We start from the raw sequence: 112,903 nt of genomic DNA, 5'->3' as shown, positions 1-112,903 counted from the left end.
AACAGCAGGTCGGCGGCCTGGTGCACGGGGTAGGTGAACATCAGCCCGGACACCTGCGAGCGGCCCGAGGCGGCGATCTCGTCCTTGACGGTGGGGTTGCGGCTCAGCTCGGCCGTCGACACCAGGCTCAGGAACGGCAGCAGCAGCTGGTTGAGCGCCGCCACCGAGGAGTGCGCGAAGATCGTCGCCTTCGCCGGGTCGATGCCCACCGCGAGGTAGTCCAGGACCACGCCCTCCACGATCGCCGGGAGGTTCCCGGCCACGTCGCGGTCGGTGAGGACCTGGTAGTCGGCGATGACGATGAACATGTCCACGCCCAGGTCCTGGAGCAGGACGCGGTTCTGGAGCGTGCCGAAGTAGTGGCCCACGTGCAGTGAACCGGTGGGGCGCTCGCCGGTCAGGACGCGGTGCGCCCCGGGGTTCTGCGCGATGTGCGCGGGAACGTCCACGCGGGCGGCGGTGACGGTGGTCATGATGTCTTCTCCTGTAGGACGCGGGCCCCATCGCGGGGCCGGGCGGAGAGACACCGAAGGCCGTCGCGATGGACGGCCCGGGATGTGTGTACGCGTCGGGAGCGGCCGTCCTAGGACGGCCACCAGGCGAGGTTCGCACGGAGACGCATGTGTTCACCGTAGCGCACTCGCGCGACGGCGATCTGTGTGACGCCGGTCTCCCCGCGCGAGGTGCCCGATCTCTCTACAGTGGAGCGATGTCTGAACTTTCCTCACGATTCTCCGGTCGCAGGGCATTCGTCACCGGCGGCGGACGCGGCATCGGCCGCGCCATCACCGCCCGCCTCATCGCCGAGGGCGCCGAGGTCGTCATCGGCGAGATCGACGACGGGGCCGGCCGCGCCACCGCCGCCGAACTGGGCGCTCACTACCTCCACTGCGACGTCACCGACGCCGGGAGCGTCGCCGGGGCCGTGGCGGAGGCGGCCGCCGGCGGCCTCGACGTCCTGGTCAACAACGTCGGCCTGGCCGGGCACGGCTTCTTCGACGAGCTCGCCGAGGAGGACTGGACCCGCCGCTGGGACGCCACCCTCATGGGCGCCGTGCGCTGCATGCGCGCCGCCTTCCCGCACCTGCTGGCCTCACCCGTGGGCAACGTCGTCACCATCGGCTCCATCAACGGCATGGAGGCCTTCGGCGACGCCCCCTACTCGGCGGCCAAGGCCGGGCTCCAGAGCCTCACCCAGAACCTGGCCGTGGAGTACTCCCCGCGCATGCGCCGCGAGCGCGGCCTGCCCGGGCACGTCCGCGTCAACCTCGTCGCCCCCGGCTCCATCCGCACCCGCGCCTGGGAGCCCGAGATCATCGACGCCGTCGGCGAGCGCTACCCCATGGCCCGCGCCGGTGAGCCGGAGGACATCGCCGCCGCGGTGGCCTTCCTCGCCTCGCCCGACGCGTCCTGGATCACCGGGCTGATCCTTCCGGTCGACGGCGGCCTGACCGCCGACGGGCGCCTGTTCACCCTCGCTGACGTGTAGGAACACCCCGGCGCGAAAAAAGTTCGGCCCGCCGTGTCACGAAATCCGGGCGGGTCCCCGTCTCCTTGCCGCAAGCGAATGAGCGAAGAGGAGAAGACAATGCGGAACATCATCGTCCTGGGCGCCGGATACGCGGGTCTCGGCGTGGCGACGCGGCTGGCCCGGCAGGTCGACGCGGGCGAGGTCCGGGTGACCCTGGTCAACGGCCGCGACCACTTCGTCCAGCGCCCCCGCCTGCACCAGGCCGCCGCCGGGCAAAAGCCGGACGCGCCCGGCCTGGCCGGGCTGTTCGGCGGCCCGGCGGCCGAGCTGCGGATCGGCTGGGCGCGCGCCGTCGACACCGCCGCCAAGGTCGTCTCGGTCAGCACCGCCGACGCCGTGGAGGACCTGCCCTACGACACCCTCGTCTACGCCCTGGGCAGCCACGTCGACACCACCGCCGTCCCCGGCATCGCCGAGCACGCGGTGGTCCTGGAGGCCGGTGGCGCGCGCGTCCCCGAGACCGGCACGGTCATCGTGTGCGGCGGCGGCCTCACCGGCATCGAGGCCGCCTGCGAGTTCGCCGAGACCCACCCCGCGCTGACCGTGAAGCTCGTCAGCCGCGGCGAGCCCGGCGCGTGGCTGTCGGAGGGCGCCCGCAAGCACATCGCCAAGGCCTTCGCCCGCCTCGGCGTGGAGGTCGTGCGCGGCGAGGTCACCGCCGTGGAGGCCGGGCGCCTGGTCCTCGCCGACGGCGAGCTCGCCTTCGACGCCTGCGTGTGGGCCGGCGGCTTCGCCGTCGGGAGCCTGGCCGCCGAGGCCGGGCTGACCGTCGACGCGCGCGGCCTGGCCGTCGTCGACGCCCACCTGCGCTCGGTCTCGCACCCCGACGTGTACGTCATCGGCGACGCCGCCGCCGTCACCGGCCGCGACGGCAGCGTCCTGGCCATGGGCTGCCGCGTCGGCGCCTTCCAGGGCCCCTACGTCGCCGACGCGATCGTGGCCGCGATGCTCGGCAAGGACCACGCGCCCTTCACGTACCGCTACATCCACCAGTGCGTCAGCCTCGGCCGCAGGGACGCCGTCATCCAGTTCGTGCACGCCGAGGACGAGACGCCCCGCAACGCCGTCCTGCGCGGCAAGGTCGCCGTCTGGTACAAGGAACTGGTGCTGAACGGCGGACTGTGGGCCCACCGCAACCCCGGCCCCTACGGCCCGCACCGCAAGGTGCGACCGGCGGTCACCGCGCGCTAGGGTCTGGCCCCATGATCGACGTCTTCGAGGAGCACCGCCCGGTCCTGCGGGCGGTGGCCTACCGCATGCTGGGCAGCCACACCGACGCCGAGGACATCGTGCAGGACGCCTGGCCCAAGTGGGAGAAGGCCGCCGCGGCCGAGGAGATCACCAGCCCGCGCGCCTTCCTCGTCACCATCGTCACCCGCCTGAGCCTGGATCGCCTGCGCAGCGCCGCCAGCCGCCACGAGGACTACACCGGCTCCTGGCTGCCCGAGCCGTCCACCGAGGACGACGGCGTCCCGTTCGCCGACGGCGACCCCGGCCGCCTGGCCGCCCTGCGCGACTCGGTCTCGCTGGGCATGCTGGTCCTGCTGGAGTCGCTGTCACCGCTGGAGCGCGCCGCCTACGTCCTGCGCGAGGCCTTCGGGTTCAGCCACGCCGAGATCGGCGAGGCCCTCGACCGCACCGAGGCCACCGTCCGGCAGCTCGTGCGCCGCGCCCGCGCCCACGTCACCGAGCACCGCCCGCGCTTCAGCGCCGACACCGCCCGCCGTCGCGAGGCCACCGAGCGGTTCATGGTCGCCAGCCTCAACGGCGACCTGGCCGCGCTGCTGGAGGTCCTCGCCCCCGACGTCACCGTCGTCACCGACACCGGCGGGCGCGTGAAGGGCAACCTGCGGCCCATCACCGGCGGCGACAAGGTCGCCCGCGTCTTCCACAAGACCGCCCCCGACATCCCCGCCGGGACCGTCGTGGTCTACACCGAGATCAACGGCGAGCCCGGCGCGCTCGCCGTCCTGGACGGCGAGCCGTACGCGACCTTCGTGTGCGACGTCGACGGGGACGGGCGCATCGTGCGGATCCTGGCCACCGCCAACCCCGGCAAGCTCGGCGGCGTCAGGGCACCGTGAGCACGATCTTGCCCCTGGTCCGGCCCGAGGCGATCCGCTCGTGCGCCTCGGCGGCCCGCTCCAGGGGCAGGACGGCGTCCAGCTCCGGCCGCAGCATCCCGCCCTCGGCGAGGCCGGCCAGGACCGTCATCCCGGTGTGGTCGGGCTCCACGAGCATCGTCACCGCCCGGATCCCGCGCGCGGCGGCCCGCTCGGCCAGCTCGCCGGTGAGGGGTGTGGTGATGGAGACCAGGACGCCCCCGTCGCGCATCAGCGGCAGCGAGCGCGCCGGGTCCGGGCCGCGCACGCCGTCCAGGACCACGTCGAAGCCGCCGGGCGGTTCGCCCGCGTAGTCGACGGCCTCATCGGCGCCCAGGCCGAGCAGGAACGCGTGCTTGCCGGGCGAGGCCGTCCCCGTCACGTGCGCGCCGAGGGCCTTGGCGATCTGCACCGCCAGGTGCCCGACGCCACCGGCGGCGGCGTGCACCAGGACCCGCTGCCCGGGCCGGACCCCGGCGGTGTCGTGGAGGGCCTGCCAGGCCGTCAGCCCGGCGAGGGGCAGCGCGGCGGCGCGGACGTGGCCCAGCCCGGGCGGCTGACGCGTCAGGTGCCGCGCGGGGGCGGTGGCGTACTGCGCGTAGGCGCGTCCGGGCGCCGGGAAGCGGATCATCCCGAAGACGGCCTCGCCCGGCTCCAGCAGCGTCACCCCCACCCCGGTCGCGGCCACCACGCCGGCCACGTCGAAGCCGGGCACGTCCGGGCCGTCCTCGCCGTCGAGCCGCAGGTCGGTGGGGTTGACCCCGGCGGCGTGCACGCGCACCAGGACCTCACCCGGCCCCGGGACCGGGCGCTCGCGCTCCACCGTCGTCAAGGTCGCCGCGTCCACCGCCGTCATCGTTTCCGTCATGCGCCCAGCCTCCGCGAGAGGGCCGCACGCCGTACACGGCCCGGGGGCCACCTTGTGACAGGATCGGGCCATGCACGAAGTCGCCGTCCTCGCCCTCGACGGTGTCATCCCGTTCGAGCTGAGCATCCCCTCGCGCGTCTTCGGCGCCACCGAGCACGACCACGACGAGCCGCTCTACCGGGTGCGCACCTGCGGCATCGGCGACGGGCCGGTGCGCACCACCGAGGATTTCGCGATCCTCCCCGAGCACGGCCCCGGCATCCTCGCCACCGCCGACACCGTCGTCATCCCCGCCGCCTACGCCGACGGCGACCCCGTCTACGAGCGCGGCGAGCTGTCCCCGGAGGTCGCCGCCGCGCTGGCCCTCGTGCGGCCCGGGACGCGGATGGCGTCCATCTGCCTGGGCTCCTACGTCCTGGCCGCCGCCGGGTACCTCGACGGGCGCACGGCGACCACCCACTGGTGGCACGCCGGGCACTTCCAGCGGCTGTTCCCGGGCGTGCGCGTCGACGCCGGGGTCCTGTTCACCGACGACGGCGACGTGCTCACCTCCGCCGGCGCGGCCGCCGGGCTCGACCTGTGCCTGCACATGATCCGCCGTGACCACGGCGCCGCGGTGGCCAACGCCGTCGCGCGCACCTGCGTGGCACCCCCGTGGCGCGACGGGGGACAGGCGCAGTACGTCGACCGGCCCGTCCCGCCCGGCGGCGACGACGGGACCTCGCCCACCCGCGCGTGGCTGCTGGCCCGCCTCGACCGCCCGGTGAGCCTCACCGAGATGGCCGCCCACGCGCGCATGAGCCGCCGCACCTTTACCCGCCGCTTCCGCGAGGAGACCGGGCAGAGCCCCGTGGAATGGCTGACCGACCGCCGCCTGGACGCCGCCCGCGGCCTCCTGGAGACCACCGGCCTGGCCGTGGACCAGATCGCCGCCCGCGTCGGCTTCGGCGGCGGCACCTCCCTGCGGCAGCACATGCGCGCGAGCTACGGGGTGTCCCCGGCCGCCTACCGCCGCACTTTCGCCGGTGGCGAAAAGACATAGACGCGCCTGGATGATCGTTTCGTACGCTTGTCGGCATGCCAAGCCTGACCCGCGACGAAGCGGCCACCCGAGCCTCACTCCTCACCGTCGACTCCTACGAGATCCTCCTCGACCTGGGCGCCGGTGACCTCGACGCCGGATTCGCCTCCACCAGCACCGTCCGCTTCGGCTGCGCCGAACCCGGCGCGGCGACCTTCGCCGACGTGCTGGCCACCGAGGTCACCCGCGTCCGCCTCAACGGCGCCGAGCTCGACCCGGCGTCGGTGACCGACGGGCGGCTCCCGCTGGAGGGCCTGGCCGCCGACAACGAGCTCGTCGTCGAGGCGCGCATGGCCTACTCCACCAGCGGCGAGGGCGTCCACCACTTCACCGACCCCGAGGACGGCGAGGTCTACCTCTACGCCATGTCCGGCATGGACAACGCGCGAAGGATCTTCGCCTGCTTCGACCAGCCCGACCTCAAGGCCCGCATCGCGCTGCGCGTGGCCGCGCCCGAGGCGTGGACGGTGTGGGCCAACGGCGCCCCCATCGACTGGGACGGCGTCCGCGCCTTCGCCGACACCGAGCGCATGTCCACCTACCTCATGACCCTGGTCGCCGGGCCCTACGCGACCCGCCTCGGCGAGCACGACGGCATCCGCCTCGGTGTCGCCGCCCGCCGCTCCCTGGCCGAATACCTCGACGCCGACGCCGAGGAGATCCTGCGGCACACCAGGGCCTCCTTCGACTGGTACCACGCCAACTTCGGCACCCGCTACCCCTTCGGGAACCACTACTTCCAGGCCTTCGTCCCCGAGTTCAACTGGGGCGCGGTGGAGAACCCCGGCTGCGTCACCTTCAGCGAGGACCTGCTCTTCCGCGGCGCCGTCACCGAATCCGAGCGCCAGGACCGGGCCGTCATCATCGCCCACGAGATGGCCCACATGTGGTTCGGCGACCTGGTCACCCTGCGCTGGTGGGACGACATCTGGCTGAACGAGTCCTTCGCCGAGTACATGGGCTGGCGCGTGGCCGCCGAGGCCACCGAGTTCACCGGCGCCTGGACCGGCTTCGCCGTCGGCCGCAAGGCCTGGGGCTACACCGCCGACCAGCGCTCCTCCACCCACCCCGTGGCGCCCGACGACGTCCCCGACACCGCCTCGGCCCTGTCCAACTTCGACGGCATCTCCTACGCCAAGGGCGCCGGCGTCCTGCGCCAGCTCGCCGCCCGCCTCGGCGACGAGGCCTTCCTGGCCGGACTGCGCGGCTACTTCGCGCGGCACGCCTACGGCAACGCCTCCCTCGCCGACTTCCTCGACGCTTTCGCCGGGCACGACCTCGACGCCTGGGCCGAGCTGTGGCTGCGCCGCGCCCAGGTCAACACCCTGCGCCCGGAGACCACCGTCACCGACGGCCGCTACACCTCCGTCACCGTCGTCCAGACCGCGCCCGAGCGCTACCCGACCCTGCGCCCGCACCGGCTCGGCGTCGCCGTCCACCGCGCCGACGGCACCGCCGACCGCGCCGAAATCGACGTCGAGGCCACCGAGCGCACCCCCGTCCCCGCCCTGGAAGGCGCCGCCGAGGGCCTGATCCTGCTCAACGACGGCGACCTCAGCTGGGCCAAGGTCCGCTTCGACGACACCGGCCGCGCCCTGCTCCCGAGTCTGCTGCCCGGCATCGCCGACTCTCTCGCCCGCGCCCTCATCTGGTCGGCGGCCACCGACGCCGTCAAGGACGCCGAGATGAGCACCGCCGACTACCTCGCCCTCGCCGCCGCCGCGCTGCCCGGCGAAACCGAGGTCTCCCTCTTCGAGGACGTGTCCACCTTCATCACCAACGTCCTCCTCGACCGGTTCGTCGCCCCCGCCGCCCACGAGACCGCGCTCGCCTCGGCCCGCGACACCGCCGTCGCCGCCCTGGCCGCCGCCGCGCCCGGCACCGGACGGCAGCTGGCCGCCGCGCGGATGCTCATCGAGACCGACGACGGCTCGCGCATCGCCGGGTGGCTGCGCGGCGACGGCGTCCCCGAGGGCCTGCCCATCGGCCCCGACCTGCGCTGGAGCGTCCTGGTGCGGCTGGCCGCCATCGGCCACGCCGGTGAGGAGTCCATCGCCGCCGAGACCCGCCACGACCCCAGCGCCAAGGGCGCCGAATGGGCCGCCCGCGCCCGCGCCGCCCTCACCACCCCCGCCGACAAGGCCGCCGCCTGGAAGCTGCTCACCGAGGGCGCGCCCTCCGGGCGCCTCGCCCAGGCCGTCGCGCGCGGCTTCCACCAGCCCGGCCACGCCGAGGTCTGCGACCCCTACACCGAGCGCTACTTCACCGACGTCCTCACCATCAACGAGCACCTCACCCCCCAGTCGGCCGGGCCCGTCATCCGCAGCGCCTTCCCCCGGCACGCCGTCGAACCCGCCACCCTCGCCCTCGCCGAGAAGTTCCTCACCCGCGAGGACCTCCCGCCGGTGGTGCGCCGCTCGGTCGCCGACGTCACCGACGACCTGCGCCGCGCCCTCGCCGTCCGCGACGCCGCCTAACGCGGCCTGAGGCGAAAGCGCCCCCGGCCGGGGGCGCTTTCGCATTGAATGGACCGGTGGGGAACCGCATCCCGGCGCCGTACTCGCCACCGGGCGTGATCACGCGCCCGCCGTGGCTGCTCTGGCTGCCCCTGTTCGCGCTGCTCCTCTGCGCGGTCCTGGAACGCGCCTTCCCCCAGGTCAGCCTCGTGTTCCTGGCCGCCTTCGCGCCCCTGCTGGCCACCATCGCCTGCAGCGCCATGCTCACCACCGTCTACGGCGTGGCCGCCACCGCCGAGGCGGCCGTCCTCTACCACTTCGACGACTTCACCTGCAGCATGGGCATGCGCGGCCGCAACGAGCTCGCCCTCATCGCCGGGGTCGGCGCGGCCAGCGTCCTGCTCACCCTGCGCCGCCGGCGCTACGACCGGCGCATCACCCGCATCGGCAACGTCGCCGAGGCCGCCCAGTACGCCGTCCTCCCGCGCCTGCCCGCCCGCGTCGGCGACGTGGAGTGCTCCGCCCTCTACCGCTCGGCGCAGATCGGCGCGATGGTCGGCGGCGACCTCTACGACGTCCGCGACACCCCCTACGGCGTGCGCGCCATCGTCGGCGACGTCAAAGGACACGGCCTGGAGGCGGTGTCCACGATGGCCGCGCTGCTGGGCACCTTCCGCGAGGCCGTGCTGGACCTGCCCTCCCTCGCCGACGTCGCCGGGCGCCTCGAACGCCGCATGACCGTCGACAACGCCGCGCGCGACGCCGAGCTGTTCGCCACCGCCGTCCTCATCGGATTCGCGCCCGGCGAGGTCGAGGTCGTCCTGTGCGGGCACCCCAGCCCGTTCCGGCTCACCGGCGGATCCGTCGCGCGCCTCGGCGGCGACCCCTCACCGCCACTGGGCCTCGGCGACCTGGCCGCCGGGCCTCCGATGGCCGTCCGGACACCGCTCGCGCCCGGCGACGTGCTCCTGGCCTGCACCGACGGCGTCCTGGAGTCCCGCGACGCGTTCGGGCGCTTCTACCCCCTCGAACGGCGGCTGCGGACCTTCCTCGTCGGCCGCCGCCCGCCGCTGTCCCGCCTGACCATGGGCGTCTGGGACGACCTGCGCGACTTCACCGGTGAGCCCGCCGACGACATCGCCATGCTCGCGCTGCGTCCCGTCACACCCGGCCGGTAGCCTGCCCGGCATGGTCACCGAAGCGGACTTCGCCGCGTTCACCGCCGTCTCGCTCGTCCAGGGCTCGACGAGCAACTCCGTCATCTTCAGCCCCGGCGGATCCACCGACCGGCACACCCTCGGCGTGTTCGCCGAGGCCGGACTCGAAGGCGGCGGCTACGACTGGCAGGGCGCGGTGCACGCGCTGGCCCTCGACCGCGACGAGGACCTGCCGAACCGGTTCCGCTTCGACTCCGAGGCCGGGATGTTCTGCGCGTACGGCACCGACCTGGCCGCGCTGCACGCCGTGGCCGGGCTCGTCGAGGAGCTCATCGCCGACGAGGCGCTGCTGCGGGCGAGCCTGGTGAAGGCGGGGGAGAAGGACTTGCTCGACTAGGGACGGGCGGGGCGGAACGGGGGCGCTGGGGCGACGTGGGGGACCGGCGGACCGCACGTGGGTACGCCGGTCGCCGTCGCGCGGCCTTGAGGGGGAGCGGCCACCCGGTGGCCCGCCGGTGCCGTGGTGCGCTTCGCGGTGGCCGGTGGCCGGGGGCGCTGCCACCCGCGCCCGGCCTTCGCGCTGCCCTGGCGTGCGATTCGGGGGCGCGCCCGCGGCTGCGCACGGCGGGCCGGGCCGGTTGCGGCCTGGTGCGGGAGAACCACCGCCCGTGGGCCTCGCGCGGTTCGGTCCGCGTGCCGTTGGCCGCGCGCCTCATGGGCCGCCCGGCCTGCGCGGTGCCCACCGGCGGGCCGTCGCCGTGCCCTTGGGCTGCCATGCGCCGTTCCGCCGACCGGCCCGATCGCCGTCGAGCAGTGCCTCTACCGGCTTCCCGCCCGGCCGTGAGCGGGGAGCGGTCGCCCGGCCGGACGCGGCCCGGCGGGCCGCGTCCCACGGCACCGGCCCGATCGTCCTCGTGCGGTGCCCCTCTCGTCTTCCCGCTCGGCGGGATGCGGCTCGCGGGCCCGCGTCCCACCCACTGGCCCGATCGCCGTCGCGGGGCTAACCTCGTCGCGTGCCGACGAACCCGCCCCCGGTCCTGTGCGTCGGCGAGACGATGGCGGTGGTGACCCCCACCGAGCCGCTGCCGCTCGCCGAGGCCTCCGTCTTCGCCCTCACCCACGGCGGCGCCGAGTCGAACGTGGCCGCGCACCTCAGCGAGCTCGGCGCGCCCTCGGCGTGGCTGAGCCGGCTGGGCACCGATCCGCTCGGCGACCGGGTGCTGGCGGCCGTCGCCGCGCACGGCGTCGACACGCGGTGGGTCGCGCGCGACCCGGAGGCGCCGACCGGGCTCTACCTGAAGGACCCGCGGCCGGGCGGGACGCGCGTCCACTACTACCGGCGCGGCTCGGCGGCCTCGCGCATGTCCCCCGAAGACATCGCGGGCTGGCCCCTCGAAGGCGCGCGCTGGCTGCACCTGTCGGGCATCACCCCGGCGCTGTCGCCGGGCTGCGCCGCGCTCGTCCCGGCGCTGATCGCGCGGGCCCGCGAGCTGGGCGTCCCGGTGTCCTTCGACGTCAACCACCGGCCCGGGCTGTGGACCGCCGAGGCGGCCGCGCCGGTGCTGCTGGAACTGGCGCGCTCGGCCGACGTGGTCCTCGTGGGCCGCGACGAGGCCGAGGGCCTGTGGGGGACGGCGACCGCCGAGGACGCCGCCGCGCTGCTGGCCGGCCCGTCCCACGTCGTCGTCAAGGACGCCGACCGCGAGGCCGTGGAGTTCGCCCCGGACGGCGTCCACCGGCTGCCCGCGCGCCCCGTCGACGTCGTCGAGCCCGTGGGCGCCGGGGACGCCTTCGCCGCGGGCTGGCTGGCCGCGCGCCTGCGCGGCGACGGCCCGCAGGCACGGCTGGCGCTGGGGCACTCGCTGGCCGCGTGGACGCTCGGCGCGACCGGCGACCACCGGCCCGGCCACGGCCGCGAGGTGCGCGGCGAGGACCGGGCCGGGGCGGCTACTTCCTGACCTTCATCAGGTCCCACTGCGGCGCCTCGGACGCGGGGTCGACGACCACGGTCTCGGGCACCACCCGCTCGCCGATGGCGGCGACGTACTGCTTGTAGGCGATCGGCACCACCGGCATGCCCGCGTTCAGCAGGGCCTCGGCCTGCTGGTAGAGCGGCAGGGCGGTCTCCAGGCTGTTCATCGCATTGGCGGTGGCCAAGGTCTGATCGAAGGCCGGATCGGCGTAGCCGAAGTAGTTGCCCTTGCCGTACAGCGGCGTCAGGTACGCCTCGGCGCAGGCCTGGTCGGGGATCCAGCCGCTGGCCCAGCCGCCGGTGAAGCCGTGGTCGGCCAGCTTCCCGGCGAACTCCGTGCTCGGCGTCGGGGTGACCTTGCACTGCACGCCGAGGGACGCGGTCACGTCGTTGCAGACCAGGGTCATGTACTGGAGCGCGGTCTGGTTGTACTGGCTGACCTGGAACTCCAGGGGCGTCTTGACGTCCCAGCCGGACTGGGTGAAGGCGGTCTTGGCGGCGACCTGGTCGTGGCGGCAGTCGGAGCAGGAGCCGTCCTTGTGGCCGGGCATGCCCGTGGGCGTGAAGGACGTGGCCGGGGTCAGCCCGCCGATGGCCTTCGCGATCGCCTCCCGGTCGATGGCCAGCGACACCGCCCGGCGCAGCTCGGGACTGGCGTAGCCGTTCTTGTCGGTGGGGAAGCCCAGGTACATGAACGAGCCGGTCGGCTTGGTGACCGCCGTGGTGGGCGCCGCGCCGGGTCCCTGCCGGATGAAGTCGACCGAGCCGGACGCCAGGGCCGAGGGGCCAGCGCTCGGGTCCGGCAGGTAGGTGACGTCGATGCCGCCGAACTGGGGTTTCGCCCCGGCGAAGGCGTCCCAGCGGGTCAGCTTCAGGTCGCCGTTGCGGGAACCCGAGGACAGCTGGAAGGGCCCGTTGCCGATGGGCCGGTCGTCGCAGGCGGTGGTGTTGGCCAGGCAGGCCGGGGCCATCGGCGACCACACGGGCATCGCCAGGGCCGTCGGGAACGCCGCCCACGGCCCGGTGAGGGTGACGGTGAAGGTGCGGTCGTCGAGGACCTGGAGGCCGCTCATGGTGGTGGCGGCCTTCTGCGCCTCGGCGAAACCGGCGATCCGCTGGAACGCGTAGGCCCCGAACTGGTCGTTGACCTCGTCGGCGGCGAAGTTCCAGGCGTCCACGAAGGACTTGGCGGTGACCGGCTCGCCGTTGTGGAACGTGTAGCCGGGCCGCAGCTTGATCGTCCACACCGTCGAGTCGGTGGTGGTGATGCTCTCGGCGAGCCGGTTGACGGGCATCCCGGTGGTCGCGTCGGTGCGGGTGAGGCCGGCGTAGAGCGCGGTCAGGACGGTGTTCTCCTGCTCGTACCCGGCGTTGCCCGGCAGCAGGCTGAGCGGCGCGCTGATGCCGATCTTGAGCACGGCGTCGTTGGTGCCCACGGCCGGTTCGCCGGACGGTCCGGTGATCACCGGGTTGACCGGCGGCTTCCCGGTCAGCGTGATGACGAGGGTGACGATGACGGCGACCACGACGAGGACGGCCGCCGTCCCGCCGATGAGCAGCCCGGCGCCGGGGCCCTTCTTGGCCGGCGGCGGGGGAGGCGCGCCCCACGGGGCCTGCGGCGGCTGCGGCTGGTAGTGGGGCTGCGGCTGCGGCGCGTAGGCCATCGGCGGAGGCGGCGGTGGCTGCTGATACTGCGGCGGAACCTGCTGGTAGGGCTGCTGCGGGTACGGGTACGGCTGGTACCCGTGCTCCGGTGGCGGCGCCCCGTGGGGAGGCGGGGGCGGCTGTGTCATGCGCTGCTCACTTCGAGGGGACGGCCTGGGGCGTCGTAAGGGTAATGCGGGACGGCCATGGGCGTGATGGACTGTCGCGATGCGCCCGGAACCCGGTCAGGTCCTGCACTTCTCCGAAGATCCCACCATCACCCGCTTCGAACCCGTACCCCACCCCGTCAGCGCCGAGGGCGTGGTGTGGGCCGTGGACGCCCATCACGCGCCCGACTACTGGTTCCCCCGCGACTGCCCCCGCGTGATCGCCCGCGCCGAGCCCGGCTCGGCGCCCGCCGACACCGACCGCTTCCTCGGCCCCGGCGTCACCCGCGCCCACGCCGTCGAATACGCCTGGCTGGAGGCCATCCGCACCGTCCGCCTCTACGCCTACCGCCTCCCGGCGGAGACCTTCGACTACGTGCACGCCGACCGCCACGCGATGGTCTCCGCCGCGCCGGTGACACCGCTGGGACCGGCCGAGCCGGTGGGCGACCTGTTCGCCGTCCACGAGGCGGCGGGCGTCCCGCTGCTGGTCCTGCCGCGCCTGGAGGCGCACTGGGCGGCGCTGCGGGCGAGCACGCTGGGGTGGGGCGGGATCAGGCTGCGCAACGCGCTGGGGGCGCCGTTCTAAGGGCAGCGCGGCTTCGAGGCGGCGGATGTGCGGTTCGTCCTTGGGCCGGCGCAGCATGCGCTTGTAGTCCAGGACGGCCGACAGCGGCGCGAAGGGCACGCCGTCGAAGCGCTCGGCCTCGTCGATGAGGCGGTCGGTGTCGAGGTCGCCGACCCATCCGGCGGTGACCTCTATGCGGGCTTCGTGGAAGTGGGCGACGGTGGCGCCGTTGAGGGGGGCGAGGCCGGTGGTGCCGCCGCGCAGCGCGCGGTCCCAGGAGTCGCCGCGCGCGATGACGTCGAGGTCGCCGACCTCGGCGAGCCCGTTGGCCAGCAGCGGCCCGCTGCCGAAGACGACGTACTCGCCGGGGTCGAGGCCGATGGTGAGCAGCCGCCGGACGAGCGGGTGCTCGCTCACCCGCGCAGGCGGCGGCGTTTCGGCGTCCGCTCCAGGGATCCACAGGCTTCGATGATCGCGGCCCGCTGGGCGGGGTCGGTCCCGTCGAGGGCGGTGGTCAGGCGCGCGGTCTTGTTCTGCTCGCGGACACGGGTGAGGCGGTAGCGGAAGTAGGCGGCGACCGCCGCGGTCACCGGCGCGGCCGCCACGCCGGTGAGGATCTCGGTTAACAGGCTCATCGCGGCCGCCGCCGCGTCCGGTGGTCCATGAGTCCTCCTCCAGGCTCACGAGGCGACCAGTTCGCCGCGCCCGATGCGGTCGAGCCGGGCGGGGTCGATGATGCGGGTGACGCCGCGGCGGACCTCGACGATCCCGGCGTTCTTGAAGTCGCGCAGGACGCCGACGACGGAGTCGCGCTTGAGACCGGTGAGCCCGGCGAGCTGCTCCTGCTTGAGCCGGATGACGCCGGCGCCGTCCTCGTCGTCCCACACGCGCAGTGCGGCGAGGTCGGCCATGGTGATGGCCAGGCGGCGCTCGGCGGGGAAGCGGTCGATGACCTTGCGGCGGTTGACGTGCAGCAGCCGCCGGTAGGAGCCGGCGAGCTGCCTGATGGCGGCGGTGGGGTTGGCCTCCAGGAAGGACAGCCAGGTCGCGCCGGGCAGGACGAGCGCGGTCACGTCGGTGAGGGCGATGACATCGGCGGTGCGGGGGGAGTTCAGCAGCGCGGCGATGTCGCCGACGACGGTGCCGGGCGGGAGGATCTCCAGGGTGCGGTCGGAGCCGGCGAAGGCGATCATGGCGTGCCCGCGCAGCAGGATCATCACGTGGTCGGAGGTCTCGCCCTCGGCGATGAGCAGCTGCCCGGCCGGGCGGCGCTGGAGGGTCCCGGCCGCGCGCAGCAGCGCGAACTGCTCGGGGGTGAAGTCCTCACCCGGCGGGAGTTCTGTCGGTCCGTCCATGCTCGAAAGCGTATCAGTCCGCACAAGAAAACGGATCCGTCCACTCCCGAGTGTCGGTACATCGACACACCTGAGTGGACGGATCGGCAGAGCGGTCTAGAAGGGCGACCTCCCCAGCGCCTCGCCCGTCCGCGCCGACACCAGCGGCCGCGTCCCCAGCGGCGCGGCCAGCGTCGCCGTGACCGGTGTGTAGTGGGCCATGTCGTCGCACATCTCGCTCTCGCGGCGGACGGTGCCGGCGACGACGACCGCGCTCGGGGTCTCGGCGACCACGGGGGTGACGTCGGTGTCGCAGGAGCCGGTGATCAGCATGAACGTCACGCTGGTGCCCTCGACCGCGTCGACGCTGACGGCGTCGACGTAGCCGGGGAGGTCGGCGGGGCCGACGTCGGCGCGGGGCGGGTCCTGGACGTCGGCGGGCGCGACGGCGACCTGCGCGACCGGCGCGTCCAGCCCGGCGACGGTGAACAGCCAGGCGGGCGCCTCGGCCATGCCGCGGCTGGTGAGGACGCGGGTGGTGCCGAATGTGGCGGCGGTGATGGTGAGGGTGGTGCAGGGGAGGGTGTGGGAGGTGGACCCGTCGGGGCCGGAGCCGGAGGAGGAGTCGGGCACGGGGGCGGGGCACTCGGGGGGATCGGCGGGGGCGACCTCGCCGAAGGCCGCCTCGGCGGTGATCAGCCCGACCTTGAGGGGATCGCCCTCGGGGAACGTCACCTCGCCGTCGCGGGGGCCCTCGCGCAGCTCGGCGTCCAGTTTGAACCAGCCCGCGTTCAGCGCGGCGTTGGTGGCCTCGTCGACGCCCTTCGGTTTCTGCGTCAGCGGGGCCAGGGGGACGAAGCCGGTGTACCAGGCGCCGTCGGCGGGCAGCCGCTGCCAGGCGGCGGCGACCTGCGCGGCGCGCGCGTCGAAGTCGGCGCGGGAGGCCGGTGAGGGTTCGCCGCCCGGCGCGTCGGCGGGCCGGGCGCAGGCCGAGAGGAGGACGACGGACAGGACGGCGAGTCCAGTGATGCCGGTTCTCATGGGGATGGGACGTGCGGCGGCCCGCCCCGGGTTCCCGCGATCGCCCGCCGCCGCGTCCGCGCCCGGCGACAATGGCCGGGTGAGCTTCCGAGTGCGCCGTGTCTACGACGAGCCCGATCCCGGCGACGGACGCCGGATCCTGGTCGACCGGCTGTGGCCGCGCGGGCTGGCCAAGGAGCGCGCCCACGTCGACGAGTGGGCCAAGGACGTCACGCCCAGCAACGAGCTGCGGCGCTGGTTCCACGCCGACCGCGACGCCCGCCGCGCCGGGTTCGAGGAGCGCTACCGCGCCGAACTCGACGACCACGCCGAGGCCGTCGCCGCGCTGCGCGCCGAGGGCGAGCGCGGCACCGTCACCCTGCTCACCGCCACCAAGGACCCCGGGACCAGCCACGTCCCGGTGCTGCTGGCGCGCCTGGAGTCCCCCGCGTAGGGGAGGCCGGGCGCCCGCCCCTGTGCCACGATCGGTTCATGATCCTCCGGCCCCTCCGCGACCGCGCCACCTACCTCACGTGGGCGTGGCTCATCGTCGGCGGTGCCCTGGTGATGCCGTACATGATGGCCGGGCAGGTCATCGCCGTCTCCTGGCGGCGGGAGGCGCTCAGTTTCATCTCGGTCGACCTCGTCGTGTTCGCCGCGGCGATCCCCGTGGTGTGGCTGACCGGGCTCGTCCTGCCGGTCCGCGCGCTGGAGACCGTCGCCGCGCGGTCCCTGCTCGGGCTCGGCGACGGCGCGCTGACCACCTCCCGGTGGCGGGTGGCGGCCTGGTTCACCCTCCACCTCGGCGTCGGCGGATTCCTCAGTGGCGTCACCCTCGCCCTCGTGCCCTACGCGGTGATGCTGGCCGTCACCCCGTTCCTGGGCGACCTCGCCGTCCGCACCGGACTGGCCGAGACCTTCGCGTGGACGCACGGACTCGGGTATCTCGTCGCGCCGCTGATCCTGGTCGCCCTCGTCTACGGCATCGCCCTCGCCGGGACGATGCTGCGCCCCCTCGCCGCGCGCACCCTCGCGCCCACCCCCGCCGAGCGCCTCGCCGCCGCCGAGGCCGCCGCGCACCGCCTCACCGAACACAACCGCCTCGCCCGCGAACTCCACGACTCCATCGGCCACGCCCTGTCCGTGGTCACCGTGCAGGCCGCCGCCGCCAAACGCGTCATCGGCACCGACCCCGACTTCGCCCGCACCGCCATGGGCGCCGTGGAGCAGACCGCGCGCGTCGCGCTCGCCGACCTCGACCACGTCCTGGGCGTCCTGCGCGACGGCGAGAAGTCGGCCACCGCGCCCCGCGTCGGGCTCGAAGGCCTGCCCGGGCTGGCCGCCTCGGCGGGCGTGCCCGTCGCCTACGTCCTCGACGGCGACCTCACCACCGTCCCGGCCGTGGTCTCCCGCGAGGCCTACCGCATCGCCCAGGAGGGCGTGACCAACGCCGCCCGCTACGGCGACGGGGGAGAGGTCGCGCTGAGCGTGCGCGTCACCCGCGCCGCCCTCGACCTCAGCGTCGGCAACACCGTCGGTCCCGGCGCGGCCCGGCCCGGCGGCGGGCGCGGCCTGGCCGGCGTGCGCGAACGCGCCGCCACCCTCGGCGGCACCGTCCGCGCCGGAGCCGAGGACGGCCGGTGGGAACTGGCGGTGCGCCTGCCCCTGGCATGATCGTCGCGTGACCGTACGCGTGCTGCTGGCCGACGACGAGGTCCTGATCCGCACCGGCCTGCGGGTGATCCTCGACGCCGAACCCGACCTGGAGGTCGTCGGTGAGGCCGCCGACGGCGTCGACGCCGTGGAGATGACCCGCCGCCTCCGCCCCGACGTGATCCTCATGGACGTCCGCATGCCCACCGTGGACGGACTCCAGGCCACCGAGCGGATCGTCTCCACCGTCCCCAACCCGCCCAAGATCCTCGTCGTCACCACCTTCGACAACGACGAGTACGTCTACCGGGCCCTGCGCGCCGGAGCCGACGGCTTCCTGCTCAAACGCGCCCGCCCCGAACGGCTCATCGAAGCCGTCCGCGTCATCGCCCAGGGCGACAGCCTGCTGTTCCCCGCCGCCATCCGCGACCTCGCCCTGCACCACCGCGGCCGCGAGAGCGCCCTCGACCACGCCGGGCTCACCGACCGCGAGGGCCAGATCCTGCGGCTCATGGCCACCGGCAAGACCAACGCCGAGATCGCCGCCGAGCTCTACGTCAGCGCCGAGACCGTCAAGACCCACGTCGGCAACGTGCTGGCCAAGCTGCGCGTCCGCGACCGCACCCAGGCCGTCATCGCCGCCTACGAGTCCGGCTACGTCTGAGACGAAACCGTGTCCACGGTGGACCCGATCGGCCGACCCCGTCCCCACCCCGGCCGGAGTTAGGTTCGCCGACATGAAGATCATGGTGACGGGGGCTACCGGACGGCTCGGGAGCCTCATCGCGGCCCGCCTGCTGGACGCCGGAGTCGACCCCGGCGAACTCGTCCTGGGCGTCCGCGACCCCGCGAAACTGTCCTGGACCCACGGCGGCGAGGTCCGCCACGCCGACTACGACCGCCCCGAGACCCTCGACACCGCCTTCACCGGCGTCGGCAAACTCCTGCTCATGTCGGCCAACGGCACCCACACCGAACGCGCAGGACAGCACGCCCGCGCCATCGACGCCGCCGCCCGCGCCGGAGTCGCCCACATCGTCTACACCGGCATCCTGTCCACCGCGCCGGAGATCATCGGGCGGCCCGCCTGGGACACCGAGATCGCGCTCGCCGCCTCCGGCGTGCCCACCACCGTCCTGCGGCACGCCCTCTACACCCAGAACTACGCCACCGACCTGCCCGAGGCACTCGCGGACGGCGAACTGCTCACCGCCACCGGCGACGGGCGCCTCGCCTCGGCCGACCGCCGCGACCTGGCGCGCGCGGCCGCCGCCGTCCTCACCGGCACCGGCCACGAGGGACGCGCCTACGAACTCACCGGACCCCGCGCCTGGAGCCTCGACGAGATGTGCGCGACCGCCGCGAGCACCGCCGGACGGCCCCTGACCCACCGCTCGGTGAGCGTCCCCGAACTGCGCCGCGTCTTCGCCGACCTCGGCGTCCCACCGCACGGGATCGACGTCATCTCCGGCATCCAGGCCGGCATCCGCGACGGGCTGTTCTCCACCGTGACCCCCGACCTGGAGAACCTCCTCGGCGGGCCCGCCACGCCCATGGAGGAGACCGTGCGCGACGCGCTCGCCGTCTGAGACCGCCCGGCGAAGCCGAAGCGAATGTGATAACGGAGGCCCGCCGGCCATTAGCATGAGCACATGCCCACCGATGTCAGTCCCACGCGGGACCGGCCCCCACGAGAGCCGGCCGACCCCCACGCCGAACTGCTCGCGGCGGGGATCCGGGTCCTGCGGGAGGAAGGCGCCGTCCGCCTCACCCTCCGGCGCGTCGCCGGGGCCGCGGGCACGTCCACCATGGGCATCTACACGTGCTTCGGCGGCCGCGCGGGCCTCCTGGAGGCCATCTACGACCACGGCTTCGGCTTACTGCGGCGGCGCTTGAGCGGCGCCGTGACCGCCCCGGCGCCGCCGCTCACGCGGATCCTCGCCGTCGCCGCCGCCTACCGCGAGTTCGCGCTGACCGACCCCGCCCTCTACGCCCTCATGTTCGAGCGCCCACTGCCCGACTTCGACCCGCCCGCCCGCCTCAAGCACCGCGCCATGGGCAGCGCCTTCGCGCTCCTGGTCGGCGAGGTCACCGCCGCCATCGGCGCCGGAGCGCTCGCCGGGGGAGACCCCGAGCGCGTCGCCTATCTGCTGTGGACGGCCATGCACGGCCTGGTCAGCGTCGAGCTCACGCACGCCGCGCGCGGCTGGATCCTCGACGGGCCCGACGAAGGCGGCCGCGTCCTCGTCCAGGGCATGGCCGCGCTGCTGTCCGGGCTGGCCCGCTAGGGACGCAGCAGCGGCGGATGCAGCGCCACCGCGCCGCCCGCCCGGTACAGCGCCGCCGGTTTGCCGCGCCCGCCCGTGCGCCTGGGCTCACCGCCCACCGCCGCCACGAAACCCGGCGTGGCCAGGACCTTGCGGCGGAAGTTCGGACGGTCCAGCGCCGTCCCCCACACCGTCTCGTAGACCGCCTGGAGCTCGCCGAGGGTGAACACCGGCGGGCAGAAGGCGGTGGCCAGGCCGGTGTACTCCAGCTTCGCGCCGACCCGCTCGTGGGCGTCGGCGAGGATCGCGTCGTGATCGAAGGCCAGCGACTCGCCAACCGGCCAGTCCACCCAGCGCGCCTCGGCGGCGTCGGTGCCCGCGCGCGGCTCCGGAGGGTCGGGGACCAGCGCGGTGTAGGCCACCGAGACCACGCGCATCCGCGGGTCGCGGCCGGGCGCGGAGTAGGTCCGCAGCTGCTCCAGGTGGCAGCCCTCGGGCGGGACGCCGGTCTTCTCGGCCAGCTCGCGCGCGGCGGCGTCCTCGGCCGACTCCGCCGGGCGCAGGAACCCGCCCGGCAGCGCCCACCGCCCGGCGTGCGGCTCCTCGCCGCGCCGGATCAGCAGGACGCGCAGGGCGCCGTCCCGGACGGTGAACACCGCCAGGTCCACGGCCACCGCGAAGGGCTCGAAGGCATGTTTGTCGTAGCTCATCCCGCTCCGGACTCGTCGTCACCCTCAGGGTATCGGCGCTCCGGGAGCCCGCTTTCAGCGAGTGGAGCGGTGAAGCGCCACCCGGCCAGCAGCGCGTCCACCGCGCGCACGGCGGCGGCCAGCCGGCGGCGGTGCGAGCCGGTGAGCAGGATGTGGGGACGCCCGGTGCGCTCCAGCTCCTCGCGGAACCGGCCGGTCATCCACGGGCGCAGGTGCTCGCCGTCGCGCAGGCCGTCGTCCTCGAAGGGCACGTCCACGTGGTCGGTGAGCAGCCACAGGTGGTGCTCGGCCTCCTCGGCGATCTTCAGGACGCCCGGGTGCGGGCCGCCGACGTAGCGCTCGTGCCACACGGAGGTGGCGAAGGAGTCGGTGTCGCAGAACAGGACCGGCGAGCCCAGCCGCGCGGCCCGGTCCTCGTCGGCGTTCTGGCGGGCGGCGATGAGCGGGAACTCGCCGGTGGTGAACTCCGCGTCGGCCCAGGTCGCCGCCGGGTCGGCGGCGCGCAGCGCGGTCAGCTTCTCCTCGCTGTAGGCGCGCCCGTACTCCGGGACCCACCGCGTGGACGCCCACGCGCCGCCCCGGCGGCGGTAGTGGCGAGCCAGGGCGCGCGCCATCGTCGTCGTGCCCGTCGACTCGGCGCCCACCACGACCACCCGGCGGGCCAGCCCGGCGCGGACGGCGGGGGACAGGAAGTGCCAGTTGGCCGCCGGGTCGGCGCGGACGGCGGTGCCGCTGACCGGGAAGGTCCCGCGCGCCGGGTCGACGGGCACGTGTACGGCCCCGAAGCGGCGCGCCAGCTCGTCGCCGTAGTGCTCGGAGGTGAAGACGACGTCGACGGGCGCGGGCACGGCGGCGCGGAACACCGCCATGTGCGCCGCCCAGATCGCCGGGTCGGCGTAGTCGACGGGCACGTCGTCGACGGTGCCGACGACCTCGGCGTCCGGGTGCTCCTCCCGCAGCCAGCGCACGCGCGTCTCCAGGGGGATCGACTCCACCGTGGACGCGCAGACCAGCACGGTGAGGTGATCGCACTTCGCGGCCGCCGAGCGGATCAGGTGGTGGTGCCCGGCGTGCGGGGGATAGAACTTGCCCAGGACCAGGCCGTGGCTCACGACGCCACCGCCTCGGCCGTCCGGGCCGCGAGCAGGTCGCGCCGCCAGTCGCGCAGGCCGATGGCGCACAGGACCATGAACCCGACGTAGAGCAGCGAGGTCAGGAACAGTCCCTTGTAGGCGTAGAGGGGCACGTAGACGATGTCGGCGGCGATCCACAGCCACCACGACTCCAGGCGCTTGCGGCACTGGCCGTAGGTCGCCATCAGCGACAGGACCGTGGTCAGCGCGTCCCAGAACGGGACCGTGGAATCGGTGGCGTGGGCCAGCAGCAGCGTCAGGCCGAGCAGCCCGGCCGCACCGGCGGCCACGAGCCCGATCCACTCGCCGCGGGTGGTGCGCCGGACGGGCAGGGCGTCGCGCGGGCCGGTGCCGCGCGCCCACGTCCACCAGCCGTAGGCGGCCAGGGCGATGAAGACCAGCTGGAGCGCGGCGTCGGCGTAGAGGCCGCTGGTGGCGAACAGCAGGATGAAGAACACGTTGTTGGCGATGCCGACCGGCCAGTTGGCGATGTGCTGGCGGGCCACCAGCCACACGCAGATCGCGCCGCTGCCGAAGCCGAGCACCTCCGTCCAGCTGACGGGGGTGCCCAGGAGGGTGAAGAGGGGTGTCTGGAGGAGGTCCATCACGGCCGCCTTTCAATGGTCAGAGTGACTATAAAAGGCGGAGTGCCGGGCCCACAAGGGGAAAAGCGGTGTGATCAGCGAGACGCGCACGGGAGGCGCGGCGGATCGTAAGATCATCCGCCGGCGATGACCGTCGCCCCCATATGAGGAGACACCATGACCGATGAGCGTGTGACGATTCCCGTCCGCCTCGACTTCGACGCCAGCGCCGCGATCTTCTCCAAGGCGATGGCGCACCTGGACAACGCCTCCAAGCGCCAGCTCGACGCGGTGGACTTCCCCGCCGGGCTGCGCGAGCTGGTGCGGCTGCGGGCGTCCCAGATGAACGGCTGCTCCTACTGCGCCGACCTCCACAGTGGGGACGCGGCCACGGCCGGGGAGTCGGTCAAGCGGATCAACGCGGTGGCCGTCTGGCGCGAGTCGCCCTTCTTCACCGCCCGCGAGCGCGCCGCGCTGGCCTTCACCGAGAGCCTGGTGAAGCAGTCGGTGACGCACGTGCCCGACGAGGACTACGCGGTGGTCGCCGAGGTGTTCACCCCGGAGGAGATCGGTGCGCTGGTGAGCCTGATCGTCACGATCAACGCGTGGAACATGATCGGCGTGTCCACCCGGACCTGGCCCGTCTCCGAATAGCCGGAAGCCCCGAAGGGGGTGACGCCCGGTGGCGTCACCCCCTTCGGTGCGCTCAGGCGCAGAGCGTCCGGATGTAGATGCACTCGGTGCACCAGGAACCGGCGACCGAGCAGTTCTTCCACATGCCGTGCACCCCGTCGCAGTGGCAGAAGACGTAGTAGCTCGCCTGCGCGCTCGCCGCGGCGGTGCCCTTGGGGACCAGGCGGTTCAGCAGGCGGTCGGCCGCTCCCCGAATGACGCGCACGGGCTCAGCACCCGACCCGGAGGGTGTTGCACGGCGTGCAGCCGCTGGTGCCGCCGACGACGTGGCACGTCTTGAACGGGCGGGCGTAGTTGCCGAACGCGTCGATCCACTGGCAGGGGCCGCACCACTCGGTCCAGCTCGTGTCGGCGCTGGCCGAGGCCTTCGGCACCAGCCGTCCCAGGACGGAGTCGGCCGCCCTGCCGAGAACCCTGATCATCATCTCGCTCCCATCGCTCGATCGATGATCATCAACCTATGGATCGAGCGCACATGGGTCCGTATAGCGCTTATATAAAAGTCTTCCGGATATTTCCCGAAAGTGGCGCTCGTCACTCTTGGGGTCCGGTGTCCGTTTCGAGGGCAAGGGCCGGTTGATCGTTAGGAAACCTGTTTACCGGCCGGACCGGGCGCGCCCTCCTCACCGTTCTCCAGGACCGCCGCCACCGCGCTCCAGGCGCGGTCGGCCCCCGCGACGAGGCAGCCGTCCACCACGGCGTCCACCCCCAGCGCGCTGACCCGCAGTTCGGGCAGCACCGGCGCGATCCGGCGCAGCTCGCGCGAGATCGCGCCGAGGAACCCGGCGGCCTGGCCGACGCCGCCGCCCAGCACCACCAGCTCCGGGTCCACCACGGCCACCACCGAGCAGATGGCCTTGGCGATCAGCCGGGCCTCCTCGGCGACCACCCGGGCGGCGGTCGCGTCGCCCTTGTCGGCGGCGGCGAACACGTGCCGGGCCGAGGCCGCCCCGCGCATGCCGTTGCGGCGGGCCGCGCGCACGATCCCGGCGGCCGAGGCCGCGGCCTCCAGACCGCCGCGGCGCCGGGCGTCGCGGGTGTCGGTGGTCTCGGCGTCGCCCAGCGGCAGGTACCCGATCTCGCCGGCGGCGCCGTGCGCGCCCCGGTGCAGGCGCCCATTGAGGACCAGGCCCATGCCGATGCCGGTGCCGACCGAGACGAACGCGAAGCTGTCCACCTCGCGGCCATGGCCGTGCGCGCGCTCGGCGAGCGCGGCGGCGTCCACGTCGTTCTCCACCATGAGGTTCTCGCCGAAGGCGCGGCGCAGCTCGGCCAGCACGAGGGGCTTGTCCCAGCCGGGCAGGGACCCGGCCAGGTCGAGGACGTCGCGGCGGGCGTCGTGGACGCCCGGGGTGCCCAGCACGGTCTGGGTGATGTCGCCGGGGCCGATGCCGACCTCGGCGTACAGGCCCCCGGCGAGTTCGGCGAGCCCGGCCAGGCGCCCGGGGCTGGTGGCGCGGGCCTTGACGGTGGCGCGGGCGCGGACGGCGCCGGTGAAGTCGCAGATCGCCGCGCGCAGGAACTGGCGTCCCACGTCGAGCCCGAGCACGAACCCGGCCTCGGGGCGCAGCTCGTAGAGGACGGCGGCCGGTCCCGGCACGCCGGTGCGGATGCCGGCGGAGCGGACCAGCCCGGCGCGCTCCAGGTTGGCCAGCGCCACCGAGACGGTGGGCTTGGACAGGCCCGTGACGCGGGCGAGGTCGGCGCGCGAGACGCCCTCGCCGCGGCGGATGTGGTCGAGCAGGAGCCGCTCGTTCATCGCCCGGATCGACCCCTGTCTCGCGGGCGATCCGCCGGTGCTGCCGTCCACTGGTCCTCCACTTCGTCCGTCCCCCGCCGATGATCACGCGGGGCGGCTCACGGTAGCCCCTTGCGTTTCGCGGCCGTTGGTAGTTTACTTCCCTAACCATCAATCGCCACAAGCCATCGGGAGATCGCATGTCCGAACCGGTCGTGCTCGGCCTCGACTTCGGGGGCACGAAAATCGCCCTCGCGGTCTGCGACGCCGGCGGCGCGCGGCTCGGCTCGGTCACGATCCCCACCCGCCCCGCCGAAGGCGCGCGGGCCGTCTTCACACGGACCGTGGCCGCCGCCCGCGAACTGCTCGCCGGCCGGTTACCCGCCGCCGTAGGCGCCGCCACCTTCGGCATCCCCGGCGACGGCGGAGTCGACCTCGCCCCCGCCGTCCCCGGCTGGGAGCATCTGGCGCTGGCCCGCGAACTCGGCGCGGCCTTCGAGGGCGCCGCCGTCCGCGTCGTCACCGACGTCAAGGCCGCCGCCGGGATCGAGGCCGGATCCGGCGCGCTCGCCGGCTGCGACCCCGGCCTCTACCTCAACCTCGGCACCGGCCTCGCCGTCGCGATCGTCGCCGGCGGCGTGGTCCTCAACGGCCGCAACGGCGCCTCCGGCGAGATCGGCTACAACCTCCGCGCGCTCGCCGACGTCGGCGTCCCCCCGAACGGCCGCGTGCCGCTGGAGGACACCGTGAGCGGCCGCGCGCTCGCCGAAGGCGCCGCCGCCCTGCGTCCCGCCGCGCCCCACCTCGGCGCCGCCCTCGACTCCGGCGACCCCGCCGTCGGGCGCCTCCTCGGCGCCTTCGTCGGCGAACTCGCCTTCCACCTGGTCAACCTCGCCATCGCCGTCGACCCGGCGCGCATCGCCGTCGGCGGCGGGATGGTGCGGTCCTGGCGGCACCTCCACGACGGACTGCGCCGGGCGCTGGACGCCGCCGTCCCGTACCCGCCCGAACTCGTGCCCGCCCGCTACCCGTTCGACGGCCCGCTGCGCGGCGCGCTCGCGCTCGCCCTCGCCGCCGTCTGAGTCCCCACCCCGCTCCCGCAGAGAGGAACGCCCGATGAGACGCACCAAGCTCGTCCCGGCCCTGGTCGCGCTCGCGCTCGCCCTGGCCGCCACGGCCTGCTCGCCGTCCAAGCAGCAGCCCACCCCCGACTCGTCGGAGGACATCGCCGCCGACATGGGCCCGCACAAGCAGGGCGGCTCGGTCACCATCGCCAACGTGACCGGCCAGACCTGGACCTGCCAGTTCAACCCCTTCAACCCGGCGGTGAACCAGACCTCGAACGGGTTCGTCTACGAGCCCCTCGTGTTCGTCAACCTGCTCCAGGACCAGGCCGAGACGCCGATGCTGGCCTCCTCCTACGAGTGGAACGCCGAGAAGACCTCCATCGTCTTCACCGTCCGCGACGGCGTGAAGTGGAACGACGGGCAGCCGCTCACCGCCGACGACGTGGTGTTCACCTTCGAGCTGATGAAGAAGGAACCCGCCACCGACCTGTACGCCCTGTGGACGGGCGCGGGCCTGCAGAGCGTCAAGGGCGAGGGCAACAAGGTCACTCTCTCCTTCGCGCAGGCCGCCCAGCCGTACTTCTTCAACTTCGCCAACCAGGTCGTCATCGTCCCCAAGCACGTGTTCGGCGCCGGTGAGGCCGCGGCGTCCCCGGCGACCTGGGCGAACCCGAACCCGGTGGGCACGGGCCCCTTCAAGGTCGACCCCTGCACCGCCAACAACATCCAGTACGTGGCCAACCCGTCCTACTGGCAGCCCGGCAAGCCCTACATCCAGAAGGTCCAGTACCCCGCCTACCTGGACAACGGGCCCGCCAACCAGGACCTGGCCAGCGGCAAGGCCCAGTGGGGCAGCCAGTTCATCCCGGGCATCGAGAACTTCTACCTGAACAAGTCGCCCGACAACCACACCTGGTCGCCGCCGGTGACCAACGTGGCGCTCATCCCCAACCTCGACCCCTCCCACGCGGCGACCAGCAAGCTGGAGGTGCGGCAGGCGATCGCCTCGGCCATCGACCGCGCCCGCGTCGCCGAGATCGGTGAGGGCGGCCAGCAGCCCGCCGCCAACCAGACCGGCGTGGTCCTGCCGACCTTCCAGAAGTACTACGACGGCGCCGCCGTGGCCTCCGCCGGATACGACAAGCCCGACGCCGCGCGGGCGACCTCGCTGCTGTCCGGGCTGGGCTACTCGCCGTCCAACCCGCTCAAGCTGTCGGTCATCACCGTCACCGGCTACACCGACTGGGACGCCTCCCTGGCGGTCATCAAGCAGCAGCTGGCGCCCGTGGGCATCGAGCTGACCGTGGTCGACCTGGCCCAGCAGACCTATAACGAGCGGCTCTTCAAGGGCGACTTCGACCTCGCCTACTACGGCCAGGCCGGTGGACCCACGCCCTACTACGAGCTGCGGCAGATCCTGCACTCGGCCAACACCGCGCCCCTCGGCACCGAGGCCACCACCAACTTCGAGCGGTACAAGAACCCCGCCGTCGACGCGCTCTTCGACAAGTACCCCACGGCCGACGACGCCGGGCAGGTGCAGATCATCAAGGAGATCAGCGGCTTCATGCTCCGCGACGTCCCGATCATCCCGGTGACCGAATCGGTCGACTGGTTCCAGTACAACACCTCCGACATCCGCGGCTGGCCGAGCCCGCAGAACCCCTACGCGCAGCCGGCCGCCTTCAACATCCCCGACGTCGGGCAGGTGCTCCTGCACCTCTACTCCAAGTCCGCCCAGAAGTGACCGCCCCGGCCGGGAGCGGCGACGCTCCCGGCCGCCACCCCTCGAAGGGGCGCACGTGAGGTACCTGCTCAGGCGCGGTGGATTCTTCCTGCTCACCCTGTGGGCCGCGCTCACCCTCAACTTCTTCCTGCCCAGGCTCATGCCCGGCAGTCCGCTCCAGGCCCTGCGCGACCGCACCCACAACAAGCTGTCCCCGGCCGCGCTGCAGGAACTACTGACCTCCTACGGCTTCAAACCCGACGAGAACCTCGCCGTCCAGTACGTCGACTACCTCGGCAACATGGTCACCGGCCACTGGGGAGTGTCCATCGGCGGCAGCCTCGGCGTCCCCGTCACCACCATCATCGGCGAGGCGCTGCCCTGGACCCTCGGGCTCGTCGGCGTCACCACCGTCCTGGCGTTCCTGCTGGGCTCCCTCATCGGCACCGTGGCCGGCTGGAAACGCGGCGGGCGCCTCGACGCCGTCCTGCCGCCGGTCTTCGTCATCACCTCCGCGCTGCCCTACTTCTGGATCGCGCTGCTGATGATCCTGGTGTTCTCGGTGTGGACCGGCGGCGCGCTCCCCAGCGACTTCAACTATGAGACCGGACTCCAGCCCGCCTTCACCGGCGAGTTCATCGGCAGCGTCCTGCGGCACGCCGTCCTGCCCTCGGCCACGATCCTCATCACCTCCATCGGCGGCTGGATCCTGACCATGCGCAACAACATGATCACCACCCTCGCCGAGGACTACGTCCGCATGGGCCGCGCCAAGGGGCTCTCCGGCCGCCAGATCATGCTCGGCTACGCCGCCCGCAACGCCTTCCTGCCCAACCTGTCCGGCTTCGCGATGTCCCTCGGCTTCGTCATCGCCGGATCCATCCTCGTCGAGTACGTCTTCAACTACCCCGGACTCGGCTACCTCCTCTACAACTCCGTCCAGAACGTCGACTACCCGCTCATGCAGGCCCTGTTCATGCTCTTCACGGTCGCCGTCCTGGTCGCGGTGCTCGCCTGCGACCTGGCCACCGTGTGGCTCGACCCCCGCGCACGGGCGAAGGGATAGCAGCCATGACCGTGCTCCCCGCACCCCGGATCCGCGCCCGAGGCGGCGTGTGGACCGCCGTCCGCCACAACCGCAAGGCCATGGCCGGGCTGATCCTGCTGGTGCTCTTCTGCCTCGTCGCCGCCTGGCCGGGCCTGTTCACCTCCGTCGACGACCCCAACGCCCTCGCCTACGCGCCCGCGCTCCAGCCGTCCTGGGACCACCCCCTCGGCACGACCTCCCTCGGGCAGGACATCTACGCGCAGCTCGTCCACGGCACCCGCGAATCGCTCGTCATCGCGCTGGTCGCCGGGCTCTTCGCGACCGTCCTGTCCGTCCTCGTCGGAGTCTCGGCGGCCTACCTCGGCGGGATCGTCGACGACATCCTGTCCATGCTGACCAACGTCGTCCTCGTCATCCCCGCGTTCCCGCTGATCATCATCCTCGCCAAGTACGCCGGGCAGGGCACCCTCGGCGTGATGCTGTTCGTCCTGGTCATCACCGGCTGGTCCTACGGCGCCAACCAGCTGCGCGCGCAGGCCCTGTCCCTGCGCAACCGCGACTTCCTGGAGGCCGCGCGCGTCCGCGGCGAACGGCGCATCTACATCATCGTCTTCGAGGCCCTGCCGACCATGACCTCGCTGATCGTGGCGAACTTCCTCGGCGCGGCCCTCTACTCGGTGCTCAGCGCGGCCGGACTCCAGTTCCTCGGCCTCGGCGATCCCAACTCCTCCAGCTGGGGCACGATGCTCTACTGGTCGCAGAACCAGCAGGCCCTGCTGTCCGGCATCCCGCTGTGGGCGCTCGCCCCGGGCCTGTGCGTGGCCCTCCTCGGCACGTCCTTCGCGCTCATCAACTACGCCTTCGACGAGATCGGCAACCCCGCCCTGCGGCCCGTGAGGAGGCAGCGTGTCCGGCGTTCTTGAGGTCCGCGGCCTGAGCGTGCAGTACGCCACCCCGCGCGGGCCCGTCACCGCGGTCTCCGGCGTCGACCTCGACGTCGGGCGCGGCGAGTTCGTGGCCGTGGTCGGCGAGTCCGGCTGCGGCAAGTCGACACTGCTGTACGCCGTCGCGCAGCTGCTGAGCCCACCGGCGTCGGTGACCGCCGGGAGCGTCCTGTTCAAGGGCCACAACCTGGTGACCATGTCGGAGAAGAAGCTCAATGTCCTGCGCTGGCGCGACTTCTCGGTGGTCATGCAGAGCGCCATGAACGCCCTCAACCCCGTGCGCACCATCGCCGCCCAGTTCGCCGACGCCATGAACGCCCACGCGAAGCTGTCCGGCAAGGAGATCGCCACCCGCTCCGAGGAGGTCATGCGCCTGGTCGGCATCGACCCGGCGCACCTGCGCAGCTACCCGCACCAGCTCTCCGGCGGGATGCGCCAGCGCGCGATGATCGCGATGGCCCTGCTGTTCACCCCCGACCTCGTCGTCATGGACGAGCCGACCTCCGCGCTGGACGTCGTGGCGCAGCGCTCGCTGATGGCGCAGATCAAGGAACTCCAGCGCGCCCTCGGCTTCGCCGTCGTGTTCGTCACCCACGACATGTCCCTGGTCAGCCACTTCTCCGACCGCCTGCTGGTCATGTACGCCGGCCAGGTCGTCGAGACCGGACCCACCCGGGCCGTCTTCGACACCCCCGCCCACCCCTACAGCCGCGGCCTCCTCGACGCCTTCCCCTCGATCCACGGGCCCCGCGTCGCCCTCACCGGCATCCCCGGCGGCCCACCCGATCTGGGCGCGCTCCCGTCCGGCTGCCGCTTCCACCCCCGATGCGGCTCGGCCCTGCCCGCCTGCCCGTCCCAGGAGCCCGCCCTCTACCGGGTGGGCGACGCCGAGGCCCGCTGCCTGCTGCACGCGCCCGTCCCGGAGGTAACGCCATGACCCCGCCGACGCTGCTGGAGACCCGCGGGCTCACCAAGCACTTCAAGGTCGGCGGCGGCTTCTCGCGCCGCCGCCTCCACGCCGTCGACGACGTCACCATGACCATCGGCCGCCGCGAGATCCTCGCCCTGGTCGGCGAGAGCGGCAGCGGCAAGAGCACCATCGCCCGCCTGCTGGCGCAGGTCTACAAACCCACCGGCGGCGAGATCCTCTTCGAGGGCGCGCCCCTGTCGTCCATGCGCGGCCGGCGCCGCCAGATGGCCTACCGCGGCGACGTCCCGATGGTCTTCCAGGACCCCTTCAGCTCACTCAACCCCGCCTACCGCGTGTCCCACGGCATCCTGCGCGGTCTCAAACTCCACCGCCCCGAACTCGCCCGCGCCGCCCGCCACGAGGAGGCCGAACGCGTCGCCGAGGCCGTCGGCCTCTCGGCCGAGATCCTCCACCGCCACCCCTACGAGCTCTCCGGCGGCCAGCGCCAGCGCGTCGGCTTCGCCCAGGCCCTCGCCTACCGGCCCAAGCTCATCCTGGCCGACGAACCGGTGTCCATGCTCGACGTGTCCATCCGCATCGGGCTGATGAACATCATGACCGGCCTGCGCGACAACGACGGCGTGTCCATCCTGTACATCACCCACGACATCGCCAGCGCCCGCTACGTGTCCGACCGCCTGATGGTCATGTACGGCGGCCACGTCATGGAGTCCGGCCCCACCGAGTCGGTGCTGACCGACCCCCGCCACCCCTACACCCGCCTGCTGCTCTCCGCCGTCCCCGACCCCCGCGCACCCCTCGACGTCGCCGCCGACACGGCCACGACCGAACCGCCACCGGTGATCAACCCGGTGCCGGGATGCCGGTTCCGGGCGAGGTGCCCGCTGGCGGTGGAGGAGTGCGGGCGGGTGACGCCGGAGTTGCGGGTGCTGGGGGAGCGGCATGAGGTGGCGTGTCATGTGGCCTGAGCGGCGGGCCGCGCCATCGCGTGGCGCGGCCCGCCGTCCTCACACCGTGTAATCTCCGTTGATCGCGATCACCTTCCCGCTGATCCCGTCGATCCGCAGGTCCTTCCACGTGCCGTTGGAGCACTCGGTCTCCACGAACCACATCGGCCGCTCGTCGTCGTGGTAGAGCTCCAGGCCGGTGACGCGGCATTCGGGCAGCCGCTCCTCCGCGATCGCCGCCACCCGGGCGGCGTCCACTTGGGGTGGCGCCTCGCGTGGATCCTGGGCGGCTGAGGCGGTGCCGGCGGCGAGGACGGCGGCGACGGCGAGGGCGGTGGCGAGGCCGAAGCGGCGGGCGTCGATGAACATGGTCACCTCTCGGTTGGTATGGGTGAATTGACCGGAAGTCACCGTAATGCGGCCTGTCAAGCGCGGTCCGCCCGCGTGGTGGCGATGCTCCATAATGGAGCCCGGCCGCGCCCCTCGCGGTGAACCGCCGTGCCGTACGTGAGAGGACACCGCCATGCCCAGCGGGGAGCTGATCGTCGGCAGGTACCGCCTGGAGGAACGCATCGCGGCCGGGGGCATGGGGGACGTGTGGCGCGGCACGGACACGCGGCTGCGCCGTCCGGTGGCGATCAAGATGCTCCATCCGGGTCTGTCGGACGACGACGAGTTCCGCGCGCGCTTCGTCTCCGAGGCGACGGTGGTGGCCGCGCTGAACACGCGGAGCGTGGCCGCGATCTACGACTGCGGCGAGGAGGACACGCCCGACGGCGTCCGCGCGTACCTGATCATGGAGCTCGTCCAGGGCCGCTCGCTCGCCGAGGTCCTGCACGAGAAGGGCAGGCTCTCGGCCGCGCAGACGATCCGGGTGATCGCGGCGGCCGCCGACGGGCTGCGGGCGGCGCACACCGCCGGGATCGTGCACCGCGACATCAAGCCGGCCAACATCCTCATCACCGGCCGCGGGACCGTGAAGATCATCGACTTCGGCATCGCCCGCAGCGCCGACGGCACCGGGCTCACCCGGTCCGGGCAGGTCATCGGCACCGTCGCCTACTCCGCGCCCGAGCACCTCTCGGACGCCGATCCCTCACCGGCGGGGGACGTGTACTCGCTGGGGATCGTGGCCTACGAGTGCCTGAGCGGCGCGCCGCCGTTCGACGGGCGGGCCGTCGCGGCGATCATCTACGCGCACCTGTCGCAGGAGCCGCCGCCGCTGCCCGCCGACGTGCCCCCGGCGCTGTCGGAGGCGATCATGAAGGCGCTGCGGAAGGACCCGGCGGACCGCTGGCGGACGGCGCAGGAGTTCGCCCGGGCCTGCCGGAGCGCGGGCAAGGACGCGCCATCGGCCACGGCGGACGAGCCCGCCGCGCCGGACGGGACGCCCGCTCCCGAAGCCGCGACGGTGAAGCGGACCGCGCACGAGGCCACGGCCGCACAGGCCACTGTCCTGCGGACCACGGTCCCGCAGCCCGCGGAAGCCCCGGCCGCCACCGTCGAGCAGGCCGTCGCGGCACCGGCTCCCGAGCCCCCCACCTCGGCCGGGGACCGCAAGAGGCGCGTCCTCGTCACGGCCTGCGTGGCGCTCGTGCTCCTGCTCGGGGTGTTGCTGGCGCTGCGGCCGTGGCAGGGACGCGGCACCCAGGACGGCGCCGGGCCGGGTCCGGTCTCGTCGGGCCCGTCCAGCGCGGCCGGGGCGCCGTCCGGTGACCCGCAGGCCGACCCCTCCGGTGAGAAGGAGGCGGTGAAAGGCACGTCCGAGAGCCCCGATACGCCGGGACGCGGCAATGACGGCGGCAACGACGGATCCGGTGACAACGGCGGCGGCGGCCATCCCGGCGGCGGGACCACGCCCGGCGGTGGCGACGACGGCCCCGGCGACAACACCGCGAAGGTGCCGAACCTGCTGGGCGTGCACGTCGACGACGCCCCGGCGCGGCTGAGTTCGAGCGGTTTCAGCAAGTCCCTGCGGAAGACGGTCTCCTACTGGGACCCGTCGACCTGCAAGGTGCTCAAACAGGAACCGGCCGCCGGCAGCGTCGTCGACCGCGGCACGGTCGTCACCTACTACTTCCTGCCCGACCTGTCGTGCAACCGCTCGGACTACGTCCGTCCCGTCTCCGCCGGAGATCCGCTCTCGGTCACCGTCCTCGCACCGGCGCGATCGCGCCGCCGGGCGCGCTAGCCGCTCACCCCAGGGCGCTCGCCAGCCCCCGCCGCGCCCGCTCCACCTCCACGGCGCCGTCGAAGTCGTGGGCGCGCGCCAGCTCCAGCACCGCCTCGTGCGCCCGGGCCGCGCGCGCCGGGTCGCCCGCCGCCAGGGCGGCCTCGCCGAACGCGTTCAGCGCGTCGGCCTCCTCGCGGCGGTTCCCCAGGCGCCGGAACCGCTCCAGCGCCTCGGCGTGGACCTCCTCGGCCTCGGCGGCGAGCCCCCGGCGCAGGCGGACCACGGCGAGCTGGCGGAGCACGATCGCGGCCTCCAGACCGTCCCCGTCGCCCATCGCGCCGTACCGGTCGAGGGCCAGGCGCAGGTGCTCGTCGGCCGCGTCGAGCTCGCCGCGCCCGGACAGCGCGAGGGCCAGGTTGCCCAGCGCGTGGGTCTCGCCGACGCCGTCGCCGGACGCGCGGTACAGCTCCAGCGCGCGGCCGAACCAGTCGGCGGACGGGTCGAAGTCGCCCTCCCGCCAGCACAGGACGCCCAGCAGGTTCAGCGAGCGCGCCTGCCCGTGCCGGTCACCGCTGGCGCGGTAGAGCTCCAGGGCCCGCTCGGCGTGCAGCCGGGTCGTGGCGTAGTCGCCCCGGCGCAGCCGCACCCAGGCGACGCCGAGGGTCGAGCGGGCCTCGGACGGGCCGTCGCCCGCCTCGCGGGCCAGGACGCGCGCGCGTCCGTCGAGGGCGAGGGCGTCGGCGTGGTGGCCGTAGTCGAAGAGGTACGGGCTGAGCAGCGCCGCCAGCGGCCCGACGTGGGCGTGCGGAGCCCCGTCCAGCGCGAGGAGGTTGGCGCGCTCGGCGTCCAGCCAGGCCAGCGCGTCCCCGGTGCCGGTGAGCGGCGACGGCCCGGCCGTGGACGGCCGGACCGCGGGGAGCAGATGCCGCATGCCGGGGAACACGAGGTTGACGGCCACGTCGGTGGTGTGGAGCTGGTGGAGCAGCAGCCGGGCGACGGCGGCCTCCCGTTCGGCCGCCGGCTCGCACTCGGCGGCGCTCGACCGCGCGTGGGCGCGCAGCAGGTCGTGGAAGGTGTAGCGGTCCGCCTCGTGCTGCATGAGCATGTGGGCGTCGAGCAGGTCCTCCAGCAGGACGTCGGCGTCCTCCACCGGCAGGTCGGCCAGGGCCGCGGCGGACGTGGCGTCGAAGTCGCGGCCCGGATGCAGCCCGGCGAGCCGGAACATCCGCTGCTGGGCCGCGCTCAGCTGCTGGTAGGACAGCGCGAACGCGGCGGCGACGCTGCGGTCCCCGGCGGTGAGCTCGCTCAGGCGGCGGCGCTGGTCGCGCAGCCGCGCCGCGAGCTGCCCGATGGTCCACTTCGGACGGTGGTGCAGCCGGGCGGCCGCGATGCGCACCGCCAGCGGCAGGAACCCGCACAGCTGGAGGACGTCGAGCACCGCCAGCGGCTCGGCGGCCGCGCGCTCGCCGACGATGCCGGTGAACAGCGCCTCGGCGTCCTGCGGCACCAGCGGGTCCAGGGACAGCGCCTGCGCGGCGTCGAGGTCCATGAGCCGGCGGCGGCCGGTGATCAGCACCAGGCTCCCGGGGCCGTCGGGGAGCAGCGGTCGGACCTGCGCGGCGCTCGCGGCGTTGTCCAGCACGGCGAGGATCCGGCGCCCGGACAGCTCGGCGCGCCACAGCGCCGATCGCCCGGCGGTGTCCTGCGGGACGCGCCCGGACGGGACGCCGAGCTGCCGCAGCAGCACCTCCAGCGCGGCACCGGGCTCCACCGGCTCGCGGCCCGCGGTGTGGGCGTCCAGGTCGACCCACAGCTGCCCGTCGGGGAAGCGCCCGGCCATCCGCCGGGCGGCGTGCACGGCGAAGGAGGTCTTGCCGCTACCGGCCATGCCGTCGATGGCCACGACGCCCCCGGGCGCGCCGATCCGCTCCAGGTGGGCGAGCTCGTCGCGCCGCCCGGTGAAGTCGGGCACCGCCGACGGCAGGTGGCTCAGCCGGGGCGGCGCGGGATCGGCCGCCGCCGGTGCCGGTTCTTCCCTGGGGACGAGCAGCAGCGCGGGGTCGTCGCGCAGGATGCGGGCTTCGAGGTCGGTGAACGCGCGCCCGGGATCGAGGCCCTGCGCCTCGGCCAGCGCCGCCCGCAGCGTCCGCGCCTCGGTCAGCGCGTCGGCCTGCCGTCCCGAGCGGTACAGGGCCAGCATCAGGTGACCGGTGAGCCGTTCCCGGAGCGGATGCTGCGAGACGTGCGCGGCGAGCTCGTCGATGAGCGGCTCGTGCCGTCCGCGTCCCAGCTCCACCTCGGCGAGCTGCTCGACGGCGCTCAGCCGCCGCTCCTCCAGCCGGTGGCGGGCGTCGGCGACGAAGTCGCCGTTGACGTCGGCCAGCGGCAGGCCCCGCCACAGCGCGAGCCCGGCGCGCAGGGCCTCGACGGCCGCGGCCGGGTCCGTGGGCGCGATCGTGCGCGCCTCGGCGACGTGCGCGGTGAAGCGGTCGAGGTCGAGCGACCCGGGTTCGAGCTTCACCAGGTACCCCGCGCCGCGCGTGACCAGGACCCCGTCGCCGTCCGGCGCGGCCCGCAGGACCCGGCGCAGCGCGGTGACGGCGGCGTGGACCTGCGAACGCGCGGTGCCCGGGGCGTCGATGCCCCAGATCGCGCCGATCAGCCGCTCCATGCCGATCACCGTCCCGGCGTGCAGCAGCAGGTACGCCAGCACCGCCCGGTGCCGGGGGGACGCGCCCTCCAGCGGACGGCCGTCATGCTCCATCGCGACCGGACCCAGAACCGTGAACCGCACCTTCGCCCCGCCCATCGCCGAACCATCGCGGACCCATCAACGTCGCGCTCCATGATCCCTCTCGCAAGCCGAAGCCGACCGGCGCCGAGGAGGCGAGAGATGATGGCGACACAACCGGAGCGCATGCCCCTGGCCGAAGCCGACACCGCCACCGGGCGGACCGCGGAGTTGCTCGCCGAGGCCCACCGGGCGCTCGGGCTGACGTCCAATCTGGTCCTCGCGATGGCCAACAGCCCCGAGACGCTGCGGGGCTACCTGGACTTCGGCGCCGCCCTGCGCGCCGGATCCCTGCCGATCGAGGCGCGGCTGTCGATCGGGCTGCTGGTCGCGCAGGAACTCGGCGACGACTACGGCCTGTCCGCCACCGTCTACCTCGCCACCCGCGTCGCCGGTCTCGACGCCGGCCGGGTCACGCGCGCCCGGCGCGGCGAGTCCGATGACCCGACGGTCGCCGCGGCCCTGTCGCTGGCCTCGGCGCTGCTGCGCGGCGAGCGCGACGCCACCGGCGGGGACGGCCTCACGCCCGGCCAGGTGGTGGAGGTCGCCGCCCACGTCGGCGTCGGCACCTTCACCGCGCGGCTGGCGCGCACCGCGCGGATCCCGCTCGACTGGCCGATCGTCCGCCACACCGACCTGGCCGCACCCGACGCCGATTGATCCGCCGTGGAACGCGGCTGCCCCTTCAGATACACTCCTGTATTCGAAGACAGTTCTGTATCTCAATCCCGGAAGGAGGCGGACCCCGTGAACCAGCGGCTCACCCGGCGGCAGAGCCGGGAACTCACCCGCGAACAGCTCCTCGACGCCGCCGCCGGGCTCTTCGCCGAGCACGGCGTCAACGGCACCTCCGTCGAGCAGATCGCCGAGCGCGCCGGATACACGCGCGGCGCCTTCTACGGCAACTTCGAGGGCAAACGCGAGATCGTCCTCGCCCTCCTCGAACAGCGCACCGAGCGCGAGATCGCCGAGATGCGCGCACTCGGCCGCGACGCCGGGTCCTTCGACACCGTGCTGGAACGCCTGCGCGCCTGGCACCGCCGCCGCGACGAGACCCTCACCGGCTGGCTCGCCCTGCGCACCGAACTCTGGCTCTACGGCATGCGCGACCCCGAACTGCGGACGCTGATCGCCGACCGCGAACGGCGCTCGCGCGCCGAGCTCGCCGACGCGCTGGCGCAGGGCTTCGCCGCCCGCTCGGTGACGCCGCCCGCCCCGGTGGCCTTCCTGGCGCTCATCCTGCACTCGCTCGGCGACGGCATGTCCATCCAGCGCGTCCTGTCCGACGAGGACGCCGGAGCCGAGTCCATCGTGGACGCCATCGAGCTGCTGATGCGCTCCTGGAGCGCCCTCGCCGCCGCGGAGGAGCCCCATGGGTGAGCCCCGGCCGGCGGCCACCCGCACGTCCGGCACCGAGATCGACCGAAAGGCACGCTGATGGCCACCCTCGTGTCCCCCGACCGGATCGCCGCCGAGCTCGCCGACCCGGTGCTGCGCCGGGTCTTCGCCGCCGTCGTCCTGGGCGCCTCCACGGCCGCGCAGATCCTCGCCGCCTCCGGGCTCGGCGCGCCCCAGGCCGCCCCGGCCATCGGGCGGCTCGCCCGCGCGGGACTCCTCGTCCAGGGCAGGGGAGTGGTCACCGTCGACGACGGGGCCCTCGCCGCGGCCGGGGAACGGGCGATGTGCCACATGGCCGACGAGGCCGCCGCCGACCAGCCCGACCCGCTGCTGCGCGGCTTCATCAGCGGCGGCGTCCTCGTGCGGCTGCCGGAACCCGACGACGACGCCCACCCGGCCGCCCTCGCCCATATCGCCGAGAGCGTCTTCACCACCGGCGAGTACGACGAGCGGGCGGTCAACGAGCGGCTGCGGCCCTGGTGCGAGGACGGCGCCCTGGACGTCCTCTCGCTGCGCCGCGCGCTCGTCGACGCCGGGTTTCTCCGCCGGGAGTCCGGCCGCTACCGGCGCAGCTCCGGGGATTAGACCGGCCCGAGGTCCACGACGATCAGGTCGCCCCCGCCGCGCGCGATCCCGGCGGGGGCGTCCACGCCGTACAGCCGCGCGATCAGCGTCCCCACCGCCTCGCGCGCCGGGGCGACCGCGACGGTCATCCGCCCGGCCACCACGCTCGCCGACACCCGCGTCCCGCAGGCGGTGACCACCACGGGCGTCCCGCCACCGCGGGCGGCCTCCGTACTGCCGCGCACGGCCTCGGCGAGGTGGACGAGGTGGCGCGGATGCGCGACGTCGCTCAGGGCCGGTGGCGCGATGAGGAACAGCGCCGCCACCAGCGCGAAGGCCGGCGCGATCGGGAACCCGCCGAACACCGCCGCGTACCCGGCCGCCACGACCGACGCTCCCACACCGACGAGGCTCTGCGGCGACACCCGCCGCCGCGAGGGCGGCCCGTCCCCGCGCAGCCGCTCCAGCCCGGCGCGCGCGGCGCCGTACCCGCCCAGGCACACCACCAGCCCGAGCCCGCTCACCGCACCCGCCGCGACGAGCGCGCCGGCCACGACCGCCTCGGCGGCCTGCACCGGCACGAGCCCGACTCCGGCCAGGACGCCCGGGAAGCCCTCGGCGACGTGCTCGCGCCGGTAGGCCACCCGCGGCCCGCGCACGGCGACGCGCCCGTGGCAGCAGCCCGCGGCCAGGCAGCCCAGGCGCCCCACGGCGATCGCGGCGAGCACGCCCGGCGCCAGGACGTCCAGGTAGCTGGGCACGTCGGCGCCCAGCGCCCACACCACCAGCGCGCAGGCGGTGAGGACGGCGAGGAACTGGTGCAGCGCGACCAGCCGCTCGCGCCCGTGCCGCACCTTCGCCGCCAGCGCGGTGACCACGAAGGCCGCCACCCCGGCCGCGCACGCCACGCCGGTGACCACCGCGTCCAGCCCGCGCGGGGCCGACAGTCCGAAGGCGACGGCGAGCGCGGCGGCCAGGCCGAGGACGGCGTACAGCCGGAAGGCGGTGACCCCGGCCCGGGTGACCGGCGCGGGTGCGCGCACGGTCATGCCGTGTACCACCACCAGTGGGTCTCCGGGACGCCCTCGGGACGGTCCTGGGGCGCGTGGAAGAACCCGCCGGTCGCCGACCAGCGCTCGCGCAGCCGCTCGTCCAGCCGCTCGGGCGCGGGCACCACGCCGGGCGCCAGGCGCCGCAGGAACTCCACGGCCGAGCGGCGGCGGCAGACCACCCGGTCCTCGTCGTCGTACCAGGTTCCCGACAGCATCCGCCGGGTCTCGCGCGTGTACTCGGCGAGCGCGCCGAGGGCGATCGGCAGCAGCGGCGGCACCTCCCGGCGGAAGACCACCACGTCGTGGCGGGCGGCGTAGGCGGGGGAGCGCAGGCGGGTGAGCTCGACGTCGAAGAGGCCGTCCATGAAGCGCGCGAAGGCGGCGTCCTGCTCCTCGGCGGGCCGGGCCGGGTCGGCGGCGGCCAGGGCGGCGAGCAGCCCGGGGAGATCGGGTTCGGCGGTCATCTTCCACTCCCGTAGGTCGCGATGAAGGCGCGCCCGTCGGGCGTCACGACCACGATCGCACGGATGGTCACACCGCCTTCGGTGCGGACGAAGAAGACCCGCTGCTCCCCGTACTGCCCGGTCTCCACGCGGGAGGTGGTGGGGTTGCGGACGGTCTCGGTGACGCTGCCGAAGTAGGCGGTGGTGCGGCTGCCGCCGGGGGCCGTCCCGGCGGCGCGCTCGGCGGGCGTGATCTCCCGGAAGTGCTTGAGGACGTGGTACGCCGCCGAGGACTGCGTCCCGAACCCCAGGTTCTGCGCGACGGCGCCCAGGGTGGCCGCGAGCATGCTCCTGGGCGTGTCGGCGGGGATCGACACCGAGCCGACGCGCAGCCCCGGCTCGCTCGTGCGCTGCCGGAACGTCTCGCCGACGTCGGCCGCGCCGGTCGCCGACAGCCGCCGCCCGCGCCCGCCGGGCTGCGTCTCGGTGAGCCCGTCCAGGACGGCGTTCTCCAGGAACGCGTCGACGGCCTCCTCGGTCATCCGCGACAGCCGCGGGGGCAGGTTCGCCGGTTCCGTCCCGGGCGGGAACATCGCGCGGAGGGCGTCGACGTGCAGCTGCTCCAGCTCCACCGGCGTCGGCGCGTTGGGGGCGCCGGACGGTGTGGTCGCGCCGTGGCGGCGGCGCCAGGAGTCCAGGGCGCGGTCGCGTTCGGCCCGCCAGGTGCGGACCCGCTCGGTGTGCCGGACGTCGACCTCGCCGATGAAGTACTGGAAGTGCTCGACGAACTCGGCGGCGTTGGCGGGGTTGCGCGACAGCGCGTAGTCGCGGGCGTAGTCGCGCATCGGCTGCCCGGTGCGCTCGTTGGCCAGCTGGTTGAGGCGCTCCAGATCCCGCCGGGACGGGTTGGGGAAGCGCGTGGCCGGGACGCCCAGGTCGGTCAGCAGGTAGGCGCGGCCGCGCTCGCGGTGGTGGGCGAAGTAGAGCCGCCCACCGGCGTTGGTGTGGTAGCGGTCCAGGCGCGCCCGCAGGTCCGCGGGCATGCGCTGCGGGTCGCCCCCGGCGGCGGCCAGTGCCCGGGTCGCCTCCAGCAGCTCCCGTAGCGCGGTCGGCTGGCCGCCGGTGATCTCGGCGAGGCGCGCGGCGCTGATCTCCAGGCCGGACCCGGCGCGCCCGGGGATGCCGTCGATGCGGACCAGGCCCGGCTCGGTGTCGACGTCCACGGTGGACCCGGTGGCCGCCCGCGCGGCGGTGAACGCCTCCAGCCCGGCGCCGCGCAGCGCGGTGGCCAGCCGGTTGGCGGCGGTGCCGTTGCCGACGGCGTCGACGGCCGCGCGGGCACGGGCGGGCGGGATGTCCTGCAACGCGGTGAGCGCGGGGGTGTCCAGGTGCAGCAGCATGTGCGCGACACCGGCGTCGTCGAGTCCGCCCGAGCGCAGCCACGGCAGGGCGGCGTGCCGGTCGACGAGGTCGGCGTCGCTGACGCCACCGCCGCGCAGCCTCGCGGCCAGGTTCGGCTCACCGGCGGCCCGCAGCTCGGCGGCGATGTCCAGGCGCGCGCCGGTCTCCAGCGTGACCGGCGGCGGACGCTGCCCCGCCGCGGCCGCCGCACCCGCCCGGGCGCGGGCGCCGCCGCTGATGGCGGCGGTGTCGGTGCGCAGGAAGTCCGAGCGGCGGATGCCCTGGCGCACCAGGTCGCGGTTGCTGATGAAGAACATCGCGCCGCTGTTGAGGAGGCTCGCGATGACCCGCAGGGTCTGCATGGCGCGCTGCCCGTCGTCCATGGACGGGTCGGACTGCGCCAGCCGGATCTGGTCGATGCCGTGGGCGGTGGCGAAGACCAGGGTCCCGGCGTCCCCGGCGAGCGCGCTCATCACCATCCAGCTGCCGACGCGGTACATCGTCGGCCGGATCGTGTTGATGCCCAGCCCGCGCAGCGTCGACCCGCCCACGCCCAGCAGCGAGGTCAGGATCGACACGCCTTCGAGGACGTTGCGGGAGTCGCTGGCCGGGATCCCGATGCTGATGTTCTCGTAGATCGCCACCGCGCTGCGCGCGACCGAGGCGGCCAGGATCGCCGCGCCCAGCCACTTCGTCGCCGTCGTCGGTTCCGGGGTGAGCAGCAGGATCCCGGCGACGATGACCCCGCCCACGGTGAGGATCCCGTCGACCCAGGCCTTGGCGGTGTTCCAGGCCGTGGTGGTCTCGAAGCCGGTCCCGGCCGTCCACCCGGCGGGCGCGAAGCGGTGGACGACCGTCCCGCCGCGCGGATAGGGATGATCGGCGTGCCAGGCGTTGGCCGCGTCGATCGTCGCCGCCAGCGGCGTGTCGCCGTGCCCGTCGAAGCGGTAGACGTCGCGGCCGGTGGAGTCGAGGAAGCTCGCCGCCCACCGCGTCCCGTCGTGCATGAGCCGCAGGTGGATCATGATCGGCTGCGCGCCACCGGCCGAGGGCAGCACGATCGTGGCCGGGATCGGCTTGGAGTAGGTCGTCCCGGGCGCGCACGTGGACAGGTCGTCGGGCAGCGGCTGGTCCAGGCCCGAGCCGGGGGCGTTGCGGCGCAGGCTCTCCAGCCTCGCGCGCTGCCCGGCGAGCCGGTCCTGCCAGTAGGGCTGCTGCTCACCACCGGCGGCCACCCGCCGCTCCAGGCCGGCGATCGAGGCGGTGATGGACGCCTCCTGCCCCGACAGCGCCGGAAGCGCGCCCGGCTCGCTCTGGGCGAGCAGCGCCTCCCCGGCCGTCTGCTGGTTCTGCACGGTCACCGAGGTCTGCGCGGTGTACAGCAGCCGCCCGCGGGTCAGCCCGAAGTTGCGCGCCGCCTCGTAGAGATGCGCCCGGACGGTGTGCGCGCCGACGGTGTCGAACTCCCGCGACAGCACCGGCAGGTCCCGCGTCACGACCTGCCCGTCGACCTCCCAGTCCACCGCGTGGCGGCTGCGCTGCGGCGCCCAGTCGGCGATGCGGAAGTTGACCCGGTCCCCGGCCAGCGCCACCGACGGGTCGGCGGCGATCGCCATCGACGCCGGCGCGGTGTTCTCGAAGCGCGTGGCCGGTGCTTGCACCGTCGCCTGCGGGGTGGTCTCGTCCCCGAGGAACACCCGCGCCGAGACCTGCAACTGGTCGCGGCCCTCATGCCGCATCTGCTCGCCGGGGACGCTCCAGAAGAAGTCGTCGAGTTCCACCGACATGTGGTTGCCGCGACCGGGGGCATTGACGAACTGGTTCATCCGGCCGCCGCCGTCGCTGCTCCAGCGCCACTCGACCCGCACGTTCCGGCCCTCCGGGACGTAGTCGAGCGCGAGCCCGTAGGTCAGCCGCTGCCCCCAGAAGTGCTGCCCGTCAGGTGTCGGCACGATCCGCCCGGTCACCGTCAGCATGTCCCGCGGCTGCGAACCCTCCAGGGACTCGTAGATCTCGTCGGGACCGAGGCGCACGCCCATCCCCTGGAGCTCGACGACCAGCGCGTCGATGCGCGCGTTGATGCCCGGCAGGTTCGCCGCGGGCTCGGTCCCGTCCAGGACGGCCCGCTTGCGCGCGTACAGCGGGCGCAGCTCGGCGACGATCGCCTGGTAGCGCGGCCGGTTGTCGATGGCCGGAGGCGGCTGCGTGCACCGCCGCATCCGCAGCCCCGACCGCAGCCTGGGCAGCGCCTCGGCGGCGGCCGTCTTCGCGCCACCCCACAGCGCGGCCATCGCCTTGGCCGCCGAGTGGTCCGCGTCGGCCTCGACCGCCCCGGCGTCCCCGCCCTCCCTCAGCGCCTGCCGTCCCGGCCCGGCGTCGCGCTGCTGGAGCACGTGCGCCAGCTCGTGGGCGATCAGCGCGTCCCCCAGCACCGAGCCCGGCCGGTACTCGCCCGGCGCGAACGCGATGGTGTTGCCCACCGTGACCGCCCGCGCGCCCTGCTCGGTGGCGTAGGGGCTGTCGGTGTGCACCTCGACCCCGCCGAAGTCGGCGCCGAACGAGCGGCCCATCGGGCCCGCGACCGAGGCGTCCAGCGCCCGCCCGGGCCCCGGGCCCTCGGCGGCGGTCTTCGGCCCGGAGGCGTTGTCGGCGAAGGGAAGCACCGGCACACCCAGGACCGGCATCTCCGGCGGATCGCTCACCCCGAAGTCCGCCGGAGCCGGCGGCGACCCGCCCGCCAGCCATCCCCGCAGGCCCTCGCCGACGCGCGCGCCGACCAGCGGCACGAACTCCGCCGCCGTCCGCGGGCCCGCCCCCACCGTCCCCGCGTACCGGCGCACCACCTGCTCGACGTGCGCGGCGGGCCGCTGCCGGAAGTACCGGATCCACTGCGGCAGCAGCGGGCAGCCCACCGCCGAGTACGCCGTCCCCTGCAACGCCTCGGTGGCCACCCGGGTCACCTCGCCCGAGACCTGGTCGAGGAACGCGCTCAGGGTCATCTGCCCCGGCTCGGGAGCCGCGTCGGCGTCCACCAGCAGCGAGGCGCCCCCGGCGCCCTGCTCGCCGACGGCCCGGCTGACCGCCTGGTTGCCCGCGTCCCGTTGCAGCGCCATGAGTCCCGGCACGTGCCCGACCGCCGGGCGGCGCTGGACCGGCGGCCGCTCCCGCCGGGGCTGGGGCGCGGACCCGGGTGTGCCCGGATCCCGATCGTGGGCGGCCCTTTCCATTCAACGATTGTCGGGTGGCGAGGGCGGCCGATCACGACCACGCGGCCGTTCGCGAGGGCAATGGGACATGCCTTTGCACGCAACGGCGACCATCCGAACGAGTCGCTTGTGGACGGTCGTCCCGCCCACCGCCTGATCGGGCAGCGCCGTCTGCCCAGGGAGCGGCTCACCGATGCCCGTGCCCCTCTGGACGGCGGTGCCAGACTCGGTGGTGACCGGAGGAGGGCTCCATGGCTCCGTCGTCGCTCGACATCGCCGCGCAACGCGGTGACCCGCGGTCCACACGGCCTTCGGTGGGCCAGAAAGCCCGAGCCCGCAAGCCCTGGACCACCGACCGCGCCGGGCGGGCCCGCACCCTCACCATGCTGCAGAGCGCCGCCGGGAACGCCGCCGTCACGCGGCTGCTCACCAAGGGCGCGGCCACCGGGTACGGTGCCTTAGGGGGAAAGCGCGAACTGGTCGAGGCGCCGCCCGCCACGCCCACGGTGGCCGAGGCCACCGGTGAGCGGCAGGGCCCCGAGACCGGGCGGGCCCTCATCGACGAGCAGCGCGAGGCCGTCACGGTCGACGCCCGGGAGAGCGAGGAGCGCATCGGCGCGTCCACCGCCGAAGGCGAGGACCGGATCGGCGAGCACTTCGGCGGCGTCCGCGAGGGTCTCGGGACGCTGCTGGACCGCTCCGAGGCCGAGGTCAGGGGCTTCATCGACGGCAGGCGGAACGAGGCCACCGCGGCCTCCGCCCAGGCCACGGCCTCCGCGCAGTCCCTGGTGGACGGCACCGTCGCGGCCGCGCAGGGGCAGGGCGAGGCGGCCCGCCAGACCATCGGTGCCGCCGTCGACGGCGCGTCCACCTCGCTGGAGGGCACCGTCCAGGGCCTCACCGGGCAGATCACCGGGGTGGTCAACCGGATCTCACTGCCCGACCTTCCCGGCGTGGGCCGCCTGCGGTCCCTGGCCGCCGGGCTCGTCAACGGCGCCGCGAGCACGGTGAGCGGCGGCCTCGCCCAGGTGCGCTCGATGCTGAATTCGGCGCTCCAGACCGGGACGCGGATGGTGGGCGCCCTGATCTCACAGCTCGGCAAGGCGGCGACCTCGGCGCTGGCGAAGTCCGGGGCGGCGATCCAGCGCGGCGTCCAGGCCGTGGCGAACGGACTCGGACGCGTCGCGACGCTCGTCCTCGGCGCGGTCCGCCGCGTCGTCGGGACCACGATCCTGCCCGCGGTCAACCGCCTGGAGAACCGCCTCGTGCGGAACCTGGGCACCGCGCGGCGGCAGGCCGTGACCGCCGTCCGCGCCAACCGCGACGAGAGCCTGCGGACACTGGCCGCCACGTCCACGTCGGCCGCGGCCACCGCGCCGGGCGCCGCGGCGCTGCGCGGCGTCACCGAAGGCTCCCGCGAAGGCAACCGGGGCCTGCTCGCGACGTTCCGGGAACGCACCGGCGGCATCCTCGGCTCGGTGTTCCAGGCCCTCACCGCGGGCGCCGCCCAGATCACCGCCCACGTGGGCGGGCTGCTGGGGCAGGCCCAGAACGCGGTGGCCGGCACGGTCGGGCGGATCGTGGCGGGCTTCGGCCAGATCACCGCCGCCGTGAGCGAGTTCGCCGGCTCCCTGCTGCGGTCGCTGACCTCGGCGGTGGGCGACGTCGTCGGCTTCGTCCAGGGACTGATCCAGGACCCGGCCCGGGCCCTGACCGACTACGCCGGGAGCGCGCTGACCGCCATCACCGGCCTCCCCGCCCGGCTGGCCCGCAACGTCCTCAGCGGCGACTTCACCGTCCCCTCCCTCGGCGACCTCGTCGGTCACTTCCGGCCCGCCAGCGGCGGCCCGATCACCAAGCCGCGCCCGCCCGGAGGCCCGATCACGCTACCGGGGCTGCGGCTCATCCTCCTGGTGCTGGCCACCTTCGGCGCGATCATCGTCTACGCGTTCCCGCAGCTCATGGCGGTGGTCACCGCGCTGGTCGCGCTCGGACTGACGCCGCTGGGCGCGCTGATCGTCGTCGGCCTGGCCGCCATCCTCGTGCTCGTGGCCCTGCTGCTCCTGCTGTACCTGCTGTGGAAGCTGGCCACGTCCAAACCCAAGCCGCCCGACCCCGAGCCGGTCATCACCCACGAGACCGCCTTCACCGCCCCCGACGGCTCACCGAAGTCGCGCGGCGAGGTCGGCGTCGGCGAGAAGGTCCTGTTCACCGGAAGCGCCTCGGGCGCGTGGACGGCCACCGCGGGCACACCGGCGTCCGGCACCGGCGACAAGTTCACCTGGACGGCACCCGACCGGGCCGCCACCGCGACCATCACACTCACCGTCGGCGCCAAGTCCAAGTCCGTCGACCTCAAGGTCGTCGAGCCCGCCTCCATCACCGCCCACCGCAACCGGACGATCCCGATCGGCCCCGGCACCGCCGGCGCCGGCATGAAACTGACCTTCCACTACAGCCCCAAGCACGTGTCCTTCGGGAACGTGGAGGCCAAGGAGGTCTCCGGACCGGCGACGAACATCACCGGCTACTTCCGCAAGCACTTCAGCGACGCCGACCTCTGGCACGACTCCGGCGACACCTTCTACCCCATCAAGGAGAACAACGAGGACAGCGCCGAGGACACCGCGAGCCTCACCTCTCCCATCACGCCCTGGGAGGCCGGGACCTTCGACTGGATCATCCCCAACCACTTCAAGACCAAGACCGAAAGCGGCGACGGCAAGAAGTTCACCGACGTCACCCAGGCCTTCCAGATGCTCGACGCCACCGGCCGGGTCAGAATCGACAAGGCGGGCGCCAGCGTCGAGCGCAGCCCGAGCGATCCCTGATGAGGACCAGATGACATCCGTGAGCGTGAGCCTGCGCGCCGAACCCGCCGAGCTGACGATGCCGGAGCGGCACACCTTCCGGCTGTCCCTGGACGCGCTCAACCCCGGCGACCGGACCGTCGACCCGCGACTCCACCGCGCGCGGCTGCTCGTCAACGGCCACGAGTCCACGGCCTGGAGCCTCGCCGTCGGCAACGGCCGCCGACCGCCGGAGTGGACCGCGCTCCCACCCGGCGAGCGGGTGACGATGACCTGGAGCGCGCTCGCCGCAGCGCTGTTCCCGCGTCCCGGCACCTACGACCTGGTCCTCACCCTCGACGAGACGGAGACCCCGGCGGTGCGCGTGGTCGTCCGCGACTAGCCCTCCGCGCTCTGTTCATAGAGCCGCCCGAGCCGGTCGATGCGCCACAGCTGCCCGACGATGAGCAGCGTCGCGCCGAAGACCGTCGGCCACACCTGCAGCGCGACCAGGCCCCACGCGATCAGCGCCAGCGCGACGACCCCCAGCCCGACCAGCAGCCGCTGCACACCCCGGTGGTCGCCGGTGACCAGCGAACGGTCGGCGAGCCACATCTTCTCGCCGTAGATCCCCTTCGCCGCCCAGCTCGTGGGCTCCTCGACCGGCGGGAACGCCCGCGGATTCAGCCACAGCCACACCATCACGACCGCGATCGGCGCCAGGCACCACCAGCCGAGCCAGTCCCGGCTCCAGATCGCCAGCAGCATCAACGGGATCGCGGCGAACCGCGTCCACACGCTCCACGGATTCGCGTGCCGCTTCCACGACTCGTCGGTCATCTTGAAAGTGGCGGCCACAGTGGACAGTGCGCCCATGCTCAGCTCCGTTCCGGGGTCGTGAGCCCCCGCGCGAGCGCGCGGATCGTGGCGTCGAGGACCCGGTCGTGGTCCTCGCCGAAGAGCTCGCGGTTCATGACGACCAGGCCCGCCGTGCGCATGACGCCCATGACCGTGGCGGCGTCCACATCGGCGACGAGCAACCCCGCCGCCTGCCCCCGCGCGATGTACCCGAGCACCGGCTCGACCAGATGCGGCCCCACACTCGCCAAGTCCTCCGCCGCCACCCGCCGCGCCACCGCCCGCAACTCCTCCGGATGCGTGAGCAGCCGGCGGTAGAAGGGATCGGTGGTGAGCACATCTGTCAGCTCGCGCAGCACCCCCGTCACCCCCGCGACATCGGCGTCCGCGGCGAGCGCGGGCCTGAGCCGGTCGGCGATCAACGGCGCCCGCCGCACCATCACGGCGGCGTAGAGCGCCTCCTTGCTGTCGAAGAACGCGTAGAAGCTGCCCTTGGCGACGCCCGCCGGAGCCACCAGCTCGTCCAGCGAGGTCTTCTTGAGGCCTTGCGCGGCGAAGAGCACCTCGCCGGTGTCGAGCAGGAGAGCGCGGATGCGCAGCTTTTCGTCGGCGGTGAAGGGGATGGCCATCGAGCGGCTCCAGCTATGACCGAGTTGGATATTTGGTCATAGCCTACGCCTCGCGGATCCACGCTGTCGAGCACGGGGACCACTCCCTTATGGACGCCGATAGCCTCACCGCCATGAATCCACCCCACGGCGCCCCCAAGAGCGCCACCCCGGCGGTCGCGTCGGTGATCCTGGCGTTCCTCGGCTGCGTGCTGCCCTTCCTCCCGATCGACCTCACCACCGTCCGCGCCTTTATCGCCCTGCCCCTCGGCCTCGCCGGCCTCGCGACGGCGGCCTTCGGGCTGATGGGAAACCGGCGCGGCAAGCCCGTCGCGGCGGCGGGGGTCATTCTGTCGGCGCTGGTGACGGGGTTGGGGGTGTGGATGATCGTGCTGCATGTGGATCTGGTGGGTTAGCGAGCCGGACGTGGGGGCCGTCCTTGGCGAAGCTCAGTTCCCAGCGTTTGTCGCCGGCATCGAGATCATCGAGGACGGTCACGTCGGTGGTGGCCGGCGGTGCACCGAGCATCGGCCGGCCGTCGTCGATCCTGGGGCGGCCATGGAATTCGGTGCTGGCGAGTACAGCCATCCCCTGTAGCCGCATCCCGCTGAGATCGGCGCTGTCCCTGAAGGCGCAGCCCAAGATCATGAGACCGCCGTCGCACTGGGCCTCCCGAAAGGAGACCGCGCCCTCGAACGTCGTCCCCACGATCGAGGTATGGCCCGTTACGGCCATTTCCGCAAAGCTGACCGCGCCGTCGAACACCGCTCCGTCCAGCCTCAGGTCCTGTTCGCACGCGGCACCGGTGAACGTGGCGTCCCCGTGGAAGACGGCCTGGTCGAAGAGCGCCTTTCCGGTCGTCCGGCAGCCCGTGAACCACGCGTCGCCGAGATGGCAGCCCCCGAAGTTCGGCTCGTGAAGCACGGCCGCGGTGAGGTCGACCCGCATGCGCGGCCAGAACTCCCCGGTCGCCTCCGGCTGGACGGTGTCGCGTTCCGAAGCGGGACGAGGGTCGCGCAGCCTGGCCTTGAGCAAGCGCTGCGCGGTGATGCGCACCTGCACCTCGCCGGTGGGTTCGCCGTCCTCGTCGGCCCGCTTCAACGGCATCCGGAGGTAGGAACACCACACGTCGACGATCACCTGCCGGTACTCGTCGTGCTGCTGCCCGAGCCGGTCCAGCGCGTAGAGCCCGCCCAACCGCACGGCCGCCGCCGTGTGGCCGAGCTGCTCGACCGCCTTCACGTACATGTCGGTGATCCGCCGCTGTTCGGCGTCATGCCACCCGGCCCGCGAGTCCCGCTCCTGGTGCCACTGCCGCCGCGCCAGGAGCAGCGCCGTCCACGCCCCACCCACCCCCAAGGTGAGAGTGCCGGCGTTGCGAACGGCGTCCATCCGGCCGTTCCCATCCCGTGCCGCCACACTGAGCATCACCCAGACCAGGACGCCGCCCACCAACACGGTAGATCCGAGAGCGACGAGGATCCACGTCCGCCACCGCGGCTGCGGTCCGTCAACCGGATTCCTCATAAGGCCACTGTCCCGGCCCACTACCAAGACCACATCGGCCATCCGCCCACCAACGCGAATCGGTCCAGGGGCCGGACCGATTGGCGCGTGATGGACTGACGATGCCCCGGTGAGGGCCCCAGTCCGGTTGACGGACCTCAGCCCCTCAGCCCCTCGTACTGTGACCCGATGCCCATCACCCTGCCCGCCCATCCGGCCGCCGTGCTCCCCCTGAAACAGCGCTGGCCGAAGCGCGTGGACGGCGTCGCCGCGGTGATCGGCTCGATCGCGCCCGACCTGGCCTACGCCTTCATTCCGGCGTGGAACGTCGACTCACACGGATGGCTCTCACTGCTCTACTGGTCACTGCCCATCACGGTGGTCCTGGCCGTACTCGTTCGCCGCGCCGTCCTGCCCGCGGCGGTGCACATGCCCGACCTGGGGCAGCTTCACCCGCGCGACCTGGCCGCCAGCGCGAGCGTGCGCCACGCGCTGCCGATCACCGCGTACTCGGCGCTGGCCGGCGCGGCGAGCCACATCGTCTGGGACCTGTTCACGCACGAGAGCGGGCTGCCGCTCTGGCTTCCGATGCTGATGGAACCGTCGCCTCTCGGCGTCCCATGGTTCAAGACCCTCCAGTACGGGTCAGGAGTAGCCGGGACGCTCGTAACCGCGTGGTGCGTTCTCCAGATCGGCCGCCACCGGATGCTGATGCGCTGGCACGGTGAGCCACCGCCGTCCGGCTCGCGGGCCCGCACGTGGTGGCCGGTCTTCGCCGCTGCCGTCGTCCCGTCGGTGGTGCTCGCGATCCAGCTCCCGGACGGCCGCTTCCCGCACATCCTGATGTCGCGAGCGATCTGGTGCGCGATCCTGGCCGCCGCCGTCGCGACCCTTCTCACCCGGGTCGGGGACCGTCGGCGCAGCATGCGTGAGCGGTGACCCTCACGCCCCCGAATCGGACTCGGATCGGCGAGCCTGCCCTGAGGGTTGCCCGTTCGTCTCGTGACGGCGTCGGTCCGTTGTGACTTCCATTGAATACGCCCCCGACCGGCACTCGGGTCCACATGAAGGAGACCCGTGACCAGTCCGATCGCTGATGACGCCCAGCCTCCCAGTGAGGCGGTTCCACCCGAAGACGTGATCTACGAGTCGCGTGCCGCACGCCGGAAGGCCGCGTTGCAAGCGTTGCCGTGGAAGGCGCTGATCGTGCTGATGGCGCTGGTCGCCGCACTGGCGACCCTCGTGGTGACGGTAATGGCGGACCGCCCGGAGGCCGAAACGCGGGAGCCGACCTTGGAGTCACAAGCCGCGACGGCCTGCGAGGGCTTCGTCAGTCAGCGGCTCAAGGCTCCCGCTACCGTGAGTTTCGTGAACACCACGGCTGTGGCCTCCGTATCGGGCTATCGCGTTGTCGGTGAGGTCGACGCCCAGAACAGCTTTGGCGCCTTGATCAGGACGGCTTACACCTGCGAGGTCACCCGGCGGAACGGCAACTGGAGCCTTGTGAGCGTCACCTTCGCCACGTGACCCGGAGTCTCAACCGGGCGTTGGATGGTGACGTCAGTTGAACCTGAAGTGCACGAACAGCCTCCCCAAGATCTTGCCTTGAGTCACTTCTCGCCGGTGGCGTAGCCGGTTGCCGCCCGGTCAGCCGGGCACGTTGACCGACGAACGGGGCATTGGACGGGTGAACGGATGGCGGTGGACGTATCGCCGGACTTCTGCCCGTCGTTGGCGAATCGTGGTCGGAACAGGATTCTCCAATGGACGTCGGCGCCGACACTGGCCGTCGGCTTCGGCATTTCCCACCGTGGGTCTGTGGCTCGCCGGTGTACGGCTCGCGATGTGCGCTTCGCAGGCCGAGTTCGCGATCAGCGCGGGCGTCAGTACCGCGTCGGTCCGGAACTGGGAGCGCGATCGCTCATTTCCGAAGCTGCTGACGTTACGGCGTCTCAGGGACAGGTTGCGAATGCCGCCATACGTCCTCGAACGCGCACTACGTCGCTTCGATCGTGGCTGGAGTCGGAGTCGGCAGGTCCCACCCGACCAGGACTCCCAGAAGTTCTGGCGAATGATCGCCGCGCCGGTGGGATCGCCGCTGGAGGCGTCGTTGCTGAACGAGCTCGTTCGCGATCACCGGTATCTCGTGACGCGAGCCGCGCGCGGGTTCGCCAGATGGTGCCAGGATCTGGAGGATCTTGAACAGGAGGCGTTCATCGCGTTGCCGCGGATTCTGAGTTGTTACGTTCCAGCCCGGGGAAAGCTGTCGTGGTATGCCTTGAAGTCCTGCCGCAGACGGATGATCGGCTACCTGGCGGAGACCTACTACGCCGGCGTTCGGCCTGAGTCCCTGCCCGGATACCGGCTGGTCCACCGGCGGATGAGGGTCCACCTGGAGCGGTTCGGGCGCCGGATGACCGAGACCGAGGTCGTCACGTCCACCGGCCTGCCGTCGACGCTCGTCCGTGAGGCGATGTGCCACCACGCACGGCGGGTGGAGTCCCTGGACGATCCAGGGAGGAGGATCCGATCGCGGCACGAGACGGTGGGAACGGCGAGCGCGGACATGGAGAGGGCCGAACTTCTCGCGGATCTGCGGAAGGAACTGAGGGATCTCCCGGACGCGGCCGCACTGGTCATCGCCGTCGCGATCGATGGGGAAGCAGTCGAGGCGGCAGGCCGGCGGCTGGGCATGGCGGCCGGAACGGCGCTCGACCGCTACCAGCGTGCACTCCACCGCCTGGAGGGCTGGGCCGCCTCGCTCATGGCCCGCCAGGCCAACGGTTCGACCTGAAGCGGCCCTGCTCGACGGGCGCCGGTCACTTGAACCGGAAATGCACGAACAGCCGCCCCCAGTTCTGCCCGTCCTTCTCCACCCGGTGGTACAGCGCCTTGATGTCCTTCTGGTCCAGGAAGCGCAGGACCTTCTTCTTCAGCGCGCCCGAGCCCTTGCCGGGGATGATCTCCACGAGCTTGATCTTCTTGCTGATCGCCTGGTCGACGATGTCGCGGAGGGCGCGGTCGATCTGGCCGCCCTTGTTGTAGATGTCGTGGAGGTCGAGGACGAGTTTGGCCATGGATCCCATGGTGGCACGTGTGGCGGGCATGGGTGTCGCGACCGGTGGTGGGCTTTGGCGTGGGATCGGCCGGTATGGAACGGAATGCTAATCGGTCGTTACGGCAGGGTGGCTGTTGGGGCAACGGAGCAGGGATTTCCTCTGTTAGCCTCTGCCGCATGAAAGCCCTTGTCCTCTCGGGTGGGGCCGGGAGTCGACTGCGGCCCATCACCCACACCTCCGCCAAGCAGCTCGTGCCCGTGGCGAACAAGCCGGTCCTGTTCTACGGGCTGGAGGCGATCGCCGAGGCGGGTGTGCGTGAGGTGGGTGTCGTTGTCGGCGATACGGCCGCTGAGATCGAGGACGCCGTGGGGGACGGGTCGGCGTTCGGCCTGTCGGTCACCTACATCCGGCAGGCCGCGCCTTTGGGCCTGGCGCACGCGGTGCTGATCGCGCGGGAGTTCCTCGGTGAGGACGACTTCGTCATGTACCTCGGTGACAACTTCATCGTCGGCGGGATCAAGGGGCTGGCCGATACGTTCCGCGAGGAGCGGCCGGACGCGCAGATACTGCTGACGCCGGTGGCCGATCCGGGCGCGTTCGGGGTCGCCGAGCTCGACGGGGCCGGGCGGGTCGTGGGCCTGGAGGAGAAGCCGGAGCGGCCCAAGAGCGATCTGGCGCTGGTCGGGGTGTACATGTTCGGCGTGGCGGTGCACGAGGCGGTGCGGGCGATCAAGCCGTCCGCGCGGGGCGAACTGGAGATCACCGACGCGATCCAGTGGCTCATCGAGCAGGGCCGGGACGTGCGGTCGGCGACGATCCGGGGTTACTGGAAGGACACCGGGAACGTCACCGACATGCTGGAGGTGAACCGGACGGTTCTGGAGGGCATCGAATCCGATCTCGCCGGGACGATCGAGGACAGCGAGATCATCGGCCGGGTGCACGTCGCCGAGGGCGCGGTGGTGCGCGGCTCGCGCATCGTCGGGCCGGTGACGATCGCCGCGGGGGCGGTGATCAGCGGGTCCTACGTGGGGCCGTTCACGTCCATCGCCGAGGACTGCCGCATCATCGACAGCGAGGTCGAGTACTCGATCCTGCTGCGCGGCGCCTCCATCGTGGGCGTCAGCCGCATCGAGGCGTCCCTCATCGGCCGCAACGTCGAAGTGACGCCCGCGCCGCGGGTTCCGGCCGCGCACCGGCTCGTCGTCGGCGACTACAGCAAGGTGCAGATCTCCTCATGACCAGGATCCTCGTGACCGGCGGCGCCGGTTTCATCGGCTCCCACTACGTCCGGACGCTGCTCGGCCCCCAGGGGCCCGGCGACGTCGCGATCACCGTCCTCGACAAGCTCACCTACGCGGGCGATCCGGCGAACCTGGACGCCGTGCGCGCCCACCCCGGCTTCGCCTTCGTCCACGGCGACATCTGCGACGCCGCCCTGGTCGCGGAGCTGATGGCCGGCCACGACCAGGTCGTGCACTTCGCCGCCGAATCGCACGTCGACCGCTCCATCGACGGCGGCGCGGAGTTCGTGCGCACCAACGTCACCGGCACGCACACGCTCGTGGACGCCGCGCACCGCGCGGGCGTCGCGACGTTCGTGCAGGTCTCCACCGACGAGGTCTACGGCTCCATCGACGTGGGCTCGTGGCCGGAGACGCACCCGCTCGCCCCGAACTCGCCGTACTCGGCGAGCAAGGCGTCCGGCGACCTGATCGCGCTGGCGTATCACCGCACGCACGGTTTGGACGTGCGGGTGACCCGCTGCTCCAACAACTACGGGCACCACCAGTTCCCCGAGAAGGTCGTCCCGCTGTTCATCACGAACCTCCTCGACGGGAAGAAGGTGCCGCTGTACGGCGACGGCGGCAACGTCCGCGACTGGCTGCACGTCGACGACCACGTGCGGGGCATCGAACTGGTGCGCGCCAAGGGCGCGGCGGGCGAGATCTACAACATCGGCGGCGGCACCGAACTGTCCAACAAGGAGCTGACCGCGCTGCTCCTGGACGCCTGCGGCGCGGGCTGGGACAGCGTCGACTACGTCACCGACCGCCTCGGCCACGACCGGCGCTACTCCGTCGACCACGCCAAGATCGGCGGCCTCGGCTACCGGTCCGGCAAGGACTTCGCGACCGGCCTCGCCGAGACCGTCGCGTGGTACCGGGAGAACCGGGCGTGGTGGGAGCCGCTGAAGGCGAGGACCGCCCGGTGAGCGGCGCGTGGGCGGTCACCGGCGCCGCCGGGATGCTCGGCCGGGACGTCCTGGCGCGGCTGGCCGGGGCGGGCGTGCCCGCGACGCCGCTGACCCGCGCCGGCCTCGACGTCACCGACCCCGGGGCCGTCAGCGAACTCATCGGGCGGCTGCGGCCATCGGTGCTGGTCAACTGCGCGGCGTGGACCGCCGTCGACGCCGCCGAGACCGACGAGGGCGCCGCGCACGCGGTCAACGCCGGCGCCGCGCGCCACCTCGCCGCGGCCTGCGCGGCGACGGGCGCGGTGATGCTGCACGTCTCCACCGACTACGTCTTCGACGGCACCGCCCGGACCCCCTACGCCGAGGACGCGCCCACCGCCCCCCGCAGCGCCTACGGGCGCACCAAGCTCGCCGGTGAGCTCGCCGTCCGCGAACTGCTGCCCGAGCGCGGGCTCATCGTGCGGACCGCGTGGCTCTACGGCGCCGGCGGGCCGAACTTCGCGCGTACGATGCTCGACCTGGAGGCCACCCGCGACACCGTGAGCGTGGTGGACGACCAGCGCGGCCAGCCGACCTGGACCGCCGACCTCGCCGACCGCCTCGTCCGGCTCGGCCTCGCCGCCCGCGACGGCCACGCCCCTCCGGGCGTCTACCACGGCACCGGCTCCGGCGACACGACCTGGTACGGGTTCGCGCGCGAGATCTTCCGGCTCGCCGGAGCCGACCCCGGCCGTGTCCGGCCGACCACCACCGACCGGTTTCCCCGCCCCGCCCCTCGTCCCGCGTACAGCGTGCTGGGACACGACCGCTGGGCGGCGACGGGTGTGCCGCCCGTCCGCGACTGGCGCGAGGCCCTCGCCGAGGCCTTCCCGCAGCTGCTCGCCGCCGCGCGTCCCGCCGCCCCCTCCTAGAACCCCCCGCAGATAGGACGTGCCCATGTCCGTGAAGGTCAGCATCATCGTGCCCGTGTACAACCCCGGAACCGACATCGAACCGGGTTTCGCCTCCTTCCTCGCGCAGACCATGCCGCAGGAGGAGCTGGAGATCATCTACGTCGACGACGGCTCCACCGACGACACCCCGGCGTGGCTGGCGCGAGTGGCGGCGGAGCACTTGAACGTCACGCTGATCACGATCCCCAACTCCGGGTGGCCCGGGCGTCCCCGCAACGTCGCCATCGAGGCCGCCAAGGGCGAGTTCGTGCAGTTCGTGGACCAGGACGACCGGCTCGCGCCCGACGCGATGCGGCGGATGTACGAGATGGCCGCGCGCAACGGCAGCGACGTCGTCCTGGGCAAGGTGGTCAGCGACTTCCGCCCGATCCACCACCCGGTGTTCCTGGTGGACCGCGAGTCGTGCACGGTGGACGACGCGCCGCTGCACGGGAGCATCACGCCGCACAAGATGTTCCGGACGTCGTTCCTGCGCGAGCGCGGCCTGCGCTTCCCCGAGGGCAAGTGGCTGCGGGAGGACCAGCTGTTCATGACGCAGGCGTACCTGGCCGAACCGAAGGCGTCCATCCTGGCCAGTTACGTCTGCTACTACTACTGGAAGCGCACGACGGGCGTCAACAACGCCGACGCCGGCGACGACTTCGGGGAGTCGGTCCGCAACCTGGGCGCGGTCGTCGCGTCGGTGGTGGAGCGCACCGAGCCGGGGACGCGGCGCGACCGGTTCATGGCCCGCTTCTTCCACGCCGAATTCCTGGGCCTGACCCTGACCGCCGCCCGTGACCTGGGGCTGCCGGAGTTCCTGGACTGGTGGCGCGACGGCGGTGTCGCCGAGCTGATCACCGAGCACCACTCCGAGGCGGTCGTGGCGCGGCTCGGCGTCCTGGAGCGGGTCCTCCTCGACCTGTCGCGCCGGGCCGATCTCGGCGAGTTCCACCGCTGGTGCCGTTTCGTCGCCTCGCTGCGGGCCTCGGCCCGCCTCGGCGACTTCGCGTGGACCGCCGACGGCGCCATCGCGCTCACCGTCACCGGCGGCTTCACCTACGGGCCGGACCGGCGTCCGCTCACCGTCATCGGCCGCGACGGCCGGACGCTCCTGGACCCGGCGATCCTCGCCGAGTACGGCGTGAGCGGCGTCGAGGCCGACCTGACCGGCTGCCTGGCCGCCGCCGAGCTGGACCTGCGCCTGCGCCGCCGCGAGGACCGCACCCAGTGGAGCGGCGACGTCGTCCTCACCCCCGGCGTCCCGGCCTCGGATGAGCCGCAGCCTCTGGCCCTGCGCGGGCAGGCGGGCATCGCGCTGGAGGCCGCCGGTGCCCGTGACCGGCTGGGCGAGGGGCACTGGGACTTCTACCTCGCGGTGACCGCCCTCGGCGTCAGCCGCGAGATCCGCCTCGGCGAGCACCGCGCCGGGGACGTGGCCGCGAAGCCGCGCCCGGCGCTGCTCGGCGCGCCCGCGCGGCCCGCGATCCCGTACTTCACGCAGGCCGACGCCTCCGGGAACCTCTCGGTCGACATCGGACGCGCCAGCAAGCGCCTGGGCGACCACCTCGACGGACGCCCCGTGCGCCGGATCGCGGGCGGGCTGGTCCTAGACGCGCTGACCACCCCCGGCACCGCGCCCGAGCGGGTCCGGCTCGTGCTGACCACCGCCTCGGGGAGGACCGTCGTCCCCGGCACCCTGTGCCCGGCGGGCGGGAGCGTGGTCCTGCCGGTGCCGAGGCGGTGGGACGCGCCCTCGGGCACCGCGACCCTCTCGGTGCACCTCGACGGCACCGGACGCCGGGCCACCGTCCTCGGCGAGGTCCGGGTGCGCGGCGGGCGCCTCGACCTGAGCGGCTTCCCGGACTCGGGGCTCGTCCCGGCGCCCGCCGAGGCCGCGGCCATCCGCGCCGCCGTGCGCCCGGTGGGTTCCCTGCCGGTCCGCGTCGCCAAGCGCGTACTGCCCCGCCGGCTGCGCTCCCGCGTCGCCCGACTCGTGAGGAAGTGAGCGCGTGAGCATCGAAGAGACCGGCATCGAAGGCGCCTGGGTGTTCCGGCCGCGCGTGTTCCCCGACGCGCGCGGCGGCTTCCACGAATGGTTCAAGGCACCCCTCGTCGGCGAGCGGCTCGGGCACCGTTTCGGCCTCGCCCAGGCCAACTGCTCGGTGTCCTCGGCCGGAACCCTGCGCGGTGTGCACTTCGCCGACGTCCCGCCCGGCCAGGCGAAGTACGTGAAGTGCGTCCGGGGAGCGATCCTCGACGTCATCGTCGACGTCCGCGTGGGCTCACCGACCTACCGCCAGTGGCGCGCGGTCCGCCTCGACGACGAGACGCACGCCTCGGTGTACCTCGCCGAGGGACTCGGCCACGCCTTCATGGCCCTCACCGATGACGCGACGGTGGTGTACCTGTGCTCCGAGGGCTACGCGCCCGAACGCGAGCACGGCGTGAACCCCCTCGACCCGGCCCTCGGCATCGAGTGGCCGGAGGTGGTGGAGCCGATCCTGTCGGAGAAGGACGCCGCCGCGCCGAGCCTCGCCGAGGCGGAGGCGCTGGGGCTGCTGCCGACGTGGGAGGCGTGCCGGGCGTACGGGCGGGAGTTGCGGGCGCGGTAGGGGGAGTGCGTAAGCTGCCGTCGCCCACGTTGATCACGCCCCGCCCGAGGTGCCCGCATGCCCGTTCACCGGCCCGAGCCGAAGACCGCCCCGCTGCGGCTGATCCTGCACGCCGTCAGGTTCGCGACCATCACGGTCTTCCTCGTCTGGGTGATCACCTGGCGGTACGTCTGGTGGTACCACCTGTCCGTGACCGTCGTGCTCGCGATCGCGGTCGGGCTGCTGCACGCGGGACGAGGCAGCCGCTTCGTGCGCGATTTCGTCGGCGCGCTCGCCGGTGAGGCGGCGAAATGGCGTCACGGCTCGCTGCGTGCGGCGATGACCAAGGTGGACCTGGTCTTCGGCCTGGCGTTCATACCCGTGCTCGCCGGCGTCTTCGTTCTCGACGCATACGGCCGGGGCGAGCACGCGCGTGTCGCCTACGTGCTCGGCGCGCTGACCGTGGCCCTCTGCGTGAGCCAGACCCTCTGGGAGTTCGCCGGGATCGACCGCGAGCCGGACACGGCCGGTGCCCCCGCGGGATGATCCCCCCATGCTCCCCATCCCCGCGCCCGTCCTGCGCCTCCTCTTCCCCCTCCGGCGCGCCTACTGGCACCTGCGCAGGCCGCGCACCTTCGGGGTGAAGGCGCTTCTCGCGCACCCCGACGGGGGTGGCCGGCTCCTGGTCGTGCGGCACTCCTACGGCGATCGCGCGCGGTGGGGGCTGCCCGGTGGGGGCTACCGCCCGGCGCGGGAGACGGCGGCCGAGGCGGTGGCGCGGGAGGTGCGCGAGGAGCTCGGCCTGGTCATCGCGCCGGGCGCGTTCGCCGAGCTGGACACCGTCCTGGTCGACGGTGGCGGCAAGCGCGACACTCTCACGCTGTTCGCGGCGAGGGCGGTGGACGCGGGGGTGCGCAGGTCGCCGGAGCTCGCCGAGGCGCGGTGGGTGGCGGACGTCGGCGAGCTGGGTGCTGCGCGGGTCTCGCGGTGGCTGCGGCTGGCGCTGGAGCGGCGGGGGTAACGTCCGCGCAATGAACACCGCCCGATGGGGCATCGGTGCAGGTCGCAAGGTAAATAGCTCCACATTGGATGGTCCTCACCGCCGGTGACCGGGGATACACTCGGGCATCACGTCCCCGGCCCAGGAGTCCCCCAATGTCCGAAGTGGACGACGGCGTGGCGGTGGAGGCGCATGCTCCCGTCACGGCCGCCGCGGTCGAGGCGCTGCGGGCCGAGCTGGCCGCGCACGGCGCGCGGGCGGCGGCCCGGGAGGAGCTGATCATCCGGCTCCACGACGAGGTGCAGCGGCTGCGGACGGGGGAGCGGGCGGCGTTGTTGCGGCCGGTGATCGCCGATCTGGGCCGCCTTCGCAACGCGCTCGCCAGGCAGGCCGCGCAGGCGGGTGAAGCGGGCGTGCTGTTCGCGGGCTTCGCCGACGAGGTCGGGCTGAGCCTGGAGCGCGTCGGCGCGAGCCCGGTGAGCCCGAAGCCGGGGGAGCCCGTCGAGATCGGCGCGCACCGGGTGGTGGGCGTCGTGGAGACCGGGGACGCGGGGCTGGACGGGACGGTCGCGTCGGTGGACGCCGACGGGTACTTCGACGGGCTGGCCGGCAAGGTCGTCGTCCCGGCGCTGGTGCGGGCGCATCGCCTGAAGCGAGAGGAAGAGCAGTGAGCGACGAGATCTTCTTCGGCGTCGACCTCGGCACCACCAACTCGGTGATCGCCTACATCGACCAGGTCGGCGAGCCGACGGTGGTGCCCAACCAGGACTCCGACGGCGACATCACCGCCTCGGTGGTCTACATCGACGACGACGGCTCGCCGGTGGTCGGGCAGGCCGCCAAGGACGTCGCGCCGCTCTACCCCGACCGGGTCGTGGCGCTGGTGAAACGCGAGATGGGCCGGGACCGGGAGTGGGCCATCGGGGGGCAGAGCTTCACCCCCGAGTCGCTGTCGGCGCTGATCCTGCGGCGGCTGGCCGACAATGCCTTCGCCCATACGGGCAAGCCGGTCGGGAAGGCCGTCATCACCGTCCCCGCCTACTTCGGGATGCTGGAGCGGGGCGCGACCAGGAACGCCGGGCGCATCGCCGGGCTCGACGTCATCGGCATCGTGCCCGAGCCGGTCGCCGCCGCGCTGCACTACGACGTCGTCGCCGACGCCGAGGGCAAGACGATCCTGGTCTACGACCTGGGCGGCGGCACCTTCGACACCACCGTCATCGCCATCGAGAAGGGCTCCATCGAGGTCCTCTGCACCGACGGCGACTCCCAGCTCGGCGGCGTCGACTGGGACCGGCGGCTGGCCGACGTGATCCTGCGCGAGTTCAAGGAACGCGTCGACCTGGGCGACGAGGACCCCGAGGACAACGAGCACTTCATGCGCGAGGTCCTGGCGATGGCCGAGGACGTCAAGAAGGGCCTCAGCCGCGCCCAGAGCCGCCCCGTCGCGCCCCGGCTGGGCCAGACGGGCGCGCGGTTCGACGTCACCCGCGAGCAGTTCGAGGCGGCCACCGCCGACCTGCTCGACGCCACCATCGACTACACGCGGCGGACCCTGGCCACCCTCGCCGAGCGGCACCCGGGCCGGAAGGTCGACGAGGTCCTGCTCGTCGGCGGCTCCACGCGCATGCCCGCCGTCGCCGCCCGGCTGGAGGCCGAGCTGGAGCTGACGCCGCGCCTGCACGACCCCGACCTCGCCGTCGCCAAGGGCGCCGCCCGCTACGCCCTCGGCCAGGCCGTGTGGGCCTGGGACGGGGACGAGGACACGCCCGGCGAGGACCGCGTCGCCGCCCGCGCCGAGGCCATCGCGGCCTCCACCGGCATCGCCGCCGCGACCATCCGCAAGATCGCCGAGAAACGCGTCGTCACCGTCCTGCCCAAGGCCTTCGGGGTGCGGCTGGTCGACACCAGCAAGCCGGGCTGGATGGACGACGTGGAGGGCTCCTCCTACATCGAGCACCTCGTCCACGCCAACGACCCGCTCCCGTCCGGCCCGCACCACCGCGAGCTGGGCACCGTCGTCGACGACCAGGGCGAGATCGAGATCCAGCTCTACGAGCAGTCCGGCGCGGTGGAGAAGCCCGAACTGGCCTTCAACACCGCCATCGACCACGACTCCGGCCTGGTCAGCGGCATCCCCAAGGGCAAGGCGGGCATGCCCGTCCACATCGACATGACCATCGACGAAGAGGGGCTGCTGTCCCTCACCGCCACCGAGCCCAGCTCCAAGAAGGAACTGACCATCCGGGTCCGCATCAACGTCCTCGACGACGACCAGGTGGAGGCCGCGCGCCGGCGCATCACGGCGCTGACCGTCAAGGGCTGATCGTGGGCCTGGAAGTGGGAGCATTCGACGCCGCCGCCTACGAGCGCGACGTCCTCCGCCCGCTGCGGGGACGCTCCGGCGCGCTGCCCGAGGACCTGCTCCTGCGCTACGGGATGCCCCGGCCCCTCGCCGGTCCCGAGCTCGCCGCGCACCTGAAGGCCGTCCGCTCCTACTGGACGGTCAAGGCCGGGGGAGCGGGCAACCTCGCGCGCCTGTGCCAGCTGCTCCAGGCCGAGGACGCGCGCCTGTCGCGCGCCCAGGACCTCACCAGCGCCGCCTTCTGGGTCTCGGCCGCCGGGGAACGCGACCGCGTCTCCGCCGGGCTCATCGCCGAACTCGCCGCCGACCTGCGCCGCCAGTACGCCGGTGGCGTCACCCGAGAGCAGCTCGACCGGCTGCCCGCCCGCTACCGGACCCTCACGCCCGGGCAGCGCGACCGCGCCGCCGCCGACGCCGGGGTCCGCATCATCACCACGATCGCGCTGCCGGTGGAGTGCGGCCTGACGCCCAGCCAGCTCGGCGACCTCGACGACAAGCTGGGCCGCTGCGGCGCCCGCAGCGTGGTCGCGCTGCTGATCCCGGGCGTCAACGAGCCGTTCCGGCTCATCGGGGGCCTGGCCGTGCCCGGCAGCCCGTCGCTGAAACTGAGCCGGGGCGTGGTCAAGGCCGCCCGCCAGGAGGCCGAGGCCCTCGGCAACGACCCGGGCGCGCAGGCCCGCCGCGCGGCCGTGCGGCTCGTCGACCACGCCGTCGAGGACGGCGCCGACCCGCTCGCGATCGCCCTCGCCCACTTCGTGCACCTGCTGACCGAGACCGGCGGCGGTGGCGCCTTCACCGTCCGCGAGGCCACCGACCGGGGACTGCACCCCGAGGACGCCGAGGTGCTGGCCGCCAGCCTCGCCGGGCACCGCGCCGCCCCCGACACCGCCACGCCCGCGAAGGTGCTGGAGTACCTGGGCAAGGGCCGCCTGCGGGCCGCGCAGCAGGCCCTCCAGGGCGTGCCGTCCGACGTGGACGGCCGCGCGCCCGCCGCCGAGGCCGTGGACGCCGCCCAGGCCCGGCTGGACGCGCTGCTCGCCCGACTGGAGGGCGCCGAGCCGGGCTCGGCGGAGACCGCCACCATGGAGAGCGTGCTGCGCCAGGCCGCCGCGATCGCCGCCGACGACCCCGCGATCGCGGCCATGCTGGCGCGCGTCCCCCCGCCGCCGGTCACCGACCTCTCCGCCCGCGAGCACGATGGTGCGGCGGAGCTGTCCTGGCGGATGCCGCCCACCGGCTTCGCCGAGCTGACCTACCGGGTCGTGCGCACCACCCGCGTCCCGGCCCGCGCGCCCCACGAGGGCCGCGTCGTGGCCACCACGACCGCCTCGCGCGCCACCGACCGCGATCCGCGGCCCGGGCATGCCGTCCTCTACACCGTCTTCGCCACCGGCGGCGCCCCCGCCGAGGCCGGCACCGCCTGGTCCCCGCCGGTGACGGCGTCCCTGCGGCTGCTGCCACCGGCGGCGGGGGTGACCGGGCGCTCGCGCGACGGCGAGTCCACCGTGTCCTGGCACCTGCACCCGGCCGCCTCGCGCGTCAGCGTCCACCGCACCGCCGACGCGCCGCCGCGCGAGCCGGGCGAGGGCGTGGAGATCCCGGCGGGCCAGGGCGGGTGCACCGACTTCGGCCTGGAGGCCGACCGGGACTACTTCTACGCCGTCACCGCCTGGTACCGCGACGAGGACGGCGGCGAGTGCGCGGCGCCCGCGGCCGTCGCGGCGGTCTCCACGCGCGCCAAGCCCCTCGCCAACCTCGCGCCCGTCACCGGCCTGAGCCTCGAACCGCGACCGGACGGGCTGCTGGTGGCGTGGGTGTGGCCGCCGGGCACGGGACTGGCCGAGGTCACCGCCGGCGGTGTGACCCACCGCGTCACACAGAGCCGCTACACCACCGAGGGCGGTTTCCTGGTGCCGCTGCCTAGGGCCGCCGCCGAGATCGAGGTCCGCACGGTGCGCGCCGATCCCGACGGGGACGTGTACTCCACGCCGGTCGCCGCGCGGCACGTCCCGGCCGCGGTGACCGTCGCCTACCGCGCCGAGCGCGCCGGTGGGCTGCTGCGCGGGCGGCGCTGGCGCATCAGCGTCACCGCCGACGGGCCCTGCGCCGGTGACCTGGTGGTCGTGGCCGCGCCCGGTGTGGTCATGCCGGTGCGGCCCGATCCGGCCCAGGTGGTGGGCCGGTTGCGGCTGCGGCCGGGTGAGTCCACCGTGGAGGTGCGCGTCCCGGACGCCGTGGGGAAGCGCTACTGGCTGCGCTGCTTCCTCGACGGCGCGCCCGGCGCGCGCCTGCACGATCCGCCGCTCTCGACGCTGCGAGTGAGCTGATGGCCAAGACGACCTGCCCCTTCTGCTACCGCCCGATCAAGGCGCGCGACATCCTCTTCGTCTGCAGTGGACGATCGGCGCCCGGGATGCCCAAGTGCCGCCGCGCGGTCGATCCGCGCCGGACGGAGGAGACCGGCTACCGGGGCGCGATGCGCCCGGTGTTCACCGCCGCCGAGGCGTGGCGGGAGCGCCGGTTCGCGCCCTTCGGCGGGGGCGACCTGGCCAACTGCCCGCACTGCCGGGCCTCGTCCGGGGTCCGCGCCTGCCCGCACTGCCACACGCCGCTGCCGCCGGAGTTCGCCGAGGCCACCAGCCCGCTCATCGCGATGGTGGGCGCGTTCGGGGCGGGCAAGACGGTGTACCTGGTGGTCCTCTCGCATGTGCTGCGGCATCAGCTGGCGGCGCGTTTCGACGCCGCGATCCGGCTGACCGGCGACGCGCAGGGCGGGGAGACCACGGGTGTGGAGTGGTGGCAGAACAATGTGCGCGCGGTCTTCGACGAGCGGCGGCTGTCCCCGCAGACCGGTGGCGCGCTGGACGGGCGCCGCGAGCCGGTGGTCTTCGAGTGGCGCAAGCGCCGCCGGGGCGGCACGCGCACCAGTTACCTGTCCTTCTACGACACCGCCGGGGAGGACTTCGGTGGCGAGGACCGCGCCCGCGACCTGAAGTACCTGGCCTCGGCCGACGCGCTGTTGCTGCTGCTGGACCCGTTCATGCTCAAGGCCGCCCGCGACGAGGCGGGCATCCCCGCCGACGGCCGCCGCCGCGACGACGACCTGCTGGTCGCGGTGGAGTCGGTGACCACGGCCCTGCGCGAGGCGCGCGGACGCATGGGCAAGCGCATCGACATCCCCGTCGCGGCCACCTTCTCCAAGATCGACGCGTTCTTCGGGCTCCTCGGCCCCGATCACCCGATCCGCCGCGTCGGCCCGCCCGGCGAGTTCTACGACGAGGCCGCCGGGGCCGACCTGCACGAGCACGTCCGGGCGCTGCTGGTGGACTGGGGCGGGCACACCGTGGACGGGCACCTGCGCACCAACTACCGCGACTTCCGCTACTTCCCGGTCTCGGCGCTGGGCGAGCCGCCGGTGGGCGGCGCGATCAGCGACCGGGGCGTGCGGCCGCTGCGGGTGGAGGAGCCGCTGCTGTGGCTGCTGTCGAAGTTCGGCGTGGTGGCGTCGAGGAAGCCGCGATGACCGGGCGCCTGGAGTCCCTGGTCTACACCGACTGCCTGCCCGGCCGCAGCCTCACCGGGCAGGCCGGTTTCGGGTTCCAGACCGCCACGCCCGGCGCGGGCGCCGAGGCGCGCGCCCTCACCCGCGACCACCTGCTGTACGAGCCGCCCGCCGAGTGGATGCGGCAGGGCCGTCCCGTCGCCGACTACCCGGTCTCGCTGGCCTACGTCCACGCCGACGGCTGGTACGCCACCGCGTCCGGGATCTACCTCGGCAAGGAGGCCAAGGGCGAGCGCCAGGGCAATCACCTGACCCACGCCGTGCTCACCCGCGATCCGGCCGCCTACGACCTGATCCGCCCGGCGCAGCTGGCCGGGGCGGGTTTCTGGCGCGCGGCGCCGGGCGGGGACGCGCCGGAGGTGGGGCCGAACTGGGAGCCCGGTGACCTGGACGCCGACACCGTCGCCGCGCGCGTCTCGCCCGGCCCGCTGGGGGCGATGCTGGCGGCGCTGACCGGCGGTGAGGAGCGCGTGGTCCTGGTGGGGGAGGACGCGCGGGAGGTGCTCACCTGGATCGCGGCGGTGACGCTGCTGCTGCCGCAGCGGACCGCGCTGGACACCGGCTTCAAGGTCTTCACCACCCGGCCCTCGCACGGCGCGCACCGCCTCGTGGGCGTCCATCCCGACTGGTTCGGGGAGCCGCCGCCCGGGGTGCACGTCTTCGACCTGCGCGACGGCACGCACACGCCGGTCGCCGATGACGAGGTGTCGGCGCTGTGGGCGCGCCTCTTCTGCGCCGAGGACGCCCTCGACGTGGTCGACGCCGTGGAGCTCGCGGCTCAGTGCTGTCAGGGATCGGACGGCCTGGACGTCCCGGCCGCCCAGGCCCTGGCCTGCGCGGCCTTCTTCGGTCACGTCCCCCCGATGCGGCACGCCCCCGCGCTCATCGCCTGGCTGCGCGACAGCGACGACGACCGCTACCGCGCCTACGGCCGCGGGGTCACCGACGCGCTGATGCGACTGCCCGACCTGCCCTACGAGATCCTGTCCGCCCTGCACGACCTGGCGGTCACCGGACGCCTCGCCGAGGAGGCCGCCACGATCCGGCTGGCGCTGCTGGAGGAGGAGTGCCGCGACACCGCCGTGCGCCCCGGCACCCTGCGCGCGCTGCCGGACGAGGTGTGGCGCCACGACGACGAGGCCCGCGAACGGCTCACCGAGCATCTGCGGGAGGCCGATCCCGCGCGCTTCCACCGGCTCCTGCGCGTCCGCGCGCGCTTCGGCGTCCCCTGCGACCCGCTGCGCGACGCCCCCGCCGCCGCGATGGAGTTCCTGGACTGGTGGTCGCAGCGGCCCGCGCTGCGCCCCGACCCCGGTGAGCTGGACGCCGGCCTGCGCGAGCGGCTCGCCGACCTGCTCGGCGACCGCTGCGCCGAGGACGACGACGAGGCCGCGCGCATCGGCGCCGAGTGGGCGTCCTGGCTGCTGCGGCAGCGGCCCGAGACCAGCGACCACCCCTTCTTCCTGGCCTGCCTGGGCGCGTCGATGCGCACCGCCCCCGCCGAGCTGCGCGCCCGCCGCGCCCGGCGGCACCTGGCCGCCGCGTCCCCCGCGATCCTGCCCGCCGTCGCGGCCGCGCTGTGGCGGTGGCGGTCCCCGCAGCGCGAGGACATCGCCGCGATGCTGCCCGCGCTGCCGCCTGGGACCGTGCTGGACCCGGCGCTGTTCGCCGCGTTCCGCGCCCGCCTGCTCGCCCGCGACTCCACCCTCGACGTCCTCGACATCGACATCGCCGAGGCGCTGCTGGGCAAGGGCCTCCTCGACGACGACGTGCGCGCCCTCGTCGCCGACGCCGCCGAGCTGGCCGCCCTGCGCGTACCGCGCGGCCAGGACGGGCTCGTGGCCGTGGCCTCCCGGCTCGGTCACCTGCACGAGTACGCGCCCCAGCTGCTGCGCCTGCACGGGCGCGTCGTGCTGGCGGTGCTGCTGAACCGGTCCCTGCCGGCCACCGCGACGCTCGTCGTGCCCGACCTCGCGCCCGCCGAGCGGGACGCCTACGCCGCCGAGCTGGCCCGCCGCCTGCGCGAGCCGTCCGGCGCGATCCTGTACTGCGCGTACATGGTCGTGCGCGGCGGGCACGCCTCACCGGAGGCCGAGGCGCGGCTGACGGTGGCGCTGCGCAAGGCCGTCCGCGCCGCCCCCGACGCGCTCATCGCCCGCGCCACCGAGGTCGCCGCCTCCGTCCGCGCGACCTGGCGCGACGCGTGGACGGCGCACGTCGAGCAGGTCCGGCGCGGCGGCATCACCCGCCTGTGGCGGGGTTCCCGCGGAGCGGGCGGCTGACGTGGGCACCTCGATCGTGTGGGGCGTGGGGATCTTCCTCTACCTGGTGGCCGCGTGGGCGGCGCTCACGTGGGTCTCGGCGCCGCTGGCGCTGATCTGCGCGGGCGTGGGCGCGCTCGCCGGGACGGTCACCGCGTTGCTGCTGACGGGGTGGGTGTTCACCGGGGGTGACTCCGGCGTCCGCGTCATGACGCCCGAGCAGGTGGCGAGCGGCGCCGCCGGTGGGCGAAAGCACCCGAACCTGCCGCGCCGCGACACCGCCTGGGCGGCCTACTTCGCCGGTCCCGTCGTCCGCGATGTGCGCGGGGTGTGGGGCGCGGTCGTGCGCGTGACGAGGCGTGTGTGGGGGTTCTTCTGGCGCGAGGAGCTGCGCCAGATCTACCTCGCGCTGTTCCCGTTCACGCTCCCGGCCGCGATCGGGCTGGCCGTGTTCACCCTCAGCGGGCTGGGGGTGGCGCTGGCCGTGACGGTCGTGACGGCCGCCCTCACGACCGTCCTGTGGCTGCTCGGTGGCGCGCTGACGTGGGCGATGCGCGGCGCCGATCGCGCCTACCAGGCGATCTTCCGCTCCAAGACCGGCTGCCCGCACGAGGACTGCTGGTACGTCAACCCGCTGCCCGCCTACCGCTGCCCCGGCTGCGGGCAGGCCCACCGCGACCTGCGGCCGGGCCGCCTGGGCGTCCTGTGGCACGTCTGCGAGTGCGGACGGCGGCTGCCCACCACGCGCCTGCGCGCCGGGCACCGGCTGCGCCCGGTCTGCCAGCGCTGCCTGCGCGACCTGGCCCTGGGCGCCGGGAAGCTCACCGACGTGCGCGTGCCGGTGTTCGGGGCGACGTCCTCGGGCAAGAGCCGCTTCATCATGGCCGCCTTCGGGTCCCTGCACCTGGCCGCGGGGGACGCCGTGGAGGCCGCCGACATCGACTCCGACCGGGCCCTGCGCGACTACGACCGCGACCTCACCGCCGATCTGGGGACCGCCGCCACCGCCGTCGTCCCGCCCAAGGCCGTCACCGTCCGGCTGCGGCTGCCCGGGCGCCGCCTCAACGGCGCCTGCCTCATCCACGTCTTCGACGCCGCCGGGGAGTACTCGCAGAACCGCGAGATCAACGAGGAGCTGTCCTACCTGGACCACGCGCGCACCCTGGCGTTCGTGCTGGACCCCTTCGCCGTCCGCGCGGTCAGCGAGCAGGCCGGCGGCGACCTCCTCGGCCGCGCCAACCGGTCCCTGCACGACCCCGAGGACTCCTACGCCGTCACCGTCCAGCGCCTCCAGGCCTACCGCGTCAAGACCCACGAGCGGTGCCTGGCGGTGGTGGTGTCCAAGGCCGACCTGCTGGCCCGGATGCCCCTGGCGGCCGGGCTGGTGCCCGAGGACGACTCGGTCCGCGCGTGGCTGGCCGGGCAGGGCCTGGGGAACCTGGTGCGCATGGCCGAGAGCGACTTCCGGTCCGTGCGGTACTTCCTGGTGTCCTCCCGCAAAGGCGCCTACGGGAGCGGAATGGACGCGCTGGTGCCGCTGCGGTGGCTGCTGGCCGAGGACGGAGTGGAACTGCCGTGAACCAGCCCATCTCGCACCGCCTCTCCCGCGTCGTGCTGCTGCTGGCGGTGCTGCTGCCGCTCGCGGCGGGCGCGGGGGCGCTCGCGCGCAGCGGCGTCCCGGCCACGGTGTGGGAGTGGTGCGTGCGGTTCGTGGCCGCCGTCCACTCGCACGCGCCCTTCAGTTAAGGGGCCGTGCGGCCCGGTCGGCGCGCAGCTCGGCGACCTCGATGTCGGAGCTCCTCGCCTTCGCCGACAGCCGCACCCGCCCCTGCTCGGCGTCGTCGATCTCGACCAGCGCCGCCAGCGTCGTCAGCGCCTCCCGGTTGCCCGAGCTCGCCGCCAGCCGCACCGCCCGCCCCAGCTCCGCGGCGGCGGTGACGGTGTCCCCGGACCGGTGCGCGGCCAGCCCCGCCCGGATCGCCGTGGCCAGCACCCGCTGGTCGCGGTAGTGGGCGACCTTCGGGTCGATCGCCGCCGCCAGCCGCACGTCCGTGGTCCGCTCGGCGGTGATCAGCGCCTGCGCGCGCAGCTCGCCGTCCACGACCACCGCGACCCGCGCCAGCAGCCGCTCGTCGCCCACCGGCCCCGACGGCAGCGAGGCCACCAGGTGGTAGTCGCGGCTCTCGGCGCCCCACGCGCCCGTGGGATGGTCGCGCGTGAACCGGTCGACCCGCCGAGGCTCGCCGAGGTCGCGGGCGCGCGGCCACACCTCCCGCAGTGAGACGATCGTGGCGTCCGGCGGCGTCCACAGGCGCAGCGAGACGTCCCCGGCGATCCGCGCGACCGTCGCCGCGGTGATCGAGGCGAACTCCGCCGCCAGCCCGCTCGGGTCGACCAGCCCGTCGGCGCTGCCGCCGAGGGTGTCGGAGATCAGCCGCAGCTCGGTGGCCCGCCAGTCCTCGCCGACACCCCGCGCGTCGCACACGAACTCGCCCTTGCAGGCGCGCAGGGTCTTCTCCAGCACCCCGCGCGCCTCGCCGTTCTCGCCGTCGGTGAGCAGGATCGCGTGCTTGACGGTGGCCCGCGCGCCCCGCAGCAGCTCACGCGCCTCGGCCAGCCACGTGGACATGTGCGTGAGCGAATCGGCCGAGATCAGCCGGATCGCCTTCAGCGCCGCCTCCCTCGTCGAGCGCTCCGCCACCGCCAAACCCTTGCCCGGATAGACGTTCCGCGCGTCGTCGCCGCCGGAGACGATCGCGAACAGCGTCCCGTCCGGCATCGTCCGCACCGCCGCCGCCGCGGCCTGCCGCGCGGCCTCGATCCGCGCCCCCGCCATGGACCCCGACCGGTCGATGAGCAGCACCTGCGCCGCCGGGATCACCGGCGCCGACGGCCCCCGCTCGGCGGTGACGGTGATGACCGCGTCGACCCGGGTGGTGTCGGGGGAGAGGAAGTCGTTGTAGTGCGCGGAGATGGCGAAACGCGCGTCGTCCATGGTCCGATGATGACGGTGGGGGAGGGCGATGGGGGTGCCCGGAAGGGCAGGATCGCGGTCCCGCTAACCCACCACCCGCCGCACGTACCACTCCCGCAGCGCCGCCCCGATCTCCTCCGGCGAGTCCTCCTGGATGTAGTGCGAGCCCCTCACCGTCACTTCCTCCTGCTCGGGGAAGGTGCGCGCGAACTCCAGCGCGCGTCCGACCAGCAGGGCGCCCGGCTCGGCCGAGACCAGCAGTTTCGGCACGCGCGTCCCGGTCAGCCAGCGGCCGTAGGACTCCACGATCGCGGTCACGTCGGCGGGGTCGCCGTCGATGGACAGCTCGCGGGGGAACATCAGGGTGGGGACGCGCGACTCCGGCGTCGGGAAGGGCGCGCGGTAGGCGTCCATCTCCTCCTCGGTCAGGGCGCGCAGGACGCTCTTGGGCAGCACGGTCTCGATGAAGAAGTTCGCCTCCAGCACGAGGCGCTCGCCGTCGGGGCCGCGGAGGGCGCGGAAGAGCGCGTCGCGGCCTTCGGGGAAGTCGGTCCACAGGCGGGGCTGCACGATGGCCTCCATGTAGGCGATCGCGCGGACGCGGCCGGGGTGGCGGGCGGCCCAGTGGAAGCCGAGGGCCGAGCCCCAGTCGTGCAGGACGAGGGTGACCTGCCCGGTGGGGATCACCGCGTCGAACCAGGCGTCGAGGTAGCGGGCGTGGTCGGTGAAGCGGTAGCCGGTGCCGGGGCCGGAGCGGCCCATGCCGACCAGGTCGGGGGCGAGGCAGCGGCCGAGGTCGGCGGTGTGGGGGATGACGTTGCGCCACAGGTAGGACGAGGTGGGGTTGCCGTGGAGGAACACGATCGGCTCGCCGGAGCCGGTCTCCTCGTGGTGCATGACGGTGTCGAGGACGGGGGTGGTGTTCGAGATGGGTGCGGTGGCCATTGCTGCCTCCTCAGGCCAGGACCGTCGTGAAGACGACGGCGGTGAATCGTTCGAGCGGTTCGGGGGTGCGTTCGACCTTCATCCGCAGCATCGCGCCCTGCCAGGCGGCCAGCAGGAAGTCGGCGAGGTCGAGGGCGGGGACGGTGAGGGTGATCAGCCCGGCCGCGGCGGCCTCGGTGAGGCACTCGGCGAAGGGCACGCGCCACGCGGCGAAGATCTCGGCGATGCGGGCGCGGATGGCCTCGCTGTGCTCGGTGGAGTCCAGGCTCATGTTGCCCACGAGGCAGCCGTGGTGCCAGCCGCGCGACTCCAGGCGCCCGGAGATCAGCTCGAAGTAGGACCGCAGGCGCTCCAGCGGGGGCAGGCCGCCGCGCAGGGTGCCCTCCATGACCTCGCGGACGTCGCCGAAGTAGCGGTCCAGGATCTCCAGCCCGAAGGCCTCCTTGGACGCGAAGTGGTTGGTAAACGAGCCTTGTGGGACGCCCGCGGCGGCGGTGATCTCCCGGACGCCGGCGGCGGTGAAGCCCCGGCGGCGGACGACCTCCAGCCCGGCGCTGAGGATCTCCGGCTTGTTCGATGTCCGTGCCATGGGCTCAATATGTACGACCGTATTGATTCGCGCAAGCGAAGTGTGACCGCCATCACTTCGCAGTGGTCACTTCAGGAACTTCGAGGTCCGCCGGTCGGCGAGGGGCTTCCCGCCGGTCTGGCAGGTCGCGCAGTACTCCAGCGAGGAGTCGGCGAAGGACACCGAGCGGATCACGTCCCCGCACACCGGGCAGGCCTCCCCGGCGCGGCCGTGGACGCGCATCGCGGCCTTCTTGTGCGCCTTGAGCCGCCCGGCCGCCACGCCCTCGTCGTGCGCGACGGCCGCGCGCAGCGTGGACAGCATCGCCTCGTAGAGGACGCCGGTCTCCTCATCGGTGAACGACGACGCGAGCTTGAACGGCGACATCTTCGCCGCGTGCAGGATCTCGTCGGAGTAGGCGTTGCCGATGCCCGCGATGACCTTCTGGTCCCGCAGCAGCCCCTTGATCTGCGCGCGGCGCCCGGCCAGCAGCGCGGCGAAGTCCTCGCGCGACAGCGTCAGCGGCTCCGGTCCCAGCGTCGCGACGTGCTCGATGTCCCCGGGCGAGCGGACGACGTGGACCGCGAGCCGCTTGGTGGTGCCCTGCTCGGTCAGGTCGAAGCCCGAGCCGTCATCGAGGACGACGCGCAGCGCGATCGGCCCCTTCCCCGGCCGCAGCGGGGCCGCCGGCAGCGCGTCGCGCCACTGCAGCCAGCCCGCCCGGGCCAGGTGGAACACCAGGTGCAGGTCACCGGCCTGGACGTCGACGAACTTGCCGCGCCGGGACGCGCCGGTCACCGCCAGCCCGGTGAGCGCGGTGACCGGCGGGTCGAAGGTCTTCAGCGCGGCGAAGGACGCCACGTCCACGCGCGCGATGGAGCGCCCGGCCAGGCGGTCCCGCAGGAACCCGGCCAGCGCCTCCACCTCGGGCAGCTCCGGCATGGACTCAGTCTGGCACCGGAGCGGCGCTCGCCTGCCACCATCCGTCGGGTTCGGGGGCGGCGTCGACGTCGATGGTCTGCCCCGGCAGCGGCACGGTGAGGGAGATGCCGCGCTCCTTGGCCTCGCGCCACAGCCGGTCCACCGGCTCGCCCCAGGCGTGGAAGGCCAGGTCGAAGGTGCACCAGTGGACGGGGACGAGCAGCCCGCCGCGCAGGTCGAGGTGCGCCTGGGCGGCCTCCTCGGGCGTCATGTGGATGTGCGGCCAGGCGGGGCTGTAGGCGCCGATCTGGACGAGGGTGGCGTCGAAGGGCCCGTGCTCCTCGCCGATGGCGCGGTAGCCGTCGAAGTAGCCGGAGTCGCCGGTGTAGAAGACCTTGCGGCCGTGCGCCTCGATCACCCACGAGCCCCACAGGGTCCGGTTGCGGGCCAGGCCGCGCCCGGAGAAGTGCCGGGCGGCGGTGAGCGTCAGGCGCGCGGCGCCGACGGTGACCGACTCGTCCCAGTCGAGCTCGATGATGCGCGAGGCGGGCACGCCCCAGCGCTCCAGGTGCGCGCCGATGCCCAGGGGGACCAGGAACGGCGCCGAGCGGTCGCGGGCGATCGCCTTGACGGTGTCCATGTCCAGGTGGTCGTAGTGGTCGTGGGAGATCAGCACCGCGTCGACGAACGGCAGGTCGGACAGCCCGACCGGCACCGGGTGCAGTCGGCGCGGCCCGACCTTCTGGCTGGGCGAGCAGCGCTCGGACCACACCGGGTCGAGCAGGATCCGCGTCCCCGACAGGTCCGCCAGCGCCGAGGCGTGCCCGTACCAGGTGACGTGCAGCCCGTCCCCGGGCTCGGCGATGGGCGCGGCCAGCGGCACCGGCGTGCCCGGCTTGCTGGACCCGGCCCGGTTGACGCGGCGGTCCTCCATCACCAGCGACAGGCTCGGCACCATGCCGGTCCCGTCGTCCTCGGCGTTGTGGAAGACCCCGTCGCGGAACTGCGGCGAGGCGTTCATCCGCGCCAGCCGCTCGCCCCTGGCACGCGCGCCGAGCGCGGCGGGGACGTCGCGGAACGCCCACGCGGCGGCGCCGGCGGCGGCGAGGGCGGACAGGGCGAGGAGCCGCTTGCGGGACATCTGACCTCCGGGTTGTCTGCCTACCCGGTCAACTGTAGGGACGAGGATTGAGACCGCGCTGAGGATCGCCCGGCACGGTCGGTGACCGGCTGTTCTACGATGTCGCCTAGTAGTTTTCTCCGCCCGTCCGGTATGGTGCTGCGCTAAGGCTTCCGGTGTAGCGGCGCCCGTAGGGCGCCGGCGGAGGCCGCCGCCGAATCGCCCTCCCGGGCGAACCGGGGAACCACGTTCCCGGGGTGAATCCGCCACGCGGTAGGGCGTCCTTCGGCCCGAACCCGTCAGCTAACCCGGTAGGCGGTGCCGAGAAGAAGGACGCATACGTGAGATTCACGTCCGCGCGGCGCCTGGCGTCGCTGGCCGCCGTCACGGTGGCCGCCTTGCTGGCGTCGCTGGCCTTCGGGCCGGGCGCGCTGGCCGATCCGGGCGATGACGGCGCCGACGAGGGCATCCAGAAGGCGATCCAGGACTACCTGGACGCCGAGGAGCAGCTGAACACCTCCAAAGAGCGCCAGAAGACCATCGAGAAGCAGATCAAGCAGAACGAGGAGATCGTCGCCGATCTCACCGTCCAGGTCCAGGACATCGCCGCCGCCGCGTACATGGGCGGCAACCTGGGCTCGGCCACCGCGATCCTGGGCGCCGACTCCGTCGACGTCGCCATCGACCGCGCCATCATCGTCAACTTCCTGGGTGAGGAGAGCGCCAAGACCGTCGCGGACATGGCGCGCGCCCAGGAGGACCTGGTGGCCGAGAAGGAGGCGCTCGCCGAGGAGGTGGAGAACCAGAAGAAGCACCTCGGCAAGATGGAGGACGCCCGCGACGACGCCGCCGAGCGGCTCGCCGGCAGCGGCGGCAACAGCGGGGCGGGACCCACCACCAGCAACGCCCGCCCGCCGGACCCGGCGCCGCGCAACCCCGACGGCTCACTGCCCGGCGAGGGCTGCTCGGTGCACGAGGACAAGACCGGCGGGTGCATCTCGCCGCGCACCAGGCACGCCCGCGACCAGGCGATCTTCGCCGGTTTCGAGCGCTACGTCAGCTGCTTTCGGCCCAGCGGCTCGGGTGAGCATCCCATGGGCAAGGCCTGCGACTTCTCGGCCTTCCCGGGTGGCTTCCGCTCCGAGGTCGCCTACGGCGACGCCAAGGCCTACGGCGACAACCTCGCCGGATGGTTCGTGAAGTACGCCGACAAGCTGGGTGTCCTCTACGTCATCTGGTTCGACCGGTTCTGGAGCCCGGCCACCGGCTGGGGCCCCTATTCCGGCGGCGGGGGAGACCCGGCCTCCGACCACACCAACCACGTGCATCTGTCGATGCGCTGACCCACCCCTCCCAAATACGGGAGGGGGGTATATGATCGACGGGTCCGTCCCGACCGGGACGGGCCCGTTCGCGCGTTCAGGGGGCGTCATGCGACGAGAGAGGGCGGCCGTCCGGCTGCTGCTGCTCGTCGCCGTCGTCCTCGGCCTGGGCTGGATGCACACCCTCGGGCACCAGGCGCACGAACCCGGCGGGCACTCCACTCACCTGGCCGTGGACGACGGTCCCGCCGTTGCCCCGGGCGCGCCGATGTCCCCGGACACCGAGATGTGCCTGGCGGTCCTGGCCGCCACGGTGCTCCTGGCCGCCGGGCTGCTCACCGCCCACGTCCGCCGGGACCCGGCCACCGCCACCCCCCACTCGGCCGTGGCGCCCACCGGGCGCGGGCCGCCGCGCGTCCGTCCCTCCTCGCTCCTCTACGCCGACCTGACGGTGCTGCGCATATAGGCCGACCACCGGCCTTCACCCATACGCAGACACCCGACAGGAGACAGAGAAGTGAACCTTTCGACCAAGCGCGTCCTCATCGCCACCGCCACCCTCGCCACCGCGCTCGTCCTGGCCGCCTGCGGCGCCAAGGACGGCGGCCACGACGGGATGCCCGGCATGGACCACGGCGCGAGCCCGCAGACCTCGTCCACGCAGGGCTTCAACTCCGCCGACGTGATGTTCGCGCAGATGATGATCCCGCACCACCAGCAGGCCCTGGAGATGGCGACGCTGGCCGAGACCCGTGCGTCCGACCCCGAGGTCAAGCAGCTGGCGGCGGCCATCAAGAGCGCCCAGGACCCCGAGATCACCACCCTCAAGGGCTGGCTGACCACGTGGGGACAGCCGCTGGAGGCGTCCATGAGCCACGGCATGAGCGGCATGCTCACCGCGGAGGACATGAAGAACCTCGGCGCGGCCACCGGCGCCGATTTCGACAAGGCCTTCGCCACCCTCATGATCGCCCACCACAAGGGCGCCATCGAGATGGCCGATCAGGAGATCACCGGCGGCCAGTACCCCGCCGCGATCGAACTGGCCCGCTCGGTCAAGACCTCCCAGGGCGAGGAGGTCGCCACGATGGAGGCGATCCTCAAGCGCCTCGGCTAACCCGGCCAGTCGCCGCGCTCGTCGAGTTCCAGGACGAGCGCGGCGATGTTCCACGCGTCATCGGCCCCCGAATGGTGCCGCCCCTCCAGCGGCAGCCCCGACATCTTCAAGGCCGCCGCCATCCCCGGGCGCTTCTTCAGCCCGTGGGACTCCGCGTAGACCGCCTTGGCGTTGGTGTGCCGCGAGGAGAAGGGGTAGACCGCCGCGCTCGTCCGGCACTGGTGCTCGAACTGCTTGCGGTCGTAGTCACCCCACGACGCCCACGCCCGCGAGTCGGCGCGATGCTCGCGCGCCAGGATCCGGCACGCCTCCTCGAAGGACACCCCGGTGTCCACCTCTTCCTGCGTGAGCCCGGTCAGCTCGGTGCAGAACTGCGAGACCCGCGAGCGGGGCCGCACCAGGATCCGGTGCTTGGCGAGGCGCTCGCGCGCGTCCAGGTCCAGCACGCACAGCCCGATCTCGATGATCTCGTTGCGCTGGCCGGGCGGGACCTGGCCGGACCAGCAGGTCGCCTCGACGTCCACCACGTTCACGATGCGATCGTTCACCGCACTGAGGCTAGGGCCGCCGATCCTCTCCGCGCAGCGGGTTTTCGCCGTCGCGAGAGTCGCGGAGAGTGTCGGCGAGGCGACACGAACGAGCGCCCGATCGGCAGAGCATGGCCCCATGAGCAACGAGCCGCATCCGGTGATCGTCGGGCGGCTGCTGTCCGGGACCGGCAGCCGCGCCGACATGACCGCCGCCGACGCCAACTTCCACGCCTGGATCCGCGACCAGTGGGACGGCCGCGACGCCCTCGCGCTCGCCTACTGCGTCGACGCGCTCGCCGGGGCCTACGGGCCGGAGTGGGACGCGCTGCCCGAGCGGCACGCGCAGGCCCACGTATGGCTCTTCAGCTTCCTGTGCCCGCGCCGCGAGGTCATGGACCGCGAGGCCGTCGACTACCGGGAGGTCGTGGCCCGCAAGGGCGGCGCGCTGCCCTTCGGCGACCGGATCCTGCACCTGAAGGGCTGGTAGGACCCGGCCGCCGCCGGCGGCTACTTCAGGCGGGCCTCGATGGCCGCGACCAGGTCTGCGGCCTCGGGCTCGGTGCGCGGGCGGAAGCGCACGATCTCCTCGCCGGAGACCAGGAACTTCTCGAAGTTCCACTGCACGTCACCGGCGGCTCCCTCGGCGTCGGCGGTCGCGGTGAGCACGTCGTAGAGCGGCTGGCGGCCCTCACCGTTCACGTCGCCCTTGGCGTACATCGGGAACGTCACGCCGTAGGTCGCCGAGCAGAACTCCGCGATCTCCTCCGAGGTGCCCGGCTCCTGCCCGCCGAACTGGTTGCACGGGAAGCCCAGGACGCTGAAGCCGCGATCGGCGTAGCGCGCCTGGAGCCGCTCCAGGCCCGCGTACTGCGGCGTCAGGCCGCACTTGGAGGCCACGTTCACGATGAGGAGGACCTTGTCCTTGTGCTCGGCGAGCGTCGTGTCGTCGCCGGAAAGGGTCTTCAGGGGAATGTCGTAGATGCTCACCGCGCCAGCTTACGGCGGGATGAGATCGTCTTCGGATGCCCGACTACTTCACTCAGCGAGCCCACCCCGTCCGCTTCGGCTGGGGCCCCACCGAGGCCCACGAGCTGGCCGACCCGCGCGGCTGCCTCGTGGTCATCGACGTCCTCTCCTTCACCACCGCCGTCTCGGTCGCCGTCGAGGGCGGCACAGCCGTCTACCCCTACCGCTGGCGCGACGAGTCCGCGCGCGGCTACGCCGACGAGAAGGACGCCGCCCTGGCGGTCGGCCGCACCGCCGCCACCCGCGAGTCGCCGTGGTCGCTGTCCCCGGCGGTGCTGCGCGACGCGCCGAAGCCCGCGCGGCTGGTCCTGCCGTCCCCGAACGGTTCCACCATCGCCGCCGCGGCCGGTGAGGGCACGGTGGTCGCCGCCTGCCTGCGCAACGCGCCCGCCGTCGCCGAGTGGCTGCTCGCCGAGGGTTTCGGGACGCCCGCCCGCCCCGTCGCGGTGATCGCCTCCGGCGAGCGCTGGCCCGACGGTTCGCTGCGGCCGTGCCTGGAGGACCTGATGGGCGCCGGCGCGGTGCTGTCGGGGCTGCGCGGGGACTTCTCGGTGGAGGCCACACTGGCCGCCGCCGCGTACGCGGCCACGCCCGACGTGCCGGACGCCGTCCGGCGCTGCGGTGGCGGGATCGAGCTGGTGTCCATCGGTTACGGCGGTGACGTGGACGTGGCCACCGAGGCCGATTCGACCCGGGTGGTGCCGGTTCTGCGCGATGGCGCGTTCGTCGATGCGGGCACCCACTAACGTGTGACATACTACTGGCGTGACTGCGCCTCTCAAGGGCGCCGACGTGGTCGTGGTCGGCGCCGGGATCATCGGCGCGGCGATCGCGTACGAATGCGCGATCGCCGGGCTGAGCGTCGCCGTCCTCGACAGGGGACCGGTGGCGGGCGGCACCACGGGCGCGGGCGAGGGCAACCTCCTCGTTTCCGACAAGCCGCCGGGACCCGAACTCGACCTCGCGATGATGTCCCTGCGCCGCTGGCGCGAGTGGAGCGAGGAACACGAGTTCGAGTACGAGCCCAAGGGCGGCCTCGTCGTGGCCTCCACCCCCGAGGGGCTCAAGGCCCTCGACGGCCTCGCCGCCGAACAGCGCACCTCGGGCGTGGAATCCCTCGGCGTGGCCGAACTCGCCGAGTACGAACCGCACCTCGCCCCCGGCCTCGCCGGGGGAGTGTTCTACCCCCAGGACGCCCAGGTCATGCCCGCGCTGGCCGCCGCCGCGCTGCTGCGCCACCCGCGCGTCACCGTCCACACCGGCGTCACCTTCACCGGCCTCGAAGGCGGCGAACGCGTCACCGCCGCCCGCACCGACGCCGGGCGCGTCCCCTGCGCCACCGTGGTCAACGCCGCCGGGACCTGGGCCGCCGAGGTCGCCGCACGCTGCGGCAGCGACGTCCCCGTCATGCCCCGCCGCGGCTTCATCCTCGTCACCGAGCCCCTGCCCCGCATCGTGCGCCACAAGGTCTACGCCGCCGACTACGTCGCCGACGTCGGCTCCGACGACGCCGGGCTCAAGACCTCACCCGTCGTGGAGGGCACCGCCGCCGGGCCCGTCCTCATCGGCGCCAGCCGCGAACGCGTCGGCTTCGACGGCCGCTTCTCCGTCCCGGTGCTGCGGCGACTGGCCGCGCAGGCCATCGCGCTGTTCCCGGTCCTCGCCGAGGTCACCGTCATGCGCGCCTACCGGGGATTCCGCCCGTACACCCCCGACCACCTCCCCGTCATCGGCCCCGACGCGGCCGTCGAGGGACTGTGGCACGCGTGCGGGCACGAAGGCGCCGGGGTCGGACTCGCCGCCGCGACCGGGCTCGCCGTCGCGCGCGGACTGACGGGGGCCGACCCCGGTCTCGACATGAGCCCGTTTCGACCCGGGAGGTTCGCGTGAAGGTCACCGTGGACGGCCGCGACATCGACGCCGAACCCGGCCGCTCGATCGCCGCGGTCCTGCACGCCGACGGCCTGCGCTCCTGGCGCACCACCCGCGTCGAAGGCAGCCCCCGCGGCCTCTTCTGCGGCATCGGCGTCTGCTTCGACTGCCTGGTCACCATCAACGGCCGCCCCAACTTGCGCGCCTGCCTGATCACCGTCCGCGAAGGCGACGTCATCGAGACCCAGGAGGGCGTGGGCCGTGCCTGACGCCGACCTCGCCGTCATCGGCGCCGGGCCCGCCGGGCTCGCCGCCGCCGGCGCCGCCGCCCGCGCCGGGCTCACCGTGGTCCTCCTCGACCCCGCCGAACGCCCTGGCGGCCAGTTCTACCGCCACCGCGACGGCGACGACGGACGCGGCCACCACCACTGGCGCGACTACCTCCGCCTCGCCGGGGACCTCGAAGGCGTCCACTACCTGCCCGGCCACCGCGTCTGGCACGCCGAACCCGGCGAACCGCACGTCCTGCACTGCCTGGCCGGGAACCGCGACGAGCGGCCCGTCACCGTCCGCGCCGCCAAGATCGTGCTCGCCACCGGCGCCCACGACCGCGCCCTGCCGTTCCCCGGCTGGGACCTGCCCGGCGTCATGACCGCCGGCGGCGCCCAGGCCCTCTGGAAGGGACAGGGACTGCCCGCCGGACGGCGCGTGGTCATCTCCGGCACCGGGCCCTTCCTCCTGCCCGTCGCCACCGGGCTCCTCAAGGCCGGGGCGCGCGTGGCGGGCGTGTACGAGGCGAACCGGCCGAGCGCGGCCCTGCTGCCCCTCGCCCTCGACCCGGCGCGCGCCGTGGAGGGCGCCGGGTACGCACTCGCGCTCGCCCGCCACCGCGTCCCTTACCGCACCGGCCGCGCCGTCATCGCCGCCCACGGCGAGGGCCGCCTGGAATCGGTCACCGTCGCCCGCCTCGACCGCGACTGGCAGCCGGTGCCGGGCACCGAGAAGATCGTCACCTGCGACGCCCTCGCCATCGGCTACGGCTTCACCCCGCAGCTCGAACTCGCCGTGCAGCTCGGCTGCGCCGTCGAGGACGGGCCCGACGGGAGCGCCGTCATCACCGCCGACGCCGCCCAGGCCACCACCGTCCCCGGCGTGTGGGCGGCGGGGGAGACCCTCGGCGTCGGCGGCGCCGTTCTCGCCATGGCCACCGGCGCCCTCGCCGGGCACGCCGCGGCCGGGACCACCCCGCCCGGCGCGCTGCTGCGGCGGCGGGCGCGCCAGCGGCGACTGGCCGCCGCGATCGCCGCGGCCTGGCCGGTCCGCGACGGCTGGCGCGAGTGGCTGCGCGACGACACCGTCGTCTGCCGCTGCGAGGAAGTCGACCACGGCGCGCTCAAGCGCGCCATCGCCGACGGCGCGCGGGACGTCCGCAGCGCCAAGCTCCTGTGCCGCGCCGGGATGGGACTGTGCCAGGGGCGGGTGTGCGGGTTCCCCGTCGCGCGCGTCCTCGGCGTCCCCGACCGGCCCAACCGACCCGTCGCCCAGCCCGTCCGGCTGCGCGATCTGGCCTACCCCGACACCTCCCGAGGAGAACACCGATGACGAAGCCGTGGCACGGCGTCCAGGTCGCCACCGCGCTGCCCTTCCGCGATGACCTGACCGTCGACTACGACGCCTACGCCGAGCACCTGGCGTGGCTGTACGCCGGGGGCTGCGACGGCGCGGTCCCGAACGGGTCCCTCGGCGAGTACCAGACCCTCACCGACGAGGAGCGCGCCCGCGTCGTCACCACCGCCGTGGAGGTCCTCGGCGGCGACCACGTGATGCCCGGCATCGCCGCCTACGGCGCCGCCGAGTCGCGCCGCTGGGCCGAGCAGGCCGGTGAGGCCGGGTGCGGCGCGGTGATGCTGCTGCCCCCGAACGCCTACCGCGCCGACGAGCGCTCGGTGATCGCCCACTACGCCGAGGTCGCCAAGGCCGGCGTCCCGATCGTGGCGTACAACAACCCGATCGACACCAAGGTCGACCTGACCCCGGCGCTGCTGGCCCGCCTGCACGGCGAGGGCCTGATCGTGGCGGTCAAGGAGTTCACCGGCGACGTCCGCCGCGCCTACGAGATCGCCGAGCTGGCCCCGGACCTGGACCTGCTCATCGGCTCCGACGACGTGCTGCTGGAGCTGGCCCTGGCCGGTGCCGTCGGCTGGATCGCCGGCTACCCCAACGCGCTCCCGGTCGCCTCGGTCGCGCTGTACAAGGCCGCGATCGCCAAGGACCTCGACACCGCCCTCCCGCTGTACCGCGACCTGCACCCGCTGCTGCGCTGGGACTCCAAGACCGAGTTCGTGCAGGCCATCAAGCTGTCGATGGACATCGCCGGGCGCAAGGGCGGGATCTGCCGCCCGCCGCGCCAGGCCCTCACCGACGAGCAGCGCCGCGTGATCACCTCGGCGACCGAGGCCGCCCTGGTCCGGGGACACCGCTGATGCGCAGCCGCCACGTCTACCACGCCGTCGACTCCCACACCGAGGGCATGCCGACGCGCGTCATCACCGGCGGGCTGCCGGTGTTCCCCGGCGCGACCATGGCCGAGCGGCGCGCCTACCTCATGGAGCACCGCGACGACCTGCGCAAGTTCTTCGTCCAGGAGCCGCGCGGGCACTCGGCGATGAGCGGCGCGTTCCTCCAGCCGCCCACCCGGCCCGACGCCGACGTCGGCGTCCTGTTCGTCGAGGTCTCCGGCTGGCTGCCGATGTGCGGGCACGGCACCATCGGCGTCTGCACCGTCCTGGTGGAGACCGGCATGGTCGAGGTGACCGAACCGGTCACCACCATCCGGCTGGACGCCCCCGCCGGGCTCGTCACCGCCCAGGTCGCCGTCAAGGACGGGCACGCCGAGTCGGTGACCCTGGCCAACGTCCCGTCCTTCGCCGCCGCGCTCGACGCGAAGGTGGAGGTCCCCGGCTACGGGACCGTCACCTACGACCTGGCCTTCGGCGGCAACTTCTACGCCTGGGTGCGCGCCGAGGACCTCGGCGTGGAGTTCACCCGGGACAACAAGGACGGCATCATGCGCGCCGGGATGGCGCTCATGGCCGCCATCAACGAGCACGCCCGGCCGCAGCACCCCGCCGACGAGCGCATCGGCGGCGTCAAGCACGTGGGGGTGCTGGCTCCCGGCAGCACCCCCACGCACACCCGCCACGCCATGGTCATCCACCCCGGCTGGTTCGACCGGTCCCCGTGCGGGACGGGCACCTCGGCGCGCCTGGCGCAGCTGCACGCGCGCGGTGAGCTGAAGGTCGGGGAGGAGATGGTGAACGAGTCCTTCATCGGCACCCACTTCACCGCCCGGATCACCGGCGAGACCGAGGTCGCCGGGATCCCCGCGATCCACCCGTCCATCACCGGGCGCGCCTGGGTCACCGGGACCGCCCAGTACCTGCTGGACCCGTCCGACCCGTTCCCGTACGGATTCGCGCTATAGGCCCCGTGCCGTAGGGACCCGGACCGATGCCGGACGGTGATGAGCGCGCGTGGGACACTCGGCCACACGCCACCTGACACAGCGCTGTCAAGAGATGGAGCGACCGACGTGGAAGCCTTCGACCTACCCGCCCTGCCACCGCGCCAGAACCTGCGCGAGAAGGTCGGCACCGAGCTTCGCGCCGCGCTCATCACCGGACGGCTCCGCCCCGGGGTCATCTACTCCGCGCCCAAACTCGCCCAGACCTTCGGGGTCTCCCCGACCCCGGTCCGCGAGGCCATGCTCGACCTGGCCAAAGAGGGCCTGGTGGAGGCCGTCCGCAACAAGGGCTTCCGCGTGGTCGACATCGACGAGCGCGAACTCGACGAGTGCACCGAACTGCGCCGCCTCATCGAGCCCCCGACCGTCGCCGGCATCACCCGGACCGCCCGCCCGGCCGACCTGGAGGCCCTGCGGCCGGTCGCCGAGGCCATCGTCGCCGCCGCCCTGGCCGGGGACCTCACCGGCTACATCGACGCCGACCACCGCTTCCACTCCGGGCTGCTCGCGCTGGCCGGGAACCGGCGGCTGGTCAGCGTCGTGGCCGACCTGCGCTACCGCTCGCGGCTCTACGGCGTCCCCGCCCTCGCCGCCGCGCACCGCCTGGAGCCTTCCGCCCGCGAGCACGTCGAGCTCCTCGACCTCATGCTCGCCGGGGACGCCGAGGGCGCCGAATCGCTCATGAACCGCCACCTCGACCACGTCCGCACCATCTGGGCCGAACGGCCCGCCGAGACGGCGTCCTGACCGCCGGGCCCGGACACGGCGCGTCCTAGATCCGACACTCCCCGTGTGCGGCGGCCCGCCGGAACCGACCGGCCACGCTGGGTAGAATCACCCGGATCCACGCGCACGACCTAGGGAGGAGCGGCGTGACAGGTACCGAGCAGGACGCCCCGCCCTGGCGGATCTGGACCATCCCCAACGCGGTGTCCTTCATCCGGTTCCTCGGCATCGGCGTCTTCCTGTACCTGCTCCTGGGACCCCGCAACGACGTCGCCGGGCTCATCGTCCTGGCCGTCGGCGGCGGCACCGACTGGGTCGACGGGTTCCTCGCCCGCCGCCTGGGCCAGGTCTCGCGCTTCGGGCAGCTCTTCGACCCCCTCGTCGACCGGCTCTACATCCTCGCCGCGATCGCCGCCCTGACCATCCGCGAGTTCGTGCCCTGGCAGTTCACCGCCGCGCTCCTGGCCCGCGAGCTGGTCCTGCTGGCCGGGCTGTTCGTGCTGCGCCGCCACGGGTACGGGCCCCTTGAGGTCCACTACCTCGGCAAGGCCGCCACCTTCATCATCTTCGCCGCGTTCCCCGTCCTGGTCCTGGCCGGGCAGGGCGGCACCGCCACCGACATCGGCAAGCCGGTCGGCTGGGCCCTCGCCTGGTGGGGCATCGTCCTCTACTGGCTCTCGGCGCTGCTCTACGTCGTCCAGGTCGCCGGACTCGCCCGCGCCGCCCGCGCCCGCAACACCCCGGATGTGGTGGGGCACCGGACCTGATGAGGCGTCGCTACGAGGACGAACCCGACAAGCAGCGCGCGTTCGGGCCGATCGCGGTCGACCTGCTCGCCAGCTTCTGGCACGACCCCCTCGATTACGACGCCCCCACCCGCCCCGGGCGCCGCACGCCCTTCACGCGCGCCCTCACCGCGATCACCGCCGCCGCGATCGGGTTCATCCTCGTCGTCGCCTACCAGCACACCGTCGCCGCCGCGCCGGCCAACGCCGACATCCGCGCGCAGCTGCTGTCCGACATCGACGCCAAGCGCGCCGCCACCGACGAGCAGCAGAAGACCGCCGAGCAGCTCGGCCGCGACGTCGAGGACCTGCGCGACCGCATCCTCGGCGACAGCGAGGCCGCCAAGGCCCTCCGCGACAAGGCCGCCCTCGCCGGGCTCGCGCCCGTCACCGGCGAAGGGGTCACCGTCACCGTCACCGACGGCCCCCGCCCCGAGGACCCCGACGCGCAGGACCTCGGCCGGGTCCGCGACCGCGACATCCAGACCATCGTGAACACCCTCTGGTCCCTGGGCGCGGAGGCCGTCGCGATCGACGACCAGCGGCTCACCGCCACCTCCGCCATCCGCGCCGCCGGAGCGGCGATCCTGGTCGACTTCCGGCCGGTCACCAACCCCTACACGATCACCGCCATCGGCCCCGCCGACCTCGCGCGCCAGTTCAACGCCACCGGCACCGCGCGCACCTTCCACGGCTACAGCAACGACTACGGAATGGGATTCACGGTGAAAGCCGCCGACGACCTGACCCTTCCCGCCGCGCCGGCGCCGCCGCTCGACCACGCCGCGCCGATACCGCCGCCGGGCACCGGCCCCGACCCCAGCACCACCGGGAGCGGCCGGTGATCGCCGTCATCGCCCTGGCCGTCGGCGTCATCGCGGGCATCTTCATCAACCCCGACGTGCCGCTGTGGCTCCAGCCGTACCTGCCGATCGCGGTCATCGCCGCCCTCGACTCCGTCTTCGGCGGCATCCGGGCCCGCCTGGACCGCAAGTTCGACGACAAGCAGTTCGTCATCTCCTTCATCTCCAACGTGCTGATCGCGGCCCTGATCGTCTACCTCGGCGACCAGCTCGGCGTCGGCAGCCAGCTGTCCACCGGCGTGGTCGTCGTCCTCGGCATCCGCATCTTCTCCAACGCCGCCGCCATCCGGCGGCACCTGTTCTCGGCGTGAGGGGGACCGGCATGGACGCCGAAACCGAAGACGACGGCGAGCGCGAGACCGTCACGGGCGGGAACGAAGCGCCCGAAGCGGACGCGAGCTCGCGGAACGATGAATCGGAGGCCGGTGAGAATGATCTCACCGTCACCGCCCCGAACCGGCGCAAACGCCGCGTCAGCCTGACCATCGGCGTCCTGGTCGCCCTCCTCGGTTTCGCCGCCGTCGTCCAGGTCCGCAACCACGGCGAGGACCCCGAGCTGTCGGGCGCGCGGCAGGAGGACCTCGTCCGCATCCTCGCCGACCTCGACGCCCGCCAGGCCCGCCTGGCCGACGAGATCGCCGACCTGGAGAACAGCAAACGGCAGCTGACCTCGGGCGCCGAGGGCGGCGCGGCGGCGCTGGCGGAGGCCAAGGGCCTCGCCGACGAGCTCGGCATCCTCGCCGGGACGCTCGGCGCGAAGGGCCCCGGGCTGATCCTGGAGTTCCGCTCCGGCGCCAAGCCGATCCGGGCCGCCACGATCCTCGACGCCGTCGAGGAGCTGCGGGGCGCGGGCATGGAGGCCGCGCAGATCGACGGCGAGAACGGCGCCTCGGTGCGTATCGTGGCCTCGACGTTCTTCCTGGACGGCCAGAACGGGCTGATCGTCGACGACGCGACGCTCACCGGCGTCTACCGGATCACCGTCATCGGGGACCCGGCGACCATGGACACCGCCCTCCGGATCCCCGGTGGGGTGGTGGACAACGTCGGTAAAGACGGCGGTACCGTCGTCGTCAACGAGCCCGGGGAGGTCCGTGTGACCACGATCGTGGCGCCGTCCGAGCCGAAGTACGCCAAGCCAGTCGATTGACCGCGCGGTCGTGCCGACCACGGTCTGTGAACAGAGAGGCTGCGAGGGTGATCCCAGCAGAGCTGCGCTACACCGCCGAGCACGAGTGGGTCGGCGACACTGACACCGCTTCGGTCCGGGTCGGCATCACGCACTTCGCCCAGAACCAGCTCGGCGACATCGTCTACGTCCAGCTCCCCGAGGTCGGCGCGGCCATCACCGCCGGTGACGCCATCGGCGAGGTGGAGTCCACGAAGAGCGTCTCCGACATCTTCGCGCCGCTGGCGGGCACCGTCACGGCCGTGAACACCGCCCTGGTCGACGCGCCCGAGACCATCAACGAGTCGCCCTACGGCGACGGCTGGCTCTTCGAGATCGAGCCCGCCGACGTCGCCGACGTGGCGGCCCTCCTCGACGCCGCCGGTTACGAGAAGCTGACCGGCGAGTAGCCGGAACCTCCGGGTCCCGGCCGCCGGGACCCGGAGCCCGTGCCCGCGCGTTGCGGTTGACCGTATGAGCGAGCAGTGGCTAGGCTCGCTCAGTTATACCCAGTACGCTCGCAGATCCCCGAGACAACCGCCGGACCGGCCCACCGGCGGCCGGCCGACCAGACGTGAGGTGGTCAGATGACGCGCCCCCGCCCCGACGACGAGTACCCGCCGCTCGACGTCACTTCGACGATGAACCTCGGGGCTCTCAACGAGGTGCTCGAAGGGTCTGACACCGAGGTCAACCCCGGACGTCTCGCCGAGTCGCTGCCGCCCGGGACCGCCCTGCTCGTGGTCCGCCGCGGCCCCAACGCCGGCGCGCGGTTCCTGCTCGACTCGCAGGTCGTCACCAGCGGCCGCCACCCCGACAGCGACATCTTCCTCGATGACGTGACCGTCTCGCGGCGCCACGCCGAGTTCCACCGCGACGGCGTGACCTTCACCGTCCGCGACGTCGGCAGCCTCAACGGCACCTACGTCAACCGCGAGCGCGTGGAGAACGCCACCCTCGGCAACGGCGACGAGGTCCAGATCGGCAAGTTCCGCCTGGTGTTCATCGCCGGGCCCCGTCCCCACTAGGGACATCCGACTCGACGGCACGGCCGGGCGATGCCCGGCCGTGCCGTGCCGTCTCCGCAAGCCCCCGCCCGATGATCGCCGGGCCGCCGCACCGGCGGTCACCGCAGTCGGGTGCGTGTACCGTGCAAAGTGCGAAGCATTGGCCGTGTCCGACGGCGCGACGGAGGATTCTGGTGCGCGAACTGACCGTGGTGGGCGTCCGGGTCGAGCTGCCCAGCAACAACCCGATCGTCCTGCTCAAAGAGACCGACGGGGAGCGCTACCTGCCGATCTGGATCGGTGCCGTCGAGGCGACCGCCATCGCCTACCAGCAGCAGGGCATGACGCCACCGCGTCCGCTCACCCACGACCTCATGCGCGACGTCCTGGCCGCCCTCGACGTGACCCTGGAGGCCGTCGAGATCGTCGAGATCAAGGACAGCATCTTCTACGCCGAGCTCGTCTTCGAGGGCGGCGTGCGCGTGTCGGCCCGCTCCTCCGACGGCATCGCCCTGGCCCTGCGCACCGGCTCGCCCGTCCGCTGCACCGACGAGGTCATGGAGGAGTCGGGCATCGTCATCCCCGACGAGCAGGAGGACGAGGTGGAGAAGTTCCGCGAGTTCCTCGACCAGGTGAGCCCGGAGGACTTCGCGCCGTGACGGTTGCCCCGCCGCGTCCCGTTCGCGGCGTGTCGCGATCGCCGAATCCGTAACGGGTCCGGCGCGCGGGTATAGGGTCGGGCCTAGGGCTCCGGCCGTCAGGAACGGGGCCCGCAGCCGGGTCGCGCGAACATGGGGAGGTCGTTGTGGCCGAAAGGAGCGACCAGCTCGGTGCCGCCCCGCCGGCCGCCGGGCCGGACACCGAGGAGCTGACCGGATACCGGGGCCCGACGGCGTGCGCCGCGGCGGGCATCAGCTACCGCCAGCTCGACTACTGGGCGCGCACCGACCTCGTCGTGCCGTCCGTGCGCAGTGCCACCGGATCGGGCAGCCAGCGCCTGTACTCCTTCCGCGACATCGTCGTGCTGAAGGTCGTCAAGCGCCTCCTCGACGCCGGGGTCTCGCTGCAGAACATCCGCAAGGCCATCGACACCCTCCGCGCCCGCGGCGTGGAGGATCTCGCCGAGATCACCCTCATCTCCGACGGCACCACCGTCTACGAGTGCCGCTCACCCGAAGAGGTCGTCGACCTCCTCCAGGGCGGTCAGGGCGTCTTCGGCATCGCCATCTCCGGCGCCTTCAAGGAGATCCAGGGGTCCCTGGCCACGCTGCCCGCCGTCCGCGCGGGCGGCGAGGACACCGGCCAGCCGTCGATGATGGACGAGCTCGCGCTGCGCCGCGCCCGCCGCCAGGCGGTCTGAGCGTGGACCTGTGGCTCGCGCAGGACACCGCGTCCGACGCGCTCCTGGCCGCCGACCCGCTGGCGCTGCTCACCGGCATGCTCCTCGACCAGCAGATCCCCCTGGAAAAGGCCTTCAAGGGGCCGCGCCTGCTCGCCGACCGGCTGGGCGTGGACCGCCTCGACGCCGAGGCCGTCGCCGCCCACGACCCGGAGGACTTCGCGCGCCTGTTCGCCGAGGTCCCCGCGATCCACCGCTTCCCCGGCTCCATGGCCGAACGCACCCAGAAACTGGCCCGCGCCATCGCCGACGACTACGACGGCGACGCCTCGGCGGTCTGGACGGGCGCGGCCGACGGCAAGGACCTCCTGAAGCGCCTGGGCGCGCTGCCGGGCTTCGGCAAGCAGAAGGCGCAGATCTTCGTGGCCCTGCTCGGCAAGCAGTTCGGCGTGACCCCCGAGGGCTGGCGCGAGGCCGCCGGAGCCTATGGCGAGGACGGCTCGCGGCGCTCGGTCGCCGACATCACCGACGCGGGCAGCCTGGCCGAGGTCCGCGAGTTCAAGAAGAGGATGAAGGCCGAGGCGAAGGCCGCCAAGGGCTGAGCATTCACCGTCTCGGCGCCCGTCCGGGACCCGCCTCACCGGCCCACCTCCCTTAACGCGGGTTGGTGCGTTCGACACATTGAGATGCGTCACGGGACGCCTGTTGATCGCCCGCTGGTACCGTTGCCCACGCAAGCCGGTAACCCCGAGCGGGAGAGTCCGTCCACGTGACGGCGCCGAAGGAGCAAACCCTCCCCGGAACCTCTCAGGCATCCAGGACCGCTCGGGCTGGCACCTCTGGAGAGCAGACGGCGTATCCGTCTCACCGAAGGGGCAAGCTCCTCGTGGGCGAAGCTCTCAGGTTCCACGACAGAGGGGGAGGACCGCCGCGGGTGAGGGCCCGCGCCGTACCTCCACCGGAGACAAGGCATGACCCACCGGTCCAACGATGACCGCGCGCCCGAGGCCACGCCGTTCGTACGGCGGCATGTCGGGCCGTCCCCCGACGACCAGCGGCGGATGCTCGAAACAGTCGGCTACGACGGCACCGACGAGCTCCTGCGCGCCGCGATCCCCGAGGTCATCCACGCCGTGGACGGCCTCAACCTGCGCCCGGCGGCCACCGAGACCGAGGTGATCGCCGAACTGCGCTCCCTGGCCGCCCAGAACCGCCGGATGCGCCAGATGATCGGCCTCGGCTACCACGGCACCGACACCCCCGCCGTGATCCGCCGCAACGTGCTGGAGAGCCCGGCCTGGTACACGGCCTACACGCCCTACCAGCCCGAGATCAGCCAGGGCCGCCTGGAGGCCCTGCTCAACTTCCAGACCGTCGTCACCGACCTCACCGGCCTCGACGTGGCCGGGGCGTCCCTGCTGGACGAGGCCACCGCCGCCGCCGAGGCCATGACCCTGGCTCGCCGCGCCGGGCGCAGCAAGTCCGCGGTGTTCGCCGTGGACGCCGACGTCCTGCCGCAGACCATCGCGGTCCTGCGGACCCGCGCCGTCCCGCTCGGCATCGACGTGGTCGTCGCCGACCTCACCGACCCGGCGAACCTGCCCGGGGACTACTTCGGCGTCCTCCTCCAGTACCCGGGCGCCTCCGGCCGCGTCGTCGACCACACCGCCGTGATCGAGGCCGCCCACGCCAAGGGCGCCCTCGCCGCCGTCGCCGCCGACCTGCTGTCGCTGACGCTCCTCAAGCCGCCCGGCGAGATGGGCGCCGACATCGCCGTCGGCTCCGCGCAGCGCTTCGGCGTCCCGATCGGCTTCGGCGGCCCCCACGCCGGCTACATGGCCGTCCGCAAGGGCGTCGAGCGCCAGATGCCCGGCCGTCTCGTGGGCGTGTCCAAGGACGCCGACGGGCACCGCGCCTACCGCCTCGCCCTCCAGACCCGCGAGCAGCACATCCGCCGCGAGAAGGCCACCAGCAACATCTGCACCGCGCAGGTCCTGCTCGCCGTCATCGCCGCCTGCTACGCCGTCTACCACGGCCCCGACGGCCTCAAGGCCATCGCGAGCCGCGTCCACGGCCGCGCCGCGCTGCTGGCCGCCGGGCTCCGCCAGAGCGGCATCGCCATCGCCCACGCCGAGTTCTTCGACACCGTGACCGCCGTCGTCCCCGGCCGCGCCGCCGAGGTCGTCGCGGCCGCCGCCGACCTGGGCGTCAACCTGCGCCTGGCCGACGCCGACCACGTCGGCATCGCCTGCGACGAGACCACCACCCTCGGCGACCTCATGTCGGTGTGGCGGGCCTTCGGCGCCGACGACTCCGCCGGTTCGGGACTGGGCACCGCCGACGCGCTGCCCAGCGCGCTGCTGCGCGACTCGGAGTACCTGACCCACCCGGTGTTCCACACCCACCGCTCCGAGACCTCGATGCTGCGGTACCTGCGCTCGCTGTCCGACAAGGACTACGCGCTGGACCGGGGCATGATCCCGCTCGGCTCGTGCACGATGAAGCTGAACGCGACCACTGAGATGGAGCCCATCTCCTGGCCCGACTTCACCGACATCCACCCCTTCGCGCCCACCGACCAGACCCGCGGCTACCAGCAGCTCATCGGCGACCTGGAGCAGTGGCTGTCCGAGGTCACCGGCTACGACGCCGTCAGCCTCCAGCCGAACGCCGGTTCGCAGGGCGAGTTCGCCGGTCTCCTGGCCATCCACGCCTACCACGCCTCGCGCGGTGAGACCCACCGCGACATCTGCCTGATCCCGTCCTCGGCGCACGGCACCAACGCCGCCAGCGCCGTCATGGCCGGGATGCGCGTGGTCGTCGTGGCCTGCGACGACGACGGCAACATCGACCTCGCCGACCTCGACCGCAAGATCGAGGCCAACGCCGCGAACCTGTCGGCGATCATGGTGACCTACCCGTCCACGCACGGCGTGTACGAGACGGCCATCTCCGAGGTCTGCGCGAAGGTCCACGAGGCCGGCGGCCAGGTCTACGTCGACGGCGCCAACCTGAACGCGCTGCTCGGCTTCGCCAAGCCCGGCAAGTTCGGCGCCGACGTGTCGCACCTGAACCTGCACAAGACCTTCTGCATCCCCCACGGCGGCGGCGGCCCCGGCATCGGCCCGGTGGCGGTCCGCGCCCACCTCGCCGAGTTCCTGCCCGGCCACCCCCTGGAGGGCGGCAAGGTCGGCCCCGTGTCGGCCGCCCCCTACGGCTCCGCCGGGATCCTGCCGATCCCGTGGGTGTACCTGCGCCTCATGGGCGGCCCCGGCCTCACCGAGGCGACCGCGGTGGCCGTCCTGGCGGCCAACTACGTGGCCGCCCGCCTCGCGCCGCACTACCCCGTCCTCTACACCGGCAACAAGGGCCTGGTCGCGCACGAGTGCATCCTCGACCTGCGCCAGATCACCAAGGACACCGGCGTCAGCGTCGACGACGTGGCCAAGCGCCTCATCGACTACGGCTTCCACGCGCCCACCATGTCCTTCCCCGTGGCCGGCACCCTCATGGTGGAGCCGACCGAGTCGGAGGACCTCACCGAACTCGACCGCTTCATCGACGCCATGATCAGCATCAAGGCCGAGATCGACCGCGTCGGCTCCGGCGAGTGGCCCGTGGACGACAACCCGCTGGCCAACGCCCCCCACACGGCCGAAATGGTCACCGGCGACGAGTGGCCCCATCCCTACACCCGCAGCCTGGCGGCCTACCCGTCCGGCCGCGGCGTCACGAAGTACTGGGCCCCCGTCCGCCGCATCGACGGCGCGTACGGCGACCGCAACCTGGCCTGCTCCTGCCCGCCGCCGGAGGCGTTCGGAGAGTAGTCCCGCAGACCTTATTCGACGGTCAGGAACGGCCCCGCCGCACTTCCCCCGGAGCGGCGGGGCCGTTTCGCGCCTATGAGAGGGGACCACCGGACGGGGTCATGGCGGTGAAGCCGTGTTCGAGGCGGCAGGCGACCACCCGCCAGGTGGACTCGCGCGGCTCGGCGGACACGACCCGGCCGGCGAGTTCGGGTGGGAGGAACTCGCCGAGCTAGTCCAGGTGGTCGTGATGCGGCCCCGGTCCCACGGTCACCGGAAGCCAGACGGCGGGCCCGGCGGTCCAGGCCCGGCGATGAACGCGGCCCAGCCGGTTGGATCGATCCTCCGGAGGGGGCCGGTGATGGTCGTCGGCTGCGCGACCGCATCACGGGGGACCGGCGTGGCGGCGGGCCGCGACCCCGCCTGGACGATCGCGAGATCGCGCACCACGGAGCCGTGCGAGAGGGCGTGGAGGTCGAGCTCACCCGCCGTTCACGAGCGCAGACCGCAGTGGCCGACATGTCGAGCCGTCGCCGGCCCAGGCCGTCGGTGTCGACGAGGATGAGCGGCCCCGAACCGCGCGGCGGCGGGGTGATCGCCGACGGTGAGTGGGACGGTGCGAACGCCCGAAGCGCGCCGGGCCTCGATGCGGGCCGAGTGGACGGCGTCTTCGGCGGCCATGTCGAAGTCCGGAACGTCGCACGGCGCGAGCAGCCGGAGTAGGCCCGTGAGGGTGCCGGGGCCGGTGGCGGCGATCAGCGTGCGGTAGTCGGGCGGTACCGGCCCGGCGACGTCCCCGGCGGGCACCCGCTCACCATCGAGACGAGGGCGAAGGCACCGGAGGGGAACCGGGCGGGTGTCTCGGCGGGCAGAACCAGTGGCACGTCCGAGCGGCCGTACTCGCCGGTGAGGCGTACCGGCGGATGGCGGGGTGGGCGGGAAGGCCTCTCCCGAGCAGCAGGGTCATGGTGGCGGCGAAGCCGCGCCCATGGTGGCGCCACTCCTCGGGGTTCGGGCGCGCGGTGTCCCAGAACAGGTCCAGCCGGTTGCCCGAGGCCCAGTGGAGCAGGCCGCCGGGTTCGGGGTGGAACGCGTATGGGTACCGCCCCGGCTCGCGGTCGCGCCGGTTCCGCAGGCGGCCGTAATGGGTCTCGCCGCGTGACTCCGACTTCGCGTGGAACACCGCCAGGCGCCAGGCGTCCCACCCTCCGAGCCCGTGCCGGTCCACGAAGGCGCGGAAGTCGGCGGGGTAGGCGACCCCGGTGGCGGCCCAGTCGACGCGTCCGGTCGCCTCGAAGACTCTCTGAAGATCCACGGCGGGCTTCTACCACCCGCCCCCGGCAGCGCGCCCTACCCCGCCAGCAGCGCCTTCACCGGCGCCGCCTTCGCCGCCGCCTCGGCGACCTCCTCGTCGGGGTCGGAGCGCCAGGTGATGCCGCCGCCGGCCCACAGGTGCAGGTACTCGCCGTCGGCGGCGACGGTGCGGATGGTCAGTCCGAGGTCGAGGCGGCCTTCGGCGGTCAGGTAGCCGAGGGCGCCCATGGAGGGGCCGCGGCCGACGGGTTCGAGGGCGGCGATGGTGTCGAGGGCCGACAGTTTCGGGGTGCCGGTCACCGAGCCGCCGGGGCAGACCGCGCGCAGGACCGCCGCGAGGTCGACGCCGTCGGCGAGTTCGGCGGTGACGGTCGACTCGGCCTGCCAGAGGCCGCGCCAGCGGCGGATGCCGAAGAGCTCGGGGACCTCGATGGTGCCGGGGCGGGCGATGTGGGCGAGGTCGTTGCGTTCGAGGTCGACGATCATGACGTGCTCGGCGCGTTCCTTCACCGAGGCGAGGAGTTCGGCGCGGCCGGCCTGGGTGGCGGGGCGGGTGCCCTTGATGGGGCCGGTGGTGACGCGTCCGGCGGACACGGTGACGAGGCGTTCGGGCGACGAGGACGCCACTGCCCAGCCGTCTCCGGCGAGGCCTCCGGCGTAGCGGGCCTCGGGGAGGGTCGCCACGCGTCCGAGGGCCTCGCCGGGGTCGCCGGTGTAGCGGGCGCGGGTGTGCCCGACGAGGTTCACCTGGTACACGTCCCCGCGGCCTATGGCGGCCCGTACGGCGCGCACGGCCTCGGCGTGCTCCCCGCGGTCCCAGGACGGCCGCCAGGCCCCCAGCGAGAACCCTGGAGGGCCGGGCGGGCGGACTGTGGGCTCGCCGTGCTCGTAGACGACGACCGCGATGTCGGGGATGGCGGGCGCGGGGGTGGGTTTGCCGGGGGAGCCGCCGACCATGGCGGCGCCGGCGGCGGCCGACACCAGGAGGGCGGCGCCGCAGAGGGCCCCTGATCGGTCGTGGGGTGTGTGCGAATCCGTGAACGGTCCGGTGGCCAGACCGTGCTCGGAAAGGACCTGTGCCAGCAGATCCGCCGGATCGCCGCCGTCGCCGGACCGCCAGGACCAGGTGGTGCGCACACGCAGCCGGTCCCGGCAGGCCGAAGGTACCGCGGGCGGGTGGGCTGAGAGGGGCATGTTGATCATCTTTTCGGGCGACTCCCGGAAACGTGCCGGTATTGATGCGGAGATCTGTCGGAGTTGGGGTTAGTCTGGCTCACTGTTGATAGTGATCCACCCCACACGGTCGAAGAACCGGAGCCGACGATGTGTCAACACGAACCGTCCTGTCCGTCCGCGGATGCCACCGACCGGGAAGCGGCCCGCGTCCTGGTGAGTCACCCGGAACAGGGCTGGAGCCTGCTCTGCAACGGTGTGATCCTGTTCGAGGACACCGGTGAGCTCCTCCCGGACGGCTCCATGGTGAGCCCGCACCGGGGCCCGGCCCCGCACGCGACCGCGGCCTAGCCGCCTTAGAAGACGTCCCCCACCGGCCGAGCGGCAGCCGCGCGGCCGGTGTCGCGCGTTCGGGTAACGGACCGGGGACGCCGCCCCGGGTGAAGACTTAGCCAATCCCCGCCTACCGGCCGGTGAACAGGGCGTTCAGCAGCGCCTTGTTGATCTGATCGGGGTAGGTGGACGGGAAGTACTGCCCCTTGGTGGCCGCCGCGATGGCCTGCATGGCGTTCTCGTCGGCCTGCTGGCCGTAGCCGATGGTCACCACCGTCACCGGCTTGTTCGGGTCTCCCTTGGCGGTCAGTTCCCCGGTGAGCTTCTGCAGGTCCATGGTCCGGTTGGGCGAGGTGTCGGTGCCCGCCGTCAGCAGGACCACCATGTTCTTGGCGCCCTGCACGTAGTTGGCCTGCATGTGCTCGTAGGCGGCGAGGGTGGTGGCGTAGAGCCCGCTGGTGTCACCGGCGACGAGCGCGTCGATCTGCCCGTTCAGGCTGGTGCGGCGGTCCTTGGTCAGCTCGCCCATCTTCACCAGTTCCGCCCAGTCCTTGCCCTGGCCGTAGTCGGCGGAGAACTGCCACAGGCCCGCGTGGGACTTGTCGGCGAACATCCCCAGCGCGTTCTTCAGGGCCTGCCCGGCCACCGCCAGCAGCGTCGTGCTCTGCCCGTTCACCTTGACCTCGGCGCCCATCGGCTCGGAGGTGTCGACCACGAACAGCAGGTTCGTCACCCGGTTCAGCGCCGTCCAGGTCCGCACGGTGTTGGTGACGGCGTCGGCCAGCATCAGCGCGCGCGGCGGGGCCGCCACGGCGGGCTGGAGGCCGTTGGACTCGTTGAAGTCGCCGCCGGCGTTGCGGTTGGGGTCGCGGAACCCGTCGTGCTGGAAGACCGCGCGGCCCTCGTCGCCGCGCACGAACTCCAGGAACTGCCGGGCCGCCTCCTGCTTGACCGGCGTCGACCAGGGCGCGTTCAGCGTGAGGTACGGGTAGTCGGCGTCGGGGCTGCCATTGGACGGGTAGACCGCCACCAGGGGCTGCGCCGGGTTGGTGCGGTTGTAGCTGAGGACGTCGCGCTCCAGCGCCGGGAACGCCGAGACGTAGGCCAGCGCGGTCTGCTCGCCGTCGGCCTTGCGGAGCCCGGCGATGAGCTCGGTGGAGTCCTCGGAGTAGACGCTCAGGTTCTTCGTGAGGGTCACCACGTTGTCCAGCTCGTCGTCGGTGACTTCGCCGTTGTCGTCGCCGTCGATGATCGCCAGCAGCCCCAGCAGGCTCGCCGTGGACCGCAGCGGGTTGGCCATGCCGAGCTTGACCTTGCCCCAGTCGGCGTGCCCGAACGCCCCCCAGCCGTCGGCCGAGCCCGCCTTCTTCAGCAGCTCCGCCCAGGTGAGCTTGGCGTCGGGGACGCCCATGGCCGCCGCCATCACCTTCGGCATAGCGATGACCGTGCTGGACGTGGCCACCGAGGGCCGCAGCTCCGGCAGCATCTTCGCCGCGGAGTCCTTGTCCTCGGCCATCCGCGCCCACGCCGAGGCCTCCGGCACCCACACGTCGGGCTGCGCGCCGTCCAGCTTGGTGTTCCAGTCGGGGGACAGGGCCTGCTGCACGTCGGCGGAGTCCTTGTCCACGACGTCGACCGCGACGCACGTGCCCTCCACCTCGGGACCGGACTCGGCCCAGTCGCGCGCCAGGGTCCGCAGCGCGTTGCCCATCTCCTGCGAGGTGAGGAGGGTGAACCGCTGCTCCCCGTCGCAACCGGCCGTGATCAGGTAGGTGAACCCGGCCGTCACGAGCCCCAGCACGAGCGTGGTGACCGTGACCACGATGATCCAGGGGGCGAAGATCTTGCGCCGCTTCGTCCGCCGGGTGCCCTTGCCGCCGCGCCGGTGGGTGCGGACACTCGGGCCGGCTGCGCTGAAGGTCATGTGCGCGATTCTCCTACCACGGGAACGGGTGCTCCACCGGCCGGCGCGGTCGTTTCGGCGCGGGTGACGTCCCGTTCACCTTTGGTGAACAGGGGGTTTGCACGGACCGGCCTAGTGTAGGACCTCATCCGGACGACCCAGCATCCCCCGACTGGTCAACGACGACCCGCATTTCGGGATGTGGGTGGCTCAGGAAGTCATGGTGCGAAATCGCCCATCCGTAGGCGCCCGTACGCGCGAAGACCAGCACGTCACCGGCCCGCACGCGCTCCACCGGAAGGTCCCGGGCGAGGACGTCGCGGGGCGTGCAGAGCTCGCCGGTGACGTCCACTGTGGTCGATGACGCCTCGGGGCGCGGCCAGTCGTAGGGCCACGCCTCGACGGGCACGACGTGCGCGGGATGGCTGTACCCCCACGCCGCCGGGAGCCGGAAGTGGTGCGTCCCGCCGCGCACGACGGCGAAGGTGCGGCCGTGGTTGCGCTTGACGTCCAGGACCTCCGCCGCGTACCAGCCGGCCTCGCCCGCCAGGTACCGGCCGGGCTCGAAGACCAGGCCCCGCCCGTCCACCCGGCGCATCCGCGCGGCGAAGCGCGCGAGGTCGAAGTCGGACCTCCCGGCCGGGTCCACTCCGATACCGCCGCCGACATTGACGGTCCGGACGGCGGCGCCGAAGCGCCGGACGGCCCACCGCGCGAACCGCGTCGCGCCCACCACGAAGTCGGCGTGGGCGTCGGCGTCGAGATTGTTCGACATCGCGTGCAGGTGCCAGCCGGTCAGCTCCAGGCCGGGCAGGGACCGGACCAGGTCGATCGCCGGGCCCAGGTCGGCCACACCGATCCCGAACGGCGTCGGCGTCCCGGTCATCTTGTGGCTGCCGTGGGGGACGGCCGCCCGCCGGTTGACCCGGATCGCCACCGGCTGGACGCGCCCGTGCGCCCGCGCCAGCCGGTCCAGCCGCCGCGCCTCGTGGACGCTCTCCACGTTCACCGTGAGCGGGACCCCGGCGGTGACCGCGGCCGCCAGCTCGGCGTCGGTCTTGGCGGGCCCGCCGAACACGATCTGCCGCGCGCCCGCCTCCAGCGCCGCCGCCAGCTCGCCGCCGGAGGCGACCTCCAGGCCGTCGCAGTGCCGCGCGGCGGTGGCCACGACGCCCGGGTGCGGGTTGGCCTTCATCGCGTACAGCAGCGTCGCCCCGGACGGCAGGGCCGCGCGGGTGGCCGCCACGCGCGCGGCGAAGGCGTCCAGGTCGTAGACGTAGGCGCACACCGGCCGGGCCGCGCCGGCCAGGGACGCCAGGACGCGCTCGGGAACGCTCATCGGCCCTCCTCGCGCATCGGGTTGCGGACCGGCACGTAGTGGTCGCCGTCGCCGCGCACGCGCATGGTCAGCAGCGCCTTGTGCGGCAGCGTCGGGCCGAGGAAGAACTCCCGGTCCTCCGGCGCGGCGTGCTCGGCCACCGCCGCGGCGACCAGGCGCCACGACTCGCGCGTGGGCAGCCCGAACTCGGCGGCCAGCAGCCGCACGATCTCCCCGAGATGCGCCTGGAAGGCGGTGTAGGCGACCTTCGCGCGCATCGTGTCCAGCGACTCGGTCGCCACCACCGAGCCCGGGTAGAGGTCGAGGGCGTGCCCGGCGGCGGCCATGCGCGCCCCGTGCAGGCGCGCGCCGCCCCAGTCCCGGAACAGCATCCGCACGGGCGTGCCGCCCACGAAGACCGGCACGGAGTTCTGCAGGTGCGCCTCCAGCCCGACCCCCATCGCGGCCAGCCGCAGTACCGGCGGCACCACCAGGTCCACGTAGCGGGCCAGGAAGTCGGCCGGGTCGCCGTGCTCGGCGACCAGCTCGGCGAGCACGCTGCGCCCGCCGATCGGGGAACGCGCGTACAGCGCGCAGCCGGGCACCGGCAGCTCGCCCGGGCGGGTGTGGGAGCCGAAGCCCTCGCGCAGCACCGACGTCAGGTCGCGGGTGACGCCGCCCTCTCCGCGCACGCTGACCCCGGCGAGTTCGGGCAGGACGCCCACGCGCGCGGCCAGCAGCGGGTCGGCGGCGGCGATGCGGCCCAGCGCGGCCGAGACGGCCGGGCCGTTGTGCGCGGTGGCCGCCGAGATGGTGCGGCGGGTGGAGGTGATCTGCACGTCGAGGGCGCATTTGACCTGCCAGCGGCGGCCGTCGGTGCCGGGGGCGGTGACCAGGGTCCGCAGCGAGATCGTCGGCTCGGAGGGCAGGGACGCCCCGGGCAGCTCGCGGAGCGTCCCGTCGGCGAAGAGCCCGCCGTAGCGCTGCCGCACGACGTTCCCGTACTGCCAGGGGTGCACGGGGATGGCCGTCTCGCCCGGCCGCAGCCCTTCGGCGAGGGCCTTGTCGAGCTCCGGGTGGCCCTCCCGCAGCAGCGTCGCGGCGTCGGTGGGACCCGACAGGCGCAGCCGGTCGCTGCGCGCGGCCAGGAAGCGGATCGGCGCGCCGGGCCCCTCCAGGTCGTGGACGAGGAGGTCGGCGGTGTCCATGCCCAGCCGGGTGCGCGCGCACGGGTGCAGGTGGTGGCCGTGGACGGCGAGCCGCTCGAAGAACAGGCACGGCTCGAAGGCGGGCGAGACCGACAGCCGCCGCGCCAGCGCGATCGAGCTGCCCGCGCCGAGCTCGGCGGCCTTGGCGCGCAGCTCCTCGTCGGCGGCGGCCCGCCGGGCCAGGGCCAGCCCGAGGTTCGCGGCGGCGTCGGTGACCTCGGCGAGCACCGGCTCGCCGAGCCCGAGACGCTCCAGCAGCCCGGCGGTGGTGGCCTCGCGGCCGTCGACGCGGACGGGACCGGTGGGCTCGATCTGGTCGAAGTCGAGGTGGCGGGCGGTGAAGTCGAGGCCGGGGACGCCGTGTGTGCGCAGCCCGGCGACGTCCTCGCGCCAGGCGGCGGCCAGGACGCTGTCGCGGACGTGGGCGTGCGCGGCGGTCGCGTGGGTCATCGGTGCGCGGCCAGGGGGTTCGGCACGGGCGCCCAGACGGGTTCGAGCTGATCGGTGGCGAGACGCATGGAGGTGAGGGCCTTGACCGGGAGGGTGTCGGCGAACAGCGCCGCACGGAGGGTTTCGGGGAGCGCGAGCCGGTCGATGATCGCGGCGGCCGCGCGCCACAGCGCCGTGGCGGACAGATCGTACGTCGCGGCGAGGTCGCCGGCGAGGTCGAGCAGGACGGTGCCGAACAGCGATCCGAGGAGGGTGCGGTGGACCTCGTGGACGTCGTCGGTGCGCAGGTCGCCCTCGAAGCGGACGTGCCGGTGGTAGGAGGTGTGGACGCGGATGCCGCCGAAGTCGCGGTAGCGGACCTCGACGGGGATCCCGCCGCGCAGGGCCAGGACCAGGTTCTGGCCGTGGGCCTCCAGGCCGAAGCCCTGGGCCGCCAGCCGGAGCGGCTCGGGGAGCAGCACGGCGAGCAGGCGGTCCCACCACTCCACCGGTCCCAGCCCGGACAGCTCGACGGCCTCGGCCAGGAAGGAGCGGTGGTGCGGGGTCGGTGTGGTGAGGGCGCCCACGGGGATGGGCACCCGGCCGTACCCGAACACGGGGAGGTAGCGGGCCACCGGGGCGTGCCGGGCGATCGCCGACAGTTCCTTGCGGGGCTTGCAGTCGTCGTCGAGGACGCTGATGTACCCGTGCTCGTGCAGCGCGTAGAAGGTCTCGGTGCGGCTCAGGAACGCGCGCAGGGTCCGGCCATTGTGCTGGGAGGCGGGCGAGACCGTGCGCACCGCGCTGGTCATCTGGACGCCGATCGAGGTCTTCACGTGGACGTTGCGGCGCCAGGGCAGCGCGAAGGTGCGCAGGGACATGAGGGGCCGCGCGGGGAAGCGGGCCGTGACGGGGTCGGGCAGGTCGAGCTCGGCGGCGACGTGCTCGTACTGCCAAGGGTGCAGGGGGAGCAGGAGCCGTTTGCCGTCGCGGAAGGCCCACCCGTCCTCTTCGACCCGGTCCCGGGGCATCGGCACCCACACCAGGTCCACCTCCGGGCGGTGCTCGGGGGCGTAGGCGACCTGCTCGGCGGCGCTCATCCCGCGCCGGGTCCGTTTGAGGGGGTGCCGTGGGTGCCCGTCCACGATCGACTGCTCGAAGAAGACGAGCGGGTCGGGCTGCCCGAGGACCCATTCGAAGACGTTGCCCCGGATCTCGGGCCAGACGGCCTCGGCTCCCGCGCGGGACAGGGCCAGGTTCCAGGCGGACTCGGCCACGTCGGCGGTGAACTCGGCGGCGCGCGGGTTGTCACCGGCGATCGCGGCGGCGATCGCCACCGGGTCGGTCCCGGCGGCGTCCAGCAGGGAGGAGTCCACCGGGGGCAGGGACTCCCAGGTGACGGCCCTCTGCAGGGCGTCGGCGATCGTCGCGCGGGCGCCGGGCAGCGCGGCCTCGTGGGCGGCGCGCAGGTGCGCGGGCGCGAGGTCCGAAGTGGCCAGTGGAAACCATCCTCTATTAGGGAAGGCTCACCTTAACAACGGTGGCGCCGGGTGGGTCAGCGGACGCCGACGGTGTCTCTCACGCCACTGTGGTCGGCCGGGACGTCCACGATCGGGCCGGCCGCCAGCCGGTCCCGCAGACGCCGGATCGTCGGCAGGTGCAGCGTATAGGGCTCGGCGGCGAGCCAGCGGCCGATCTCGGCGGTGGCGTCGGGCGCGGTCAGGTGCCGGACGTCGCCGTGCGTGCGCGGGTGGTCCGGCGGCAGGTGCGACCACACCACGAACCCGCGCACCGCCACGTCCCCGAGCAGCTCGGCGATGTCCCCGACGACCGCCGGGAGGTTCTCCCAGCCGGTGTCGCGGGGCGTGCGCGGCTGCGGGTGGCTGATCAGCGCCACCCGGTTGCCGCAGGTGATCGTGTACTCCACGCGCAGGGCGCCCACGGGCACGCGGACGAACAGCCGCGCGGCCGGCAGCTGCGCCAGCAGCTCCCGCAGGACCGCGCCGGTGTGCCGGTCGGCGCGCGGCTTGGCCCCGGCCGGTCCGAACGCGTTGAACTCGCGGATCGCGGCGAGCGTCGCCGCGCGCAGCCGCAGCGCGGCCCGCAGGCGGCGCATCAGCAGCGGCAGGATCCCGACCCCGGCGGTGAACACCGCCAGCGTCAGCCCGCCCGGGCTCAGCCGCGAGGCCCACGCGACGCCGACGGCCGCCACCCCGCAGCCGACCGGCCCGACGCGGCTGGACCACGTCACGCCCGGCGTGATCCGGATGCTCCAGACCGCCGCGGTGATCAGCCCGACGAACAGGTACGGCACCACCGCGGTGCGGATCACCGCGTCCATGAACCCGCCCGGCCCGTCCAGCGCCGAGACCGCGCGGATCCCGGCCAGCAGGCCCGCCAGCAGCCACACCAGCACCGCCGCGCCCGCCACGACCGCGTGCCGCAGCGCCGACGGGCTGGTCCGCACCCGCCGGGTCGCCTTGATGTCGGCGTACCAGGGACGCGGCAGGACGTCGCCCTTGGACTCGGGGACCGGCGCGGGCGCGCGGCGGTCGACCCGCCAGCCGCGCACTCTGCGGCCCTTCGCGTGACGCCCCGAGCGCGGCTGCGGCAGCCACGCCGGACGCCGCCCGGTGCGCTCGGTGTCGTACTCCAGGCGCCGCTGCGGGTCGGTGAGCGTGCTGTAGGCCTCTTGGAGCGCGTGGAACTCGGCCGGAGCGCCACCGGCGTCCGGATGCACATCGCGGACCCGGCGCCGCCACGCGCGCCGGATCTCACTCACCGGCGCCTCGGGAGGGACGCCCAGGAGTTGGTAGTAGTCGGGTTCGGACACCCGAACCTCCACTGGGAGACGGTAGACGTGCGAAGACATCCGGAACTGTCTGATCGACGTCAGTTTCCACAATGCCGTGCGCTCGTGGGGATAGGCAAGCCGAACCGCGTAGTTATTACCGATCTGGCTGACGCACATTTGCCGGTCAGGACCCCCGGCGGTCCACACTGCGGGGTCCGGTGACCGACGCGCCGAGCGCCGTCACGCGCTGCCGCAGGCCCCGGTCGGCGGTCACCACGAGCACCGGGCGCCCACCGGCTTCGGCCACCAGGTCCACAATGGTGTCATCGCCGCTGCCCGGCGCCGACACCACCCGCACGGTGGGGGAGGACTCGACGCCGCGCGCCTTCCCCTCCACCACCAGGACCACGTCCAGTGGACCGCGCGCGGCCCACTCCGGCGCCTCGGCCACCCCCTCGGCGGCGAGCCCGGCGATCCGGTCCCGCAGGCGGGTGGCCGCGCCCAGCCGGTCGCGCCACCACCCGTCCGGTACCGAGCCGACGACGTTGGCGCCGTCCACGATGACCAGCGGTGTATCTCCCACACTGCCCCCCTGGTGAGAGTCGGTTCAGCGGCTCGGCGCCCACCAGCGCGCCAGCCCGGACGTCGCCGGGTCGGTGCTGCCGAGCAGCTCCGCCCACACGTCGCCGCCCGCCGGCGCCTCGGCGCCCGAGTAGTCGAGCAGATCGGCGACGTCCGGGGCGGCGTATTCGGGCTCACCGTCGTCCGGCGTGTCGTCGTCGAGGCCGCCCAGCAGGGACGGGTCGCTCCACGGCAGCCCGTCGACGGGCTCCGGCGGGTCCTCGAAGTCCAGCTCGGGCGGGAAGGCGTCCTGGCTCCAGTCCTCGGCGTCCACGAGGTCGTCGTGGTCGGGATCGGCGCCCAGGACCGGCTCCTCGGCCAGGTCCGGCGCGAACCACGGCGTCTCGTCGACCGGTTCGCCGACGTCGCGACCGGGGTCGGCCAGCGGGTCGTCGTCGAGACCGTCGACGCCGAGGTCGTCGCCGTCGTCGGGGAGATCGGTGTGGTCGGTGAGGTCGAGGCCGGCACCCGGCTCGTCATCGTCGCCGAGCTGGAGGTCGACGGTGTCGTCGAGCTCGCCGTGGTGGTAGGCGGACTCGTCGCCGGAGACGTCGTAGCCGTCCGCGCCGATGTCCTCCGGCTCGTAGGACGGTTCGCCGTCGGGCCAGGTGCCGTCGCTCATGACCTATCCCTTCGCCGCCGGTGCCGCCGGCAGGACCGCGCGGGTCTTGGCCAGCACCTCGTCGACCTGTTTGATCTTGACCGCCAGGGCCTCGCTCTTCTTCTGGAGGGCGGCCTTCTTCTTGCCGCGCGTCTCCTTGTCCTGCAGCAGCGCCTTCTCGGTGTCGGCGATCTGCTTGTCGAGCTGGTTGCCGCGCTTCTCCAGCGCCTCGTCGAGGGCGATGTTGAACACGTAGTCCAGTTCGGCGAAGCGGTGCTGGAGCTCGTCCATGAGGGACGCCCGGGTCTCCCCGAGGACCTCCTTGATCCAGACCCGCGCCTGCTGCCGGTCGCCCTGCACCTTGCGCTTGTAGAGCATGAACGCGCCGGCCGCCAGGCCGAGGCCGATGCCGACGACGGGAATCGCGATGGCCGCCGCGCCGCCGATGCCGAGCGCGCCCAGACCGGCGGTCGCGCCGCCCACGGCCAGGCGCCCGGCCATCATGCCGGTACCGGCGACGCCGGTGACGAGCATGAGGTTGTCGGCGTTGGTCTCGCGGCGGGGCTTGGCGCCCACGCCCATGCGCAGCTGCGCGTTGATGCGGCCGACGACCTGGTGCAGCTCCTCCTGCTCGAAGATCTGCGACAGGACGCGCTCGGCGAGGACCTTGAAGCGGTACTCCAGCTCCTGCGACAGCCGCACCGACAGGGCGTGCAGGGCCCGGTCGACTTCCTCGGGCATCTTCTTGATGTCGCCGCGGTCGGCCTTCTCGACCTTGTTCAGCAGCTCCTCCTGGAGCTTCTGGATGTAGGAGCGCAGGCGGCTGTTGGCCTCGACGCGGGCGCGCTGGATCTCGGTGCGCAGCGCCAGGTTGGTCTGCTTGGTCTCCGAGCGCTTCATGCCCATGACGCGCTTGCGGTCCTCTTTGAGCTTCTCGGCGAGGGACGGGTCGGGGTCGGCCGACTTCATGTCCTCGACGACGTTGATGCGCAGCCGGATGAACTCGCTGCGCAGGGCGCGCAGGATGTTCGTCTGCTGGAGCACGCCGCCGCGGCTGGCGAGCTTGATCAGGCCGTGCTGGAGCTCGCTGATGCGCGACTCGGTGACCAGCGCCTGCCGGGCGTCCGGCGGCATCTGGATCGCCATCTCGGCCAGGCGCGCCGAGACGGGGTAGAAGGGTGCCTGCGCGAAGCGGGGCGCGTGGGCCTGGAGGAGCGACTTGTTGTCCTCCATGATGGTCTTCCAGCCCGGGTAGGCGTCGATCTTCGTCATCGCGAACAGCACGAAGTTGACGCGCTTGCTGGCCTCCACCAGGAAGTCCAGCTCGGGCTTGGAGAACGGCGCCGAGGCGTCGACGACGAACAGCAGCGCGGTGGCGCGCTCGACGGCGTCGAGGGCGACCTCGGCGTGCGCCGGGTCGAGCCCGCCGACGCCGGGGGTGTCGACCAGGTGCAGGTACTTCAGCAGCGGCGCCGGGTGGGAGATCTCCAGGCGGCGCGGCGGGCGCATCCCCGGCGGCAGCTGCCCCAGGACGGTGCCCCAGTGCAGGATGTCGTGGAACTGGATGTCGGTGGGGACCTCGTTGCCGGGCACGAACGCGCGCACGCGCGGCGCGTCGGCGTGGATGAACTCCATGTACGCGCTGGTGGCGACCGCCGCGTCTACGGGGGACAGGCCCGGCACGCCCACCAGGGCGTTGGTCAGGGAGCTCTTGCCGCGCTTGGTCTCACCGACCACCACGATGCTGGGACGCCCGGTCTCCTTGCGGCGCAGGCCGTCGATGTCGTTGGCGGCGTCGGCGTCCAGCTTGCGCAGCGTCGCGAGGGTGTTGGCCACGGCGGTGCGGCACAGCTTGTCGACGGCGGCGACCGGGTCCGGCTTCGCGGCGCCCGGGGCGGGCGCGGCGGCGGGCTTCTGCTGTCCGGCGGGAGCGGTCATCAGGCCTCACGCCCCCGGAAGACGGTGACGACGGGCGCGCGCAGCAGCGTGCCCCGGTCGACGTAGCCGGGCACCTCGACGGCGGCGATCACGCCGACGCTCTGCTGGTCGGGCGCGGGGGTGTGCCCGCCGGCCTCGTGGTGCTGCGGGTCGAAGGCGACCCCGGTCGGGACCAGCGTCACCACGCCCACCTCGTGCAGGGTGGCGCCGATGCGGTCGGCGATCGCCTTGGAGTTGGTGCGGTCGCGGACGTACACGGCGGTGTTCACCAGCGTCGAGCGGTCGGCGCCGAGCTGGTCGACGTGCGCGGTCAGGTTGCGGATCGTCTCGGCCGACTCGGCGTCCACGGCCGCACTCTGCGTACCGGGGCGCTTGGTGGCGGCGATCAGCAGGACGACGAGGACGGCGCCGGTCAGCGCGGCGCCCCCGAATCCGGCGAGGGCGGGCACGACGGCGAAGGACTCGCCCTCGGCCGGGGTGGCGACCAGGCCGGTGGCGACACCGGTGAGCGCGGCGGCTATGGCGGTGACCGCCACCGCAATGAGCCGCAGGTGCGCTGTCGACATGTGATGCTCCTGTTTCCTGAAGGGGTTCGTCGTCGGTCGTCGCTAGTAGGCGGCGGAGCCGCTGAGTCGCTGGGCGAGCAGGTGGAAGCCCTTGTGCACGACGTGGGCCACCCGCGACTGCGCCGGGCTCGCGCCGCCGACGGCGTAGGCGCGCCACCGCGTCGCGGCCTCGATCGCGGCCTTGCGCTGCTGCTCATTGGGGGCCTCGGACAGGCCGAGGATCCAGCCGGGGTTCTCCGACAGCGCCAGCCGCGTCATCTCGGCCTCCATCGCCTCGGGCAGCTCCACCGCGCCGGTGGTCACCTGCTGCGCGACCTCCAGGAGCCGCAGCCGGTGGTAGGCGGGCTGCTGGACGACGCGCTCGATGGCGTCGCGCAGGAGCTCGCGGTCCTGCATGCGCTCGGCGGCACCGGCGATCTGCTCGATGCGGGCCAGCGCGCCACCGGCCTTGATGGCGTCGGTGCGCAGTGCGAACGCCTGGTCGAGGGTCTGCCGCAGCCGCGGGAAGCCCGAGGCGGCGAACAGCATCCGGACCAGGTCGCCGGTGGCCATCGTCGGGTTCGCCGACAGGTGCGCCACGGCGAAGTTGATGCCGTACAGGTCCAGCAGGCGCAGCAGCCGCTCGCGCTGCTCCTTGGACACCGAGCAGTCGCGGGACACGAACAGCCCGGCCGCCGCCAGCAGCACCTGCCGCTCCGAGCCCGGCAGCTGCGCCAGGGTCCGCAGCGCCTCGCAGTCCTGCGCGGTCAGCCGGCCCGCCTCGGTCGTCTCGGCCAGCAGGCCCACCACCGGCACCACGTCGGACACCACCCGGCGCATCACCTTCGCCTGGCTGCGCGACAGCGGCTCGGCCACCGGCCACGGGTCGCCGTTGGGAGTGGGCGCCAGCTTGTCGATCTTGTTGAACAGGCCCAGCGAGTTGATCGGGTTGCTCGACAGCCGCGAGGACATCGTCCTAAACGACTCCAGGACCTTCACGTCGTCCTCGCGCACCGACTGCGTGAACACGTAGACGATCGCGTCGGCGCCCGACAGCGCGCCCTTGGAGTCGTCGTCGAGGTCGTCGGCGACCGGCGCCTCGAACAGGAACTTGCGGGTCTCGTCCGAGATCGACTCGTTCGTCGAGGACAGACCCGGGGTGTCGACCACGGTCAGATCCCGCAGCCGGTCGGAGGTCAGCGTGACGTCGACGTAGGAGATCTGGTCGCGCGGCACCTGGAGCCGCTGCGGGATCATCCCCGCCTCGTCGAGGGGCAGCGAGTGGCGGGAGCCGTCGCGCCGTACCACGTCGACACGATCGGAGGTACCGTACCTGAACTGGGTGACGAGCCTGGTGCACTCGCCGACCTCGGTCGGCGCGACCCGGCGGCCGATGAGGGAGTTCACCAGCGTGGACTTCCCGGCCTTGAGCCGGCCCGCGATGGCCACCCGCAGAGGCTGGCTGATGCGGGCGCGGATGTCATTGAGCTGGGCGGCGGCGTTGCCGGCCACACGGGGACCGACTTCGGCGCACAGCTCGGCGACACGGCTAGAGAGAGGACCAGAATTCATCGAATGCCAACTCACCCGGTAGGACGCGACAGGGGGCTCGCGCACACCGGCCACAGCGCCACCGCGCTCGGGGGGACCGAACCCACCCCGGACGGCTGGGCGGCCACCGGTGTCGCACAACTGATCGTAACGGCGGTCGGCAAGTTGCCGTCACACCCGCCGTCGACAATCATGTTCTCTCGCCCTTTCCCCGCTCCCGCGACTGTCATGCACCAGACTCCGACCGCACGCCCGATGGCCTCTGGCCTCACACTACGAATATCCTGCCCGCGCAGGATCCCTGAATCGTGCCACCTTGCCGGGGAGGAGCACCGTGCCGCACGTACCAGGAGCCGACCAGACGGTTCTGGACCCGCCGTCCACGCAGCCCACCGAGGAGGGACGCCCGCCAATGACCGGCGATGACGACGCGGTGACCGCGGCCGTCGCCGCGCGGCTGGCCACGCCCGGCCTGGTGATCATCACCGGCGCGCCCGGGGCCGGGCGCACCACCATGCTCCGGCGCGTCGCCGCCGGCTACCGGGGACCGGTGCACGTCGGCGGGGGGCTGGCGATCCTGAACACCTCGCCCGGTCTCGCCCTCGCCCGCGCGGTCCGCGCCAAACTGCCCGTGGACGACATCGCGCTGTGCACCGAGGCGGTGCGCTCCCGCGTCCGCGGCGGGCTGCTCGTCATCGACGACCTCCAGTGGGCCGACCCGGTGACCCTCGCCGTCCTGCCGCTGCTGGCCGCCCACTGCCGCGTCGTGGCCGCCCTGCGCACGCCCCACCGGCTCCCCGAGGAGGCCATGGCGCGCCTGTCGGGCGCACTGCGCCTGCCCGCCCCCGCCCTCAGCGCCGAGCAGGCCGAAAACCTCGCCCAGGCCACCGCGCCGGGCCTGAGCCGCGTCACCGTCCGCTCCATCGCCGAGCGCTCCGGCGGCAACCCCCTCGCCGTCATCGCCCTCGCCCGCCACGCCCAGGCCAGCCCGGGCACCGACCCGGCCAAGGACGCCGAGGCCGACGGCGAACGCAACGTCGCCCACCACATCGCCACCGCCCTGGCCGACCTGCCCCGCCCCGCGCGCACCGCCATGGCCGCTCTGGGCCTGCTGGGACGCCCGGCCGCCACCCGCCTGCTCGGGCCCGGCGCGCCCGACCTCATCACCGCCGGGCTCGTCACCGAGACCGACGGCGTGGCCGCCCCGGCGTCCCCGTACGTCGCCGAGGTCGCCGCCGGGATGCTCTCCGGCGAGGAACGCGCCGGACTGCACCGCCGCCTGGCCGAACTCTCCGGCGACGACGCCCAGGCCGCCCGGCACCTCGCCGCCGCCGGTGACGACGCCGCCGCCCAGCAGCGCGCCCTCGTCGCCGCCAAGGCCGCCACCACCGCCGGTGAACGCGCCGACCTGCTGCTGCTCGCCTGCGGCCTGCCCGGCGCCGAACCCGCCCCCGCCGTCCGCCTCGCCGCGGCCCGCCTCGCGTTGACCGTCGGGCGTCCCCGCGCCGCCCTGCGCGCCCTCGGCGGCCACGAAGAAGGCGACGACGCCCTCCTCGCCCGCGCCGAAGCGCACGTCCACCTCGGCGAGACCGCCGCGGCCACCGGGGCCCTCGCGGGCCTGACCGAGCCCCACGCGCCCGCCGCCGACCGCATCGTCCTGCTCTCCGCCCTCGCCGGGCCCGGCGAGCACGCCGCCCTCGTCGCCGAGATCACCGCCCGCCACGGCGCCGAACCGGCCCACCCGGGCCTGCGGGCCGCGCTCGCCGCCGCCCACGCCCACGCTCGCCGTCCGGGCTGGGAGAGCGCTCTCGCGGGCGCCGCCGCCCTCGCCGGCAGCGCCGGGGACGACCTGTCGGCCCGTTGGAGCGCGTGGCTGCTGGTGGAGACCCTCGTCGCCGACGGCCGCCTCGGCGAGGCCGCCGTCGTCGCCCAGCGCGCCGCCGCCGCCTGCGCCGGGGACCTCGCCTACAGCTGGCAGACCCGCTTCCTGGCCGCCGAGCTGTGGTGCCGCGCCCTCCACGGCGACGGCCTCGACGAGGTCACCCAGCGCGCCGGGGACCTCATCGACCGCACCCTCCCCGCCGCCGCGCACGGCTACGCCGCCGCCGCCGCGGCCCTCGCCGACGCCGACACCGGCGCCCTGCGCGCCGCCCGGCACCGCCTCGCGGGCGTCCCCGCCGTCCCGCCCTCGGCCGCCGCGGTCGTGGAGTGGGTCGCGCGCGAGACCGCGTGGCTCGACAACCAGCCCGAACGCGCCGGAGCCGACGGCCACACCGCCGCCGTCCCCATCGTCGACGGGCTCGCCCGCATCACCGCCCAGTGGGCGGCCTTCGACGGCGCGCACGCCGCCGAATCCGAATCCGAGACCCCCTACCCCGACGCCGTCACCGCCACGCTCTCGGCGTGGCGCAGCGCGTCGGCGGAGGACTTCACCGCCGCGGCGGGCGCCTGGCAGGACCTGTCCCTGCGCGAGCGCGTCCGCTGCCTCCTCGCCGCCGGGCTGCACGCCACCAGCGCCGAGGACGCCACCCCGCCGCTCCTGGCGGCCGAGGAACTCGCCGACTCCTCCGGCCTCGTGGTCCTGGCCGGCCGCGCCCGCCGCGCGCTGCGCCGCCACCACGTCCGCCGCGACCGCCGAGGCGCCCGCGCCGGTGACGACCTCACCGACCGCGAGCGGGAGGTCCTGCGCCTGGTCGCCGAGGGAGAACCGACCCGCCGCATCGCCGGGCAGCTGGGCATCTCCGCCGAGACGGTGGAGACCCACATCCGCGCCGGAATGCGCAAACTCGGGGCCCGGACCCGCACCGAAGCGGCGGCCCGGGCGTTGAAGGTGATCGAATGAGCCAGATCCTCCCGCTGCACGTCGTCCCCACGGCCACCGACGCCACCGGCGTCCTGCGCCGTCTCGCGCGCGGCGGCTGGAAGACCCGCGAGGGCTTCGCGCTGCCCGAGCCCGCCTGGGACGTCAGTGCCCGCCAGCTGGTCCTCTTCGGCCGCGTCCCCGACCTGGACACCGCCAAGCTCGCCGTGTTCGCCGCCGCGCGCGGCGCCGGTGTCGTGGCCATCTGCGACCCGAAGGGCGAGGTCGGCCGCGCCCTCCGCGACGACCTCGCGCGCATCGGCCCCCTCGGCGCCGACGACGGCGAGCCCGCCGAGGAGTCCGGCGACTCGCCCATCACCGCCGAGCAGGCCGCCCTGCTGGCCCGCCTCGCCGACGGCGAGACGATCGCGGCGGCGGCCTCGGCGGAGTACCTGTCCCTGCGCACCGCCAACCGGCGCATCGCGGCGGCCCGCAAGGCCCTGGGCGTGGCGACGACGCGGGAGGCGGTCCTCGCCTACATCAGGCTGAAGAAGGAAGCCGGGGACGGCTAGCGCCGCCCACGGGGCCAGGGGCGCGCCGGTGGTCCCGCCGGGGCCCGGGCCGGTCCCGGGTCAGTCGCCCGGGATCCGCTCCCGGGGTTGT

110 protein-coding genes and 3 riboswitches (1 of these 113 running past the window's edge) are annotated in these 112,903 nt (G+C 73.5%); of the genes, 70 read left to right on the top strand and 40 right to left on the bottom strand.

Going from position 1 to position 112,903, the window contains the following annotated elements:
- Window positions 1–473, bottom strand: the beginning of a protein-coding gene (gene trpS / locus QSK10_RS20145) for a tryptophan--tRNA ligase (RefSeq protein WP_285664416.1). The gene continues 562 nt to the left of window position 1, outside the view; only the first 473 of its 1,035 coding nucleotides appear in the window; its start codon is at window positions 471–473; the stop codon falls past the left edge of the window.
- A 236-nt stretch (window positions 474–709) separates the two neighbouring features.
- On the opposite strand from trpS, the gene QSK10_RS20140 reads away from it, so the two are divergent.
- The 3 genes from QSK10_RS20140 (at window position 710) to sigJ (ending at window position 3,615) form a co-directional block, all read left to right on the top strand.
- The gene (locus QSK10_RS20140; protein ID WP_285664415.1) at window positions 710–1,489 is read left to right on the top strand and encodes an SDR family NAD(P)-dependent oxidoreductase; all 780 of its coding nucleotides are present in this window, start codon (window positions 710–712) and stop codon (window positions 1,487–1,489) included.
- Between the two features lie 99 nt (window positions 1,490–1,588).
- Window positions 1,589–2,722 carry an NAD(P)/FAD-dependent oxidoreductase gene (locus QSK10_RS20135; protein ID WP_285664414.1) on the top strand — a complete coding sequence of 378 codons (1,134 nt, stop codon included), beginning with the start codon at window positions 1,589–1,591 and terminating at the stop codon, window positions 2,720–2,722.
- An 11-nt stretch (window positions 2,723–2,733) separates the two neighbouring features.
- Window positions 2,734–3,615 (top strand): RNA polymerase sigma factor SigJ, encoded by an 882-nt coding sequence (sigJ, locus tag QSK10_RS20130; protein ID WP_285664413.1) that lies wholly within the window; start codon window positions 2,734–2,736, stop codon window positions 3,613–3,615.
- On the opposite strand, the gene QSK10_RS20125 is transcribed toward sigJ, so the two are convergent.
- Complete coding sequence (locus tag QSK10_RS20125; RefSeq protein WP_285664412.1) at window positions 3,602–4,501, bottom strand: NADP-dependent oxidoreductase; 900 nt, start codon at window positions 4,499–4,501, stop codon at window positions 3,602–3,604. The two genes, sigJ and QSK10_RS20125, sit on opposite strands and share 14 nt — an antisense overlap.
- 70 nt (window positions 4,502–4,571) lie before the next feature.
- Between QSK10_RS20125 and QSK10_RS20120 the strand changes: the two genes are divergently transcribed.
- The 5 genes from QSK10_RS20120 (at window position 4,572) to QSK10_RS20100 (ending at window position 11,153) form a co-directional block, all read left to right on the top strand.
- A complete protein-coding gene (locus QSK10_RS20120) occupies window positions 4,572–5,543 on the top strand; it encodes a GlxA family transcriptional regulator (protein WP_285664411.1) in 972 nt (323 codons plus the stop codon).
- Between the two features lie 35 nt (window positions 5,544–5,578).
- Window positions 5,579–8,059, top strand: a complete 2,481-nt coding sequence (pepN, locus tag QSK10_RS20115; protein ID WP_285664410.1) for an aminopeptidase N — start codon at window positions 5,579–5,581, stop codon at window positions 8,057–8,059.
- Window positions 8,060–8,115: 56 nt separating this feature from the next.
- Window positions 8,116–9,216 carry a PP2C family protein-serine/threonine phosphatase gene (locus QSK10_RS20110; RefSeq protein ID WP_285664409.1) on the top strand — a complete coding sequence of 367 codons (1,101 nt, stop codon included), beginning with the start codon at window positions 8,116–8,118 and terminating at the stop codon, window positions 9,214–9,216.
- Window positions 9,217–9,226: 10 nt separating this feature from the next.
- Window positions 9,227–9,592 (top strand): Imm51 family immunity protein, encoded by a 366-nt coding sequence (locus tag QSK10_RS20105; RefSeq protein WP_285664408.1) that lies wholly within the window; start codon window positions 9,227–9,229, stop codon window positions 9,590–9,592.
- A 616-nt stretch (window positions 9,593–10,208) separates the two neighbouring features.
- Complete coding sequence (locus tag QSK10_RS20100; protein WP_285664407.1) at window positions 10,209–11,153, top strand: sugar kinase; 945 nt, start codon at window positions 10,209–10,211, stop codon at window positions 11,151–11,153.
- On the opposite strand, the gene QSK10_RS20095 is transcribed toward QSK10_RS20100, so the two are convergent.
- A complete protein-coding gene (locus tag QSK10_RS20095) occupies window positions 11,143–12,960 on the bottom strand; it encodes an ABC transporter substrate-binding protein (protein ID WP_285664406.1) in 1,818 nt (605 codons plus the stop codon). The genes QSK10_RS20100 and QSK10_RS20095 overlap by 11 nt on opposite strands.
- A gap of 79 nt (window positions 12,961–13,039) precedes the next feature.
- On the opposite strand from QSK10_RS20095, the gene QSK10_RS20090 reads away from it, so the two are divergent.
- Window positions 13,040–13,567: a DUF6886 family protein gene (locus QSK10_RS20090; protein WP_285664405.1), complete on the top strand. Its 528-nt coding sequence runs from the start codon at window positions 13,040–13,042 to the stop codon at window positions 13,565–13,567.
- 392 nt (window positions 13,568–13,959) lie between these two features.
- On the opposite strand, the gene QSK10_RS20085 is transcribed toward QSK10_RS20090, so the two are convergent.
- From QSK10_RS20085 to QSK10_RS20075, 3 genes are all read right to left on the bottom strand, one after another.
- Window positions 13,960–14,181 (bottom strand): hypothetical protein, encoded by a 222-nt coding sequence (locus QSK10_RS20085; RefSeq protein WP_285664404.1) that lies wholly within the window; start codon window positions 14,179–14,181, stop codon window positions 13,960–13,962.
- A gap of 45 nt (window positions 14,182–14,226) precedes the next feature.
- Complete coding sequence (locus tag QSK10_RS20080; protein ID WP_285664403.1) at window positions 14,227–14,901, bottom strand: Crp/Fnr family transcriptional regulator; 675 nt, start codon at window positions 14,899–14,901, stop codon at window positions 14,227–14,229.
- A 96-nt stretch (window positions 14,902–14,997) separates the two neighbouring features.
- Window positions 14,998–15,921, bottom strand: coding sequence for a hypothetical protein (locus QSK10_RS20075; protein WP_285664402.1), 924 nt, complete (start codon window positions 15,919–15,921; stop codon window positions 14,998–15,000).
- A 79-nt stretch (window positions 15,922–16,000) separates the two neighbouring features.
- Here QSK10_RS20075 and QSK10_RS20070 point away from each other — a divergent pair, with 79 nt between their 5' ends.
- The 5 genes from QSK10_RS20070 (at window position 16,001) to QSK10_RS20050 (ending at window position 19,841) form a co-directional block, all read left to right on the top strand.
- A complete protein-coding gene (locus tag QSK10_RS20070; RefSeq protein WP_285664401.1) occupies window positions 16,001–16,354 on the top strand; it encodes a DUF488 domain-containing protein in 354 nt (117 codons plus the stop codon).
- 38 nt (window positions 16,355–16,392) lie between these two features.
- A complete protein-coding gene (locus QSK10_RS20065; RefSeq protein WP_285664400.1) occupies window positions 16,393–17,574 on the top strand; it encodes a sensor histidine kinase in 1,182 nt (393 codons plus the stop codon).
- A gap of 7 nt (window positions 17,575–17,581) precedes the next feature.
- Entirely contained in the window at window positions 17,582–18,217 is a 636-nt protein-coding gene (locus QSK10_RS20060) for a response regulator (RefSeq protein ID WP_285664399.1), read from the top strand.
- Between the two features lie 73 nt (window positions 18,218–18,290).
- The gene (locus tag QSK10_RS20055) at window positions 18,291–19,142 is read left to right on the top strand and encodes an NAD(P)H-binding protein (RefSeq protein ID WP_285664398.1); all 852 of its coding nucleotides are present in this window, start codon (window positions 18,291–18,293) and stop codon (window positions 19,140–19,142) included.
- A 63-nt stretch (window positions 19,143–19,205) separates the two neighbouring features.
- Window positions 19,206–19,841 (top strand): TetR/AcrR family transcriptional regulator, encoded by a 636-nt coding sequence (locus QSK10_RS20050; protein WP_285664397.1) that lies wholly within the window; start codon window positions 19,206–19,208, stop codon window positions 19,839–19,841.
- On the opposite strand, the gene QSK10_RS20045 is transcribed toward QSK10_RS20050, so the two are convergent.
- Genes QSK10_RS20045 through pnuC form a run of 3 tightly spaced genes read right to left on the bottom strand, consistent with a single transcriptional unit; the run spans window position 19,838 to window position 22,268 of the window.
- Complete coding sequence (locus tag QSK10_RS20045; RefSeq protein ID WP_285664396.1) at window positions 19,838–20,530, bottom strand: NUDIX hydrolase; 693 nt, start codon at window positions 20,528–20,530, stop codon at window positions 19,838–19,840. The two genes, QSK10_RS20050 and QSK10_RS20045, sit on opposite strands and share 4 nt — an antisense overlap.
- Complete coding sequence (locus QSK10_RS20040; RefSeq protein ID WP_285664394.1) at window positions 20,527–21,642, bottom strand: AAA family ATPase; 1,116 nt, start codon at window positions 21,640–21,642, stop codon at window positions 20,527–20,529. The genes QSK10_RS20045 and QSK10_RS20040 overlap by 4 nt, the downstream gene beginning before the upstream one ends.
- Entirely contained in the window at window positions 21,639–22,268 is a 630-nt protein-coding gene (gene pnuC / locus QSK10_RS20035; protein ID WP_285664393.1) for a nicotinamide riboside transporter PnuC, read from the bottom strand. The genes QSK10_RS20040 and pnuC overlap by 4 nt, the downstream gene beginning before the upstream one ends.
- Before the next feature lie 156 nt (window positions 22,269–22,424).
- Between pnuC and QSK10_RS20030 the strand changes: the two genes are divergently transcribed.
- Complete coding sequence (locus QSK10_RS20030; protein WP_285664392.1) at window positions 22,425–22,901, top strand: carboxymuconolactone decarboxylase family protein; 477 nt, start codon at window positions 22,425–22,427, stop codon at window positions 22,899–22,901.
- A 52-nt stretch (window positions 22,902–22,953) separates the two neighbouring features.
- Here QSK10_RS20030 and QSK10_RS20025 read toward each other — a convergent pair whose 3' ends face one another.
- The 3 genes from QSK10_RS20025 to QSK10_RS20015 all read right to left on the bottom strand — a co-directional run bounded on the left by QSK10_RS20025 (window position 22,954) and on the right by QSK10_RS20015 (window position 24,699).
- Complete coding sequence (locus QSK10_RS20025) at window positions 22,954–23,145, bottom strand: hypothetical protein (RefSeq protein WP_285664391.1); 192 nt, start codon at window positions 23,143–23,145, stop codon at window positions 22,954–22,956.
- A gap of 4 nt (window positions 23,146–23,149) precedes the next feature.
- Window positions 23,150–23,362 carry a hypothetical protein gene (locus tag QSK10_RS20020; RefSeq protein ID WP_285664390.1) on the bottom strand — a complete coding sequence of 71 codons (213 nt, stop codon included), beginning with the start codon at window positions 23,360–23,362 and terminating at the stop codon, window positions 23,150–23,152.
- A gap of 161 nt (window positions 23,363–23,523) precedes the next feature.
- On the bottom strand, window positions 23,524–24,699 hold the full coding sequence (locus QSK10_RS20015; RefSeq protein WP_285664389.1) for an ROK family transcriptional regulator: 1,176 nt from the start codon (window positions 24,697–24,699) through the stop codon (window positions 23,524–23,526).
- A 179-nt stretch (window positions 24,700–24,878) separates the two neighbouring features.
- Here QSK10_RS20015 and QSK10_RS20010 point away from each other — a divergent pair, with 179 nt between their 5' ends.
- From QSK10_RS20010 to QSK10_RS19985, 6 genes are read left to right on the top strand one after another with little or no spacing between them, the layout of a single operon-like run.
- The gene (locus QSK10_RS20010) at window positions 24,879–25,760 is read left to right on the top strand and encodes an ROK family protein (RefSeq protein WP_285664388.1); all 882 of its coding nucleotides are present in this window, start codon (window positions 24,879–24,881) and stop codon (window positions 25,758–25,760) included.
- A gap of 34 nt (window positions 25,761–25,794) precedes the next feature.
- Window positions 25,795–27,492 (top strand): ABC transporter substrate-binding protein, encoded by a 1,698-nt coding sequence (locus QSK10_RS20005; RefSeq protein ID WP_285664387.1) that lies wholly within the window; start codon window positions 25,795–25,797, stop codon window positions 27,490–27,492.
- 55 nt (window positions 27,493–27,547) lie between these two features.
- The gene (locus QSK10_RS20000; RefSeq protein ID WP_285664386.1) at window positions 27,548–28,537 is read left to right on the top strand and encodes an ABC transporter permease; all 990 of its coding nucleotides are present in this window, start codon (window positions 27,548–27,550) and stop codon (window positions 28,535–28,537) included.
- A 5-nt stretch (window positions 28,538–28,542) separates the two neighbouring features.
- On the top strand, window positions 28,543–29,442 hold the full coding sequence (locus tag QSK10_RS19995) for an ABC transporter permease (RefSeq protein ID WP_285664385.1): 900 nt from the start codon (window positions 28,543–28,545) through the stop codon (window positions 29,440–29,442).
- Window positions 29,426–30,400: an ABC transporter ATP-binding protein gene (locus QSK10_RS19990; RefSeq protein WP_285664384.1), complete on the top strand. Its 975-nt coding sequence runs from the start codon at window positions 29,426–29,428 to the stop codon at window positions 30,398–30,400. Before QSK10_RS19995 ends, QSK10_RS19990 begins: the two co-directional genes overlap by 17 nt.
- Window positions 30,397–31,362: an ABC transporter ATP-binding protein gene (locus QSK10_RS19985; RefSeq protein ID WP_285664383.1), complete on the top strand. Its 966-nt coding sequence runs from the start codon at window positions 30,397–30,399 to the stop codon at window positions 31,360–31,362. Before QSK10_RS19990 ends, QSK10_RS19985 begins: the two co-directional genes overlap by 4 nt.
- 39 nt (window positions 31,363–31,401) lie before the next feature.
- On the opposite strand, the gene QSK10_RS19980 is transcribed toward QSK10_RS19985, so the two are convergent.
- Window positions 31,402–31,716: a PepSY domain-containing protein gene (locus QSK10_RS19980; protein WP_285664382.1), complete on the bottom strand. Its 315-nt coding sequence runs from the start codon at window positions 31,714–31,716 to the stop codon at window positions 31,402–31,404.
- A 148-nt stretch (window positions 31,717–31,864) separates the two neighbouring features.
- Between QSK10_RS19980 and QSK10_RS19975 the strand changes: the two genes are divergently transcribed.
- A complete protein-coding gene (locus QSK10_RS19975) occupies window positions 31,865–33,532 on the top strand; it encodes a serine/threonine protein kinase (RefSeq protein WP_285664381.1) in 1,668 nt (555 codons plus the stop codon).
- Window positions 33,533–33,536: 4 nt separating this feature from the next.
- On the opposite strand, the gene QSK10_RS19970 is transcribed toward QSK10_RS19975, so the two are convergent.
- Entirely contained in the window at window positions 33,537–36,323 is a 2,787-nt protein-coding gene (locus QSK10_RS19970; protein ID WP_285664380.1) for an AfsR/SARP family transcriptional regulator, read from the bottom strand.
- Between the two features lie 84 nt (window positions 36,324–36,407).
- On the opposite strand from QSK10_RS19970, the gene QSK10_RS19965 reads away from it, so the two are divergent.
- From QSK10_RS19965 to QSK10_RS19955, 3 genes are all read left to right on the top strand, one after another.
- Window positions 36,408–36,965, top strand: a complete 558-nt coding sequence (locus QSK10_RS19965) for a carboxymuconolactone decarboxylase family protein (RefSeq protein WP_285664379.1) — start codon at window positions 36,408–36,410, stop codon at window positions 36,963–36,965.
- A gap of 87 nt (window positions 36,966–37,052) precedes the next feature.
- Window positions 37,053–37,685, top strand: a complete 633-nt coding sequence (locus tag QSK10_RS19960) for a TetR/AcrR family transcriptional regulator (RefSeq protein ID WP_285664378.1) — start codon at window positions 37,053–37,055, stop codon at window positions 37,683–37,685.
- A 57-nt stretch (window positions 37,686–37,742) separates the two neighbouring features.
- On the top strand, window positions 37,743–38,288 hold the full coding sequence (locus tag QSK10_RS19955; protein ID WP_285664377.1) for a DUF2087 domain-containing protein: 546 nt from the start codon (window positions 37,743–37,745) through the stop codon (window positions 38,286–38,288).
- Here the strand turns inward: QSK10_RS19955 and QSK10_RS19950 are convergent.
- From QSK10_RS19950 to QSK10_RS19940, 3 genes are read right to left on the bottom strand one after another with little or no spacing between them, the layout of a single operon-like run.
- Window positions 38,285–39,316 (bottom strand): prolipoprotein diacylglyceryl transferase family protein, encoded by a 1,032-nt coding sequence (locus tag QSK10_RS19950; protein ID WP_285664376.1) that lies wholly within the window; start codon window positions 39,314–39,316, stop codon window positions 38,285–38,287. The genes QSK10_RS19955 and QSK10_RS19950 overlap by 4 nt on opposite strands.
- Entirely contained in the window at window positions 39,313–39,783 is a 471-nt protein-coding gene (locus QSK10_RS19945) for a hypothetical protein (protein WP_285664375.1), read from the bottom strand. Before QSK10_RS19945 ends, QSK10_RS19950 begins: the two co-directional genes overlap by 4 nt.
- The gene (locus tag QSK10_RS19940) at window positions 39,780–44,390 is read right to left on the bottom strand and encodes an eCIS core domain-containing protein (protein ID WP_285664374.1); all 4,611 of its coding nucleotides are present in this window, start codon (window positions 44,388–44,390) and stop codon (window positions 39,780–39,782) included. Before QSK10_RS19940 ends, QSK10_RS19945 begins: the two co-directional genes overlap by 4 nt.
- Window positions 44,391–44,620: 230 nt before the next feature.
- Here QSK10_RS19940 and QSK10_RS19935 point away from each other — a divergent pair, with 230 nt between their 5' ends.
- Together QSK10_RS19935 and QSK10_RS19930 are read left to right on the top strand one after the other, a co-directional pair.
- Window positions 44,621–47,200, top strand: a complete 2,580-nt coding sequence (locus QSK10_RS19935; RefSeq protein ID WP_285664373.1) for a hypothetical protein — start codon at window positions 44,621–44,623, stop codon at window positions 47,198–47,200.
- Window positions 47,201–47,210: 10 nt separating this feature from the next.
- Window positions 47,211–47,561, top strand: coding sequence for a hypothetical protein (locus QSK10_RS19930; protein ID WP_285664372.1), 351 nt, complete (start codon window positions 47,211–47,213; stop codon window positions 47,559–47,561).
- Here QSK10_RS19930 and QSK10_RS19925 read toward each other — a convergent pair.
- Both QSK10_RS19925 and QSK10_RS19920 read right to left on the bottom strand, forming a co-directional pair.
- Window positions 47,558–48,034: a DUF6653 family protein gene (locus QSK10_RS19925; RefSeq protein ID WP_285664371.1), complete on the bottom strand. Its 477-nt coding sequence runs from the start codon at window positions 48,032–48,034 to the stop codon at window positions 47,558–47,560. The genes QSK10_RS19930 and QSK10_RS19925 overlap by 4 nt on opposite strands.
- A gap of 2 nt (window positions 48,035–48,036) precedes the next feature.
- Window positions 48,037–48,645, bottom strand: a complete 609-nt coding sequence (locus QSK10_RS19920) for a TetR/AcrR family transcriptional regulator (RefSeq protein ID WP_285664370.1) — start codon at window positions 48,643–48,645, stop codon at window positions 48,037–48,039.
- A 113-nt stretch (window positions 48,646–48,758) separates the two neighbouring features.
- On the opposite strand from QSK10_RS19920, the gene QSK10_RS19915 reads away from it, so the two are divergent.
- Window positions 48,759–49,040, top strand: coding sequence for a hypothetical protein (locus QSK10_RS19915; RefSeq protein ID WP_285664369.1), 282 nt, complete (start codon window positions 48,759–48,761; stop codon window positions 49,038–49,040).
- Here QSK10_RS19915 and QSK10_RS19910 read toward each other — a convergent pair.
- Window positions 48,970–50,076 carry a pentapeptide repeat-containing protein gene (locus QSK10_RS19910; protein WP_285664368.1) on the bottom strand — a complete coding sequence of 369 codons (1,107 nt, stop codon included), beginning with the start codon at window positions 50,074–50,076 and terminating at the stop codon, window positions 48,970–48,972. The two genes, QSK10_RS19915 and QSK10_RS19910, sit on opposite strands and share 71 nt — an antisense overlap.
- A gap of 243 nt (window positions 50,077–50,319) precedes the next feature.
- Here QSK10_RS19910 and QSK10_RS19905 point away from each other — a divergent pair, with 243 nt between their 5' ends.
- From QSK10_RS19905 to QSK10_RS19895, 3 genes are all read left to right on the top strand, one after another.
- Window positions 50,320–51,069, top strand: a complete 750-nt coding sequence (locus QSK10_RS19905; RefSeq protein WP_285664367.1) for a DUF4184 family protein — start codon at window positions 50,320–50,322, stop codon at window positions 51,067–51,069.
- 138 nt (window positions 51,070–51,207) lie between these two features.
- The gene (locus tag QSK10_RS19900) at window positions 51,208–51,657 is read left to right on the top strand and encodes a hypothetical protein (RefSeq protein WP_285664366.1); all 450 of its coding nucleotides are present in this window, start codon (window positions 51,208–51,210) and stop codon (window positions 51,655–51,657) included.
- Window positions 51,658–52,201: 544 nt separating this feature from the next.
- On the top strand, window positions 52,202–52,924 hold the full coding sequence (locus QSK10_RS19895; RefSeq protein ID WP_285664365.1) for a sigma factor: 723 nt from the start codon (window positions 52,202–52,204) through the stop codon (window positions 52,922–52,924).
- 25 nt (window positions 52,925–52,949) lie between these two features.
- Here the strand turns inward: QSK10_RS19895 and QSK10_RS19890 are convergent, their stop codons facing one another.
- Window positions 52,950–53,207, bottom strand: a complete 258-nt coding sequence (locus QSK10_RS19890; RefSeq protein ID WP_285664364.1) for a Smr/MutS family protein — start codon at window positions 53,205–53,207, stop codon at window positions 52,950–52,952.
- Between the two features lie 158 nt (window positions 53,208–53,365).
- On the opposite strand from QSK10_RS19890, the gene QSK10_RS19885 reads away from it, so the two are divergent.
- The 14 genes from QSK10_RS19885 (at window position 53,366) to QSK10_RS19820 (ending at window position 69,846) form a co-directional block, all read left to right on the top strand.
- A complete protein-coding gene (locus QSK10_RS19885) occupies window positions 53,366–54,430 on the top strand; it encodes a glucose-1-phosphate thymidylyltransferase (RefSeq protein WP_285664363.1) in 1,065 nt (354 codons plus the stop codon).
- Window positions 54,427–55,404 (top strand): dTDP-glucose 4,6-dehydratase, encoded by a 978-nt coding sequence (gene rfbB, locus QSK10_RS19880; RefSeq protein WP_285664362.1) that lies wholly within the window; start codon window positions 54,427–54,429, stop codon window positions 55,402–55,404. Before QSK10_RS19885 ends, rfbB begins: the two co-directional genes overlap by 4 nt.
- The gene (gene rfbD / locus QSK10_RS19875; RefSeq protein ID WP_285664361.1) at window positions 55,401–56,297 is read left to right on the top strand and encodes a dTDP-4-dehydrorhamnose reductase; all 897 of its coding nucleotides are present in this window, start codon (window positions 55,401–55,403) and stop codon (window positions 56,295–56,297) included. The genes rfbB and rfbD overlap by 4 nt, the downstream gene beginning before the upstream one ends.
- A 25-nt stretch (window positions 56,298–56,322) precedes the next feature.
- Window positions 56,323–58,326 carry a glycosyltransferase gene (locus QSK10_RS19870; protein ID WP_285664360.1) on the top strand — a complete coding sequence of 668 codons (2,004 nt, stop codon included), beginning with the start codon at window positions 56,323–56,325 and terminating at the stop codon, window positions 58,324–58,326.
- A gap of 4 nt (window positions 58,327–58,330) precedes the next feature.
- On the top strand, window positions 58,331–58,933 hold the full coding sequence (locus QSK10_RS19865) for a dTDP-4-dehydrorhamnose 3,5-epimerase family protein (RefSeq protein ID WP_285664359.1): 603 nt from the start codon (window positions 58,331–58,333) through the stop codon (window positions 58,931–58,933).
- Between the two features lie 57 nt (window positions 58,934–58,990).
- Window positions 58,991–59,458 carry a hypothetical protein gene (locus tag QSK10_RS19860; RefSeq protein WP_285664358.1) on the top strand — a complete coding sequence of 156 codons (468 nt, stop codon included), beginning with the start codon at window positions 58,991–58,993 and terminating at the stop codon, window positions 59,456–59,458.
- 7 nt (window positions 59,459–59,465) lie between these two features.
- Window positions 59,466–59,933, top strand: a complete 468-nt coding sequence (locus QSK10_RS19855) for an NUDIX domain-containing protein (RefSeq protein ID WP_285664357.1) — start codon at window positions 59,466–59,468, stop codon at window positions 59,931–59,933.
- Window positions 59,934–60,067: 134 nt separating this feature from the next.
- The gene (locus QSK10_RS19850) at window positions 60,068–60,583 is read left to right on the top strand and encodes a hypothetical protein (RefSeq protein WP_285664356.1); all 516 of its coding nucleotides are present in this window, start codon (window positions 60,068–60,070) and stop codon (window positions 60,581–60,583) included.
- Window positions 60,580–62,238, top strand: coding sequence for an Hsp70 family protein (locus QSK10_RS19845; protein WP_285664355.1), 1,659 nt, complete (start codon window positions 60,580–60,582; stop codon window positions 62,236–62,238). The genes QSK10_RS19850 and QSK10_RS19845 overlap by 4 nt, the downstream gene beginning before the upstream one ends.
- 2 nt (window positions 62,239–62,240) lie before the next feature.
- Window positions 62,241–64,604 (top strand): SaeA-related protein, encoded by a 2,364-nt coding sequence (locus QSK10_RS19840; protein WP_285664354.1) that lies wholly within the window; start codon window positions 62,241–62,243, stop codon window positions 64,602–64,604.
- On the top strand, window positions 64,604–65,800 hold the full coding sequence (locus tag QSK10_RS19835) for a TRAFAC clade GTPase domain-containing protein (protein WP_285664353.1): 1,197 nt from the start codon (window positions 64,604–64,606) through the stop codon (window positions 65,798–65,800). Before QSK10_RS19840 ends, QSK10_RS19835 begins: the two co-directional genes overlap by 1 nt.
- On the top strand, window positions 65,797–68,121 hold the full coding sequence (locus QSK10_RS19830; RefSeq protein ID WP_285664352.1) for a GTPase-associated protein 1-related protein: 2,325 nt from the start codon (window positions 65,797–65,799) through the stop codon (window positions 68,119–68,121). Before QSK10_RS19835 ends, QSK10_RS19830 begins: the two co-directional genes overlap by 4 nt.
- Before the next feature lies 1 nt (window position 68,122).
- Entirely contained in the window at window positions 68,123–69,679 is a 1,557-nt protein-coding gene (locus QSK10_RS19825; protein WP_285664351.1) for a TRAFAC clade GTPase domain-containing protein, read from the top strand.
- A complete protein-coding gene (locus QSK10_RS19820) occupies window positions 69,676–69,846 on the top strand; it encodes a hypothetical protein (RefSeq protein ID WP_285664350.1) in 171 nt (56 codons plus the stop codon). The genes QSK10_RS19825 and QSK10_RS19820 overlap by 4 nt, the downstream gene beginning before the upstream one ends.
- On the opposite strand, the gene QSK10_RS19815 is transcribed toward QSK10_RS19820, so the two are convergent.
- From QSK10_RS19815 to QSK10_RS19795, 5 genes are all read right to left on the bottom strand, one after another.
- Entirely contained in the window at window positions 69,839–71,095 is a 1,257-nt protein-coding gene (locus QSK10_RS19815; RefSeq protein WP_285664349.1) for a VWA domain-containing protein, read from the bottom strand. The genes QSK10_RS19820 and QSK10_RS19815 overlap by 8 nt on opposite strands.
- A 63-nt stretch (window positions 71,096–71,158) precedes the next feature.
- Complete coding sequence (locus tag QSK10_RS19810) at window positions 71,159–72,019, bottom strand: haloalkane dehalogenase (protein ID WP_285664348.1); 861 nt, start codon at window positions 72,017–72,019, stop codon at window positions 71,159–71,161.
- A gap of 10 nt (window positions 72,020–72,029) precedes the next feature.
- A complete protein-coding gene (locus QSK10_RS19805) occupies window positions 72,030–72,608 on the bottom strand; it encodes a TetR/AcrR family transcriptional regulator (protein ID WP_285664347.1) in 579 nt (192 codons plus the stop codon).
- Between the two features lie 66 nt (window positions 72,609–72,674).
- Window positions 72,675–73,529 carry an Fpg/Nei family DNA glycosylase gene (locus tag QSK10_RS19800; protein ID WP_285664346.1) on the bottom strand — a complete coding sequence of 285 codons (855 nt, stop codon included), beginning with the start codon at window positions 73,527–73,529 and terminating at the stop codon, window positions 72,675–72,677.
- A 4-nt stretch (window positions 73,530–73,533) separates the two neighbouring features.
- Window positions 73,534–74,649: an MBL fold metallo-hydrolase gene (locus QSK10_RS19795; protein ID WP_285664345.1), complete on the bottom strand. Its 1,116-nt coding sequence runs from the start codon at window positions 74,647–74,649 to the stop codon at window positions 73,534–73,536.
- A 181-nt stretch (window positions 74,650–74,830) separates the two neighbouring features.
- A riboswitch (cyclic di-AMP (ydaO/yuaA leader) is annotated at window positions 74,831–74,961 on the top strand.
- Between the two features lie 8 nt (window positions 74,962–74,969).
- Between QSK10_RS19795 and QSK10_RS19790 the strand changes: the two genes are divergently transcribed.
- From QSK10_RS19790 to QSK10_RS19780, 3 genes are all read left to right on the top strand, one after another.
- Window positions 74,970–75,971 carry a coiled-coil domain-containing protein gene (locus QSK10_RS19790; protein ID WP_285664344.1) on the top strand — a complete coding sequence of 334 codons (1,002 nt, stop codon included), beginning with the start codon at window positions 74,970–74,972 and terminating at the stop codon, window positions 75,969–75,971.
- A gap of 88 nt (window positions 75,972–76,059) precedes the next feature.
- Window positions 76,060–76,416, top strand: a complete 357-nt coding sequence (locus QSK10_RS19785) for a hypothetical protein (protein ID WP_285664343.1) — start codon at window positions 76,060–76,062, stop codon at window positions 76,414–76,416.
- A 51-nt stretch (window positions 76,417–76,467) separates the two neighbouring features.
- The gene (locus QSK10_RS19780; protein ID WP_285664342.1) at window positions 76,468–77,067 is read left to right on the top strand and encodes a DUF305 domain-containing protein; all 600 of its coding nucleotides are present in this window, start codon (window positions 76,468–76,470) and stop codon (window positions 77,065–77,067) included.
- On the opposite strand, the gene QSK10_RS19775 is transcribed toward QSK10_RS19780, so the two are convergent.
- Entirely contained in the window at window positions 77,064–77,615 is a 552-nt protein-coding gene (locus QSK10_RS19775; RefSeq protein WP_285664341.1) for a 3'-5' exonuclease, read from the bottom strand. The two genes, QSK10_RS19780 and QSK10_RS19775, sit on opposite strands and share 4 nt — an antisense overlap.
- 118 nt (window positions 77,616–77,733) lie before the next feature.
- On the opposite strand from QSK10_RS19775, the gene QSK10_RS19770 reads away from it, so the two are divergent.
- Window positions 77,734–78,084 (top strand): hypothetical protein, encoded by a 351-nt coding sequence (locus QSK10_RS19770; protein WP_285664340.1) that lies wholly within the window; start codon window positions 77,734–77,736, stop codon window positions 78,082–78,084.
- A 20-nt stretch (window positions 78,085–78,104) separates the two neighbouring features.
- Here QSK10_RS19770 and QSK10_RS19765 read toward each other — a convergent pair whose 3' ends face one another.
- Window positions 78,105–78,584 (bottom strand): glutathione peroxidase, encoded by a 480-nt coding sequence (locus tag QSK10_RS19765; protein WP_285664339.1) that lies wholly within the window; start codon window positions 78,582–78,584, stop codon window positions 78,105–78,107.
- Window positions 78,585–78,619: 35 nt separating this feature from the next.
- On the opposite strand from QSK10_RS19765, the gene QSK10_RS19760 reads away from it, so the two are divergent.
- From QSK10_RS19760 to QSK10_RS19675, 18 genes are all read left to right on the top strand, one after another.
- Window positions 78,620–79,369, top strand: a complete 750-nt coding sequence (locus QSK10_RS19760) for a 2-phosphosulfolactate phosphatase (RefSeq protein ID WP_285664338.1) — start codon at window positions 78,620–78,622, stop codon at window positions 79,367–79,369.
- A gap of 19 nt (window positions 79,370–79,388) precedes the next feature.
- A complete protein-coding gene (locus QSK10_RS19755; RefSeq protein WP_285664337.1) occupies window positions 79,389–80,513 on the top strand; it encodes an NAD(P)/FAD-dependent oxidoreductase in 1,125 nt (374 codons plus the stop codon).
- Window positions 80,510–80,764: a (2Fe-2S)-binding protein gene (locus QSK10_RS19750; RefSeq protein ID WP_285664336.1), complete on the top strand. Its 255-nt coding sequence runs from the start codon at window positions 80,510–80,512 to the stop codon at window positions 80,762–80,764. The genes QSK10_RS19755 and QSK10_RS19750 overlap by 4 nt, the downstream gene beginning before the upstream one ends.
- A complete protein-coding gene (locus QSK10_RS19745) occupies window positions 80,757–82,097 on the top strand; it encodes an FAD/NAD(P)-dependent oxidoreductase (protein WP_285664335.1) in 1,341 nt (446 codons plus the stop codon). Before QSK10_RS19750 ends, QSK10_RS19745 begins: the two co-directional genes overlap by 8 nt.
- Window positions 82,094–82,978 carry a dihydrodipicolinate synthase family protein gene (locus QSK10_RS19740; RefSeq protein WP_285664334.1) on the top strand — a complete coding sequence of 295 codons (885 nt, stop codon included), beginning with the start codon at window positions 82,094–82,096 and terminating at the stop codon, window positions 82,976–82,978. Before QSK10_RS19745 ends, QSK10_RS19740 begins: the two co-directional genes overlap by 4 nt.
- On the top strand, window positions 82,978–83,979 hold the full coding sequence (locus tag QSK10_RS19735; RefSeq protein ID WP_285664332.1) for a proline racemase family protein: 1,002 nt from the start codon (window positions 82,978–82,980) through the stop codon (window positions 83,977–83,979). The genes QSK10_RS19740 and QSK10_RS19735 overlap by 1 nt, the downstream gene beginning before the upstream one ends.
- A 108-nt stretch (window positions 83,980–84,087) precedes the next feature.
- Window positions 84,088–84,765 (top strand): GntR family transcriptional regulator, encoded by a 678-nt coding sequence (locus QSK10_RS19730; protein ID WP_285664331.1) that lies wholly within the window; start codon window positions 84,088–84,090, stop codon window positions 84,763–84,765.
- Window positions 84,766–84,890: 125 nt separating this feature from the next.
- On the top strand, window positions 84,891–85,511 hold the full coding sequence (gene clsA / locus QSK10_RS19725) for a cardiolipin synthase ClsA (RefSeq protein ID WP_285664330.1): 621 nt from the start codon (window positions 84,891–84,893) through the stop codon (window positions 85,509–85,511).
- Entirely contained in the window at window positions 85,511–86,374 is an 864-nt protein-coding gene (locus tag QSK10_RS19720) for a DUF881 domain-containing protein (protein WP_285664329.1), read from the top strand. Before clsA ends, QSK10_RS19720 begins: the two co-directional genes overlap by 1 nt.
- Window positions 86,371–86,703, top strand: coding sequence for a small basic family protein (locus QSK10_RS19715; protein ID WP_285664328.1), 333 nt, complete (start codon window positions 86,371–86,373; stop codon window positions 86,701–86,703). The genes QSK10_RS19720 and QSK10_RS19715 overlap by 4 nt, the downstream gene beginning before the upstream one ends.
- An 11-nt stretch (window positions 86,704–86,714) precedes the next feature.
- Window positions 86,715–87,542, top strand: a complete 828-nt coding sequence (locus QSK10_RS19710; RefSeq protein ID WP_285664327.1) for a DUF881 domain-containing protein — start codon at window positions 86,715–86,717, stop codon at window positions 87,540–87,542.
- A gap of 47 nt (window positions 87,543–87,589) precedes the next feature.
- Complete coding sequence (gene gcvH / locus QSK10_RS19705) at window positions 87,590–87,970, top strand: glycine cleavage system protein GcvH (RefSeq protein ID WP_285664326.1); 381 nt, start codon at window positions 87,590–87,592, stop codon at window positions 87,968–87,970.
- A gap of 177 nt (window positions 87,971–88,147) precedes the next feature.
- Entirely contained in the window at window positions 88,148–88,588 is a 441-nt protein-coding gene (gene odhI / locus QSK10_RS19700) for an oxoglutarate dehydrogenase inhibitor Odhl (protein WP_285664325.1), read from the top strand.
- A 173-nt stretch (window positions 88,589–88,761) separates the two neighbouring features.
- Entirely contained in the window at window positions 88,762–89,226 is a 465-nt protein-coding gene (locus tag QSK10_RS19695; RefSeq protein ID WP_285664324.1) for a bifunctional nuclease family protein, read from the top strand.
- Window positions 89,227–89,435: 209 nt separating this feature from the next.
- Window positions 89,436–89,927 (top strand): MerR family transcriptional regulator, encoded by a 492-nt coding sequence (locus QSK10_RS19690; RefSeq protein WP_285664487.1) that lies wholly within the window; start codon window positions 89,436–89,438, stop codon window positions 89,925–89,927.
- A 2-nt stretch (window positions 89,928–89,929) separates the two neighbouring features.
- Window positions 89,930–90,508, top strand: a complete 579-nt coding sequence (locus QSK10_RS19685) for an HhH-GPD-type base excision DNA repair protein (RefSeq protein WP_285664323.1) — start codon at window positions 89,930–89,932, stop codon at window positions 90,506–90,508.
- 140 nt (window positions 90,509–90,648) lie between these two features.
- Window positions 90,649–90,740: riboswitch (glycine riboswitch) on the top strand.
- Window positions 90,741–90,831: riboswitch (glycine riboswitch) on the top strand. It begins immediately after the preceding riboswitch.
- A 46-nt stretch (window positions 90,832–90,877) separates the two neighbouring features.
- Window positions 90,878–93,733 (top strand): aminomethyl-transferring glycine dehydrogenase, encoded by a 2,856-nt coding sequence (gene gcvP / locus QSK10_RS19680; protein ID WP_285664322.1) that lies wholly within the window; start codon window positions 90,878–90,880, stop codon window positions 93,731–93,733.
- 447 nt (window positions 93,734–94,180) lie between these two features.
- On the top strand, window positions 94,181–94,435 hold the full coding sequence (locus QSK10_RS19675) for a hypothetical protein (RefSeq protein ID WP_285664321.1): 255 nt from the start codon (window positions 94,181–94,183) through the stop codon (window positions 94,433–94,435).
- 88 nt (window positions 94,436–94,523) lie between these two features.
- Here the strand turns inward: QSK10_RS19675 and QSK10_RS19670 are convergent, their stop codons facing one another.
- Window positions 94,524–95,027 carry a hypothetical protein gene (locus QSK10_RS19670; protein WP_285664320.1) on the bottom strand — a complete coding sequence of 168 codons (504 nt, stop codon included), beginning with the start codon at window positions 95,025–95,027 and terminating at the stop codon, window positions 94,524–94,526.
- Window positions 95,028–95,062: 35 nt separating this feature from the next.
- The gene (locus QSK10_RS19665; RefSeq protein WP_285664319.1) at window positions 95,063–96,220 is read right to left on the bottom strand and encodes a chorismate-binding protein; all 1,158 of its coding nucleotides are present in this window, start codon (window positions 96,218–96,220) and stop codon (window positions 95,063–95,065) included.
- A gap of 129 nt (window positions 96,221–96,349) precedes the next feature.
- Between QSK10_RS19665 and QSK10_RS19660 the strand changes: the two genes are divergently transcribed.
- A complete protein-coding gene (locus tag QSK10_RS19660; protein WP_285664318.1) occupies window positions 96,350–96,550 on the top strand; it encodes a DUF5999 family protein in 201 nt (66 codons plus the stop codon).
- 112 nt (window positions 96,551–96,662) lie between these two features.
- On the opposite strand, the gene QSK10_RS19655 is transcribed toward QSK10_RS19660, so the two are convergent.
- From QSK10_RS19655 to QSK10_RS19610, 10 genes are all read right to left on the bottom strand, one after another.
- Window positions 96,663–98,456, bottom strand: coding sequence for a substrate-binding and VWA domain-containing protein (locus tag QSK10_RS19655; RefSeq protein ID WP_285664317.1), 1,794 nt, complete (start codon window positions 98,454–98,456; stop codon window positions 96,663–96,665).
- 124 nt (window positions 98,457–98,580) lie between these two features.
- Window positions 98,581–99,774: an alanine racemase gene (locus QSK10_RS19650; protein WP_285664316.1), complete on the bottom strand. Its 1,194-nt coding sequence runs from the start codon at window positions 99,772–99,774 to the stop codon at window positions 98,581–98,583.
- Complete coding sequence (locus tag QSK10_RS19645) at window positions 99,771–101,411, bottom strand: IucA/IucC family protein (RefSeq protein ID WP_285664315.1); 1,641 nt, start codon at window positions 101,409–101,411, stop codon at window positions 99,771–99,773. Before QSK10_RS19645 ends, QSK10_RS19650 begins: the two co-directional genes overlap by 4 nt.
- Window positions 101,408–102,766, bottom strand: coding sequence for an IucA/IucC family protein (locus QSK10_RS19640; RefSeq protein ID WP_285664314.1), 1,359 nt, complete (start codon window positions 102,764–102,766; stop codon window positions 101,408–101,410). Before QSK10_RS19640 ends, QSK10_RS19645 begins: the two co-directional genes overlap by 4 nt.
- Before the next feature lie 179 nt (window positions 102,767–102,945).
- Window positions 102,946–104,223, bottom strand: coding sequence for a J domain-containing protein (locus QSK10_RS19635; RefSeq protein WP_285664312.1), 1,278 nt, complete (start codon window positions 104,221–104,223; stop codon window positions 102,946–102,948).
- A gap of 145 nt (window positions 104,224–104,368) precedes the next feature.
- Window positions 104,369–104,767: a hypothetical protein gene (locus QSK10_RS19630; protein WP_285664311.1), complete on the bottom strand. Its 399-nt coding sequence runs from the start codon at window positions 104,765–104,767 to the stop codon at window positions 104,369–104,371.
- A gap of 24 nt (window positions 104,768–104,791) precedes the next feature.
- Window positions 104,792–105,427: a hypothetical protein gene (locus tag QSK10_RS19625; RefSeq protein WP_285664310.1), complete on the bottom strand. Its 636-nt coding sequence runs from the start codon at window positions 105,425–105,427 to the stop codon at window positions 104,792–104,794.
- 3 nt (window positions 105,428–105,430) lie between these two features.
- A complete protein-coding gene (locus tag QSK10_RS19620) occupies window positions 105,431–107,344 on the bottom strand; it encodes a dynamin family protein (protein WP_285664309.1) in 1,914 nt (637 codons plus the stop codon).
- Entirely contained in the window at window positions 107,344–107,910 is a 567-nt protein-coding gene (locus QSK10_RS19615) for a nucleotide exchange factor GrpE (protein WP_285664308.1), read from the bottom strand. Before QSK10_RS19615 ends, QSK10_RS19620 begins: the two co-directional genes overlap by 1 nt.
- 42 nt (window positions 107,911–107,952) lie before the next feature.
- The gene (locus QSK10_RS19610) at window positions 107,953–109,401 is read right to left on the bottom strand and encodes a dynamin family protein (RefSeq protein WP_285664307.1); all 1,449 of its coding nucleotides are present in this window, start codon (window positions 109,399–109,401) and stop codon (window positions 107,953–107,955) included.
- 373 nt (window positions 109,402–109,774) lie between these two features.
- On the opposite strand from QSK10_RS19610, the gene QSK10_RS19605 reads away from it, so the two are divergent.
- The gene (locus QSK10_RS19605; protein WP_285664306.1) at window positions 109,775–112,282 is read left to right on the top strand and encodes a helix-turn-helix transcriptional regulator; all 2,508 of its coding nucleotides are present in this window, start codon (window positions 109,775–109,777) and stop codon (window positions 112,280–112,282) included.
- A complete protein-coding gene (locus tag QSK10_RS19600) occupies window positions 112,279–112,812 on the top strand; it encodes a LuxR family transcriptional regulator (protein WP_285664305.1) in 534 nt (177 codons plus the stop codon). Before QSK10_RS19605 ends, QSK10_RS19600 begins: the two co-directional genes overlap by 4 nt.
- The last annotated feature ends 91 nt before the right edge of the window (window positions 112,813–112,903 follow it).

The organism is Actinorhabdospora filicis (assembly GCF_030269765.1).
Taxonomy (GTDB): Bacteria; Actinomycetota; Actinomycetes; order Mycobacteriales; family Micromonosporaceae; genus Actinorhabdospora; species Actinorhabdospora filicis.
Note: the sequence above shows the minus strand (reverse complement) of the source record. Positions and strands in the feature narration are given on the sequence as shown.

Bases quoted from the DNA above. Each gene is read 5' to 3' on its own strand.
- QSK10_RS20140 (WP_285664415.1), top strand. From the start codon at position 710: ATGTCTGAACTTTCCTCACGATTCTCCGGTCGCAGGGCATTCGTCACC.
- QSK10_RS20135 (WP_285664414.1), top strand. From the start codon at position 1,589: ATGCGGAACATCATCGTCCTGGGCGCCGGATACGCGGGTCTCGGCGTG.
- sigJ (WP_285664413.1), top strand. From the start codon at position 2,734: ATGATCGACGTCTTCGAGGAGCACCGCCCGGTCCTGCGGGCGGTGGCC.
- QSK10_RS20125 (WP_285664412.1), bottom strand. From the start codon at position 4,501: ATGACGGAAACGATGACGGCGGTGGACGCGGCGACCTTGACGACGGTG.
- QSK10_RS20120 (WP_285664411.1), top strand. From the start codon at position 4,572: ATGCACGAAGTCGCCGTCCTCGCCCTCGACGGTGTCATCCCGTTCGAG.
- pepN (WP_285664410.1), top strand. From the start codon at position 5,579: ATGCCAAGCCTGACCCGCGACGAAGCGGCCACCCGAGCCTCACTCCTC.
- QSK10_RS20105 (WP_285664408.1), top strand. From the start codon at position 9,227: ATGGTCACCGAAGCGGACTTCGCCGCGTTCACCGCCGTCTCGCTCGTC.
- QSK10_RS20095 (WP_285664406.1), bottom strand. From the start codon at position 12,960: ATGACACAGCCGCCCCCGCCTCCCCACGGGGCGCCGCCACCGGAGCAC.
- QSK10_RS20090 (WP_285664405.1), top strand. From the start codon at position 13,040: ATGCGCCCGGAACCCGGTCAGGTCCTGCACTTCTCCGAAGATCCCACC.
- QSK10_RS20085 (WP_285664404.1), bottom strand. From the start codon at position 14,181: ATGAGCCTGTTAACCGAGATCCTCACCGGCGTGGCGGCCGCGCCGGTG.
- QSK10_RS20080 (WP_285664403.1), bottom strand. From the start codon at position 14,901: ATGGACGGACCGACAGAACTCCCGCCGGGTGAGGACTTCACCCCCGAG.
- QSK10_RS20075 (WP_285664402.1), bottom strand. From the start codon at position 15,921: ATGAGAACCGGCATCACTGGACTCGCCGTCCTGTCCGTCGTCCTCCTC.
- QSK10_RS20065 (WP_285664400.1), top strand. From the start codon at position 16,393: ATGATCCTCCGGCCCCTCCGCGACCGCGCCACCTACCTCACGTGGGCG.
- QSK10_RS20055 (WP_285664398.1), top strand. From the start codon at position 18,291: ATGAAGATCATGGTGACGGGGGCTACCGGACGGCTCGGGAGCCTCATC.
- QSK10_RS20050 (WP_285664397.1), top strand. From the start codon at position 19,206: ATGCCCACCGATGTCAGTCCCACGCGGGACCGGCCCCCACGAGAGCCG.
- QSK10_RS20045 (WP_285664396.1), bottom strand. From the start codon at position 20,530: ATGAGCTACGACAAACATGCCTTCGAGCCCTTCGCGGTGGCCGTGGAC.
- pnuC (WP_285664393.1), bottom strand. From the start codon at position 22,268: ATGGACCTCCTCCAGACACCCCTCTTCACCCTCCTGGGCACCCCCGTC.
- QSK10_RS20030 (WP_285664392.1), top strand. From the start codon at position 22,425: ATGACCGATGAGCGTGTGACGATTCCCGTCCGCCTCGACTTCGACGCC.
- QSK10_RS20020 (WP_285664390.1), bottom strand. From the start codon at position 23,362: ATGATCAGGGTTCTCGGCAGGGCGGCCGACTCCGTCCTGGGACGGCTG.
- QSK10_RS20015 (WP_285664389.1), bottom strand. From the start codon at position 24,699: ATGAACGAGCGGCTCCTGCTCGACCACATCCGCCGCGGCGAGGGCGTC.
- QSK10_RS20010 (WP_285664388.1), top strand. From the start codon at position 24,879: ATGTCCGAACCGGTCGTGCTCGGCCTCGACTTCGGGGGCACGAAAATC.
- QSK10_RS20005 (WP_285664387.1), top strand. From the start codon at position 25,795: ATGAGACGCACCAAGCTCGTCCCGGCCCTGGTCGCGCTCGCGCTCGCC.
- QSK10_RS19995 (WP_285664385.1), top strand. From the start codon at position 28,543: ATGACCGTGCTCCCCGCACCCCGGATCCGCGCCCGAGGCGGCGTGTGG.
- QSK10_RS19985 (WP_285664383.1), top strand. From the start codon at position 30,397: ATGACCCCGCCGACGCTGCTGGAGACCCGCGGGCTCACCAAGCACTTC.
- QSK10_RS19975 (WP_285664381.1), top strand. From the start codon at position 31,865: ATGCCCAGCGGGGAGCTGATCGTCGGCAGGTACCGCCTGGAGGAACGC.
- QSK10_RS19970 (WP_285664380.1), bottom strand. From the start codon at position 36,323: ATGGGCGGGGCGAAGGTGCGGTTCACGGTTCTGGGTCCGGTCGCGATG.
- QSK10_RS19965 (WP_285664379.1), top strand. From the start codon at position 36,408: ATGATGGCGACACAACCGGAGCGCATGCCCCTGGCCGAAGCCGACACC.
- QSK10_RS19955 (WP_285664377.1), top strand. From the start codon at position 37,743: ATGGCCACCCTCGTGTCCCCCGACCGGATCGCCGCCGAGCTCGCCGAC.
- QSK10_RS19950 (WP_285664376.1), bottom strand. From the start codon at position 39,316: ATGACCGTGCGCGCACCCGCGCCGGTCACCCGGGCCGGGGTCACCGCC.
- QSK10_RS19945 (WP_285664375.1), bottom strand. From the start codon at position 39,783: ATGACCGCCGAACCCGATCTCCCCGGGCTGCTCGCCGCCCTGGCCGCC.
- QSK10_RS19940 (WP_285664374.1), bottom strand. From the start codon at position 44,390: ATGGAAAGGGCCGCCCACGATCGGGATCCGGGCACACCCGGGTCCGCG.
- QSK10_RS19935 (WP_285664373.1), top strand. From the start codon at position 44,621: ATGGCTCCGTCGTCGCTCGACATCGCCGCGCAACGCGGTGACCCGCGG.
- QSK10_RS19930 (WP_285664372.1), top strand. From the start codon at position 47,211: ATGACATCCGTGAGCGTGAGCCTGCGCGCCGAACCCGCCGAGCTGACG.
- QSK10_RS19925 (WP_285664371.1), bottom strand. From the start codon at position 48,034: ATGGGCGCACTGTCCACTGTGGCCGCCACTTTCAAGATGACCGACGAG.
- QSK10_RS19920 (WP_285664370.1), bottom strand. From the start codon at position 48,645: ATGGCCATCCCCTTCACCGCCGACGAAAAGCTGCGCATCCGCGCTCTC.
- QSK10_RS19915 (WP_285664369.1), top strand. From the start codon at position 48,759: ATGAATCCACCCCACGGCGCCCCCAAGAGCGCCACCCCGGCGGTCGCG.
- QSK10_RS19905 (WP_285664367.1), top strand. From the start codon at position 50,320: ATGCCCATCACCCTGCCCGCCCATCCGGCCGCCGTGCTCCCCCTGAAA.
- QSK10_RS19895 (WP_285664365.1), top strand. From the start codon at position 52,202: ATGATCGCCGCGCCGGTGGGATCGCCGCTGGAGGCGTCGTTGCTGAAC.
- QSK10_RS19890 (WP_285664364.1), bottom strand. From the start codon at position 53,207: ATGGCCAAACTCGTCCTCGACCTCCACGACATCTACAACAAGGGCGGC.
- QSK10_RS19885 (WP_285664363.1), top strand. From the start codon at position 53,366: ATGAAAGCCCTTGTCCTCTCGGGTGGGGCCGGGAGTCGACTGCGGCCC.
- rfbB (WP_285664362.1), top strand. From the start codon at position 54,427: ATGACCAGGATCCTCGTGACCGGCGGCGCCGGTTTCATCGGCTCCCAC.
- QSK10_RS19870 (WP_285664360.1), top strand. From the start codon at position 56,323: ATGTCCGTGAAGGTCAGCATCATCGTGCCCGTGTACAACCCCGGAACC.
- QSK10_RS19860 (WP_285664358.1), top strand. From the start codon at position 58,991: ATGCCCGTTCACCGGCCCGAGCCGAAGACCGCCCCGCTGCGGCTGATC.
- QSK10_RS19855 (WP_285664357.1), top strand. From the start codon at position 59,466: ATGCTCCCCATCCCCGCGCCCGTCCTGCGCCTCCTCTTCCCCCTCCGG.
- QSK10_RS19850 (WP_285664356.1), top strand. From the start codon at position 60,068: ATGTCCGAAGTGGACGACGGCGTGGCGGTGGAGGCGCATGCTCCCGTC.
- QSK10_RS19835 (WP_285664353.1), top strand. From the start codon at position 64,604: ATGGCCAAGACGACCTGCCCCTTCTGCTACCGCCCGATCAAGGCGCGC.
- QSK10_RS19830 (WP_285664352.1), top strand. From the start codon at position 65,797: ATGACCGGGCGCCTGGAGTCCCTGGTCTACACCGACTGCCTGCCCGGC.
- QSK10_RS19815 (WP_285664349.1), bottom strand. From the start codon at position 71,095: ATGGACGACGCGCGTTTCGCCATCTCCGCGCACTACAACGACTTCCTC.
- QSK10_RS19810 (WP_285664348.1), bottom strand. From the start codon at position 72,019: ATGGCCACCGCACCCATCTCGAACACCACCCCCGTCCTCGACACCGTC.
- QSK10_RS19805 (WP_285664347.1), bottom strand. From the start codon at position 72,608: ATGGCACGGACATCGAACAAGCCGGAGATCCTCAGCGCCGGGCTGGAG.
- QSK10_RS19800 (WP_285664346.1), bottom strand. From the start codon at position 73,529: ATGCCGGAGCTGCCCGAGGTGGAGGCGCTGGCCGGGTTCCTGCGGGAC.
- QSK10_RS19795 (WP_285664345.1), bottom strand. From the start codon at position 74,649: ATGTCCCGCAAGCGGCTCCTCGCCCTGTCCGCCCTCGCCGCCGCCGGC.
- QSK10_RS19785 (WP_285664343.1), top strand. From the start codon at position 76,060: ATGCGACGAGAGAGGGCGGCCGTCCGGCTGCTGCTGCTCGTCGCCGTC.
- QSK10_RS19770 (WP_285664340.1), top strand. From the start codon at position 77,734: ATGAGCAACGAGCCGCATCCGGTGATCGTCGGGCGGCTGCTGTCCGGG.
- QSK10_RS19760 (WP_285664338.1), top strand. From the start codon at position 78,620: ATGCCCGACTACTTCACTCAGCGAGCCCACCCCGTCCGCTTCGGCTGG.
- QSK10_RS19740 (WP_285664334.1), top strand. From the start codon at position 82,094: ATGACGAAGCCGTGGCACGGCGTCCAGGTCGCCACCGCGCTGCCCTTC.
- QSK10_RS19735 (WP_285664332.1), top strand. From the start codon at position 82,978: ATGCGCAGCCGCCACGTCTACCACGCCGTCGACTCCCACACCGAGGGC.
- QSK10_RS19720 (WP_285664329.1), top strand. From the start codon at position 85,511: ATGAGGCGTCGCTACGAGGACGAACCCGACAAGCAGCGCGCGTTCGGG.
- QSK10_RS19710 (WP_285664327.1), top strand. From the start codon at position 86,715: ATGGACGCCGAAACCGAAGACGACGGCGAGCGCGAGACCGTCACGGGC.
- odhI (WP_285664325.1), top strand. From the start codon at position 88,148: ATGACGCGCCCCCGCCCCGACGACGAGTACCCGCCGCTCGACGTCACT.
- gcvP (WP_285664322.1), top strand. From the start codon at position 90,878: ATGACCCACCGGTCCAACGATGACCGCGCGCCCGAGGCCACGCCGTTC.
- QSK10_RS19665 (WP_285664319.1), bottom strand. From the start codon at position 96,220: ATGCCCCTCTCAGCCCACCCGCCCGCGGTACCTTCGGCCTGCCGGGAC.
- QSK10_RS19660 (WP_285664318.1), top strand. From the start codon at position 96,350: ATGTGTCAACACGAACCGTCCTGTCCGTCCGCGGATGCCACCGACCGG.
- QSK10_RS19655 (WP_285664317.1), bottom strand. From the start codon at position 98,456: ATGACCTTCAGCGCAGCCGGCCCGAGTGTCCGCACCCACCGGCGCGGC.
- QSK10_RS19650 (WP_285664316.1), bottom strand. From the start codon at position 99,774: ATGAGCGTTCCCGAGCGCGTCCTGGCGTCCCTGGCCGGCGCGGCCCGG.
- QSK10_RS19645 (WP_285664315.1), bottom strand. From the start codon at position 101,411: ATGACCCACGCGACCGCCGCGCACGCCCACGTCCGCGACAGCGTCCTG.
- QSK10_RS19625 (WP_285664310.1), bottom strand. From the start codon at position 105,427: ATGAGCGACGGCACCTGGCCCGACGGCGAACCGTCCTACGAGCCGGAG.
- QSK10_RS19620 (WP_285664309.1), bottom strand. From the start codon at position 107,344: ATGACCGCTCCCGCCGGACAGCAGAAGCCCGCCGCCGCGCCCGCCCCG.
- QSK10_RS19615 (WP_285664308.1), bottom strand. From the start codon at position 107,910: ATGTCGACAGCGCACCTGCGGCTCATTGCGGTGGCGGTCACCGCCATA.
- QSK10_RS19600 (WP_285664305.1), top strand. From the start codon at position 112,279: ATGAGCCAGATCCTCCCGCTGCACGTCGTCCCCACGGCCACCGACGCC.